Source organism: Mucilaginibacter sp. 14171R-50, from assembly GCF_010093045.1.
Lineage (GTDB): Bacteria > Bacteroidota > Bacteroidia > Sphingobacteriales > Sphingobacteriaceae > Mucilaginibacter.
This window is the reverse complement of the sequence record NZ_CP048115.1, coordinates 1,093,391-1,208,054: the sequence shown is the minus strand read 5'-3', so window position 1 is coordinate 1,208,054 and position 114,664 is coordinate 1,093,391. Positions and strand designations below refer to the sequence as shown.

General features: G+C 44.7%; 114 protein-coding genes, 2 tRNA genes and 1 pseudogene (2 of these 117 cut by a window edge). 56 read left to right on the top strand and 61 right to left on the bottom strand.

The window, feature by feature from the left end; genetic code table 11:
- The 4 genes from infB to GWR56_RS05510 form a co-directional block, all read right to left on the bottom strand.
- Positions 1 to 1,874 carry the 5' portion of a translation initiation factor IF-2 gene (gene infB, locus GWR56_RS05525; RefSeq protein ID WP_162430147.1) on the bottom strand. The gene continues 1,081 nt to the left of window position 1, outside the view, so the window shows 1,874 of its 2,955 coding nt (coding positions 1–1,874); the start codon lies at positions 1,872 to 1,874; its stop codon lies beyond the left edge, outside the window.
- Between the two features lie 59 nt (positions 1,875 to 1,933).
- Positions 1,934 to 3,169, bottom strand: coding sequence for a transcription termination factor NusA (gene nusA, locus GWR56_RS05520; protein ID WP_162430146.1), 1,236 nt, complete (start codon positions 3,167 to 3,169; stop codon positions 1,934 to 1,936).
- Between the two features lie 3 nt (positions 3,170 to 3,172).
- Positions 3,173 to 3,637, bottom strand: a complete 465-nt coding sequence (gene rimP, locus GWR56_RS05515) for a ribosome assembly cofactor RimP (protein ID WP_162430145.1) — start codon at positions 3,635 to 3,637, stop codon at positions 3,173 to 3,175.
- Between the two features lie 137 nt (positions 3,638 to 3,774).
- Positions 3,775 to 4,221, bottom strand: coding sequence for a hypothetical protein (locus tag GWR56_RS05510; RefSeq protein WP_162430144.1), 447 nt, complete (start codon positions 4,219 to 4,221; stop codon positions 3,775 to 3,777).
- 477 nt (positions 4,222 to 4,698) lie between these two features.
- On the opposite strand from GWR56_RS05510, the gene GWR56_RS05505 reads away from it, so the two are divergent.
- Complete coding sequence (locus GWR56_RS05505; RefSeq protein ID WP_162430143.1) at positions 4,699 to 5,094, top strand: hypothetical protein; 396 nt, start codon at positions 4,699 to 4,701, stop codon at positions 5,092 to 5,094.
- Between the two features lie 129 nt (positions 5,095 to 5,223).
- Here the strand turns inward: GWR56_RS05505 and GWR56_RS05500 are convergent, their stop codons facing one another.
- Positions 5,224 to 7,596 (bottom strand): prolyl oligopeptidase family serine peptidase, encoded by a 2,373-nt coding sequence (locus tag GWR56_RS05500; RefSeq protein WP_162430142.1) that lies wholly within the window; start codon positions 7,594 to 7,596, stop codon positions 5,224 to 5,226.
- A gap of 20 nt (positions 7,597 to 7,616) precedes the next feature.
- Here GWR56_RS05500 and GWR56_RS05495 point away from each other — a divergent pair, with 20 nt between their 5' ends.
- The gene (locus tag GWR56_RS05495) at positions 7,617 to 7,766 is read left to right on the top strand and encodes a hypothetical protein (RefSeq protein ID WP_162430141.1); all 150 of its coding nucleotides are present in this window, start codon (positions 7,617 to 7,619) and stop codon (positions 7,764 to 7,766) included.
- Positions 7,767 to 7,822: 56 nt separating this feature from the next.
- On the opposite strand, the gene GWR56_RS05490 is transcribed toward GWR56_RS05495, so the two are convergent.
- Entirely contained in the window at positions 7,823 to 9,220 is a 1,398-nt protein-coding gene (locus GWR56_RS05490; RefSeq protein ID WP_162430140.1) for a Gfo/Idh/MocA family protein, read from the bottom strand.
- Positions 9,221 to 9,435: 215 nt separating this feature from the next.
- Here GWR56_RS05490 and GWR56_RS05485 point away from each other — a divergent pair, with 215 nt between their 5' ends.
- A complete protein-coding gene (locus GWR56_RS05485; RefSeq protein WP_162430139.1) occupies positions 9,436 to 11,340 on the top strand; it encodes a beta-N-acetylhexosaminidase in 1,905 nt (634 codons plus the stop codon).
- 153 nt (positions 11,341 to 11,493) lie between these two features.
- Here the strand turns inward: GWR56_RS05485 and GWR56_RS05480 are convergent, their stop codons facing one another.
- The 6 genes from GWR56_RS05480 to GWR56_RS05455 all read right to left on the bottom strand — a co-directional run bounded on the left by GWR56_RS05480 (position 11,494) and on the right by GWR56_RS05455 (position 13,942).
- Complete coding sequence (locus GWR56_RS05480) at positions 11,494 to 11,871, bottom strand: hypothetical protein (protein ID WP_162430138.1); 378 nt, start codon at positions 11,869 to 11,871, stop codon at positions 11,494 to 11,496.
- 71 nt (positions 11,872 to 11,942) lie between these two features.
- On the bottom strand, positions 11,943 to 12,326 hold the full coding sequence (locus GWR56_RS05475) for a DoxX family protein (protein ID WP_162430137.1): 384 nt from the start codon (positions 12,324 to 12,326) through the stop codon (positions 11,943 to 11,945).
- A 27-nt stretch (positions 12,327 to 12,353) separates the two neighbouring features.
- A complete protein-coding gene (locus tag GWR56_RS05470; RefSeq protein ID WP_162430136.1) occupies positions 12,354 to 12,899 on the bottom strand; it encodes an SRPBCC family protein in 546 nt (181 codons plus the stop codon).
- A 2-nt stretch (positions 12,900 to 12,901) separates the two neighbouring features.
- Positions 12,902 to 13,282, bottom strand: a complete 381-nt coding sequence (locus GWR56_RS05465; protein WP_162430135.1) for a DoxX family protein — start codon at positions 13,280 to 13,282, stop codon at positions 12,902 to 12,904.
- 13 nt (positions 13,283 to 13,295) lie between these two features.
- Positions 13,296 to 13,706, bottom strand: a complete 411-nt coding sequence (locus tag GWR56_RS05460; protein WP_162430134.1) for a VOC family protein — start codon at positions 13,704 to 13,706, stop codon at positions 13,296 to 13,298.
- A 23-nt stretch (positions 13,707 to 13,729) separates the two neighbouring features.
- Positions 13,730 to 13,942, bottom strand: a complete 213-nt coding sequence (locus GWR56_RS05455) for a hypothetical protein (protein WP_238395314.1) — start codon at positions 13,940 to 13,942, stop codon at positions 13,730 to 13,732.
- Positions 13,943 to 14,055: 113 nt separating this feature from the next.
- Here GWR56_RS05455 and GWR56_RS05450 point away from each other — a divergent pair, with 113 nt between their 5' ends.
- Both GWR56_RS05450 and GWR56_RS05445 read left to right on the top strand, forming a co-directional pair.
- Positions 14,056 to 15,036, top strand: coding sequence for a GlxA family transcriptional regulator (locus GWR56_RS05450; protein WP_162430133.1), 981 nt, complete (start codon positions 14,056 to 14,058; stop codon positions 15,034 to 15,036).
- 287 nt (positions 15,037 to 15,323) lie between these two features.
- A complete protein-coding gene (locus GWR56_RS05445; protein WP_202925377.1) occupies positions 15,324 to 16,043 on the top strand; it encodes an alpha/beta fold hydrolase in 720 nt (239 codons plus the stop codon).
- Positions 16,044 to 16,190: 147 nt separating this feature from the next.
- Here GWR56_RS05445 and GWR56_RS05440 read toward each other — a convergent pair whose 3' ends face one another.
- On the bottom strand, positions 16,191 to 16,349 hold the full coding sequence (locus GWR56_RS05440; protein ID WP_162430132.1) for a hypothetical protein: 159 nt from the start codon (positions 16,347 to 16,349) through the stop codon (positions 16,191 to 16,193).
- 323 nt (positions 16,350 to 16,672) lie between these two features.
- Here GWR56_RS05440 and GWR56_RS05435 point away from each other — a divergent pair, with 323 nt between their 5' ends.
- A complete protein-coding gene (locus GWR56_RS05435) occupies positions 16,673 to 17,239 on the top strand; it encodes a cupin domain-containing protein (protein WP_162430131.1) in 567 nt (188 codons plus the stop codon).
- 208 nt (positions 17,240 to 17,447) lie between these two features.
- The gene (locus tag GWR56_RS05430; protein ID WP_162430130.1) at positions 17,448 to 17,957 is read left to right on the top strand and encodes a DinB family protein; all 510 of its coding nucleotides are present in this window, start codon (positions 17,448 to 17,450) and stop codon (positions 17,955 to 17,957) included.
- 143 nt (positions 17,958 to 18,100) lie between these two features.
- On the opposite strand, the gene rlmF is transcribed toward GWR56_RS05430, so the two are convergent.
- Positions 18,101 to 19,012, bottom strand: coding sequence for a 23S rRNA (adenine(1618)-N(6))-methyltransferase RlmF (gene rlmF, locus GWR56_RS05425; protein WP_162430129.1), 912 nt, complete (start codon positions 19,010 to 19,012; stop codon positions 18,101 to 18,103).
- A 48-nt stretch (positions 19,013 to 19,060) separates the two neighbouring features.
- Between rlmF and GWR56_RS05420 the strand changes: the two genes are divergently transcribed.
- On the top strand, positions 19,061 to 19,546 hold the full coding sequence (locus GWR56_RS05420) for a GyrI-like domain-containing protein (protein ID WP_238395313.1): 486 nt from the start codon (positions 19,061 to 19,063) through the stop codon (positions 19,544 to 19,546).
- A gap of 23 nt (positions 19,547 to 19,569) precedes the next feature.
- On the opposite strand, the gene GWR56_RS05415 is transcribed toward GWR56_RS05420, so the two are convergent.
- Positions 19,570 to 19,959 carry a helix-turn-helix domain-containing protein gene (locus GWR56_RS05415; RefSeq protein ID WP_162430128.1) on the bottom strand — a complete coding sequence of 130 codons (390 nt, stop codon included), beginning with the start codon at positions 19,957 to 19,959 and terminating at the stop codon, positions 19,570 to 19,572.
- Positions 19,960 to 20,068: 109 nt separating this feature from the next.
- Between GWR56_RS05415 and GWR56_RS05410 the strand changes: the two genes are divergently transcribed.
- Positions 20,069 to 20,671 carry an FMN-dependent NADH-azoreductase gene (locus tag GWR56_RS05410; protein WP_162430127.1) on the top strand — a complete coding sequence of 201 codons (603 nt, stop codon included), beginning with the start codon at positions 20,069 to 20,071 and terminating at the stop codon, positions 20,669 to 20,671.
- A gap of 53 nt (positions 20,672 to 20,724) precedes the next feature.
- Here GWR56_RS05410 and GWR56_RS05405 read toward each other — a convergent pair.
- Positions 20,725 to 20,796: transfer RNA gene (locus GWR56_RS05405), tRNA-Arg, on the bottom strand.
- A gap of 80 nt (positions 20,797 to 20,876) precedes the next feature.
- Positions 20,877 to 22,943 carry a methionine--tRNA ligase gene (gene metG / locus GWR56_RS05400; RefSeq protein WP_162430126.1) on the bottom strand — a complete coding sequence of 689 codons (2,067 nt, stop codon included), beginning with the start codon at positions 22,941 to 22,943 and terminating at the stop codon, positions 20,877 to 20,879.
- A gap of 130 nt (positions 22,944 to 23,073) precedes the next feature.
- On the opposite strand from metG, the gene GWR56_RS05395 reads away from it, so the two are divergent.
- The 3 genes from GWR56_RS05395 (at position 23,074) to GWR56_RS05385 (ending at position 24,943) form a co-directional block, all read left to right on the top strand.
- Entirely contained in the window at positions 23,074 to 24,000 is a 927-nt protein-coding gene (locus tag GWR56_RS05395; protein ID WP_162430125.1) for an LD-carboxypeptidase, read from the top strand.
- Positions 24,001 to 24,007: 7 nt separating this feature from the next.
- Positions 24,008 to 24,415 (top strand): DoxX family protein, encoded by a 408-nt coding sequence (locus tag GWR56_RS05390; protein ID WP_162430124.1) that lies wholly within the window; start codon positions 24,008 to 24,010, stop codon positions 24,413 to 24,415.
- 189 nt (positions 24,416 to 24,604) lie between these two features.
- Positions 24,605 to 24,943 carry a hypothetical protein gene (locus GWR56_RS05385; RefSeq protein WP_162430123.1) on the top strand — a complete coding sequence of 113 codons (339 nt, stop codon included), beginning with the start codon at positions 24,605 to 24,607 and terminating at the stop codon, positions 24,941 to 24,943.
- A 254-nt stretch (positions 24,944 to 25,197) separates the two neighbouring features.
- On the opposite strand, the gene GWR56_RS05380 is transcribed toward GWR56_RS05385, so the two are convergent.
- The 3 genes from GWR56_RS05380 to GWR56_RS05370 are packed head-to-tail and all read right to left on the bottom strand — an operon-like array spanning position 25,198 to position 30,943.
- Positions 25,198 to 26,163, bottom strand: coding sequence for a DUF1735 domain-containing protein (locus GWR56_RS05380; protein ID WP_162430122.1), 966 nt, complete (start codon positions 26,161 to 26,163; stop codon positions 25,198 to 25,200).
- Positions 26,164 to 26,181: 18 nt separating this feature from the next.
- Positions 26,182 to 27,816, bottom strand: a complete 1,635-nt coding sequence (locus GWR56_RS05375) for a SusD/RagB family nutrient-binding outer membrane lipoprotein (RefSeq protein WP_162430121.1) — start codon at positions 27,814 to 27,816, stop codon at positions 26,182 to 26,184.
- 13 nt (positions 27,817 to 27,829) lie between these two features.
- Entirely contained in the window at positions 27,830 to 30,943 is a 3,114-nt protein-coding gene (locus tag GWR56_RS05370) for a SusC/RagA family TonB-linked outer membrane protein (RefSeq protein WP_162430120.1), read from the bottom strand.
- A 186-nt stretch (positions 30,944 to 31,129) separates the two neighbouring features.
- Between GWR56_RS05370 and GWR56_RS05365 the strand changes: the two genes are divergently transcribed.
- The 3 genes from GWR56_RS05365 (at position 31,130) to GWR56_RS05355 (ending at position 36,038) form a co-directional block, all read left to right on the top strand.
- Positions 31,130 to 31,474, top strand: coding sequence for a PadR family transcriptional regulator (locus GWR56_RS05365; RefSeq protein ID WP_162430119.1), 345 nt, complete (start codon positions 31,130 to 31,132; stop codon positions 31,472 to 31,474).
- 11 nt (positions 31,475 to 31,485) lie between these two features.
- Positions 31,486 to 33,150, top strand: coding sequence for a PspC domain-containing protein (locus tag GWR56_RS05360; RefSeq protein ID WP_162430118.1), 1,665 nt, complete (start codon positions 31,486 to 31,488; stop codon positions 33,148 to 33,150).
- A gap of 437 nt (positions 33,151 to 33,587) precedes the next feature.
- Positions 33,588 to 36,038 carry an outer membrane beta-barrel family protein gene (locus GWR56_RS05355; RefSeq protein WP_162430117.1) on the top strand — a complete coding sequence of 817 codons (2,451 nt, stop codon included), beginning with the start codon at positions 33,588 to 33,590 and terminating at the stop codon, positions 36,036 to 36,038.
- A 116-nt stretch (positions 36,039 to 36,154) separates the two neighbouring features.
- Here the strand turns inward: GWR56_RS05355 and GWR56_RS05350 are convergent, their stop codons facing one another.
- Positions 36,155 to 38,656 (bottom strand): M14 family metallopeptidase, encoded by a 2,502-nt coding sequence (locus GWR56_RS05350; protein WP_162430116.1) that lies wholly within the window; start codon positions 38,654 to 38,656, stop codon positions 36,155 to 36,157.
- Positions 38,657 to 38,757: 101 nt separating this feature from the next.
- Here GWR56_RS05350 and recQ point away from each other — a divergent pair, with 101 nt between their 5' ends.
- Both recQ and murF read left to right on the top strand, forming a co-directional pair.
- The gene (recQ, locus tag GWR56_RS05345; protein WP_162430115.1) at positions 38,758 to 40,911 is read left to right on the top strand and encodes a DNA helicase RecQ; all 2,154 of its coding nucleotides are present in this window, start codon (positions 38,758 to 38,760) and stop codon (positions 40,909 to 40,911) included.
- 26 nt (positions 40,912 to 40,937) lie between these two features.
- On the top strand, positions 40,938 to 42,272 hold the full coding sequence (gene murF / locus GWR56_RS05340) for a UDP-N-acetylmuramoyl-tripeptide--D-alanyl-D-alanine ligase (protein ID WP_370463812.1): 1,335 nt from the start codon (positions 40,938 to 40,940) through the stop codon (positions 42,270 to 42,272).
- A gap of 12 nt (positions 42,273 to 42,284) precedes the next feature.
- Here murF and GWR56_RS05335 read toward each other — a convergent pair whose 3' ends face one another.
- The gene (locus tag GWR56_RS05335; protein WP_162430114.1) at positions 42,285 to 43,424 is read right to left on the bottom strand and encodes an FAD-binding oxidoreductase; all 1,140 of its coding nucleotides are present in this window, start codon (positions 43,422 to 43,424) and stop codon (positions 42,285 to 42,287) included.
- Between the two features lie 113 nt (positions 43,425 to 43,537).
- Here GWR56_RS05335 and GWR56_RS05330 point away from each other — a divergent pair, with 113 nt between their 5' ends.
- The 3 genes from GWR56_RS05330 to GWR56_RS05320 all read left to right on the top strand — a co-directional run bounded on the left by GWR56_RS05330 (position 43,538) and on the right by GWR56_RS05320 (position 45,978).
- Positions 43,538 to 44,254, top strand: a complete 717-nt coding sequence (locus tag GWR56_RS05330; protein ID WP_162430113.1) for a zinc metallopeptidase — start codon at positions 43,538 to 43,540, stop codon at positions 44,252 to 44,254.
- A gap of 122 nt (positions 44,255 to 44,376) precedes the next feature.
- A complete protein-coding gene (locus GWR56_RS05325) occupies positions 44,377 to 45,036 on the top strand; it encodes a hypothetical protein (protein WP_162430112.1) in 660 nt (219 codons plus the stop codon).
- A 117-nt stretch (positions 45,037 to 45,153) separates the two neighbouring features.
- Positions 45,154 to 45,978 (top strand): ion transporter, encoded by an 825-nt coding sequence (locus GWR56_RS05320; protein WP_162430111.1) that lies wholly within the window; start codon positions 45,154 to 45,156, stop codon positions 45,976 to 45,978.
- Positions 45,979 to 46,239: 261 nt separating this feature from the next.
- Here the strand turns inward: GWR56_RS05320 and apaG are convergent, their stop codons facing one another.
- Both apaG and dusB read right to left on the bottom strand, forming a co-directional pair.
- Entirely contained in the window at positions 46,240 to 46,626 is a 387-nt protein-coding gene (gene apaG, locus GWR56_RS05315) for a Co2+/Mg2+ efflux protein ApaG (protein ID WP_162430110.1), read from the bottom strand.
- A 44-nt stretch (positions 46,627 to 46,670) separates the two neighbouring features.
- Entirely contained in the window at positions 46,671 to 47,663 is a 993-nt protein-coding gene (gene dusB, locus GWR56_RS05310; protein WP_162430109.1) for a tRNA dihydrouridine synthase DusB, read from the bottom strand.
- A gap of 36 nt (positions 47,664 to 47,699) precedes the next feature.
- Between dusB and GWR56_RS05305 the strand changes: the two genes are divergently transcribed.
- The 4 genes and pseudogenes from GWR56_RS05305 to GWR56_RS05290 form a co-directional block, all read left to right on the top strand.
- Positions 47,700 to 48,644, top strand: a complete 945-nt coding sequence (locus tag GWR56_RS05305) for a CPBP family intramembrane glutamic endopeptidase (RefSeq protein ID WP_162430108.1) — start codon at positions 47,700 to 47,702, stop codon at positions 48,642 to 48,644.
- Entirely contained in the window at positions 48,625 to 48,837 is a 213-nt protein-coding gene (locus tag GWR56_RS05300; protein WP_162430107.1) for a DUF2007 domain-containing protein, read from the top strand. Before GWR56_RS05305 ends, GWR56_RS05300 begins: the two co-directional genes overlap by 20 nt.
- The gene (locus GWR56_RS05295) at positions 48,834 to 49,673 is read left to right on the top strand and encodes a phosphatidate cytidylyltransferase (protein WP_162430106.1); all 840 of its coding nucleotides are present in this window, start codon (positions 48,834 to 48,836) and stop codon (positions 49,671 to 49,673) included. Before GWR56_RS05300 ends, GWR56_RS05295 begins: the two co-directional genes overlap by 4 nt.
- 27 nt (positions 49,674 to 49,700) lie before the next feature.
- Positions 49,701 to 50,354, top strand: a pseudogene (locus tag GWR56_RS05290) (phosphatidylserine decarboxylase family protein); the annotation flags it as partial.
- A 484-nt stretch (positions 50,355 to 50,838) separates the two neighbouring features.
- Here the strand turns inward: GWR56_RS05290 and rplS are convergent.
- From rplS to GWR56_RS05250, 8 genes are all read right to left on the bottom strand, one after another.
- Positions 50,839 to 51,186: a 50S ribosomal protein L19 gene (gene rplS / locus GWR56_RS05285; protein WP_067056587.1), complete on the bottom strand. Its 348-nt coding sequence runs from the start codon at positions 51,184 to 51,186 to the stop codon at positions 50,839 to 50,841.
- 209 nt (positions 51,187 to 51,395) lie between these two features.
- Positions 51,396 to 52,070 carry a tRNA (guanosine(37)-N1)-methyltransferase TrmD gene (trmD, locus tag GWR56_RS05280; protein WP_162430105.1) on the bottom strand — a complete coding sequence of 225 codons (675 nt, stop codon included), beginning with the start codon at positions 52,068 to 52,070 and terminating at the stop codon, positions 51,396 to 51,398.
- 86 nt (positions 52,071 to 52,156) lie between these two features.
- Entirely contained in the window at positions 52,157 to 52,543 is a 387-nt protein-coding gene (locus GWR56_RS05275; RefSeq protein ID WP_162430104.1) for a VOC family protein, read from the bottom strand.
- 21 nt (positions 52,544 to 52,564) lie between these two features.
- Positions 52,565 to 52,765 (bottom strand): helix-turn-helix transcriptional regulator, encoded by a 201-nt coding sequence (locus GWR56_RS05270; protein WP_162430103.1) that lies wholly within the window; start codon positions 52,763 to 52,765, stop codon positions 52,565 to 52,567.
- A gap of 12 nt (positions 52,766 to 52,777) precedes the next feature.
- Positions 52,778 to 53,689 (bottom strand): hypothetical protein, encoded by a 912-nt coding sequence (locus GWR56_RS05265; RefSeq protein WP_162430102.1) that lies wholly within the window; start codon positions 53,687 to 53,689, stop codon positions 52,778 to 52,780.
- Between the two features lie 16 nt (positions 53,690 to 53,705).
- Complete coding sequence (locus GWR56_RS05260) at positions 53,706 to 54,149, bottom strand: hypothetical protein (protein WP_162430101.1); 444 nt, start codon at positions 54,147 to 54,149, stop codon at positions 53,706 to 53,708.
- 89 nt (positions 54,150 to 54,238) lie between these two features.
- Positions 54,239 to 54,766, bottom strand: coding sequence for a ribosome maturation factor RimM (gene rimM, locus GWR56_RS05255; protein WP_162430100.1), 528 nt, complete (start codon positions 54,764 to 54,766; stop codon positions 54,239 to 54,241).
- A gap of 78 nt (positions 54,767 to 54,844) precedes the next feature.
- Positions 54,845 to 55,408 (bottom strand): 30S ribosomal protein S16, encoded by a 564-nt coding sequence (locus GWR56_RS05250; protein WP_162430099.1) that lies wholly within the window; start codon positions 55,406 to 55,408, stop codon positions 54,845 to 54,847.
- Positions 55,409 to 55,786: 378 nt separating this feature from the next.
- Here GWR56_RS05250 and GWR56_RS05245 point away from each other — a divergent pair, with 378 nt between their 5' ends.
- Positions 55,787 to 57,673 (top strand): SPFH domain-containing protein, encoded by a 1,887-nt coding sequence (locus tag GWR56_RS05245; protein ID WP_162430098.1) that lies wholly within the window; start codon positions 55,787 to 55,789, stop codon positions 57,671 to 57,673.
- A 72-nt stretch (positions 57,674 to 57,745) separates the two neighbouring features.
- On the opposite strand, the gene pfkA is transcribed toward GWR56_RS05245, so the two are convergent.
- The 4 genes from pfkA to GWR56_RS05225 form a co-directional block, all read right to left on the bottom strand.
- A complete protein-coding gene (pfkA, locus tag GWR56_RS05240; RefSeq protein WP_162430097.1) occupies positions 57,746 to 58,723 on the bottom strand; it encodes a 6-phosphofructokinase in 978 nt (325 codons plus the stop codon).
- A gap of 119 nt (positions 58,724 to 58,842) precedes the next feature.
- Positions 58,843 to 60,558 carry a protein-disulfide reductase DsbD gene (locus tag GWR56_RS05235; protein WP_162430096.1) on the bottom strand — a complete coding sequence of 572 codons (1,716 nt, stop codon included), beginning with the start codon at positions 60,556 to 60,558 and terminating at the stop codon, positions 58,843 to 58,845.
- Positions 60,559 to 60,560: 2 nt separating this feature from the next.
- Complete coding sequence (locus tag GWR56_RS05230; protein WP_162430095.1) at positions 60,561 to 61,013, bottom strand: protein-disulfide reductase DsbD N-terminal domain-containing protein; 453 nt, start codon at positions 61,011 to 61,013, stop codon at positions 60,561 to 60,563.
- Between the two features lies 1 nt (position 61,014).
- Positions 61,015 to 61,740, bottom strand: coding sequence for a biotin--[acetyl-CoA-carboxylase] ligase (locus GWR56_RS05225; RefSeq protein WP_238395312.1), 726 nt, complete (start codon positions 61,738 to 61,740; stop codon positions 61,015 to 61,017).
- Between the two features lie 92 nt (positions 61,741 to 61,832).
- On the opposite strand from GWR56_RS05225, the gene rsfS reads away from it, so the two are divergent.
- From rsfS to GWR56_RS05210, 3 genes are all read left to right on the top strand, one after another.
- Positions 61,833 to 62,207 (top strand): ribosome silencing factor, encoded by a 375-nt coding sequence (rsfS, locus tag GWR56_RS05220; protein WP_162430093.1) that lies wholly within the window; start codon positions 61,833 to 61,835, stop codon positions 62,205 to 62,207.
- A 75-nt stretch (positions 62,208 to 62,282) separates the two neighbouring features.
- Complete coding sequence (gene ftsH / locus GWR56_RS05215; protein ID WP_370463826.1) at positions 62,283 to 64,391, top strand: ATP-dependent zinc metalloprotease FtsH; 2,109 nt, start codon at positions 62,283 to 62,285, stop codon at positions 64,389 to 64,391.
- A gap of 80 nt (positions 64,392 to 64,471) precedes the next feature.
- Positions 64,472 to 65,110: a lactate utilization protein gene (locus GWR56_RS05210; protein ID WP_162430091.1), complete on the top strand. Its 639-nt coding sequence runs from the start codon at positions 64,472 to 64,474 to the stop codon at positions 65,108 to 65,110.
- 80 nt (positions 65,111 to 65,190) lie between these two features.
- Here GWR56_RS05210 and GWR56_RS05205 read toward each other — a convergent pair whose 3' ends face one another.
- The 3 genes from GWR56_RS05205 to GWR56_RS05195 are packed head-to-tail and all read right to left on the bottom strand — an operon-like array spanning position 65,191 to position 67,486.
- Complete coding sequence (locus GWR56_RS05205) at positions 65,191 to 66,333, bottom strand: metallophosphoesterase (protein ID WP_238395311.1); 1,143 nt, start codon at positions 66,331 to 66,333, stop codon at positions 65,191 to 65,193.
- Positions 66,330 to 66,800: a hypothetical protein gene (locus GWR56_RS05200; protein ID WP_162430090.1), complete on the bottom strand. Its 471-nt coding sequence runs from the start codon at positions 66,798 to 66,800 to the stop codon at positions 66,330 to 66,332. Before GWR56_RS05200 ends, GWR56_RS05205 begins: the two co-directional genes overlap by 4 nt.
- Positions 66,801 to 66,832: 32 nt before the next feature.
- On the bottom strand, positions 66,833 to 67,486 hold the full coding sequence (locus tag GWR56_RS05195; protein WP_162430089.1) for a porin family protein: 654 nt from the start codon (positions 67,484 to 67,486) through the stop codon (positions 66,833 to 66,835).
- A 233-nt stretch (positions 67,487 to 67,719) separates the two neighbouring features.
- On the opposite strand from GWR56_RS05195, the gene GWR56_RS05190 reads away from it, so the two are divergent.
- The 6 genes from GWR56_RS05190 to GWR56_RS05165 all read left to right on the top strand — a co-directional run bounded on the left by GWR56_RS05190 (position 67,720) and on the right by GWR56_RS05165 (position 71,949).
- Entirely contained in the window at positions 67,720 to 68,106 is a 387-nt protein-coding gene (locus GWR56_RS05190) for a lipocalin family protein (protein WP_162430088.1), read from the top strand.
- Positions 68,107 to 68,177: 71 nt separating this feature from the next.
- Positions 68,178 to 68,801 carry a hypothetical protein gene (locus tag GWR56_RS05185; protein ID WP_162430087.1) on the top strand — a complete coding sequence of 208 codons (624 nt, stop codon included), beginning with the start codon at positions 68,178 to 68,180 and terminating at the stop codon, positions 68,799 to 68,801.
- A gap of 64 nt (positions 68,802 to 68,865) precedes the next feature.
- A complete protein-coding gene (locus GWR56_RS05180) occupies positions 68,866 to 69,468 on the top strand; it encodes a hypothetical protein (protein WP_162430086.1) in 603 nt (200 codons plus the stop codon).
- On the top strand, positions 69,417 to 70,241 hold the full coding sequence (locus tag GWR56_RS05175) for a sensor histidine kinase (protein WP_162430085.1): 825 nt from the start codon (positions 69,417 to 69,419) through the stop codon (positions 70,239 to 70,241). Before GWR56_RS05180 ends, GWR56_RS05175 begins: the two co-directional genes overlap by 52 nt.
- The gene (locus GWR56_RS05170) at positions 70,210 to 70,848 is read left to right on the top strand and encodes a response regulator transcription factor (protein ID WP_162430084.1); all 639 of its coding nucleotides are present in this window, start codon (positions 70,210 to 70,212) and stop codon (positions 70,846 to 70,848) included. The genes GWR56_RS05175 and GWR56_RS05170 overlap by 32 nt, the downstream gene beginning before the upstream one ends.
- Before the next feature lie 30 nt (positions 70,849 to 70,878).
- Entirely contained in the window at positions 70,879 to 71,949 is a 1,071-nt protein-coding gene (locus tag GWR56_RS05165) for a PA0069 family radical SAM protein (protein ID WP_162430083.1), read from the top strand.
- 264 nt (positions 71,950 to 72,213) lie between these two features.
- Here GWR56_RS05165 and GWR56_RS05160 read toward each other — a convergent pair whose 3' ends face one another.
- The 5 genes from GWR56_RS05160 to GWR56_RS05140 form a co-directional block, all read right to left on the bottom strand.
- Positions 72,214 to 72,480, bottom strand: a complete 267-nt coding sequence (locus GWR56_RS05160) for a hypothetical protein (protein ID WP_238395310.1) — start codon at positions 72,478 to 72,480, stop codon at positions 72,214 to 72,216.
- A gap of 46 nt (positions 72,481 to 72,526) precedes the next feature.
- A complete protein-coding gene (locus GWR56_RS05155) occupies positions 72,527 to 72,892 on the bottom strand; it encodes a PleD family two-component system response regulator (RefSeq protein ID WP_162430082.1) in 366 nt (121 codons plus the stop codon).
- A gap of 144 nt (positions 72,893 to 73,036) precedes the next feature.
- On the bottom strand, positions 73,037 to 73,666 hold the full coding sequence (locus GWR56_RS05150; protein WP_162430081.1) for an NAD(P)H-dependent oxidoreductase: 630 nt from the start codon (positions 73,664 to 73,666) through the stop codon (positions 73,037 to 73,039).
- A 99-nt stretch (positions 73,667 to 73,765) separates the two neighbouring features.
- A complete protein-coding gene (locus tag GWR56_RS05145) occupies positions 73,766 to 74,155 on the bottom strand; it encodes a hypothetical protein (protein WP_162430080.1) in 390 nt (129 codons plus the stop codon).
- Between the two features lies 1 nt (position 74,156).
- Positions 74,157 to 76,427: a biosynthetic peptidoglycan transglycosylase gene (locus tag GWR56_RS05140; protein ID WP_238395309.1), complete on the bottom strand. Its 2,271-nt coding sequence runs from the start codon at positions 76,425 to 76,427 to the stop codon at positions 74,157 to 74,159.
- 103 nt (positions 76,428 to 76,530) lie between these two features.
- Here GWR56_RS05140 and GWR56_RS05135 point away from each other — a divergent pair, with 103 nt between their 5' ends.
- The 3 genes from GWR56_RS05135 to GWR56_RS05125 all read left to right on the top strand — a co-directional run bounded on the left by GWR56_RS05135 (position 76,531) and on the right by GWR56_RS05125 (position 78,650).
- Complete coding sequence (locus GWR56_RS05135) at positions 76,531 to 77,619, top strand: Mrp/NBP35 family ATP-binding protein (RefSeq protein ID WP_162430079.1); 1,089 nt, start codon at positions 76,531 to 76,533, stop codon at positions 77,617 to 77,619.
- Positions 77,620 to 77,644: 25 nt separating this feature from the next.
- Positions 77,645 to 77,923 (top strand): NifU family protein, encoded by a 279-nt coding sequence (locus GWR56_RS05130; protein WP_162430078.1) that lies wholly within the window; start codon positions 77,645 to 77,647, stop codon positions 77,921 to 77,923.
- A 106-nt stretch (positions 77,924 to 78,029) separates the two neighbouring features.
- Positions 78,030 to 78,650, top strand: coding sequence for a carboxypeptidase-like regulatory domain-containing protein (locus GWR56_RS05125; protein WP_162430077.1), 621 nt, complete (start codon positions 78,030 to 78,032; stop codon positions 78,648 to 78,650).
- A gap of 135 nt (positions 78,651 to 78,785) precedes the next feature.
- Here the strand turns inward: GWR56_RS05125 and def are convergent, their stop codons facing one another.
- Positions 78,786 to 79,358 carry a peptide deformylase gene (def, locus tag GWR56_RS05120; RefSeq protein WP_162430076.1) on the bottom strand — a complete coding sequence of 191 codons (573 nt, stop codon included), beginning with the start codon at positions 79,356 to 79,358 and terminating at the stop codon, positions 78,786 to 78,788.
- Between the two features lie 21 nt (positions 79,359 to 79,379).
- Positions 79,380 to 80,609: a pitrilysin family protein gene (locus GWR56_RS05115; protein WP_162430075.1), complete on the bottom strand. Its 1,230-nt coding sequence runs from the start codon at positions 80,607 to 80,609 to the stop codon at positions 79,380 to 79,382.
- Between the two features lie 60 nt (positions 80,610 to 80,669).
- Between GWR56_RS05115 and hpt the strand changes: the two genes are divergently transcribed.
- Together hpt and GWR56_RS05105 are read left to right on the top strand one after the other, a co-directional pair.
- Complete coding sequence (gene hpt, locus GWR56_RS05110; protein WP_162430074.1) at positions 80,670 to 81,206, top strand: hypoxanthine phosphoribosyltransferase; 537 nt, start codon at positions 80,670 to 80,672, stop codon at positions 81,204 to 81,206.
- A gap of 31 nt (positions 81,207 to 81,237) precedes the next feature.
- The gene (locus GWR56_RS05105; RefSeq protein ID WP_162430073.1) at positions 81,238 to 82,359 is read left to right on the top strand and encodes a toxin-antitoxin system YwqK family antitoxin; all 1,122 of its coding nucleotides are present in this window, start codon (positions 81,238 to 81,240) and stop codon (positions 82,357 to 82,359) included.
- Here the strand turns inward: GWR56_RS05105 and mfd are convergent.
- Positions 82,356 to 85,706, bottom strand: coding sequence for a transcription-repair coupling factor (gene mfd, locus GWR56_RS05100; RefSeq protein ID WP_162430072.1), 3,351 nt, complete (start codon positions 85,704 to 85,706; stop codon positions 82,356 to 82,358). The two genes, GWR56_RS05105 and mfd, sit on opposite strands and share 4 nt — an antisense overlap.
- 139 nt (positions 85,707 to 85,845) lie before the next feature.
- Here mfd and GWR56_RS05095 point away from each other — a divergent pair, with 139 nt between their 5' ends.
- From GWR56_RS05095 to GWR56_RS05070, 7 genes are all read left to right on the top strand, one after another.
- On the top strand, positions 85,846 to 86,262 hold the full coding sequence (locus GWR56_RS05095; protein ID WP_162430071.1) for a DUF4199 domain-containing protein: 417 nt from the start codon (positions 85,846 to 85,848) through the stop codon (positions 86,260 to 86,262).
- Positions 86,252 to 86,542, top strand: a complete 291-nt coding sequence (locus GWR56_RS05090) for a DUF2752 domain-containing protein (protein WP_238395308.1) — start codon at positions 86,252 to 86,254, stop codon at positions 86,540 to 86,542. Before GWR56_RS05095 ends, GWR56_RS05090 begins: the two co-directional genes overlap by 11 nt.
- A 732-nt stretch (positions 86,543 to 87,274) precedes the next feature.
- Positions 87,275 to 87,634, top strand: coding sequence for a TM2 domain-containing protein (locus GWR56_RS05085; RefSeq protein WP_162430070.1), 360 nt, complete (start codon positions 87,275 to 87,277; stop codon positions 87,632 to 87,634).
- Positions 87,635 to 87,664: 30 nt separating this feature from the next.
- Complete coding sequence (locus tag GWR56_RS20685) at positions 87,665 to 87,790, top strand: hypothetical protein (protein WP_255456705.1); 126 nt, start codon at positions 87,665 to 87,667, stop codon at positions 87,788 to 87,790.
- Between the two features lie 118 nt (positions 87,791 to 87,908).
- On the top strand, positions 87,909 to 88,913 hold the full coding sequence (locus tag GWR56_RS05080) for a nitrilase family protein (protein WP_238395307.1): 1,005 nt from the start codon (positions 87,909 to 87,911) through the stop codon (positions 88,911 to 88,913).
- Between the two features lie 411 nt (positions 88,914 to 89,324).
- A complete protein-coding gene (locus tag GWR56_RS05075) occupies positions 89,325 to 90,422 on the top strand; it encodes a Nif3-like dinuclear metal center hexameric protein (RefSeq protein ID WP_162430069.1) in 1,098 nt (365 codons plus the stop codon).
- Positions 90,422 to 91,165 (top strand): zinc ribbon domain-containing protein, encoded by a 744-nt coding sequence (locus GWR56_RS05070; protein ID WP_162430068.1) that lies wholly within the window; start codon positions 90,422 to 90,424, stop codon positions 91,163 to 91,165. Before GWR56_RS05075 ends, GWR56_RS05070 begins: the two co-directional genes overlap by 1 nt.
- 129 nt (positions 91,166 to 91,294) lie before the next feature.
- Here the strand turns inward: GWR56_RS05070 and GWR56_RS05065 are convergent, their stop codons facing one another.
- From GWR56_RS05065 to GWR56_RS05040, 6 genes are all read right to left on the bottom strand, one after another.
- Complete coding sequence (locus tag GWR56_RS05065; protein WP_162430067.1) at positions 91,295 to 93,412, bottom strand: M56 family metallopeptidase; 2,118 nt, start codon at positions 93,410 to 93,412, stop codon at positions 91,295 to 91,297.
- A complete protein-coding gene (locus GWR56_RS05060) occupies positions 93,409 to 93,771 on the bottom strand; it encodes a BlaI/MecI/CopY family transcriptional regulator (protein ID WP_162430066.1) in 363 nt (120 codons plus the stop codon). Before GWR56_RS05060 ends, GWR56_RS05065 begins: the two co-directional genes overlap by 4 nt.
- A 370-nt stretch (positions 93,772 to 94,141) precedes the next feature.
- Positions 94,142 to 96,877, bottom strand: a complete 2,736-nt coding sequence (ligD, locus tag GWR56_RS05055; RefSeq protein WP_162430065.1) for a DNA ligase D — start codon at positions 96,875 to 96,877, stop codon at positions 94,142 to 94,144.
- An 11-nt stretch (positions 96,878 to 96,888) separates the two neighbouring features.
- Positions 96,889 to 97,062 carry a DUF3606 domain-containing protein gene (locus GWR56_RS05050; RefSeq protein ID WP_202925375.1) on the bottom strand — a complete coding sequence of 58 codons (174 nt, stop codon included), beginning with the start codon at positions 97,060 to 97,062 and terminating at the stop codon, positions 96,889 to 96,891.
- A gap of 84 nt (positions 97,063 to 97,146) precedes the next feature.
- Positions 97,147 to 97,542: a VOC family protein gene (locus GWR56_RS05045; RefSeq protein WP_162430064.1), complete on the bottom strand. Its 396-nt coding sequence runs from the start codon at positions 97,540 to 97,542 to the stop codon at positions 97,147 to 97,149.
- Between the two features lie 138 nt (positions 97,543 to 97,680).
- A complete protein-coding gene (locus GWR56_RS05040) occupies positions 97,681 to 98,874 on the bottom strand; it encodes a threonine synthase (RefSeq protein WP_162430063.1) in 1,194 nt (397 codons plus the stop codon).
- 360 nt (positions 98,875 to 99,234) lie between these two features.
- Here GWR56_RS05040 and GWR56_RS05035 point away from each other — a divergent pair, with 360 nt between their 5' ends.
- A complete protein-coding gene (locus GWR56_RS05035; RefSeq protein WP_162430062.1) occupies positions 99,235 to 100,719 on the top strand; it encodes a sialate O-acetylesterase in 1,485 nt (494 codons plus the stop codon).
- On the opposite strand, the gene GWR56_RS05030 is transcribed toward GWR56_RS05035, so the two are convergent.
- Entirely contained in the window at positions 100,716 to 101,192 is a 477-nt protein-coding gene (locus GWR56_RS05030; protein WP_162430061.1) for a hypothetical protein, read from the bottom strand. The two genes, GWR56_RS05035 and GWR56_RS05030, sit on opposite strands and share 4 nt — an antisense overlap.
- Positions 101,193 to 101,335: 143 nt before the next feature.
- Between GWR56_RS05030 and GWR56_RS05025 the strand changes: the two genes are divergently transcribed.
- From GWR56_RS05025 to GWR56_RS05015, 3 genes are all read left to right on the top strand, one after another.
- Positions 101,336 to 102,205, top strand: coding sequence for a flagellar motor protein MotB (locus tag GWR56_RS05025; protein WP_162430060.1), 870 nt, complete (start codon positions 101,336 to 101,338; stop codon positions 102,203 to 102,205).
- Positions 102,206 to 102,399: 194 nt separating this feature from the next.
- Positions 102,400 to 102,687 (top strand): hypothetical protein, encoded by a 288-nt coding sequence (locus GWR56_RS05020; RefSeq protein ID WP_162430059.1) that lies wholly within the window; start codon positions 102,400 to 102,402, stop codon positions 102,685 to 102,687.
- A 43-nt stretch (positions 102,688 to 102,730) separates the two neighbouring features.
- Positions 102,731 to 103,447, top strand: a complete 717-nt coding sequence (locus GWR56_RS05015; RefSeq protein WP_162430058.1) for a thioredoxin domain-containing protein — start codon at positions 102,731 to 102,733, stop codon at positions 103,445 to 103,447.
- An 87-nt stretch (positions 103,448 to 103,534) separates the two neighbouring features.
- Here the strand turns inward: GWR56_RS05015 and GWR56_RS05010 are convergent.
- The 3 genes from GWR56_RS05010 to GWR56_RS05000 all read right to left on the bottom strand — a co-directional run bounded on the left by GWR56_RS05010 (position 103,535) and on the right by GWR56_RS05000 (position 105,687).
- Positions 103,535 to 103,608: transfer RNA gene (locus GWR56_RS05010), tRNA-Pro, on the bottom strand.
- 78 nt (positions 103,609 to 103,686) lie between these two features.
- Positions 103,687 to 104,367, bottom strand: coding sequence for a response regulator transcription factor (locus GWR56_RS20755; RefSeq protein ID WP_304608934.1), 681 nt, complete (start codon positions 104,365 to 104,367; stop codon positions 103,687 to 103,689).
- 60 nt (positions 104,368 to 104,427) lie between these two features.
- Positions 104,428 to 105,687, bottom strand: coding sequence for an MFS transporter (locus GWR56_RS05000; RefSeq protein WP_162430057.1), 1,260 nt, complete (start codon positions 105,685 to 105,687; stop codon positions 104,428 to 104,430).
- A gap of 194 nt (positions 105,688 to 105,881) precedes the next feature.
- Between GWR56_RS05000 and GWR56_RS04995 the strand changes: the two genes are divergently transcribed.
- The 4 genes from GWR56_RS04995 to GWR56_RS04980 are packed head-to-tail and all read left to right on the top strand — an operon-like array spanning position 105,882 to position 110,622.
- Positions 105,882 to 109,196 carry a DUF4175 family protein gene (locus tag GWR56_RS04995; RefSeq protein WP_162430056.1) on the top strand — a complete coding sequence of 1,105 codons (3,315 nt, stop codon included), beginning with the start codon at positions 105,882 to 105,884 and terminating at the stop codon, positions 109,194 to 109,196.
- 1 nt (position 109,197) lies between these two features.
- Positions 109,198 to 109,620 (top strand): ATP-binding protein, encoded by a 423-nt coding sequence (locus GWR56_RS04990; RefSeq protein WP_162430055.1) that lies wholly within the window; start codon positions 109,198 to 109,200, stop codon positions 109,618 to 109,620.
- Positions 109,620 to 110,051 carry an rRNA maturation RNase YbeY gene (ybeY, locus tag GWR56_RS04985; RefSeq protein ID WP_162430054.1) on the top strand — a complete coding sequence of 144 codons (432 nt, stop codon included), beginning with the start codon at positions 109,620 to 109,622 and terminating at the stop codon, positions 110,049 to 110,051. The genes GWR56_RS04990 and ybeY overlap by 1 nt, the downstream gene beginning before the upstream one ends.
- Before the next feature lie 55 nt (positions 110,052 to 110,106).
- Positions 110,107 to 110,622 (top strand): glutathione peroxidase, encoded by a 516-nt coding sequence (locus GWR56_RS04980; protein WP_162430053.1) that lies wholly within the window; start codon positions 110,107 to 110,109, stop codon positions 110,620 to 110,622.
- A gap of 87 nt (positions 110,623 to 110,709) precedes the next feature.
- Here GWR56_RS04980 and GWR56_RS04975 read toward each other — a convergent pair whose 3' ends face one another.
- The 4 genes from GWR56_RS04975 to GWR56_RS04960 form a co-directional block, all read right to left on the bottom strand.
- Complete coding sequence (locus GWR56_RS04975) at positions 110,710 to 111,486, bottom strand: MlaD family protein (protein ID WP_162430052.1); 777 nt, start codon at positions 111,484 to 111,486, stop codon at positions 110,710 to 110,712.
- The gene (locus tag GWR56_RS04970) at positions 111,483 to 112,265 is read right to left on the bottom strand and encodes an ABC transporter ATP-binding protein (RefSeq protein WP_238395306.1); all 783 of its coding nucleotides are present in this window, start codon (positions 112,263 to 112,265) and stop codon (positions 111,483 to 111,485) included. The genes GWR56_RS04975 and GWR56_RS04970 overlap by 4 nt, the downstream gene beginning before the upstream one ends.
- Before the next feature lie 3 nt (positions 112,266 to 112,268).
- A complete protein-coding gene (locus GWR56_RS04965) occupies positions 112,269 to 113,045 on the bottom strand; it encodes an ABC transporter permease (RefSeq protein WP_162430051.1) in 777 nt (258 codons plus the stop codon).
- Between the two features lie 78 nt (positions 113,046 to 113,123).
- Entirely contained in the window at positions 113,124 to 113,834 is a 711-nt protein-coding gene (locus GWR56_RS04960; protein WP_162430050.1) for a pirin family protein, read from the bottom strand.
- 116 nt (positions 113,835 to 113,950) lie between these two features.
- Here GWR56_RS04960 and GWR56_RS04955 point away from each other — a divergent pair, with 116 nt between their 5' ends.
- Together GWR56_RS04955 and GWR56_RS04950 are read left to right on the top strand one after the other, a co-directional pair.
- Positions 113,951 to 114,604, top strand: coding sequence for an NAD(P)H-binding protein (locus tag GWR56_RS04955; protein ID WP_162430049.1), 654 nt, complete (start codon positions 113,951 to 113,953; stop codon positions 114,602 to 114,604).
- Positions 114,604 to 114,664: the 5' end (the start) of an ABC-F family ATP-binding cassette domain-containing protein gene (locus tag GWR56_RS04950; RefSeq protein WP_162430048.1), read on the top strand. Its footprint extends 1,808 nt past the window's final position; the window shows 61 of its 1,869 coding nt (coding positions 1–61); it begins with the start codon at positions 114,604 to 114,606; the stop codon falls past the right edge of the window. Before GWR56_RS04955 ends, GWR56_RS04950 begins: the two co-directional genes overlap by 1 nt.

Here is a 114,664-nt window from a genome sequence, read left to right as displayed (position 1 = left end):
GTTTGATATTTACCGCCCCACTCTTCAACCAAAATGTTCATGGTTGATAACTGCTCGCGTATCTTATCAGCATTAGCACCCGGCCTGTCCATTTTGTTAAACGCGAATATAATTGGTGCGCCTGCAGCTTGTGCATGGTTAATGGCCTCTTTTGTTTGAGGCATCACGCTATCATCAGCGGCAATAACAATAATAACAATATCTGTTACCTGTGCACCCCTTGCACGCATAGCGGTAAACGCTTCGTGACCCGGCGTATCCAGGAAGGTGATCTTACCTTTATTATCCGGCAAGGTAACCTCATATGCACCGATGTGCTGGGTTATGCCACCCGCCTCGCCGCCAATTACATTTGTTTTGCGTATAAAATCCAGTAACGATGTTTTACCATGGTCAACGTGGCCCATGATGGTCACAATCGGCGCACGCGGCACCAGATCTGCAGGATCATCAGGCTGATCAAGGTTGGCTTCTTCGTCTTGTGGTTTCACAAACTCAACCTGGTATCCAAACTCCTCGGCAACAATGCTAAGGGTTTCGGCATCCAGACGCTGGTTTATCGATACAAACATACCGAGACTCATACATGTCGAGATGATCTGGGTTACAGATACATCCATCATCAAAGCCAGTTCGTTTGCCGTAACAAACTCAGTAACCTTGATCACTTTAGACATTGCGTCCTGCTCCATTGCAAGTTCTTCAGCAGTTGCGGCAACGTCATCACGTTTTTGACGGCGGAACTTAGCGCGCTGTGCAAACTTACCCGACTTACCTGCCCCGCTTAAGCGTGCCAGTGTAGCCTTTATCTGGTCTTGTATATCTTTTTCTGTAGGTTCTTCTTTAGGGCCCCCTATAGGCGCATTTCTGCCTCCCCTAAAATCAGGGCGGTTACCACCACCCGGAGGGCCTGCCGGCCTGTTCCTGAAATCAGGGCGGTTAGGATTTATAGTACCGCTTGGCGGTGCCTGCTGGCCGGCGTTGCCGCCCTGCTGGTCTTTGCGCTTGCGTTTGCGTTTTTGATCTGCAGCGTTGCCTGCAGCATTTGATGAAGACGCTACCGGCCCGCCGCGTTTTGGCTGGTTTACCGGTAAAGTTATTTTGCCAATAATTTTTGGCCCGCTTAACCGCTCAGCGCTTGCGCGTATAACTTCGTCGTCGCTTTCGGCGGTTGTATCTCCTTCAACTGCGGATGCGTCTGATGCCGGAGTGGCATTTTCAGCAACCGGCGCGGCTTTGGGTGTTTCGGCAACGGGTGCAGGGCTCTCTGCTACTGGCTCGGCTTTTGGCGCTTCGGCTACAGGAGCAGGCTTCTCTGCTACAGGTTCAGCTTTTGGCGCTTCGGCAACAGGAGCAGGCTTCTCTGCAACGGGTTCAGCCGCCTTCGGAGTTTCGGCAACTGGTGCGGCTTTCTCTTCAACCGGCGGTTTTGCATTAAGGTTATTAAGGTCTATTTTACCAATTACCTTTACACCAGGCAACGCATCGTTGCGCTCTTCAGCCTTCGCCTGTACAGGCTCGGCGGGTTTAGGCTTTTCAGCCTGAGGCGAAGTAAAATGGCCGGTGTTTTTTATCAATATCTCTTCGTTCTCAAAATCCCGGGAACGACGTGGCTGCTCTGCAGGGCGCTCTGGTGTTTGAACACCTTCTTCCTTGCGGATGTTGCCAATCTTGATCTGTTTGGCCTCCTCCTTAATAATTTTATCAACAGCAAACTCCTTCAACAAAGTAGTGTACATATCGTTATCCAGCTTAGCCATGGGTTGCTTTTCAACCTTGTAACCTTTGGAAGCTAAGAAATCGACAATGGTACCCATACCAATGTTCAGTTCTTTTACTGCTTTTATTAATTTTATGGATTTGTCTTCTGACATTTATTAAATTTTCTCTGCTAATTATCGCAAAAATACGATTTTAATTTTTGTTATTCTGTTTATTCAAATTCTGCCTGCAAAATTGATAAAACATCTTTTATTGTTTCTTCTTCCAGATCAGTGCGTTTAACCAGTTCGCCTACTGATAATGCCAGTACAGATTTAGCAGTATCAAGGCCAATACGTTTAAACTCGTCAATTATCCAGCTATCGATCTCATCCGAGAACTCTTCGATATCCACGTCCTCATCGTGCTCGTCGGCTTCGCGGTAAACATCAATTTCATAACCTGTTAATTTACCGGCCAGTTTAATGTTATGGCCGCCCCTGCCTATAGCTAACGATACCTGATCGGGCTTTAAGTAAACCGCTGCCGTTTTTTTCTCATCATCTAATTTGATAGATGTGATCTTGGCCGGTGATAAGGCGCGCTGTATATACAACTGAATATTGTTCGTAAAGTTTATCACGTCGATGTTCTCGTTCTTCAATTCGCGAACGATACCATGGATACGCGACCCTTTCATACCTACGCAGGCGCCAACCGGATCGATACGGTCATCGTACGATTCTACGGCCACTTTTGCCCTTTCGCCCGGTTCGCGAACTATTTTCTTGATAGTTATCAGCCCGTCAAATATCTCAGGAACTTCCATCTCGAACAAACGCTGTAAAAACTCGGGAGCCGTGCGCGAAATAATAATTTTAGGGTTACTGTTCAGCATATCAACCTTGCTGATAATCGCCCTAACGCTATCCCCTTTTTTGAAATAATCGGCAGGTATCTGTTCGGTTTTTGGCAATAAAAGCTCGTTACCTTCATCATCAAGCACCAGGGTCTCTTTTTTCCAAACCTGGTAAACCTCGCCGGTAACAATTTCGCCAACGCGGTCTTTATATTTTTTAAAGATCTCGTCTTTCTCCAGTTCCAATATTTTAGATACCAAAGTTTGACGCGCAGCAAGTATTGCACGGCGGCCAAAGCTTTCCAGGGTTATCTGCTCAATTTGTTCATCTCCGACTTCAAGATCAGCATCAATTGTTTTAGCCTCGGCCAATTCTATCTCCAGGTCGTCATCCTCACTAAAGCCATCCTCAACCACAACACGTGTGCGCCATATCTCTAAGTCACCGTTATCTGTGTTTACTATTACGTCACAGTTTTCGTCCGTTCCATACTTTTTCCTGATCATACTCCTGAAAACGTCTTCCAGAACGCTCATCATGGTTGGGCGGTCAATGTTCTTGAAATCTTTAAATTCCTGAAAAGAATCAATTAAATTAATATTGCTCATCTTCTACTTGAATGATATTAAAACCTTTGTTTCTGTTATGTTATCTGTCGGGATATTGCTTTCAATAATTACGGCCTTTTTCCCTTTTTCTTTTATTGTTTCGTTAATTACTATAAAGTCGTCGCCAACCTCCTTCAATACGCCCTCGCGTTTAGCACCATCGTTCATTTTTATAGCTAACGTGCGGCCTGTGTTTTTAGCATATTGCCTTTTTAATGTTAGCGGCGCATCAATCCCCGGCGATGAAACCTCAAGATTGTAAGGCGTATCAATTACATTCTCTTCTTCCAGGTGAAAGCCTACATGCCTGCTTATGGCAACACAGTCGGCAATCCCTATTCCGTTGTCTCCGTCAACCAGTACTATCAGCTTACCATTCGGATGCATTTTAACATCCACCAAAAACAGGTTTGGCATGTCGGCAATCTTCTCCTCCACCAGTTCAGTTACTCTTTTTTCAATATTCATTATCGTATGTTTTTCCCGGCATCCCGGAAGGTGATGGAGCGGTTGATAATTTGATTGATAAAATAAAAGAGGGGACAAACGCCCCCTCTTTTTTAATTCAGATGCAAATATAGCATGTTTTTTTCATTTTTCAAAGCTTATTCCTTAAAAATCAAATCAATAAAATGCGTTCGTCCGGGCTGCGAGTGGCCTTTAATGTAATCTATGAGCCTGGCGCCTTCGCCAAGTCGATAATTTCTTATAAAGTAAGTCTGCCCTTTTACAAAAGGGGTATCGGGCGTAAAAACCACCGCGCTATCCTTTAAAAGGTAATGGCCCGGCTGCACAGGCTGGTAATTTTTCAGATCTGTATCGGCCGGCATCCGGTAAACCGCCACCAGGCTTTGCCATACAGTGTTGTCAGTATCGCGTGCTATATCCTGCATTACGGCATAATCAAGCCCTTTTATCTGTATCGATTGCCGGTTGTTTACTAATGATAGCCGCACACCGGCAGGGTGTTTTGTTGGGGTGCAGGCAAAGATGAATAAGAAAATGATTAAAATGTGAAGGTACCAATACCTCACATGGATTAATTTAAGCATATATTCAATTCCATATTAAATTACTTACAATTCTTTGATTTGAAAAATAATTTGGTTAGGTTAGTCCTAACTTAACCAAATATCACAACTCTTGAGAGACAAACTGTCAAATTTAATAACTAGCATCATATGCTATGTATTTTTGCCTTTCATACCCTTTATGTTTGAGTATTATTATTCTAAGCCTCATCATATTACTGAAAGGTCGGCTATAGTTGCACTAAGTGCATACGCCTTTAGCTTAGCTTTCAGCACTAAATTTAGAATTATATCTCTTCTTAACATAATCATAGCATTCTTGGCAGGAATTATGTATGGTTCAATTGAAAACGAATTAGTCGTTGATTGGACGTCATTGCCCACTGTTTTAATTTATATCTTAGTACTTTCTGCCATGGGGGAACGTTATCATAGGCATATAAACGAAAACGAAATATGTTGGTTTTATACAATTTTTGAAGCGAAAAAATAGTCATTATGGAAGATTTAATTGGCGTACTTGCTATAGGAATGGTTGGAATTAACTTTTTATACTTGGGATTTAATATCTACAGGCAAAGAATAGCAGAAAAAAAGCTTGAAAAGCTTATAAAAAAGCATGAGGCTGATTTACTAAAAATGATAAATGATAAAAATTACAAAGCGCAATTCTACTTATCCAATAAACGTTCTAAAGAGGATTTCGAGAATCTAATGATGATTACATTCGTAAACAACCAAATCAATCACCTTAGCAAATATGATAAGTTAATGATGAAAAAAATCATTGAAAGAAAAAGCTCTGAAAATCAACAACGTTATATATCCAAGCTTTTTCAAGATATAGGGCTCTCTAGCCTATTGCATAATTCGAAAAAACCATCCGTAGCCTAACCAAGTTCAGGCTTTGCGAATTAAATGTTGCCATGGCACTTGTGTTCGCGCAGCATCTTAGCGCTATTCGGCGGTAAGATGATTTGATCACAAATAAACTGCTGTTGTACTAATCATTTACTGTATATTTTACTTCCCTTTCAGCGTTTCCTCAAACAATTTATATATTCTTTTATACTCATCCGTCCAGCTGCTGGGTTGCACAAAGCCGTGGTCCTCTACCGGGTAAGGCGCAAGCCACCAGTTTTCTTTATGCAACTCTATCAGCTTTTGGGTAAGGCGCACAATATCCTGAAAGTTTACATTCTGGTCCACCATGCCATGCAGCATCAGCAGGTTGCCCTTTAGGCCATCGGCGAAATAAATAGGCGAGCTTTGGCGATATGCTTTCTCGTCGGTAAAGGGCTCGTTTAAGATGTTTGAAGTATAGCCATGGTTGTAATGCGCCCAATCGGTAACCGAGCGTATAGCTGCGCCCGAGGCAAAAACATCAGGCTGGGTAAACAATGCCATCAGGGTCATAAAGCCACCGTACGAACCGCCGTACATGCCAACATGTTTTGGGTTAACACCATATTTTTCTACTAATAACTTTACGCCATCTACCTGGTCGGTAAGGTCGGCGCCGCCCATGTGGCGGTATATTCCGGTGCGGATGTCGCGCCCATAGCCAGAGCTTGCGGTATAATCGATATCCATTACCGTGTATCCGTTATCTGCCAGCATATTGTTGAACATATACTCGCGGAAATAGGTGCTCCACCAGTAATGCACGTTTTGCAGGTAGCCCGCACCGTGTACAAATATTACGGCAGGTTTTGCAGGGTCGGCCTTTTTCGGCAGATACAGCCGTGCGTAAATATCTTTCCCGTTACGGTTTTTAAAGCTGATCACCTCCGGCTCACGCCATGGATACGATTTAAATTCCTCGGTAACAGAGTTGGTTACTTGTACGGCCTTCGCCCCCGTTTTGTTGGGCTGCACATACAATTCCCATGGTTTGTTTGAATAGGAGTAGTGGATAGCCAGCCATTTTTCATCGGGCGAAAGCGTTACTTCGTTGCCCCCTTTCATGCTTGTTATTTTAACCGGCACGCCGCCCGTTACAGGTATGCGGTAAAAATGCGTTATACCGGGATGCTCGATATTGGCGGTAAAATAAAAGGTTTTTTTATCATTGGATAAGTGCAGGGTTTGTACCTCCCACTTGCCCGAGGTAAGCTGCTTTTTGTGGCGGCTAACCATATCTGCCATATATACGTGCGAGTAACCACTGGCCTCGCTCTGGTAGTAGAAATGAGTGTTATCCGCCCAGCCCATACTGCCATTTGAAAAAAAACCGCTTGTGCCGGGGCCACCTATCCAGGCATCGTCGTGCTGGCGGTCAAGCAGCGTTAATTTACCGGTTTCGGCGTCAAGCTGCATCAGCCAGCGGTCTTTATTGTCCTTCGCTTCTACGTCCACAACGGCGTATTTGCTGTCGGGACTCCAGTATGGAGTGGCAATGTCAACCAGGCGATCAGCGTTGCGCTTTTTATACGCCTCTAGTTCTTTAGGGTACTCTTTTATGTACTTGGGTATATCCTTTATACCTGGCAGATCATCGGTATTGATGCTGTAGACCGTATCGCGCTGCCTGTCAAAAATAAAGCTTTCGGAAGTTGATTGCGGACTACCTACCTTGGTACGGTTAGGAATATCCTCGGTGTAGCCCGATGAGGTAACATAATCGGGCACAATGGTGTTCCTTTCACCCTCGGCCGGCTGAATGAGGCGGTAAGTAACATACCTGCCATCCGGACTTAGCTGCACCCCGCTTAAGCGCTTTTCCCCAAATATTATTTCTTTTAATTTGGATACCTTAAACAAACTACGCTCCGCCGAATCAAGCTTGCGGTCTTTCTCGTTGGCCTTAATTATATCAAACAGCTCTAACTGCTGTGTTTTTAACCAGCGCGATTGCTCATCGTCTTTGGCGGGCTTTTTTCCGTCGCTTGCTTTTTTTACAAAATTTGTGATCTGCGTTAGCTTGCCCCGGTTAAGTGTTAAAGCGTAAAGGTTGTTGTCGCCGGTAAAAATAACGCTTGATTCGTCGCCGCTGAAAGTGGGGTTCATTTCGTGCGCCGCGGTATTGGTTAATTGTATGCTTTTACCGGTAGCCACGTTTAACAAGTATATATCGCCATTCTTTTCGTACACTTTAAGGGTGCGTGCCCTATTCCATTTGCCATCGCCCGGTATCATGTCGCGGCGTTCGGCCAAAGCTACCTTTTGGGGTTTTATGTTGTTTGGGCTTATGCAAAACAATTCGTCGCGCTCTGCCCTATCAGGGTTCCAGGTAAAGTATATTTTTTTGCTGTCGTCGCTCCAGCGGATGTTATCGGGCGACACGCCCATCCATTTTGGGTCGCGCATTATTTTCTCAACAGTAAGCACTTCAAGTTTTTGCGCCGAAGCGCCAAAACCAATGCACAGGAACAGTAAGGTAAGGCTCTTTTTCATAAACAGTTGCTGTTAAGGCGATGCAATTTAACAGTTTAGGTAATATTACTATTTTTAACGCTTTAATTGTTACAAATATAAAACGCTACGTTACCGGCAAGCCTGTTGAAGCGGCAGGTCTTCGGCAAGCTAAAACTGATAACGTTGATAACAAGGAAGCCGCTCAGTAAGCGGCCTCCTATTAGGTATATCTGTCTTGTATCTTGATTCTTCCGGTCTTTGTTCTCTATCCCACTATTTTCATATTCTCCGCATCCCAATGGATGACCTTGTTTTGAAAATAGCTGTCGTTGCAAGCCAGGCATGGGGCAGCAGCCCTGAAACCAAATACGGCATCTTCAACAACCGGCTTACCTGTACGTACCGATTCCATAAAGTTGGCAAAGTGGTCGTTCGAGGCATTGTAGTCGTCCGGCGCACGATAGGTTATATCCGGAATGGACGGTGTTTGCTGGTCGGCCTGCGAGTAGCGTTTATTGTAAGCATCCATCAATGCCTTTTGCTGTGCTTCGGTATAGGTAAATAACGAATCCCACCCGCCAATACCGGGGGCTACGGGCATTTTGTTTTTGCGGATGGTAAAGCTTTCGCCTTCCCCTCCCAAGTCTATCACGCCTTCAGATCCTACTATTTTGGTAGTGCCGTGATCGCCCTCGCCACTGATAAAGTTTACACGTAAGGTAACCTGGAAGGCGGGATGCTCTTTAGTTTCGCCATAATGAATAACCGCACTCATTACATCGGGCACATTGCGCCCGTCTTTCCAATAAGCCAGGTCGCCTATCGAATAGATACGCTCCGGACCTTTCGAGCCCGTAATAAAGTGAATGCCGCTCAACAGGTGAACAAAAAGGTCGCCGGCAACACCTGTGCCATATTCGCGGTAGTTTCTCCAGCGGAAAAACCGGTTCGGGTCAAAATCGTGCTTAACGCTTGCATTTGCCTGGTATCGCGCCCAATCTACATTTTGTATGTTACCATCGCTCGGTATGGTGTATTGCCATGCCCCTAACGCGCTTTGGCGGTTAAACGATGCTTCGATAGAGTTGATCTTGCCTATGGCGCCCGCCTCGTACATCTCTTTTGCTTTGCGATAGGCAATGCTGCTTACCCTTTGGCTCCCAACCTGGAAAACCCTCCCGGTTTCTTTTTGCACCCGTATCTCCTCTAAACCCTGGCTAATTAAATGTACCATTGGCTTTTCGCTGTAAACCGCTTTGCCTTTATGCATCGCGTCGATAGCTATCTGGCTGTGCCAGTTATCGCTGGTCGCAATTATCACCGCGTCAATATCTTTTCGTTCCAGTATCTCGCGGTGGTCCATGGTAGTAAACAAGTCGTTACCGTACACTTCTTTGGCACGCGCCAGGCGCCCTTTATAAAGGTCGCAAACGCCAACCAGCTCAACACCCGGAACTGTCAGCGCGGCTTTGGTATCGTTAAAACCCATGATACCCATACCAATAGTAGCTATTCGTATCCTGTCGTTTGGCGATACGCGCTTTTGCGCGCGCAATATTCTTACTTCATTTTCTTCTTTAGCTGCCAGGCTGGTGAGCGATGCCGATGTCAGTAAAACTGATGTGCCCAGGTGCTTCAAAAACTTTCTGCGGTCGGTTGACATAGTTGATTTAGTTTAGCTTATAAATGGTTAATACGCGGAGGCGCAATTAGGGTTTACCAATGCAATTTAAAAAAATTTAACATCATTATTGGTTGGCAGATTAATATTCAACCTGTTACTATTTAAATTCTAAACTACAAAAAACTTTTTAATATTATTTAAAAAGTTATAAATTGCATGTTGTTACCCCAATTATAAATCATCAGTTATTATCCATGAAAAAGTTATCCTTATTGGTATGCTCCTGCCTTATTGGCGCATTGGCGTTTGCCCAGCAAACCAACACAAGTATTGCCATTATCCCCGAGCCGGTTAAAATCACTCAACACACCGGGCGGTACGTGCTGCCAAAAGTGTTAGTGGTGCAATCAGGCACAGAGGCCGAAATGACCCCCGTGCTTAACCTTATTAAAAACAAGTTTTCTACGGCCACCGGCAAAATTATCAGGGTAAGACCTGTAGCGCCGGCCGCTGCTATTAAACTGGTACTTAACAAAACCACCGATAATGTTATAGGCAAAGAGGGCTATTACCTGTCGGCCAGGGCAAAAGGCATAACCATACGTGCCAATACTGCGGCGGGCCTATATTATGGTGTGCAAACCTTGCTTCAGTTGCTGCCTAACCAGATAGAGGGTAAAGAAATAGCAAAAAACGTAACGTGGGCGGTGCCTGTGGTTGATATAACTGATTACCCACGCTTTGAATGGAGAGGGTTGATGTTTGATGTATCACGCCACTTCTTTACCAAAAAAGAGGTAATGAGTTATATTGATAATATGGCCAAATACAAACTTAACCTGTTTCACTGGCATTTAACTGATGATGAAGGCTGGCGCATCGAGATAAAAAGCTTCCCTAAACTCACCACCGTTGGGGCATTTAATGTAAAGCGCGAGGGCGAGTTCGGCAACTTTATTCCGCCAAAACCTGACGAGCCTCGTAATTACGGCGGCTTTTATACCCAGGATGATATCCGCGAGGTGGTGCAATATGCAAAAGACCGCTTTGTAAACATTATGCCCGAAGTAGATGTACCCGGCCACAGCCTTGCAGCCGTAGCATCCTACCCGGAATTATCGGCGACAGCCGGCGCTGATAAATATGTAGTACGCTCGGGCGAGAAGATAATGGACTGGTCTAAACCCGGCCACCCGGCTTTGGTAGACAATACCTTAAACCCCGCCGGCGAATTTACCTACCAGTTTTTGGATAAAGTAATGGGCGAAATTGCCGGGCTGTTCCCATTTGCATACATCCACGTAGGAGGCGATGAGTGCGCTAAAAATTTCTGGGAGCAAAGCGACCAGGTGAAGGCCTTAATGGCAAAAGAAAACCTTAAAACGCAGGAAGAGGTACAAAGCTATTTTGAAAAACGCCTTGAAAAGATAGTAGAATCTAAAGGGAAAAAATTTATTGGATGGGATGAGATACTGGAAGGTGGTATTGGCCCTAACGCTGCGGTTATGAGCTGGCGTGGCATAAAAGGAGGTATCGAGGCCGCTAAACTTGGCCACGAAGTAGTGATGAGCCCAACTACGTTTGTTTACCTGGATTACATGCAGAGCGACCGTGTGATGGAGCCGCATGTTTATGCTACATTGCGCCTGAGCAAAACTTACGAATTTGACCCGGTACCTGCGGGGGTAGACGCCAAATTGATAAAAGGCGGGCAAGCCAACCTGTGGACCGAACAGGTTTACAATATTCGCCAGGCAGAGTATATGACGTGGCCCCGTGCTTTTGCGCTGGCCGAAAGCGTATGGTCGCCGGCATCTAAGAAAAACTTTAATACGTTTTTTACCAAGGTAGAAAAGCATTTCGACAGGTTTAACCAGGCCGAGATAAAATATGCCCCAAGCGTTTACGACCCTGATTTTAAGGTAGGCCGCAACGCCGACAGCACCCTAAACGTAACCTTAACCACCGAGGTACCGGGGCTTGACATTTATTACAGCTTTGATAATTCGTACCCGGACAGGTTTTATCCAAAATACACCGGCGTGCTTACAGTACCTATTGATGCTACACAATTAAAGGTAATTACCTACCGCGGCAAACAACCCGTTGGGCGTATGATATCGATGCCGATAAGCGAGTTGAAAAGCCGGATAAGATAAGTTTGCAGTTGTTAGTTTGCAGTTTGCATATAGTAATAAAGCCGCACCGTTTGGTGCGGCTTTATTGTTTTGGCGCATTATACTTAGGCGATAACTTTACTCCACCCTCTTCATTCGTGAAAACGGGAACCCGTTACAGCCTTTTTTAGGGTTTTACCTGTCGGCTTTGGCGGTGGTTTCGGCTATCTGGTTGGTTTTGGCATTGTATACGCTCAGGCAAAAGCCCCATTTCCAGGGTTCCATATTGCTGAACTGCATGTAATCTATGCGGGTATACAAGCCGCCTTCGCCGGGGTTTTGGTCATCGTTTCGGGCTACTATGTATTGGTCTTTAACATTCCATTTTATAATATGGTATTTTGAACGCGGGTGTTGTACAAACAAGGTGTCGGAAATGGTGTAGCGAATACCGTAATCGTCTTCAAACTTGCCCTTGAACATGGCAGGCACATCGCTTGTGTAATGAGCGGGTCTTTTATCGCCCATACCTATTATCGACAGAAACAGAATAAAGAAAGCCAATTTTTGCATGCGCTAATATAACTACTAAATAAAAAGCCCTGCTGATTATATCAGCAGGGCCGAGTAGAATTTAAGCAAGCTTATTTCATCGCGAACAGCGAAACGTAGTTTTTACGATAATAATAAGCCAGGAATAAGTTTCCTATCAAGAGCGCAACAGCCATTGGTATGCCGGACGGCGCCACAAAAATGTGCGTTAACAAGATATTTAAAATAATAGGGAATATTATAACTGTAGCCAGAGTTACAAAGCGGCCGGTTAAAAACATGATAGCGCATGCCAGCTCCGTTACTTTTATAAAGGTTAGTAAATAACCTGATGCCATTATACCTGCCATAAAGGTTTTGTTGGCTTCGCTCATTTCGGGCTGTTTACCCATATCAATTTTAAAAAGCACCACAACAGAGGCAAACAAGAACATAAGCCCCATTAGCGTGCGTACAACGATCATTGCAATTTTCATAAGATTTTAGTTTAGTGTGAGTATTAATTATTCCTTTTCAAGTATTTGTTTCAGGTTGTTCAGGCTGATCTCCATATCGTTCCCCAGCATTTTTTCCATGTTTATAAACAACAGCATTGCATTCATGGGGAACTGCATACTGCTGTTAAAAGCCCATTTCACCGTGGTTTTATCTTCGGTTACAGCCTGTGTAGCTATGTAAGTATCGGCCACTCCGGCAAAGGGCTTTATAAATACCACGCGGATATCTATCCGCTCGCCGTCAACAATTTTTTCGAGCGTTTGATGGCCCTTACCCGCCTGTTTCATGTCGCTGTCCCAGGCGGCGTTAAACCCTTCGGTACCATCTGTGCCGGTATAGGTCATGCGTTTATTGGGGTCGGTCATTACCCATTTGCTGTAATGGTCCATATTGCGCAGGTATTTAATATAATCAAAAACCTGCTGGCGCGGCTTATTGATTATCACACTGCGCTGTACGGTATAAGCCTTTGGGGCAATCATGGCCAACACCAGCACAACTACAATTATGCCTGCCAAAATGCCGAGTATGGTCATCAGTGTATCGTTCATTGTTATTGGGGTTTAATGGTTAGGTATCGTTTCCAGAAGTAATACAAGATAAACATAACCATTAATATTATTAACGGGAAAATTAACAGGAAGCCACTATCGCCCACAAATGCCCTTGAAGCAAACGCCCCTATAAAATTAAACGCAAAACCGGCAAACGCCCACTCCTTAATAGTTTTAAACTTGTTTTGCAGCAGGGCAATAGCACCCAATATCTTAGCAGTGCCGGTAATTACCATTATATAAACAGGGTAACCCAAATGGCGCATTACATCCTGCCCGGTTTTTTCTTTGGCTACGCCCGCACCGCCATCCATCAGCATAAATAAGCCGAATATAATGGTGAGCGCCCAGTAAACTATCTTAATGGTTTTTAGTGTCATGATGTTAAGTTAATTATCGCTCTTCTGTAAATACACCCCAGCCTATGCCGTACTTATCAACAACGTTGCCCATGGTACCGGCAAAAAAGGTCATTACTTCATGTACCACTTTACCGCCATCAGCCAACTTGGCAAACTTTTCGTGCACCTCGGCTTTGTTGGCGCAGGTTATGGTTAAGGATACGATGCCTACTGTACCCTGAATATTTGGGTTAGGCATATCCGTACCAAGGATGCTGAAATCGCTGCCTGTTAAGTCGGCATGCAACACGCCTTCTTGCGCTTCTGCGGGGAAGCTATCCTGCATGGGCGAACCTTTTACAGGCATCAGACTCAACTCGCCGCCTAATATGCTTTGGTAAAAGGTCATGGCTTCGCCGCATTGGTTATTTCTAAAATTGATGTATGCGCTGATTTTCGACATGGCTTATTATTTTATTGTTAGGGTTATGTAAGTATCTCGCAATAGTGTCCGTCCAGTTTAAGAAGTTCTATGATGTGGTGAGCGCAAAAATCATTGCCCTCTACACGCAATATTTTGTCGCAGTCTTCCAGGTCAAAATTTATTTTGCTTGCCGGGAAGTGTTCTGATAGCTTCTTGATCAGCATCCTTGATCTATCGCTTTCCTGAACGTTTGTTTTAAAAACCTCTATCATCATAAATAATTTGTTGATGCATTACAAAGGTGCATGGCTTTGCTATATTTAAAAGGGTGTAATTACGACAATCTAAGGGGTTGATTGCGACGACAATACCATCTACCTTTGACATTATGAAACACATATCGATCCTAATTCCGCAGGGCGAAACCAGCCTGAGCAACATAGAGGCAACTTATAAGATGTTCTCGATGGTGAACCAATCGCTTGACAGGATGAAGAAAGCCCCGCTGTTTAAAATACAGCTGGTTGGTTTAAACAAGGAAACGGCCCTTACTAACGGCCTGTTTACCGTTAAACCCGATATGACCTTTGATGAAGTTGCCAAAACCGACCTGATCATTATTCCCGCCGTGCATGGCGATGTGAATAAAGTACTAAGCGATAACAGCGACTTTATACCATGGATAATAAAACAATATAAAACCGGTGCCGAGGTGGTTTCGCTTTGCATAGGCGCCTTTATACTGGCCTCTACCGGGCTGTTAAAGGGGCGCAGCTGCACCACGCATTGGCTAATGGCCGATGAGTTCCGCAAAATGTTTCCTGATGTAAACCTGATGCCGTACAAGATCATTACCGACGAAGGGGGCATATACACCAGCGGCGGCGCTTACTCCTCATTAAACCTGCTGCTTTATTTGGTTGAGAAATTCGCGGGAAGGGATATGGCTATTAATTCTTCTAAAATATTCGAGATAGATATCGAGCGCAACAGCCAGTCGTTGTTCATCATTTTCAGAGGTCAAAAAGACCACGAAGACGAAGTAATAAAAAAAGCGCAGGAGTTTATTGAGCATAACTACCAGGACAAAATTACGGTGGATCACCTGGCTGACATGTTTGCCATTAGCCGCCGGCATTTGGAACGCCGCTTTAAAAAGGCCACATCAAATACGGTAGTAGAATATATGCAGCGGGTACGTATCGAGGCCGCCAAAATGAGCCTGGAAACAATCCGCGAAAACGTTAACGAGGTAATGTATAACGTGGGCTATACCGATACCAAAGCCTTCAGGATGATCTTTAAAAAGATAACCGGCCTTTCGCCTATTGAATACAGGAATAAGTACAGTAAGGATAGGGCGGCGTAAAATGCGTCATCTCGGCCATTCTCGGGGGTAATAGCCCATCATTGGACAGGATAAGTTAAAAGTGTTGGGCTAGTGAGATTCCCTCCCAACGGGAGGGTGTAGGGAGGGGTTGATACCTATGCATCGTGTATAAACCCCTCCTGCCAAGGCGCAACCCTGCACACCCCTCCCCAAGGAGGGAATTTAAGCCCCCCAATAACTCATATGTGTATTCATGGGCTATTGCTCTCGGAGGTAGGGAGAAAAAGCCCGTTCGGTGCCGGCACCGAAAACTTAATAAACAGGATATGAAATACATTAAATTATCAATTTTCAGCATTATACTTATTATGGCAACTACCCAATCTGACGCACAAACCATAGCCAGCTACGCCAATGTAAACGGCATAAAAATGTATTACGAAATACAAGGCGAGGGCACTCCGTTAGTGTTGATACACGGCGGCGGCTCTACCATTAAAACCAACTTTAGCCGTATAATGCCCCTACTGGCAAAAACGCATAAAGTAATAGCGGTTGAGCTACAGGCCCACGGCCATACCGGCGACCGTGATGCACCCGAAACCTTTACGCAGGATGCCGACGACGTAGCCGAACTATTAAAACAGCTTAACATCCCCAAAGCCGACTTTTTAGGCTTCAGCAACGGCGGGCAAACGTGTTTAGAACTGGGGCTGCGCCATGCCGGTAAGGTTGGCAAACTTATTATAGCATCTGCATTTTATACACGCGATGCCGCGCCTGAAGGCTTTTGGAAAGGTTTTGAAAAGCCCGACTTTAGCCATATGCCGCAGATATATAAGGATGAATACCTGAAGATAGGCACACAGCATGGGCTGATGAATATGTTTAATAAAGATGTGCAGCGAATGCTAAACTTTAAAGGCTGGACAGATGAGCAATTAAAAAGCATCCAAGCCCCGGCATTTGTAATAATTGGCGACCAGGACCTGCCCACGCCCGAACACGCCGCCAAAATGGCGCGCACCCTGCACATGGCCGTTTAGCCATACTGCCGGGCACACATGGCAGCTATATTGGCGAAGCATTTAATCCCAAACCGGAAAGTAAAATACCCGATCTGTTTGTGGCAATGGTGAATGAGTTTTTGGCAGGAGAGTTGTAATTTGACAGAATAACCGGACCGGGACGTATCATTCCTTGTCCGGGTCGTGCCGTTCTACAAATTCTTTATCATCCAACGCATCTTTTTCGAAGGATTCTTCGTCTTTTCGGTTGCGCATTACAAGCCATATCAATATAGCCAAGGCCAATATTATTACTATTACTATCTCTAAAATGTTAGTATGCATTTAGTTACACGAACAAGGAGCGTGCCCAAAACGGGTTGTTAACAAAATGATAATATTGAATTACGCAAGGCTTGCCGGCATACTGCTGTCATTCACCTATAGCTTCCTGGTACCATAACATTAAAACTTAACGCCGTGACACACACCATATCGCATTGGGTAGGCGTTTAACCCCAAAAGCCGGAAGCAGTACATCCACCTTTTAGGCAATTATGAACGATTTTTTGCGCGGAGTGACCCTTGTAAATAGCTGTTAGCTTTTCATAATCAATGTTTTAACAATAATTTTTTACTAAATTGCTTACTTACCTAAGTTGAGCAACATGAGAAGGAAAAAATTTATCGCGTCGTTATTAGCGACAGCATCTATACCGGTGCTTGGCAATGCTTTTGAGCGTACAAACCTTGCAAGAACAGGCAAAGCATTTATAGCTAACGCCGGAGAAGGCAGGATCCATGGTCATATCAAGCTAAAAGGTGTAAATCAAAACATCATTGATGTTAAGGTATCAGGCAGTGATACAGATGGGCAGCTGGCCATTTTTGAGCAAACGAGCCTTTCGCAGGGTAAAGGCACGCCGTTGCATGTCCATCATAGCCAGGACGAAATATTTCAGGTATTAGAAGGCGAGTATCAATTTAAAGTTGGTGAGGATCAGTTTCGCCTTAAAGCCGGCGACAGCATATTTTTACCGATGAAAGTTCCACATGCCTGGACCCAGGCGTCAGCAAGAGGCAAAATGACGGTTACATTGCAGCCGGCGGGGAAATTAGAAAATTTCTTTGTATCGGTAGCCGCTTTAGACCACGAACCTTCACATGCCGAAATGGCTAAATTATTTGCAGATAACGAAATGCAGGTAGTTGGCCCGCCATTAAAGCTCGAGTGATAATTTATTAACGAAGTTGTGGGGGATTGAAACCATCACTTTTAAGCGATCACCAAAGTGGCAGTTCGGGAGCTATGCTAACTGTGGCAATGGCTCCGCTATTAAAATTTAAAAAATCGGCCTGCACACCATCTATTTTTTCCTGCTGACATACTGCTGTCATTCACCTAAAGTTTCTTTGTATTATAAACATTAAAACTTAAAAACCATGACAAACACAACAGCAATAACCGACACACCGGTTATAACCTCGCAGCAACTTTTAAGCAACTGGCAGGAGCACCGCAGGCTTAGTCGCAAGGTATTGGCGGCCTTCCCCGAAAAAGAGCTTTTTGAATTTTCTATAGGCGGCATGCGTACCTACAATTTACTGGCCGGCGAAATGATAGGCCTTGCCAGCGGCGGTATAAATGGCGTAGCTACCGGTAAATGGGAAACCACGCCCCAACTTGATTATTTTAACCGCGACACCCAATTAAAAACCAAAGCCGAACTGCTGGAGGCCTGGGACGAGGTAACCGAACAAATTGATATTTTGTGGCCGCAGATACCCGCGGGCCGCTTTAGCGAAACAGATAAAGCTTTCGGAATGTACGAGAATACGATAACCGATAGCATCCGCTATTTTATAGATAACGAGATACACCATCGCGCTCAGGGTTATGTTTACCTGCGCGCCCTGGGCATTGAACCGCCCGCGTTTTGGGACAGGTCGTAATTCATCGGCTGGTGTCACAATAGCGCCACCAATAAATTGAAGGGTCTGATTACTAATTAATTAATGGCGTTCACGGTGTTCACGTGCGCCGAACGTGAACACTTTGAACTGTTTATAACGACAGGCTGGCTATGGTTGCGTTGCTAAAACCGCCAAACCAGTATCCTGCTGGTTTTTTGCCCCTGCGACATGCTGATGGTTTTTACATCCGCAGCCTTGTAATAATCAAGCGATTTGTAACAGCCATCAAGTGTGGCTTTTTTGGAGATAAGCGAAGAAAACCATTTGCACTGCCGGCCATACTGCACACTCTCGCTTATCATCTTATTCAGGAAACGGGGTTCGCCGCCTTCATACCAAAGCTCGTTATTACGGCCGCCAAAGTTGAGCGCGGCGCCTTTATCCTGGCCCAGATTCTTCCATTTACGGCTCGATTTTTCTTTAACCTCTTTTGACGAAGAATGGAACGGCGGATTGCACATCGTCATGTCAAACTTTTCGCCGGGTTTTATCACACCCTGAAAAATATTTGAATATGATGTTTGTTTGCGGATATCTATTGCACCTGCCAGTCCATTGTCTTCTACTATCTTTTTTGCAGCTGCAGCGGCAATATAATCGGCTTCGCTGCCAACAAAATCCCAACCATATATCTTGTGCCCCAAAAGTGGATAGATGCAATTGGCGCCAACGCCGATGTCAAGCACTTTAACGGTTTTGCCGGTTGGTACTACCCCATTGTTACCTTCGGCCAATACATCGGCTATATAGTGTATGTAATCGGCCCTCCCCGGAATTGGCGGACAAAGGAAGCCTTCCGGAATATCCCAGGCATCTACGCCATGGTATTGCTTAAGTAAAGCCTTATTTAGGGCCTTAACAGCGTCTGGATCGGTAAAATCGATAGTCAGGTCGGCAAATTCGTTCTGCGACACAAAGGGCTTTAGGTCAGGCAGCGTTTTTATAAGCGCCTTAAAATCATACCGGTTACGGTGAGCGTTGCGCGGGTGCAGGTTGGTTTTTTCTTCCTGCTGAGAATTTGCTTGGTCTGCCATAATATCCTGCAAAGTTAAAAAGTATATTTGTGATTGAGGATAAAAGCCATGATGCAGCCGCAGATTAGAATCATACCCGAAAAAAAAATGGTGGGCAACCATGTGTTGATGACCCTTGCCCAAAACAAAACCGGTGAACTGTTCAGGGGGTTTATGCCCCGCCGCAACGAGATACAAAACAAGGTTAGCAACGATATTATATGCATGCAGGCGTATGATCCTAACTTAAATTTTAACGACGTTTCGATAGATACCCCTCACCAAAAATGGGCCGCTGTTGAGGTTACCGATTATAGTGATATACCCAAGGGCATGGAAACCTTCACGATCCCCGGCGGCATGTATGCGGTTTTTTTGTATAAGGGTAATCCCGCTGCGTATGGGCCAACATTTAATTACATATTTAACACCTGGCTACCGGCATCAGCCTACGAGGTTGACAACCGCCCGCATTTTGAAATATTAGGCGAAAAATATAAGAACAACGACTCTGAATCGGAAGAAGATATCTGGGTGCCTGTAAGGTTTAAATAACCTATTTTGCGTTAAGTGGCCATCTACCTGTAATCAATAGCAGCAGCCTGCGAACGCTTACTTTCTTGCCTTAACTTATCGCGGTGCTGGGCGCCCCATTTAGATAATGAAGCTAAAACTTCATTTAGCGTATCGGCGTAATCGGTCAGTTCGTACTCTACCACCACCGGGGTTTGCGCGTGCACTGTACGCGTTACAAAACCGTTTAACTCAAGTTCTTTTAATTCGCTTGATAGCACCTTTGCTGATATTCCTTCAATTGTGCGCTGTATTTCGTTAAAGCGTTTGCGGCCATTAAATAAAGTTACTATAACGCGCAGTTTCCACTTACCACCAATTACATACAGTGCATCGCCTATGGCGGTTAAAGTATTCAAACATTCGCTATGCGAACGTGCATCTCGTTTACTCATAACGTACTGATTTTCAAATCGCTAACAAATATGTTACCACTAACCTTTTGTATACTACTAACTTTTTAAAAGCAAATGTACATAGCTTTGCTCAATAAATGTTAAAAAGATGAAAAAGATACTTCATATCATTTCGAGCCCGCGCGGCGAAGCATCCATGAGTATTAAACTTGGGAACGCGATCACCGAGAAAATCAAAGCCGAATATCCCGGCAGCACGGTAAAAGTACATAACCTGGCCACGCACCGGTTCCCTCACTTGGAAGAAGTGCACATCGCCTCGTTTTTTACGCCCGAAGAGCATCGCACCCACCGCGACCTCGAAGCGATAAGACACTCGGAAGAGGCTATTAATGAAATAAAGGATGCAGACATAATTGTAATTGGCGTTCCCATTTACAATTTTAATATCTCCTCTACGCTTAAGGCGTGGTTAGACCATATTGTGAGACGCGGCGTAACTTTTAAATATGACGAGAATGGCCCACAGGGATTACTTGATAGCAAAAAGGTTTACCTCGCCTTATCATCGGGCGGTATCTTCTCTGAAGGCCCTATGACTGGCCTTGATTTTTCTGTGCCGTATCTTAGACACATGCTGGCATTCATTGGCCTTACAGATGTTACTGTTTACCGGGTTGAAGGCTTATCGATACCGGGCATACAGGATACTGCCTTAGAAAAAGGGATTAACAGTGTGGTTATAGCGTAGCTGCAATAAAATAAGAACGCCCTGTAAAATATTTTACAGGGCGTTTATTAATGTGGTCCCGACGAGAATCGAACTCATATCTAAAGTTTAGGAAACTTCTATTCTATCCGTTGAACTACGGGACCCATTTATTTTAGGAAATGCAAAGGTGCAAATTATCCTTGAAAATTCAATCTGCACACCTGCATATTTTCACATCCGCATATTACCTTATTACAGAGCCATTTGGTATTTCATCGGCCGGGGCTACAAAGCTTAGCTTGCCTTCAGCATTTTCGGCCATCAGTATCATCCCTTGCGACATGATGCCTTTTATTTCGCGCGGTTCCAGATTTACCAATATGCTTACCTGCTTTCCAATAATAGCTTCCGGCTCGTAATGTTCGGCAATGCCCGATACTACGGTGCGCTGATCTATCCCGGTATCAATAGTCAGCTTCAACAATTTCTTGGTTTTTGCCACCTTTTCGGCAGTTAAGATAGTGCCTGTGCGGATATCCATCCCCACAAAATCATCAAAGGTAATATTGGCTTTTGCCGGGGCAATAACAGGCTTTTGCGCCACTGCCGATGCCGCTTTTTTATCTGCCAGTTTTTGGATCTGTTTATCTATTACCTCATCTTCCACTTTCTCAAACAATAGTGCAGCGGGGTTTAACTGATGGCCGTTCTCAAACGCCATTTCCTGGTCAAAGGTTATGGCATCTTTGTTCAGCATGCCAAATATTTTTGTGGCTGTGGCCGGTAAAAACGGCTGCAGGCAGGTAGCCAAATGGCCTATCAGTATAAGGCTATTATGCAGGGCATTTTTAGCCGCTTCAGGATTGGTTTTAATGGTTTTCCATGGCTCCTGCTCAGTTAGGTAACGGTTGCCAAGGCGCGCCATATCCATAACGCTCTGCAAGGCCGCGCGGAAACGGTACCCCTCCAGATTTTTGCCTAACTCATCGTAATATCCGCCTAACTCGGCATCTACTTTGGCATCGGTAAGCTTTATAGCGCCCCTATCGCTTTCTACCTTGCTATCATAATACTTGTGCATTAATATCATTACGCGGTTAACATAGTTACCCAAAATGGCAACCAGCTCGTTGTTTACACGTGCCTGGTAATCCCTCCAGGTAAATTCGCTGTCGCTGGTTTCGGGGAGTATCGATGTAAGCACATAACGCAACTCGTCCTGCTTACCGGGAAATTCTTCCAGGTATTCGTGCAGCCAAACCGCGTGGTTGCGCGATGTGGACAGCTTATCGCCCTCTAGGTTCAAAAACTCGTTAGCCGGTACGTTCTGCGGTAATATGTAATCGCCGTGGGCCTTTAAGATGGCCGGGAATATGATACAATGGAACACGATGTTATCCTTGCCAATAAAGTGCATCAGGCAGGCATCATCGGCGGTATCGGCCTGCTTTTTCCAATACTGCTGCCAGTCTTTCCCATTATCAATAGCCCATTGTTTGGTTGCCGATATATAGCCTATTGGCGCGTCCATCCACACATAAAGCTTTTTGCCTTTGGCTTCTTCCAACGGCACGTCGATACCCCAATCAAGGTCGCGGGTCATAGACCGGGGCTGCAGACCCGATTTTAACCACGAGCGGCATTGCCCAAATACATTTACCTTCCATTCGCCCTCTTTCTCGTCTATCCACTGCTCTAACCAGGGCTGATATTTATCCAACGGCAAATACCAATGCTTTGTGGGCTTTAAAACCGGTTTTTTATTGCTAAGGGTCGATATCGGGTCGATCAGATCGGTCGGGTTTAAGGATGTGCCACAGTTTTCGCACTGATCGCCGTAAGCCTTATCATAGCTGCAAACCGGGCAGGTACCGGTAATGTACCGGTCGGCCAGGAACTGGTCAAATTCATCATCATAATATTGCTCAGAATATTTCTCAATAAATTCACCTTTTTCGTACAAATTCAGAAAAAATTCCTGCGAAAGATCATGATGTATGGCCGACGATGTACGGTGGTAAATATCAAACGAGATCCCGAACTCCTCAAAGCTGCTTTTTATCTGGTTGTGGTATTTATCAATAATAGCCTGGGGCGTAGTGCCCTCTTTTTTTGCTTTTATCGTGATAGCCGCGCCGTGCTCGTCTGACCCGCAAATGTATACTACATCCTTTTTCATAAGCCGCAGGTAACGCACAAAAATATCTGCCGGCAGGTATGCCCCCGCCAAATGGCCAATATGCAGCGGCCCGTTTGCATAAGGCAATGCTGATGTTATGGTGTATCTTTTATATTTATTAAGTTGCGACATTAAACAGGGATGTTTATTAATTTGCAAAGATAATTTTTTTAAGTCAGAAAGTTGGGAAAGACGGAAAGTCCGAAAGACCGGATGACGAAAGTTATCAGCGCAAAAATCACATCGTTAATCTTTCGGACTTATGCCGACTTTCGGACTTTCGGGCACTTCAATTCCATACCTCAAAAAAGGCGACAAAGTTGCTATAACTTGTCCCGCCAAAAAGCTTCCCATCCCCATGACGGATGCTATAACCTTACTAACCGGCTGGGGGCTTGAAGTTATATTGGGCGAAACCGTAAATGCATCGTACCACCAGTTTGCCGGCGACGACGCTTTCAGGGCGGCCGACCTGCAGCATTTTATTGACGACGACAGCATCAAAGCTATTATTTGCGCACGTGGTGGGTATGGCACCATTCGTATGGTTGATATGGTCAATTTTAACCGCTTGCAAAACAGCCCAAAATGGGTGGTTGGTTTTAGTGATATTACCCTGTTGCACGCGCATATTATATCAAACTATAACCTGCCGTGCATTCACGGGCAAATGCCGCTGAACATACCTGATGCCTCTTCTTATTCGCTGGAAACACTAAGGAAAGCTTTATTTGGCGAAGCAATAAGTTACCGTATTGAACCGAACCCTTTGAACCGGCGCGGCGAATGCCAGGGCATATTGATTGGGGGCAACCTTTCATTATTATTGGCTGTATCCGGTTCTGTAAGCGATCTGGACTATAACGGTAAGATATTGTTTATTGAGGACGTTGGCGAATACCTTTACGCCATCGACCGTATGCTGCGCGCGCTTAAACGCGCCGGAAAGCTCAAACACCTTGCTGGACTTATTGCAGGCGGCTTTACCGACTTGAAAGATAACGACATCCCCTTTGGGCAAACGCTGCCCGAGATTGTTATGGATGTTGTTGCCGAATATGATTACCCGGTTTGCTTTGATTTTCCGGCGGGCCACATTTCAAATAACTGCAGCCTGATATTGGGCAAAACACTTCGGTTAGCAGTTGAAACAGATGTTGTTAATATTGATTATCCTAATAAATTGTAATATAGTTATGGCATACTTAAGCAGCTTAAATAATTACCGCAACACCGGCCTGCTCATTTTAAGGGTTGGATTGGGCGCAATGATGATTTTTCACGGATATCCAAAACTAACCGGCGGCACCGAAATGTGGGCGGGACTTGGCAGCTCAACCCAATATGTAGGCATACACTTTTGGCCTGTAATGTGGGGTTTTTTGGCGGCAATTACCGAAACACTTGGCGGTTTCCTGATACTGATAGGCTTTGCATTCAGGCCAGCCGCATTTTTTTTAATGCTAAACCTGGTAGTAGCAGCAGCCACCCATTTAGGCAAAGGCGACGGGCTGGACGGCGCAGCGCATGCCATTGAACTGGCCTTCGTATTTGCCGGGCTTACATTTGTAGGGCCCGGTAAGTATAGTGTAGATAAAAAATAGAGACCGCTTTGATAATTAATAATGCATGTGCATGCTGTTAATAGAGCCTGACACGATACATCCTAATCCAATCACACACTTGCTTATTATTTAACACATGTTAAAAAATGAGCAAAAAAACACATTGCAAAACCATCTCCATGTCGTATATTTAATTAATAAACAAATTGTTAACTTAAATTACTTATCATGAAAAAATCTCTTTTTTTATTCGGAAGTATGTTTTTGATGTTGCCTTTATTTTCGTTTACAGATGGGCAAAAGCAACCAATTAATTTAGTGAACCACCAAAATCAATTTATTTACGATGCCGGCTGGTTTTATAAAGATGGTCAAGCATACCATGCTTACACGAATACACAGTATGGTACGGTTGTAGCTTTATACAGAAGCCCTGGCGAAGGCAATCCTGATGGTACAGCAGTTACTACATTTTCGGGATACACGTACGATAAGCCTGGTTATGCTATTAATATAACCTTTACCGACGGTACTTCTAAAATGTATAACGACTTGGTAACTTATTGATCTCAGTCAAAAAGCAAAAAGGAGGCAAATTGCCTCCCTTTGCTTTACTCCTACTGTGAGTAATCTCTTATCTGGTCTAACGTTCCGCAACTACCCGAGTCAACATTTTACGCTTATTTAATAACTCCTACAATAAGCGATGAGTAAAAACGTGTACTCACAATGCCTCTAAACAATTTTGAAACTAAAAGTATAATGCATAAAAAAGCCCCGCTAATTTTTAGCGGGGCTTAATCTTAATGTTATGAATTCAATTATGGGCGTGGGCCTTGATAAGTATAGGTCTCATCAAAGGTTAACCTTTTAGCACCAAGTTGATACATAAAATACTTTACTTTAAAGGTTTTGGTTGCAGGGTCATACTCATTTACGCCACTAGGATCAAGCTCTGCAGAACGTTTATTGGCACCAGCTAACTGTCCATAAGCATTCTCGACCTTAATGATCTTGTTGGTTGCAGGGTCAAATGTAAACTCTGGAGAAAACGAACCATAGTAGCTTATATCGCCATTGGCATTATTTGTATAGAACAAGAAACCGTAAGTACCTAAATCTTCGTTGAATACATCAACTGTGCCTGCGCTGATGGTTTCAAGATCCGCTGTGTAAGGGAAATAGCCAGTATAAGCAGGGAAGCTTAAATCATGGTAGCTACCTGTAACCTTGTAAACACCATCGTATTTGTTTTTGGCACCAACGGATACTAATATAGTACCATAATTGCCGCTTACAGTTCCAGATGATACGGAAGCAATATGAAAGGGCAATGCATAAGACTTAGCAAAATCAAACTGGTCCGGTTTTACTGTTACAGTAAACTTGGCAAAATTCTCTCCTTTTTTAATTACGACCGAGCTCGGCATGCCAGAGAAGAATTCGGCTGGCAGCATTTCGTAATTTGCGTCCTTGTACTCGTTGTATGCGGCGATTTTATCCGCTCCATCGTTATCAAGATTAACAGTTATGTCTTCAGGGGCAGGAGCGCCTCCTGTATAACCAATTGTTAGTTCCAAAGTGGCACTAGGTACCACATCATACGATTTGGTATACAACGCCACAGGCGAGTTTACATCAGATGTAGGTGCTACAAACAAATTGGTTGAAAATTCAATCACTGGTGGTGAACCGCCCGGCGGAAGGTTAACCGGGCCATCTTTTAAACAAGATGTTAAGCTTGTTGTGCTAATGGCCAATAATAAAATGCCTAAATATTTTTTCATTTTCTTATATATTAAATATTAATTAAGATCCCAGAACAATTTCGAAGTGAAGTTATTTACCGCTGGAGGAACGTTTGCACTGTTCAATGCGTATTCGCTGCTTGGATATTGTATTCTAACAGGTAATTTATCAGGAGCTGTTGAAACCGAAATTGTTGAAGCAGCATTATGTGCCGGATCGCCAGTCGGATTCGATTTTGGGTAACCTGTTCTACGGTACTCATTAAACGCTTCGTTGGCATCGATCTGGTTTAACGCGATATATTTTTGCGTTATAATAGCCTCTAATTTTTGTGCCTCAGTAGTAGGAGTAGTTGTATTGTTTACAATATCCGTAACAGTAGTATACCTTACCAAGTAATTTTTAGAATTAGCCGAAATATATGCATTTGCATCATCATTAGCTTTGCTTTCTGAGTAACTGCCTGAATAAGCATTACTTTTGTCTTTATACAAATATCTGAAAGACGCTCTGATGCCTTCATTAAAATTATCCTGAGCTGTGGCCGGAGATCCTACTAAACCAACAAGATTTGCTTCTGCTTGTAAAAAGTAGCTTTCTGCAGCAAGCATTATTGGCTGACCCATAGAAGGGCCTTTTAATATACCAACCGCATCACCCGACGTACCTGTTGCAGTACCGATATACCACGCAGAGCCATTAGGGGCGTTAGGATTTGTTGAACTACCTAACTGACCGGTATATGAGGTTAAGCTTTTGTAGGTAACCGCACCGCGTGCAGGGTCAGATATTTTCTTGCCATCATAGAATCCTACCGCAAATGCTGTTGGCACTTGTTGAATACCTGCGGCCGAAGGGCTACCTGTTTCATTGTATGCCCACGTGTTCCACATTGGGTTTTGCTTGCCCGCGTTACCCGCTTGGTAGCCAGGTTGAACGATGGCATCTTTTGTGATAAAATCGGCGCCAGCAAGTTTAGCTTTTTCCGCGCTTATTACAGAAGCCATAGAAGTAACATCCTGAATACGAATAAGCATACGCAATTTGATGGTATTTGCAAATCTTTTCCATAATTGCATGTCACCACCAAATAAAACGTCGACGCTACCGGCAGACGCTGTTTTAATAGGAGTAGGTACCTCTGCAGTTGACATATCGATACTTTCTATCGCGGTGTTCAGCTGAGCAAATAAGTCTGTATAAATATCTTCTGCTTTGTCATATTTAGGTGCAATATTAGCAGCACCTTTTACCGCTTCTGTGTAAGGCACATCGCCGTAGATATCAACTAAACGCTGGTAAGCAAACGCACGCATAATTCGGGCGGCTGCGTTAAAATACCTATCTTTTCCATCAGCACTTGTCTTATCAACGATGTATTGCAGATCGTTGATGTTATCATAACTGTTACTGAACAAGTTGGTATAATCGGTAGTTGCATAGTTGTAGGTCGTTTGTGCACCAAACGCGCCGTAACCACCACCATTAGCTGTCATACCATTTGCGTATCCGGCAAAGCTGTTAAATTGAACGTGATATGCAGCAAACGAAACAATAGCTTGCGGTAAGATCAAATCGGGCGTAGCCGCCGTTGGATCATTTGGATTCGCATTGATATCCAAATATTTGTTACATGATGTGGCACTCACAACGAGTCCGCACACCATTAATATTTTAAATAATTTTTTCATGTTTTCTTAAGAATTAAAAGTTTACTGATACTGTAGCACCATAGTACCTTGTTGGAGGCGTTTGACCCAGGGTGTTAATACCAATAGCGTTTGAATCAGTAAAGCTATACTCAGGGTCTGTGTAGATGTTTGATTTCGGTAACCATAAGAATAGGTTACGGCCTTGCAAACCTACAGTAGCGCCTTTGATGTATTTACCATTACCGAACAATGATTTTGGCAGATCGTATTGTAATGATACTTCGCGCAGTTTCCAGGAAGCAGCGCTTGTTACATAGTTCGAAGCGATATTCAAGTTACGGTTGTTATCTGCGAAGAAACCGTTTGCACCATCAGCAACAGTAATGTTGGTATTGGCAACGTATTGGTTAGTAGCAGGGTCAAGGTAAGAAGAGTTAGGGAATACGAAACGTTCACGATCGTAATAAACTGTTCTTAAACCAGCACCTGAGAAGTCAAAGCTACCCGAGCTGTTGAAGATAACAAAGCCACCACGATACTCGGCTAATGCTGCAAAACGGAACGATTTGTAACGAAGCTCCACATTTAAACCTAAGCGGTCTTTTGGCTGAGTGTTACCAAGCTGAACCTGTACAGGATTAGCTGAAGGATATCCGGTAGTAGCATCAACAATAACACGGCCTTGATCATCGCGAAGATAGTCAGATCCCAATAACATTGGGTAAGGCTGGCCTTTAATAGCGTAAACCTGTGCGTTACCGCCTGTTGACAATGCAAGTTTCTCTATTTGATCAGAAATGTACGCTACTTTGTTTGTAACGTGGGTATAGTTAGCACCTAAAGTCAAGGTCCAGCCACTTGCTGTTCTTAATGGAGTGATAAATAAGGCAGTTTCAATACCGTTATTGTCAACACGACCGGTATTTACCAGGTAACTTGAGAAACCAGATGCGGTAGACAAACCTGCAGGTACTGTTTGGTTGGTTGTTTGGGTTGAGTAGTATGTAGCACTTGCCGTTACACGGTTATCGATCAAATCGGCATCAAAACCAAACTCGTAACCTTTCGTGATCTCGGGCCTTAATGAATTTGATACTACACGACCAGAGAAGCCATAACCCGGGCCGGTGCTGTATGGGTAACCATTAGATTGTGAGAAAGTAGTGTTAAGCGCATAGGGATCGATATTGGCCTGACCAACTTTAGATACACCAGCCCTTATTTTTAAGGCATTAAGGACATTGCTGCCTTTTAACGACTCGATCAAGTTAGTCGGCGTAAACGCAACGTCCGCCGCAGGGTAAAAGAACGAACGGTTTTCAGGAGCTAATACTGATAACCAGTCGTTACGGCCGGTAACGTGCAAAGTCAGGTAATCTTCATACGATAACTTTAAGTCACCGTATATTGACTGCTGACGACGACGTGCGTCAAATTGGGTACCGCCAGTATTAGCGGTGTAACGTTGATTAACATTTAACAGGTCGCGCTGTATCAAACCAGACGCGTTTATCGTTTGAGTCTGCCCGTTGTTATCCCGGATACCTGCACCTGCAGTAAAGGTTACATTTAATTTATTGTAACGTTTATCAAATGTGGCAAGGAAATCAGATACTAACTGGGTGGCAAAATTACTGCCGTTCTCAACGCTACCGGGAATATCATTCCTTTTTACAGAAGCAGTAGCAATAGATTTTGTGTAAGCATCTAACACAAATTTGTTAGTATAGCTTTTGTATGACTGGTTAGAAGCAGTGATACCTACACGGCCGGTAAAGGTTAACCAGCTGATCGGGTTCCACTTTAACTCAGTTTGACCAACAAAGTAATCGTTCCTTATGTTCTGACGGTTGTTGTCGATAGTGAAATAAGGGTTTGGATAGTACTCATTGTAATAGTTGTTGGGGTTAGCCCAAATGTTATTCTGCCAATCTTTATAATCTGTTATATTGATGTGCGGTGGAGTTTGCAACAATTGGTCATAAACACTAGCGGTTTGGGTGGTAGTGTTGTACCTGTTTTGTACGTAGTTAGCGCTGTAGGTAACGTTTATACGATCGTTGATCTTACGTGTACCGTTAGCACGGATAGAAGCACGGTTGTATGCATCATTAGGAGTAGTACCTTTTTGAGTTACATACTGGCCAGACAAGTAAAAAGTTGAACTTTCGCTACCTGAAGATAACGCAATGTCAGTTTGGTTTAACACACCAGTGTTCCAGAACTGATTTTTACCATCATTAGCTGCATAACGTACCTTTTGGATAGTACCATCAGGCAGCGGGCGACCAATTTCAACAATTGAACCGTCAAACCTTGGGCCGTACTGCTGGTTTTCGAAAGGTATGTACAACTGAACATCAGTGTTTGAACCAGAACCAAACTCAGTTTGAGTTTTTGGATTGTAGCTTACGTGCTCAAAGCTGGTCGAGTTTGACACTCTAATGGTGGTTTCGCCTTTTTTACCTTTTTTGGTAGTGATCAATAACGCACCGTTCGATGCATCCGAACCGTAAAGGGCGGCTGCACCGGCACCGTTTAACACCTGGATATCTTCGATATCCTCAGGGTTAATGTTACCTAAAATGCTGCTTGGAACAATAACGTTATCTATAACCACCAGGGCCTGGTTGTTACCAAGTAACGAACGGTTACCACGTAATACCAAACGAACGGTTGGGTTAACACCCGAGCCCACTGTATTTACCTGCAAACCCGCTACTTTACCAGATAAGGCCGCACCAACGTTGGTGGCTTTACCCTGAGTAAGCTCTCTTGCTTTTACAGTAGTTGAGGCATAACCTTGTTCACGGCGTTTTACAGCCAAACCACCCGCAGACTGTACGATAACCTCGCTCAGTTGGTTTGCGGTAGCAGAAAGCACCACGGTCATGTTATTGCCGGCGCCAATGTTAACTTCCTGCCTTTGGAAACCAATGAAAGAGAAGCTTAATGATTTTGCCGTAGCAGGCACGCTTAATGAGAATTTACCGGAAGCATTGGTTTGAGTTCCAACTGAAGTTCCGGTTACTGTAACACTTACCCCTGGTAACGGAAGACCGTCATCCTTTGAAGTAACTGTACCAGTAATTGTACGATTTTGTGCATATACCTGTGTTATGCATAACATCAGGAAACACAAACTTACTAGTAGAAGTTTTTTCATGTTTGTTAATAATAAGATCAGTTAATAGTTAATTAATCATAAAAGTAGTGTTACGCTATCAATAAATCAAATTAAAAAATGAAAAAAGATACTTTTTATTGAAATAATTTGAAAAAAATAAAAAAAAGATAAAAAATACAGTACTATGTATTGCATAATACATTTTAAAACATATATCTTTGTATTATGATTGTCGAAAACACACAAACCCAAATGAGGAAAGGCATACTGGAGTATTGCATACTTTCCATTATAGCGAAGGGTGAGATCTATGCCTCGGATATCATATCTGAGTTAAAGAAGGCCCGGCTGCTTGTAGTTGAGGGTACATTATACCCCCTGCTTACCCGTTTAAAAAATAATGGCTTGCTTGCATACAACTGGGTGGAATCCACCTCGGGGCCCCCGCGTAAGTACTATGTGCTTAGCGAAGAAGGGCGCAAAGTGCTTGAACAGCTTGACGGAACCTGGCACGAACTCGCTTTTGCCGTACAAACCGCTATAGGCGACAGACATAACAATAACCAATAATATCACTCATCATGAATAAAACTATCATCATAAATATAAACGGCATCGTTTTTCATATAGAAGAAGATGCTTACGAGATACTTAAAAACTACATGACCGATGTACAGCGGCATTTTTTGAACTCGGCCGACAGCCTCGAGATCACTACTGATATCGAGAACCGCATAGCAGAAATGTTTAACGAAATACTGCTGAGAGAAGGTAAACAGGTTATTGTTTTGCAGGATGTGAAAACGGTTGTACAACAAATGGGATCGGTTGAGGACTTTGAAATGGAGGAAGAGGGCGCAAAACCACACGCACAACCCGCGTTTGGTTACGGTACCGAACCTCGCCGCCTGTTCCGCGACCCAGATGACCACCTGGTGGCAGGCGTTTGCTCGGGCATTGCCAACTATTTTGATTTCAACCCGGTTTGGGTGCGCTTGTTGTTCGTTCTTTCGCTCATATTCTTCGGAACTGGTTTTGTATTATATGTAATACTATGGATTGTTGTGCCTAAGGCCGTTACGCGCGCTGATCGGATGGCCATGAAGGGTCAAAAGCTGGACCTGCAGGGCTTTAAAAACAATTTTGAAGAAGAGATAAGCGGATTACGCAATAATATAGCAAATATGCATCACGAGGCGCGCCCCCTTATATACAGAACCCGTGATTTTGCAGGCGATGTATTTGGCCACTTTGGCAACTTTTTGGGTGGGGCCGGTAAAGTTATAGGTAAGCTGGTAGCAATCGCACTGATAGCAAGCTGCTTTGCCGGGATAGTCGCGCTTATTATATTATTGATATCGGCGTTTGTTTATGGCAACCATAATATAGGTATTTACCATATATTCCCTTTTAACATTACCAGCGAGCATGTTAACAACATATTTATAGTGTGCGCTGTACTTATGGGCATTATACCTTTGCTGGCCATAATATTAACAATTATAAATGTAGTGTTTAAAGGCAATGTGATAAACCGCACCGCAGGCTCTGCGTTGCTAATGACCTGGATAGTGGCATTAAGCATTGTTATTTACTACGTTGCCAAAACATCGTCAAACTTTAAAGAATATGCCAGCTTTAGCCAAACCATAAATATAAAGCCATCGGCCGACAGCACTTATTACCTGAAGCTGAACGATATTAAATACCTGACCAGGGAAGACAGTATTCGCCTTAAGGTTAAAGAAGATTTTAGCGGTCGGGTTATTTTAGATGATGATGAAGATAACGACATGGATATGCCCGACAAGAATATCGATATTTTTATCGAAAAAAGCGATGTGCCGCAGCCTGTGTTGGTCGAATCGTTCAGTGCACGTGGCAGCGATTATGAAGAGGCGCTTTCAAACGCACGCGGCACAAGCTACCAGTTTAAACAAGAAGGCAACGTGCTAAAGTTTAACCGCCGCCTCGAAAAACAGGCCGACAAGCTTTGGAGGGCCCAGCGATTACATCTTACGCTTAAAATACCACTTAATTCAAAAGTAGTTATAGACGAACAGATAGACCGCTTTGTTAGGGATGTGGATGTTTGGCAATGCAAACAGGTAAACAAAAAGGACAATGCATCTGATGTTAAGTTTATCATGACAGATAACGGGCTGCAATGCAAGGTTGACACCCTGGTACTACCTCACAAACAAAAAGCTGCCGCCGATAGTGCAGCTGTGGATACCGCACAATAATGAAACCCATTATAAAATATATAAGCCTGCTATTATTTAGCGGGCTTATATTACCGTTTTATAATTCAACGCGGCATCAAAATGCAATTGCACCGGGCAAAAGTAAAGCTGCCTTAACTAAGCATAGCTCGCGCCCGGCCGATAGTGTTGCAACGCAATACTTTATATATAAGGATATTGCAGATATGCTTTTCCCCAATATCACAAATTGAAAATTTTGTGTAACCTTTTACTGCAGTTTGCCATCTTAATATAAAACGAAAATCACATGCCTGTTACACGGCCGGCATACCACATAAACCATATACCTATGCAAATACTTACACCAGCTACCATCTAACCTGCGCGGATAACCGCCACACAAACTAATTTTTATCCAACCCAAAAAAACGAAGGCATATCCTTCGCGGGGCTTTTATTGCCTAAATTTTTTATTCATGAAACAACAAACTATTAAAATACTATATCTCCTGCTCCTGCTATTATCCGCCGCTACCGTAAATGCACAACAAGCCAGGCCAACCGCCAGCGTAGCGGGCACGTTACAGAACGAGCAGGCAAAACCTGTGGATTACGCTACAATAACCTTGTTAAGGGCCAAAGATTCAGCGGTAGTTAAAGGCACGCTTACAAACGATGCCGGTAACTATGTAATAGATCATATCATGCCGGGCAAGTATATTGTTAAGGCAACAAACGTTGGCTACCACCCGGCTTTTAGCCCGGCATTCGAGGTAACGGCCGACCAAACGCAGGTTAGTGCGCCCTTACTAAAAATGGAGCAAAACAGCCGTAGCCTGCAAGGCGTAACCGTAACTTCATCAAAACCCCTTATTGAGCGCAAGCTCGACCGCACGGTGATGAACGTAGAGAATAGCGTGCTTGCCGCGGGTAACTCTGCCTTAGAGATATTGGAACGCGCCCCTGGAGTTACTATTGATAAAGACGACAATATAACCCTGAAGGGCAAACAGGGCGTTACCGTGATGATAAATGATAAGCTTACGTACCTGTCGTCAACACAATTGGCGGCCTTACTGCGGTCTACCGATGGCACGACGATACAATCTATAGAGATCATCACCAACCCTTCTGCAAAATACGATGCTTCGGGCAATTCGGGTATCATCAACATCAAATTAAAAAAGAACAAGCAAAGCGGCACAAACGGCAGTATAACGGCCGGCGCTGCATATGGCAAAAACTTTAGAGATAACACCAGTCTTAACCTGAACCATAAAGTTGGCAACCTGAATGTATTTGGCACGCTTAGTCGTGGTGATGTGACCCGTCAGAATGTAATTGACATTAACCGCACCGTGGTGAGCGGGCCAACCACAACTTATTTTATGCAAAACACACTTATGAAAAGAACGGTACATTATAATAATTACCGTGTAGGGGCCGATTACACCACTTCGGCTAAAAACACCTTAGGTTTTGTTGTAAGCGGCGATTACACTAACGAATATAATAACAACAAAAGCGTTACCAATATCGGGTCAACACCGGTTGTTTTAGATTCGGTACAACATACGCCCTCAACCATTAACCAAACTTACCGTAACATTGCTATAAACCTGAATGACAAGCTGGTTATAGATACTAACGGCCAGGAATTGAGTATAGACCTGGATTACTCAAAATTCAAAAACAACTCATTTGCCAATAACGATACATACTTTTTCCTGCCCGATGGCAGCGTACAGCACCCGGCTTTATTTTTACGTAATCAAACACCTTCAAACATCACCATATACACCGGCAAGGCCGATTATACCTATCCTATTAATAAAAACTTAAAACTGGAAGCCGGAGTGAAGGCAAGCTCGGTAAAAACCGATAACGACCTGCGTGCCGAAATTGAGAAGGGTGGTACATTTATAAACGATGTTTCGCGCACTAACCGCTTTATTTATGACGAAAGGGTGAGCGCGGCTTATGTAAACCTGGGGCAAACGTTTAAGAACACATCTGTGCAGGTGGGTTTACGTGCAGAAAATACTGTATCAACAGGTAACCTGATAACCAATAGCCAGGTAGTGCACCGGTCATACCTCGATTTCTTCCCCAGCTTATTCGTTAATCAAACGCTGTCGGCCAAACACGAATTAGGGTTTAACTTCAGCAGGCGTATAGACAGACCGAATTACGACAACCTGAACCCATTTGTGTACTACCTTGACCAGTACACCTATGAAAAAGGAAATCCTTTCCTTAAGCCGCAATACACCAACTCATTCGAGCTTAATTACACCTACAATAAAACTATTAACGTTACTTTGGGCTATAGCCACACTACTGACGCGAGCGTGGATGTATTATACACCGATACAGTAAAAAAGGCGACATTCCAGACAAACGAAAACCTGCAGACACAAAACAACTATAACATTAATATCAACACCCCTTATACCATTGCCAAATGGTGGACAGGAAACGTAGATGTTACCGGGTTTTATCAAAAGTTTAAGTCGGCAGGGTTGTTTGGCGGCACGCTTAACAATGGGCAGGCCGCTTTTCAGGGCCGTACCACCCAAACATTCATTGTCCCCGGATACAAATTTGAGGTATCAGCCTTTTATCAATCAGCGGTAAGCTATAGCATATTTAAGATCAAACCGCAATACTCCGTTGATGCCGGGGTAAGCCATTCTTTCTATAAAAAGAAAATGAACATCAAATTAGCCGTATCAGATATATTTGATACACGCAAAAACAGGGTAGCCACTAATTATACCAGTACAAACCTTAACCTGGTACAAAAGAACGAAACCCGGCTGGCGCGAATAACCTTTACCTACAACTTTGGCAACAGCAAAATAAAAGCCCGCCAGCACAGAACCGGCGCCGAAGATGAAAAAGGCAGGGTTAAAAGCGGTAATTAGAGATTCACGAAATCAAGACATAAGAGTCAAGACCAAAAAAGCCACCTTATAATAAGGTGGCTTTTTTAACGCTTTAAAGTCTTGATTCCTGATTCTAATGTTCTTGCCTCCCTTTCTTACTGCCCTACCATAAACACGGCATTGCTAAACAACAATTTACCATTTTCCCAGAAACTGCGGAACAAGGGGTCGTCCACAAGATAAACAACCGAACCACGACCTAAAGATTGCACACCAAGCAACAGGCCGCTGTTTAGCTTCTGTTTAGATTGCACGCCAGCAAAGCCGGCCACGTAACTATTTTTTTCGATTGTGCCAACGTTCCAGTCGTCTTCGCCAAGCAGTTCGTAAATATCATCGCTAAGCTTTAATGAGTAGTAATAATTGGGGAAACCAAATGCAAGCGGGTGTGTATTATCCATATTTAGCTTAAATATAGCGCCCGGAATGCTCGAGCGGATGGCATCCCGGTTACGGTCAGCATATATTTTTATGACCGGTTTGGATTTCGCATCCACCTTATCGTCTTTTTTGTTTTCCTTCTTCTTGATGTTAAATCCCTTTTTCTCAACCAGAGCGGCAACGGCGTTTTCTATAGCTATCAGTTTGCCGCCATCCCGTATCCAGCTCTGCAAATTGTCTGAAGACAGGTCGTTATACCTTCCGTCGGGCATAACGATCACATCAAAATCGTTAAGTTTTATACGGTTGATGTCCTGGTACCTGATCAGGCTAACCGGATAACCTATTTGCTGCTCAAAAAAGTGCCATACCTCGCCCATCGCTTCCGAGTTGATACCATCGCCGGAAACCAGCGCTACGCGCGGCTGGCGTATAAAGCGTACATCATCCGACCCAATATCCGACCCTTTATCAACAAAGCCCGACGATAGCGGCGTAATTTCGTGGCCCATATCAGCGGCGGTTTGGGTAACCACCCGGTCAAAATCAATCTTCTCGTTGCCTGCACGGGTTATTAATAACGACCCGGCCGTAAATTTTTTACCTGCTGCCTCAAAAGGGATTTCGGCGTAGCGTACCTTAATTTTTTTCTTAAGCAGCGCCGAAAGGAACCTTACATCGGCAATTGACTGCCACGCCGAAACATAAGCATATGCTCTGGTGTTGGTAATCGGCTGCGGCTTGGGTACACTCCAGCTGCTTGCCGACGGCTTATACGATTCTTTTATACCGTAGGCTTTCAACCCATAGGCATAAGGCAGCGCCCATGCGGTAATATCGTACGTAGCCGAATCGGGGATAAAGGTTTTAGGCTCCAAAAGCACATGCAGCAATACCGATTTTGGCTGATAGGCGTTCACCACCAAATCATTGGGGTTTACAGTATACTGCTCGGTTGCTCCGGTAAAATAATTATACCCGGTTATTGACTTATTGTTTAAACCATAACCATACTGTATCCCGTTGCGGGCGAACATCTTAGCCATCTCGTTCACCTTCTCGTTATTGTCGTTTTTAATCACGTAGGTTTTATACACGCCAGGCGGGTTTTGGCGGCTGTTATCGTAAAACTTTTTAAACTCATCTACCACCTTTGTTGCGTTTTGCGATACTATTTCAACCGTACTTAACCCGGTAGTACGGTGGTGTGCTATCCGCTGCGCCAAGGTAAGTGTATCGCCATTACGGGTAACAACGGCCAGGCCGGCGCCTATACCCCCCTGTTCGTAAGTCATCCCTATCGAACCGCTGTATAACGGATAGGTATCGCCATACGATGGATAGAGCAGGTCAAATTCCTGTTTGGTAAAATACATCCACCCGTTTTCGTCAAAATGCCTGGCATTATTTTTCCCAATAGTGACCTGAAAATCTCGCTGCCACTGGGTTATATCCTTATGATAAGGCTCGGCTGCGGGTGCAAAATAATACGGGTTATTATATCCCTGCTCATGAAAGTCAACATGCACCTGGGGCAGCCACCGGTTAAACAGGGCCACGCGCGCCTGTGTTTCCTTTTGTGCCTGCCACGCCCAGTCGCGGTTAAGATCAAAGTAATAATGGTTCACACGTCCGCCCGGCCAGGGTTCCAGGTGCTCGCGCGAGGTGGGGCTGGCATCGGGCAACATACCGCGTACCGAGTTATAAAAATTGGTATAACGGTCGCGCCCATCCGGGTTAAGGCACGGATCTATAACCACCACGCTGTTTTTTAACCACTCTTTAGTTGCGGTGTTGGCAGGGTCAACAAGGTCAAACAAAGTCCACATGGCGGCTTCGCTTGATGCCGGCTCATTACCGTGTACATTATAACTTAGCCAGGTTATCGCGGGTTGGTTGGGCATGATAGTCCCGTTTTCCATCCCGGCAAGGCGCAGGTTGTTCTGGCGTATCTCTTCCAGCCGTTTAATATTATCATCAGATGCAATGAACATGGCTATAAGCGGCCGGCCCTCGTTGGTGATGCCAAATTGCTGCAGCTTCACATTACCGGCAACGCCCGAAACGTATTTAAAATATTCTACCACCCGGTAATGGGGCGTAAATTTTTCGCCGGCCCGGTAGCCCAAAAACTCGGCGGGCGATTGTATATGCTGTGCCGAAACGCTTTGGCAGCAAAGCGCGATAATTACTATAACGAATAGTCTTTTTAACATGGATAAAATGCTTAGATCAGTAAAGGCTAATCTAAATATATTTTTTTGACGTTTCATCATCAGGCTATTAATTCAAATCTGCACTTTTGCAATACAGCGTAATGACACCCATACAGGCCCTTCAAAAATATTTCGGATACAACCAGTTCAGGCTTTCGCAGGAGGCTATAATAAACAATGTTTTAAGCAAGCAGGACACTTTAGTACTGATGCCAACCGGTGGCGGTAAATCGCTTTGCTATCAGCTGCCCGCCGTATTGCTGGATGGCCTGACCATAGTGATATCGCCGCTCATCGCCTTGATGAAGGACCAGGTAGACAGCCTGAACCTTACTGGCATACCGGCGGCTTTCCTAAACTCCAGCCAAAGCACCGAAGAGCAGAAGGATATTGCCATCCAATTAAAAAACAATGAGATAAGGCTGCTTTACATCGCGCCCGAACGTTTATTTGGTGCCGATAACCGCATGATGGCTTTCCTGAAAACGCTTAACGTGGTACAGATAGCCATTGACGAGGCGCATTGCATTTCGCAATGGGGGCACGATTTCCGGCCCGAGTACCTGATGCTGGCCGGGTTAAAAAAAGAGTTTCCGGGCGTGCCGGTAATTGCCTTAACAGCTACTGCCGATAAGCTCACCCAAAAAGATATTTTAGAGAAGCTAAACCTGCACCAACCCGCGGTTTTTATCTCGTCGTTCAACCGCGAAAACATAACGTACCGTGTTAACCCTAAAAAGAGAAGCTTTAACCAACTGCTTGCTTTTTTGAATGAGCGGAAAGAGGATTCAGGTATTATTTATTGCCTGTCGCGAAAATCGACAGAATCGCTGGCCGATGACCTGAAAGAAGAAGGTTATGCCGCGGCAGCATACCACGCAGGGCTAAGCAACGAGGTAAAAGCCCGCAATCAGGAAGCTTTTCTGAAGGATGAAATAAAGATAATTGTAGCAACTATCGCCTTTGGCATGGGCATTAATAAAAGCAATGTGCGCTACGTGGTGCATATGGACCTGCCCAAAAACATAGAAGGCTACTACCAGGAAACCGGCCGCGCAGGAAGGGATGGTTTACCTTCAGACGCGCTGCTGCTATACTCGCCCGGTGATGCCATTAAACTTCGCGGGTTTGCCACCGTAGACAATAACCCCCAGCAAAGCGCCATTATGCTAAAAAAGCTGGACGATATGGTCAACTATTGCCAGTTACATGCCTGCCGTCGGCAGTTTTTAATGCATTATTTTGATGAGCCGTTCGCGGATAACTGCGGCTCATGCGATTTTTGTTTGAGTGAGTTTGTAAAGTTCGACGGTACGCTTATAGCCCAAAAGGCGCTTTCGGCAGTAGCGCGGTTAAAGGAACGGTTTGGGGCCAACTACCTGATAGATTTTCTGCGTGGGTCGAGGAGTGAAAAGATCTGGCCAGATCATAAAGCGCTAAAAACTTATGGCGCCGGCGCCGATATCAGCAAAGCCGACTGGCAGCGCTACCTGCGCGAATTGATAGCGCAAGGGTTTTTACGCATCAGCGAGGAAGGGTATTCGGCCATACAGCTTACGCCAAAAAGTGAGGCCGTGCTAATGGGAGAGTTGACGGTTGAACTGGTAGCGTCAGAAACTACTATCGAACAGGAGCAGGAGGCATTAAGTTACGAAGCCGAACTGCTTGCCAACCTGCGTAAAAAGCGCCAGGAGATTGCCCTTGGTGAAAACCTGCCGGCATATATTATTTTATCAGATGCTACCCTGTTGGAAGTAGCCACCTACCTGCCGCAGAAAATGGATGAGCTACGGCTTATATCCGGTTTCGGGGATGTAAAGCTGGCCAAATACGGCCGCGAATTTTTGGCTATTGTCAATAGTTATAGCCGGGAGAAGGGTTTAAAATCGCGCATAGCTCAAAAAGCAGTCAAACACGAGCGCAAGTCTAAAACGAAACCTGGTAAACCCTCCGACACTTTTAAGGTAACCTTTGAATTGTACAAGTCAGGCAAAACCGTTGCAGAAATAGCCGGTAAACGGGGCTTATCGCCCACCACCATCGAAGGTCATTTAAGCCGTTTTGTACAAACCGGAGAACTGGATGTGCGCGAATTTGTTAATGAAACCAAGATACCTGCCATAAAAGACGCGGTTGAAAGTTACGGCAGCGAAACGCTTTCGCCCTTAAAAGAAATATTGGGCGAAGCTTATACGTACGGCGAAATAAAGGCCGTTATTGCCTGGATGGATTTTAAGCAGAAAGCCGAAGGCTAAAAGCATATATATTATATTTGTTTTATATGATCACCATCGAACACTTGTATCAACTATACCTGCAGCACCCGGTTATTAGTACCGATACCCGTAAAATAACGCCGGGCAGTTTATTTTTTGCATTAAAAGGTGATAAGTTTGATGCCAACACATTTGCCCAAAAAGCAGTTGAGGCGGGTGCAGCATACGCGATTATTGACAACCTGGTCTATGCGACAGGCGACAAATTTTTACTGGTTGAAGACGTGTTAACTGCCTTACAGGACCTTGCAAGGCACCACCGCCGTCAGTTAAATATCCCTGTTATAGGGCTTACCGGCACTAATGGCAAAACCACCACCAAGGAACTGATCAATGCTGTGCTGGCGCAGCGTTTTAAAACGCTGGCAACACAGGGCAACCTTAATAACCATATCGGGGTACCGCTTACCATCCTTACTGTTGATAGCTCGCACGAGATGGCTGTGATAGAAATGGGCGCCAATCACCAAAAGGAGATCGCGCTGCTTTGCACTATAGCGCAGCCCACGCACGGCCTGATAACCAATGTTGGCAAGGCCCATCTGGAAGGCTTTGGCGGTGTTGAGGGGGTAAAAAAAGGCAAGGGAGAATTATATGATTATTTAGCTAAGTCCGAAAGTGAGAAAGTGGCTTTTATAAATAGCGACGATAAGGTTTTGCGGGAGATGCAGGAGGCACGAGGCTTAAACAACGTGGTTTACTATGGCAAAAACAGCGATCCGCATAATTTGATAAGCGGTAAGCTGCTGGATAACGCTCCTTTCCTGAGTTTAAAATGGCACAATAAGAACAGCTTATCATACAACGTAAAGTCGCGATTAACAGGCTCGTACAACCTTGACAATATATTGGCAGCCATTTGTATAGGGTCTTTTTTTGGTTTAAATTCTGATGAGATCAACCAGGGAATAGAAGGCTACCAGCCAAAAAACAACCGCTCGCAGATCATGCAAACAGCTACCAACACCCTTATTTGCGATTTTTACAACGCAAACCCAAGCAGTATGTTTGTGGCTATTGACAACATGGATAAAGTGAAGGCGGAGCGTAAAGTGATGATACTGGGCGACATGTTTGAAATGGGCCTGGAATCCGCTGCGGAACATACCTCGGTTATCCGAAAAGCAATGGGCGCGCATGTTGATGAGCGGATATTTATTGGAAAGGATTTTTCGAGCCAGCAGTCGGAAGTGCAAAACAGCAATCTGCTAAACACCAGCTTCTATCTTACAGCCGAGGACGCTATCATTGGCATAAAACAAAATCCTATAACAAATGCCACTATCCTGATCAAAGGGTCGCGCGGAATGGCGTTTGAGCGATTGGTGGAGTTGTTTTAGTTTGCCTGCAAATTATGCTTGCATCGCCAGCTCCGCCACTTCTTCTCCAACTAAACTACCCATCGCTACACCCATACCGTTACAGCGCACGGCGCAGAATACACCAGGCTCAACCTGTTTTACTATGGGTGTTATCTCATCGCCGAAACCCATAATGCCGCTCCACCAATAGTCTATCCCGGTGTTTTGATCGGGCAGGATAACATGATGCAGGTAATCGATCAGTTTTTGTTTAACTACTTCGGTGTGTCCAAATTCCGGGGTTTCTTCCGCGGCAAAGTCAAGGTTACGGCCGCCGCCGAAAAGCAGCCGGCCATCAATATTGCGGAAGTAATAATATCCCTGGTTAAAATGGAAAGTGCCTTTTAGTTTTAAACCGGCAACGGCCTTGGTCACCAACACTTGTCCGCGGCCGGGCGTTACCTGCAAATCGGGGTAAAGTTGCCTGGTAAAGGCATTGGTAGCCATGATAACCTTTTTAGCTGTAAAACACCCCTGCAGGGATGTTAACCTAATAACCCAACCCTCGTTGTGAATGGCCGATATCTCGCACCCATTTAAAACCAATACGTCTTTCTGGTAACATTTATTCAGCAGGGTACGCATCATTTTACCGGTATTTATTTGTCCCTCATAAGGATTGTAGATCATCCTGCTTACGCCTTTAAACCCAAAGCCTGCAATTTTAGCATCCGCAACTGCATAAATGTCATGCTTATCTATCACAGGTTTTAACATTATATTTAACCTACCGATGCTATCCATTGCTTCCTGCGCATTGGCTTCTTCACCAGGCATAAAAAGTTCATACCCACCATGCTGGTGATAATCTATATTTTCATCTCCAAGGTTCTGCCGCAGGCGTTGCAGGCCCCGCCATTTATAACTTGCCAGCCGCGCAACTTCCTCTTCTGATGAATGCTTAAGCGCTTCCAATTGTTCTGAAACCGTGCCGAAACATGCAAAACCGGCATTTTTAGTACTGGCGCCGCTGGGTAAAAAGCCACGCTCTAAAACAAGCACCTTTAACCCCGGCTGCTGGTTTTTTAAATGCAGTGCGGCGCTAAGGCCCACAATACCGCTGCCGATGATGATCACGTCGGCATTATCAATAAAGGCGGTACGCTCCCAGTACGAGAAGTTGTTTGACATTAAGTCAAAAGTAAAAAGTAAAAATGCAAAACAGCACTATTGCCCAACTCATTTTTTTGGATTATTAATATGGAATACTTTTTGAATTGTGTTATTTATAAAACTATTGAGAAATGATAAACCTACTATTTGTATCGTATAATTCTGCCTGGCTGCTTATGATAGTAATTGCCTTGGTAAGCTTTATTGTGCAGTGGCGTTTTAAAAGCAAGTTCAAGCAATATTCTGAAATGCCTTTATTATCCGGGCTTTCGGGGAAGGAGGTGGCCGAACGTATGCTGAAAGATAACGGCATTTACGATGTACAGGTAATTTCTGTTGAAGGCCAGTTAACAGACCATTACAACCCCGAAAACAAAACCGTTAACCTTAGCCCTGATGTATACCACAGCCGCAGCGTGGCGGCTGCGTCGGTTGCCGCGCACGAATGCGGCCACGCCGTACAGCATGCCAAAGCTTATAGCTGGCTTGGTTTCCGCTCGGCAATGGTACCGGTAGTTAACGTAGCATCGACCCTGATCCAATGGACACTGATGATTGGCATTATGCTGCTGTTTTTTACACATAGCCCCTATGTGCTGGCTATCGGGGTTGTTGCATTAGCCTTAGTAACCCTGTTTAGCTTTATTACACTGCCCGTAGAGTTTGACGCCAGCCGACGCGCATTGGCGTGGCTAAATAACAATTATACCGTAATGCAAACCCGCGATGAGCACGAGCAGGCCAAAGATGCCCTTTGGTGGGCCGCCATGACTTATGTTGTAGCTGCTCTTGGTTCGCTGGCAACATTGGTTTACTATGCATCGTTCCTGTTTAACAGGAGGGATTAGGTAGAGACGCAAGATAATTAGATTTAAGAATCAAGATAAAAAGTCGCCCTCAATTACCGGGGGCGGCTTTTTTTTATGGGTTATTGTAACACTTTGTTTTACTGCGCCGTCATGCATATGTTATGAAACTGTATGTATGGGTAAGCCTTGTGATAGCGTTGGCGCTGTCGGGCTGCAAAAAAGACAAAAACGATGGGGGCATTATAATACCGCCAAACCCGGTAGAAACCGCGCCGGTAACCGGCGATACGAAGCCTTCATCAGCAGGTATTGTGTACCGCACGCTTAACATGAAGGTAGGTTACCATAAAAATATTTTTTTAGACGCCAATGCCGATGGCATAATAGATATCAGCTTTTCGGGCGTTCTCATTATGCACGATGGCAAGCAGCATTTGTACCTTTCGGCATATGGCAAAACCACAGGGGGCAATAAGCTATTTGTAAAAAAAGGCGAAGAGTTGGTTAATGGCGGCCTATGGGCATATCCTTTTAACAAAGATGAGGATATTGAGCCAACAGCAGGCAATGAAGTTAAGTTTACCGCGCCGCAGCAAAAGGCATCTATCCTGAGTATCATTTCAACCGGGGCGCAAACCCAGGCAGAGGGCCTGTGGGCAAACAAATCAGACAAATACCTGGGGTTTGCTTTAAAGATGAATGGCGAACCTCATTTCGGTTGGATAAAGATCAGCCACGATATTGCAAGCAACGAAATAATAGTGAGTGAGTACGCTTACAGCAAAATTCCGGGCGGGGATATCATCGCCGGCGAAAAATAGTTTTTTTAGTTTAATTAGTTTAGTGTTAAGGCCGCCTTGTAGGGCGGCTTTTTTTTACCCACACTACTAAAGGGAACCGATAACACAAAATTCAATACTTTAATGTTATGTTTAATCATGGCATCAACCGAGAACCAAAAAGACTGGCGCTTTAAGCTGCACGAGATTATTTACGAAAGTAACACGCGGGCAGGTAAAGCTTTTGATGTTGGCCTGTTGATAGCCATTTTTACCAGCATTATTGTAGTGATGCTGGATAGTGTGCAAAGCATTCATGGCCGGTATGGCCACATTTTTAAATACCTTGAGTGGGTTTATACTATACTGTTTACAATAGAATATACGCTCAGGCTCATCAGCATTAAAAAACCCTGGAAATATGTATTCAGCCCCCTGGGTATTATTGATCTTATTGCGCTGATACCGTCTTATTTGAGTATATTTTTTATAGGTGCCCAATCACTCCTCGTATTCAGGGCATTGCGGCTGCTGCGTGTTTTCAGGATATTTAAGTTGAGCCGCTTTTTAACGGAGATAAATTTTTTAACGGTTGCCTTAAAAGGAAGCCTGCGTAAGATCAGCATATTCCTGCTCACGGTATTATCGCTAACGGTAATATTAGGGTCGGTAATGTACCTGGTAGAAAGGCGCGAGAACGGCTTCTCTAACATCCCCGAAAGCATTTACTGGGCAATAGTTACTATTACCACTGTTGGCTACGGCGATATTTCGCCTGTTACGCCTACAGGCAAATTTGTGGCATCAATTGTAATGCTGATAGGTTATGCCATTATAGCGGTGCCAACGGGTATCCTAACCCACGACCTGGCGATTGCCGCGCGTCAGAAAAAGGAATTACCGGAATCGTGCCCAACCTGCGGGCGGGAAGGGCATGACGGGGACGCGTCTTTCTGTAAATTTTGCGGTTCTGCTTTGTTGTAAATTAATTATTGGCCTTAGTGTAGCGTTTACGCTATCGCCTGCGTAATGAAGTTGATCGCCTATGATCTTGCTTTACTATGTATCGCATATGCCTCCCTGAGATAGCCGGCCAGCTTCTTTACAGGCAGAATGGTCTTTAGTTTGATCGTTGTTTAGGAAGGCTGCCTTAGGGCAGCCTTTTATTTTTGGCATAAAAAAGCCCCGGTATCTCTGCCGGGGCGTATATATTTTATCTTCTTCCAAAAATTGGGGAAGGCCCATTTAATTTAACCTGTACGGCGCTATCAAATAAAATTCCGGGATCTGTACATTAAAAACTGAATTGTCCAGCAAGCGCTCCATCTGGTATTCGCCCTTCATGCTGCCCATATCTGTTTTAAGGTTACAGCCGCTTACATACTCGTGCGAGTTGCCCGGTTCAATAACCGGCTGCAGGCCCACAACACCTTCTCCCTCTACTTCGCGCTTAGCGCCGTTAGAATCAAAAATGTACCAGTGCCGGCTTACCAAACGCACGGCATAGTTACCCATGTTCTCGATATTCACCTTATAGGCAAACATAAAGTGGTCATTCATGGGGTTCGAATACTCGGGCTGGTAAATTGTTTCAACTGAAACCTTAACACCTTCAGTTATGGTAGTGGCCATTTTTTATTATCTCTTACCTCAAATATATAGCATAACAACAAATATTACGCCATTTCAAAAGCATATTTTTTTTCTACCTGTGCTAAAATATCCATTATTTCTTCAATGGTACCGGCGGTAACCAATTGCATACGATGCTCTTTAAAATCAGGAACGCCTTTAAAATAATTGCTGTAGTGGCGGCGCATTTCAAAAATGCCCGTCCTGAGGCCTTTCCACTCGACAGATTTCTGCAGGTGGGTTTTGCAAACTTCTATACGTTCGGCAATGGTTGGTTTATCCAAATGCTGGCCGGTTTTAAAGTAGTGTTTTACCTCTCGGAATATCCACGGGTAGCCAATAGCCGCCCGGCCAATCATCATACCATCCACACCGTATTCCATGCGCCAGTTTGCCGCTTTCTCGGGCGAATCGATATCGCCGTTTCCAAAAATCGGGATATGTATCCTTGGGTTCTTTTTTATCTTGCTTATCAGGGTCCAGTCGGCAACTCCCTTATACATCTGCGACCGGGTACGGCCATGTATGGTTAAGGCCTTTATGCCAACATCCTGCAGGCGCTCGGCAACTTCATAAACATTTTTTGTGTTGTCATCCCAACCTAAGCGCGTTTTCACAGTAACGGGCAAATGCGTAGCGTTAACAACCGCTTTGGTCATGGCTACCATTTTATCAATGTCCTGTAAAAGGCTTGCACCCGCGCCACGGCACGCCACCTGTTTTACGGGGCAGCCGTAATTAATATCCATCAGGTCGGGGCCTGCCTGGGTGGCAATTTCGGTAGCCTCGCGCATGTGGTCGATATCGCTGCCGAAGATCTGGATGCCTATCGGGCGTTCATACTCAAAAATATCAAGCTTTTGCCGGCTTTTAGCGGCATCACGGATCAACCCTTCTGATGAGATAAACTCGGTGTACATCATATCCGCGCCGTTTTGCTTGCAGACGTAACGGAAAGGCGGATCGCTCACATCTTCCATCGGGGCCAGCAGCAGCGGGAATTCTCCTAAATCAATATTTCCTATTTGTACAGACATGGGTTATATTCGTGCAAATTTACGAAATTTAACTATATGGTAAAAAGTGCTGTGAATCAAATATCTCCGGCAAAGCAATTCCTGCTTTTCGTGGCAGTTTTTGGGGCGGTATTTATAGTTGGGAATTTACTGGGCATTGCCATTATTGCGGCGACCTACGGTTTAAGCCTGGTAATGGATATAGCCCGCTTAAACTTTAGCAACCCGCAAAGCATTACAGCGCTATACATTTTACAAATAGTTACTACTACTATCCCCATTTTTGTGGCGCCCATGCTTTTTGCATACTGGGTAATGAAAAACCCGCGCGAGTATATAAAACCAAGCTTCCGTCTCCCCTGGATGCTTTTTGTTATAACTTTTTTCGTGATGCTGATATCATCGCCTTTAATTGAATTTTTGGGCAACCTGAACCAGCAAATGGCGCTGCCCCGGTGGCTGCACGGCCTTGAGCAATGGATGAAAAGCAGCGAAGAAAGCGCCCGCCAGATCACCGTTGCCATACTAAAAATGAATACCGTTTGGGATTGCATCAAAAACATCATCCTTATTGGTTTTTTAACTGCCGTTGCCGAAGAATTTATGTTTAGGGGCGGCCTGCAAACCATTTTTACCAAATGGACAAAAAATACCCATGTAGCCATTTGGGTAACCGCCGCTATTTTCAGCGCCTTCCACATGGAATTTTACGGCTTTTTGCCCCGCTTGTTGCTGGGCGCGTTGTTTGGTTATTTTACCGCTTACAGCGGCAGCATATGGCCGGCAGTTTGGGGTCATTTTTTAAACAATGGCACCGCGGTGCTTGTAACATACCTTTATCAAAAAAGGCATATTAAGGTAAATCCCGACGATACGCATGTATTTAGTTATCCGGCTTATATATTTAGCGGGTTAATTATTATAATTTTGCTGTTAGTTTATAAAAAGATAGCATTGGAGAAAAAAATTAACCCTGCACTACATGGAAAAGAACTGGGTTAAAATTTATACATCTCAAAACTTTTACCGGTCAGAGATCATCAAACAAGTGCTTACCGGATACCAGATAGATGCGGTGCTGCTTAACAAGCAGGCCTCATCGCACCAGGCTTTTGGCGATATCGAGGTGTATATACACCAGGAAGATTTTAGCCGCGCTATCGAGATCATGATTTTGAACCAAATTAATTTATGAAGACACGCGCCATAACGGGCTTTTTTTTTATTATAATTATGCTTGGGTCGTTTTTACTGGGAAACCATGTATTCGCGGCTTTTTATTTAGCGCTTAGCTGCTTTTGCCTGTACGAGTTTTATTCGCTTATTAAAAAGGATACGGCAACCCCAAATATTCCGGCAGGGCTACTGAGCGGCGCTTTTCTTTATTGCGCGTTTGCTTTGCTTAACCATGCAGGCATGTTTGGCCAGCCCGCCTTAAAGGGCCTCCACTTAGCCTACGGCTTGCTTTTTATATTTGTGTTGAGCATAGGCCTGGTTTTTATACGCGAGCTGTTTAAAATATCCGTAGCGCCGTTTGCCAACATCGCCTACACCTTAATGGGCATGGCCTTTGTTATTATGCCCTTTACCTTTTTTCATGCGCTGGCTTATATCAATCACGATTACAACTTTCATATACCAATGGCATTTTTACTTATGCTTTGGAGTAACGATACAGGCGCTTACCTGGTGGGCATGAGCATTGGCCGTACAAAGCTATTTGAGCGGCACTCACCAAAAAAAACGTGGGAAGGCTTTATCGGCGGCGTGGTTATCAGCGCCGGGGTTGGCTATATTATCAGCTTGTATTATCCGGAGCTTAGCTGGAAACACTGGGTATCTGTAGGGATACTGATCTCGTGTTTTGGCACACTGGGCGACCTGGTAGAATCTATGTTCAAGCGCAGCATCAACATCAAAGACTCGGGCACCATATTGCCGGGCCATGGTGGTTTGCTCGACAGGTTCGACGGGTTACTGCTGGCAGCCCCGGTTGTATATACTTACTTATACTTTGCTTTAAATTTTTAATTTTGTAAATACTTATTACATTATATAATGACTTTTCATAAAGAAGGATATACATCACTTGCCATTACGGTACTGTTTATATTTGTGCTGAATTTTCTGGTATCGTTTTATTTACCCGAGGCGCACGTTGTAAAATGGATAGTTTATATCCTGTCGTTTTTACTGTTTGTAACCATCGTACAGTTTTTCCGCAGCCCTATTTTACATATCAAGGCCGAAGAATCGCAAGTACTTTGCCCTGCAGATGGCAAGGTGGTGGTGATCGAAGAAACTGAAGAAACTGAGTTTTTTAAGGACAGGCGCATCCAGCTATCGGTGTTTATGTCGCCGGTTAATGTGCATGTAAACCGCAACCCCATAAGCGGGGTGATTAAATATTTCAAATATCACCCGGGCAAATACTTAGTGGCCTGGCACCCCAAATCGTCAACCGAGAACGAACGCACTACCGTAGTGACCGAGAACAGCGAAGGCACGCAGATATTGTTTAGACAGATAGCCGGGGCGCTTGCCCGCCGTATTGTATGGTACGTTAAAGAAGGCGACGTAGTTGAGCAAGGCCAACAATTCGGCTTTATAAAATTCGGGTCAAGGGTGGATATTTTCCTTCCGTTAGGTACCCGCATCAACGTGGAGCTTAACCAGGTAGTAAAAGGCGGGCGTACAGTGCTGGCCGAACTAACAAATAATGTCGCCCTGCCTGATGAAACATCGGATGTAATGGAAACGGCGCACATCCCTGACGTTGATAAACCCTTATCTGACGAGCATGGCGCAGAGACCCTGGTGATAGAACACGATCTGGAGAAAGAGGCCGCTAAACCAAAACCCGCGGCCCCGGCAAAAAAACCAGCCGCGAAAGCTGCTGCCAAACCCAAAACGGTTAAAAAAGAAGATAAGAAATAAGCATCCTACAATATGTTTTAAAGCCCCGGTGTGTTGCACCGGGGCTTTTTTGTTACATACGTATAGTCAATCCGTCATTGCGAGGTACGAAGCAATCTTAAATTTGGCATAACCACTTAGCATGTGAAGAGATTGCTTCGTACCTCGCAATGACGCGCGGGAAAAGGGATAGTCAAACCTTCATCAACACAAAAAAACCCGCCCATTTACCGGGCAGGTTTTAATATTGTATATGTATCCGCCTTGCGGCGAAAGATAATTAAACCCTTTTTGATTTGATACGGGCTGCTTTACCGGTAAGGGCACGCAGGTAGTAAAGTTTAGCGCGACGTACTTTACCAACGCTGTTAACTTCAACTTTATCGATATTTGGAGAGTTGTAAGGGAAGATACGCTCAACACCTATGCCGTTAGAAACTTTACGTACGGTGAAGGTTTCGCTGTTGCCAACGCTGTTGCGTTGTAAAACAACACCCTGGTAAACCTGTATACGCTCTTTATTACCTTCTCTGATTTTATAATGCACGCTAACAGTATCACCGGCCTTAAACGACGGGAAGGTATTCTTAACTACTGATTGCTCTTCTACAAATTTTACTAAATCCATGATTTTTAGCTCTTAAAGCGATTTTTAACCCGTAAAAATCGGAGTGCAATAATAAGGATATTATTTGAATTTTGAAAACCTATTTTAAAAATTTCCACAATTTGTGTTTTGTCCACAAGATGCGTTGATTTTTGGGTAATTTAATTGATTATGAGGGTAGTTTAAATCATGCTACTATTCACCATTTACCCAATCAACTCCTCCCTGATTTACTCCAACAGATCGGGCCGGCGTTGTTTGGTCCGCTCCAAAGCTTGTTCAAAACGCCATTTTTCTACCTCGGGGGTGTTGCCGCTTAATAATACTGCCGGTACCTTGTGCCCGTTCCAGTCGGCCGGCCGGGTGTAAACCGGGGCATCGAGCATGTCATCCTGGAAAGAATCTGACAGGGCCGAAGTTTCATCGCTCAGTACGCCCGGTATCAATCGTACAACAGCATCAACCAGTACCGCAGCGGGCAACTCGCCGCCCGATAGTACATAGTCGCCTATGGAAATTTCGCGGGTAACGTAAATGTCGCGGATACGCTGGTCTATCCCTTTATAGTGGCCGCACAGTATAATAATATTCTGTTTAATGGATAGTTGGTTGGCTATCCCCTGGTTCAACGTTTCGCCATCAGGGCTCATAAAAATGATCTCGTCGTACTCGCGTTCGCTTTTCAGCTTATCAATGCAGGCCGCAAATGGCTGTATGGTCATCACCATACCACTGCCGCCGCCGTAAGGGTAATCGTCAACACTTTTTTGCTTGCCTGTGGCATAGTCGCGCAGGTTGTGCACCACAATTTCGGCAACGCCTTTTTTTTGGGCGCGCTGTAAGATGGAGTGGGCAAAAGGACTTTCGAGCAAGCCCGGCAAAACAGTTATGATATCGAAACGCATGGGGCAAATTTAGTAATTAGTGATTTGTGAATAGAGATTAGTTTTGATCTGGATTCTTGAATCCTGACTCTTGCTTCTTGACTCTCCTAAATCTTCTTCTGTATTTGCCAGCAATGGCCAAACGGATCGATGATATCGCCCTGGCGTAAACCGTAATCAAAGTCCTGCACTGGCGAGGTTATTTTAGCGCCGGCAGCTACCGCCTGTTCTACAACGGTATCCACATCTTCTACAAAAATATTTACCGATACCGTGCTGGCACCGGCTTTTTGCGGACTTACCAGCTTGGTTTCCCATTGCTCGTGAATATGAAACATTGCCCCGCCCATAGAAAGTTCTACTACGTGAATAGTGCCATCATCATTGCTGAAGCGCCGCAGTTCTTCGGCGCCAAAGGCACGGGTGTAAAAGCTTACATCAGTTATGCCATTTGGGATGATCAGCATGGGTGCAAATACTACTTGTGTTGCCATACGCTAATTTATACAATAGTTTTAATCGCCATCTTCCAGTTCAAAAATAGCCTCTACAGGTTTATCAAATACCCGGGCAATTTTCAAGGCCAATACTGTTGACGGCACGTATTTGTTGCTCTCGATGGTATTAATGGTTTGGCGCGATACCCCAATAGCATCGGCCAGATCGGCTTGTGTTATATTTTTTATGGCGCGTTCTACGCGCAGTGTATTTTTCATGATTTGCGCGGGTTATAAAATGCCAAGCGTTAAATTGTTTTTTTGCTCATGCCCATCCTCCTGTTTGATCTTATATAACCTGTAATTAAATACCAGTAAAAATATGGCAGGAATGGTTGATAGGTTTATCAGCATTACCAAAATAAAATCGGGGCCATAAACAAGCACACTGCTAACGATTAAAATAATGTAATTAGCATACACCGCGATTTGCATGGCGCTTAACCGCACGCTGCTAATGTATTCGTCCTCCTGCTTTTCTTTTGAATACACCCATAACAGCATTGCAAACGGCAGCACGTACAGGATATCCCCACTCAGGTCGTCGTTACTATTGGTTATTGCCGATATAGCCACTATCAAAATTAATACGACCGTTAAAATTTTACCCAGTAACCGGTAGGGCTTATTGGGTAAAAACCTTACAGCACTTACGGTATATTCATTTTTACTTTTAAAAAGCAAGTAATAAAAGCGGCCGATAAAAATTATAAGCGGTGTAAACAAGTTGTATATCATAAACGCAAACTTATCGCTAAATAGGTCAACCACGTCTTCTACTCCTTTTATATTGATGTACGCGTTTAATAAACTCAGCGCCATAAATAAGCCATAACAGGCATAGTTAACCAATATACCCCAATACAGTGCATTAAGCCGTATTTTGGCCGTTAGCTCGTCCTCATGTTTTTGCTTGCTAAAAGCAATAAATAGCAAACCGGTAATTACCAGGGCAAGCGCCAGTTCGTTGGTAAAGTTTTCGTAGGCCGGTAAAAAAAGCTCGCTGCTTTTTCTGAGCTGCATGCCAAAACCAGGTATCTTATAATCGTTGTATACTGTTAAGTAACCCAGCACCAGGCCCGGAATAGTTAAAAGCCACCCTATGGCCCTTAATCTATGTGGAAATAATAAGTTCGATCTCATGGTCTTAAGGTTTTAATTATGACAGGTCGGTTTCTTTCCCGGCGTCCTGGTTCAGGCGATAGATCATCCAGCGAAAACGGATTATGAAAAATGCAAGCGGCGCCCAAACCGACATTAAAATTATGTGCATCAGCTCCATGGTGTTGGTAAATATAACCGCAACAGCCAGTAAAAAATAATTTAAATAAACCGCCCATTGCAACGACTCCAATCTGATAAGCGATATATGCTCGTCCTCTGTTCTTTCTTTTGAAAAGGCGATGAACAATAGCCCGAAAAGCAGGAGTAACGCGGTAATGTCATGAGAAAGCTTCATGCCGGGTTCGGGGTCGTGATGCAGTTCTTGCGCAAAACCGTGCGGGTGCAATATTTTAAAAAGGATAGCGAACAGGATAACCGCTATAAAACAGCCGTACCCTATTTTTCGGAAATAATGAGGGAATAAGAATCGAGGTTTCATGGTTGTAAAGTTTGATTTACCAAATGTAAAGCAAACTTTACAAATGTCAAATAAATTTGACATTTTATTTTTTAAGCGGGAAAGGGCGCTTATCCTTCTAAATAAACATCCAATAACCCTTCCGGCAGGTCGATATATATTTCACCGCCTTCAACGTCAATGCCTTTAATGATCTCCACATTAAGCGGAAACAGTACTTCTTTATTTTTAAAGTTGACCGATGCGATAAGCTGCTGCGGGTATTCAACCACATCCAGTATCTCCCCCAGTTCGCCGTGGGTCTCGTCAACGGCAATAAAGCCCTTTACATCTTTCAGGGTAAATTCTTCTTTTTTCTTTTTAGGCTTTACCTTATTGGGCAGGTAAATATCCTTTTTTACCAGCATCGCGGCTTTTTCAATTGTATCAACGTCCTCAAGGTTCAGGTAGGCCTGGTTTTTTTGCAAAAACTTTATCGAGCTTACAAAGTACGGCACCAGTTTGCCGGCAATATCCACAAACAGCGATTTGATCTTGATATTATCGGCACCGTCAAAATCAATGTATACCTGCATTTCGCCCTTAAGGCCCTTGGTTTTTAAAATGCTGCCTAGCCTGAAACAATCCTCGGTTTTCATACAATAAACTTTAAATAACAATGGCGAAGAACCCGTTGGGTTGCTTCGCCATTTTCTTTAGAACTTACGTCCAAATAATTACTCTGCGCTTTCCGCTTCAGTTTCGGTATCGGCAGCAGCGGCTTCACCTTCAGCAGGTGCTTCGGTTTCAGCTACGGCTTCTTCTTCTACTTCTTCAGCTACAGGAGCGTTCTTAGCAGCAATTGCTGCAGCTTTATCTTCTTTCTTTTTAGCTTCAGCGATCAAAGCCAGTTTGCGGGCTTCGTCTTTTGCAGCGTTAAGATTTGATTTTTTACCTGTTATTTTGCTGTCTTTTTGGTCTAACCACTCAGCAAATTTAGTTTCTGCCTGCTCTTCGGTTAAAGCACCTTTTTTAACACCGCCTTGTAAGTGTTTTTTGTATAATACGCCTTTATATGACAGTATTGCACGGCAGGTGTCTGTTGGCTGTGCGCCATTGTTAACCCACTCAAGCGTTTTTTCGAAATTGATGTCGATTGTAGCCGGGTTAGTGTTAGGGTTGTATGAGCCTACACGCTCAATAAAACGACCGTCTCTTGGAGCACGGGCATCTGCTACTACGATGTAATAAAAAGGTTTACCTTTTTTACCGTGTCTTTGCAGTCTGATCTTAGTTGCCATTCTTTAGTTTTTATGTATTCAACATTATCCCCGGAGTTCTTTCTGCGGGGATGCAAAAGTATGAATTAATATTTATATATAAAAGGCTTATAATTAAATAGTAACGGCCGTCCTTTTCACTGCCGCGTTGTTTATTGATCAACGGTTACCAAAAGCGGGATAATTTTGTCAGGTATCATAACTTTAAATCATATTATCTCCTACCCCCCGATCACATTCCAAATATTCCCAAAAGCTCTAAAAACATTTTATTAAAAGCCGTAACAAGGGGGCAGTATGGCTATCATAATATCGCTATATAGCCAAGGTCTCATAAAGCTATAAGTTATTGTGAGGGGCCCGCACCTTAAGGGCCCCGTTAAATAAATCAAAAAACAAATGTCTGAAACAATTATTCAACTCTGGTGGGTGTTCCTGCTGGTTGGCGCTCTGGTGCTTTACAAATTTGTATTGCGCGTTTTATGTGGTATGATCATCGTTCCTGATGACCGTATCGGTTTGGTTGTTAAAAAGTTTACCCTTTATGGGAATAAGCGGCTGCCCGATGGCCGTATCATCGCTATTAACGGCGAAGCCGGTATGCAGGCAAAACCGCTTGCCCCGGGGTTGTACTGGCGCATGTGGCCGTGGCAATATGTAATTACCATGGAGCAATTCACCATTATCCCGCAGGATAAACTGGGCCTGGTAAAGGCTAAGGACGGCGCGCCAATGGATATTGGCCGTGTACTGGGCAAACCTGTAGATTGCGATAAGTTCCAGGACTCGCAAGCCTTCCTGGAAAACAACGGGCAAAAAGGCCCGCAAGCGGCATTTTTAACACCGGGTAGTTATCGCATCAACACTTTTTTGTTCGAAATAATTATGGTGCCTACTACCAGCATCCACGAAAATAAGGTGGGCATAGTAACCACTTTAGATGGCGAGCCTTTAGAAAAAGGCGAAATAGCCGGCGGTTCTGTCGCTGGCCACCGTAATTACCAGGATCCAATGGCCTTTATAAAGGCAGGCGGTAAAAAAGGTTTGCAGGAGGACGTTATACTGGCGGGTACGTATTATTTAAACCCCTGGTTCGCTATCGTAGAACAGGTAGAGATGGTGCATATCCACATCGGTTTTGTGGGCGTAGTAAACTCCTTTGTAGGCCCCGAAGGTAAGGACACTAGCGGCGTGGGCTTTACACATGGCAACATCGTAAAAAAATACCAAAAAGGTGTTTGGGACGAGCCGCTCGACCCAGGCAAGCACCCGGTAAATATCTACACACATACGGTAGAGATTGTACCTACCACCAACATTGTGCTTAACTGGGCAAACAGCCGTACCGAAAGCCACGAACTGGATAAGAACCTGTGTACAATCAGCGTACGCTCGTCCGACGGTTTTACCTTCAATTTGGATGTTTCGCAGATCATTCACATTCCGCGAAACGAAGCGCCGAAAGTGATAGCCCGTTTTGGTAACACTAAAAACCTGGTATCGCAGGTGCTGGAGCCTACTATTGCCAACTACTTCCGTAACTCGGCTCAAAAAAGTGGCGTTATCGAGTTCTTGACTAACAGGTCGCAGCGGCAGGAAGACGCACGCGCGCAGATCACGAAGGTGCTGAACGAATATAACGTAGAAGGTGTGGATACACTTATAGGCGACATTGTGCCGCCCGAAGCCCTGATGAAAACCTTAACCGACCGTAAAATAGCCGAACAAGAGCGTGTTACTTACGAGATACAAAAAAGCGCACAGATAGAGCGTAAGGAATTTGAAAGCGCCAAAGCCGGTGCCGATATGCAGCCCGAAGTGGTAAAATCAACCCGGCAGGTAGAAATAAACACCCAAATGGCGGCTTCGAAAGTGGCCGCAGCAAGGGGTGATGCGGAATCGAGGGTGATCAATGCTAAGGCGGATGCTGAAAATAAGACCATTATAGCCAAAGCCGATGCCGAAGCTAAAACCATTAACGCTAAAGCAGATGCCAATGCTACCGAGGTAAACGGTAGTGCAGATGCCGGTAAAATAAAGGCCATAGGTTTAGCCGAAGCCGAGGTTACCAAACAAAAAACCGAGGCCATGGGTACCGAGCAATATGCCATAGTGCGTGTAGCCGAGGCACTTGCATCCAACGGCATTAAACTGGTTCCCGAAATTTTGGTGAACGGCCAAAACGGCGGTGGCGGCAATGGCATGATAGACGCTCTGATAGGCTCGGAAATGCTCAAAAAATTGCAGCGGGAGGGCGAAGCAAAAGCGCAGGAACCTCAGGCTTAACCTGCCTGGATAAGCTGAAAACCCCGGAAAAAACTTGAAAAAATTCAAGTTTTTTCCGGGGTTTTTGGTGAATTATATAGAAAGTATCTCTACTATTTTTAAAAAGTCGGGGTTGATTTCAACATTGTGTTTGCAGGCGTGCTCAAACGGGGTGTACGATATTTCGTTGTGAATGATACCGATCATTTCGTTACGGCGCCCCCCAAGTAAAGCTTCAACCGCGGCCACCCCTACCCGGCTGGCAAGCACCCTGTCCTGGCATGACGGGCGACCGCCGCGCTGGATATGGCCCAGGATAGATACCCGGGTATCGTAATGCGGGAAACGCTCTTTTACATGGCGGCCAATTTCAAAAGCGCCGCCGGCATCGTCGCCTTCGGCTACTATTACAATTTTTGACAGCTTATCCTTGCGGCCATGCTCTAAACGATCGCAAAGAGAGTTTATGTTGGTTTTGCTTTCGGGTATCACAATGGCTTCGGCGCCCGATGCTATACCGGTACGCAATGCTATCAGCCCGCTATCGCGCCCCATAACTTCTACAATGAACACCCTGTCGTGCGATTCCGCCGTGTCGCGGATCTTATCCACCGCGTCTATCACGGTATTGATGGCGGTATCGTAACCAATTGTAAAATCGGTGCCTAAAAGGTCGTTATCAATGGTACCCGGCAGGCCAACCACGGGTATGTCAAATTCGTTACCAAAAATACGGGCGCCGGTAAAGGTACCGTCGCCGCCAATGGCCACAAGCGCGTCAACATTATGTGTTTTTAATTGCTGGTATGCCAGCTTACGGCCTTCGGGTGTTTTAAACTGTTCGCTGCGGGCAGTTTTTAAGATGGTGCCCCCGCGCTGAATAATATTAGCAACAGATTTTCGGTCCATGGCAAAAAGCTCACCATTGATCATCCCCTCGTATCCCCTGCGGATACCGGTTACCTCTAAGCCGTAGTACGTTGCCGAACGAACCACCGCGCGGATTGCGGCGTTCATGCCGGGCGCATCGCCGCCCGAAGTAAAAAGTCCTATATTTTTGATCTGCGTCATTATTAAAAGGGCGCTGTCGCTTTGTATGGTGTAAACAGAAACGACTTACAAACATGCGGCTTGTAGCTACACCGTTTTTGTAAGTCGCCGCGAATTTACGTTAATTTTTTTTTACCTGCTTATTTTTTGTACGCTGCAATACCGCTATCCAAAAACTTAAGGTAATTTTCAACATTATAGTCGGCACCGGTAGGCGGTACCAGTTGGTTGCCATTGCTATCAAGGATAACATAAAATGGCTGCGAGTTGGAGTTAAAGGTAAACGCCTGCAGCTCGCTCCATTTCTGGCCTATTTGCGTAATTTTTTTGCCGGTGTATTTTGAAGTGTACTGCTCAGCTGACGGCAGTTTTGCTTTATCGTCAACAACCAGCTGCAGCATTACAAAATCGTTTTTAAGTTTGTTAAACACCCGCGGGTCCGACCATACATCGGCCTCCATTTTACGGCAATTAACGCAAACAAAACCTGTAAAATCTATAAAAACCGGTTTATGCAGTTCTTTTGATGCCTGCAATGCCTGCTCGTAATCGTACCAGGCATCCAGGCCCCTGGTTTTAATCCGATCGTAGTTTTCGGCATATTTCTTTGTCTTGATGGAGGTTACAGGTGCAGCCGAAGTTGCCGTTGTGCTTTCCCCGCCAGGTATAGGCGAAAGGTTAAAATCCTGGGTAGCCTCGGGCGGTAAAAACGCGCTTATAGATTTTAACGGTGCGCCCCACAACCCCGGAACCATGTAAATGGTGAAAGCGAATACGATGATAGCAAAAAATATACGCGGGATGGACAGGTGCGGGAGGGCGCTGTCGTGCGAAAACCTGATCTTCCCGATGAGATACAGGCCAAGCAATAACCCGATCGCGATCCATAAGGAAAGAAAGATCTCCCTGTCGAATAAATTCCAGTGGTAGGCCAGGTCAACGTTCGAAAGGAACTTGAGGGCAAAAGCCAACTCCAGAAAACCCAGAACAACCTTTACACTGTTCAACCAACCACCTGATTTTGGCAGGCTCTTTAATGCCGAAGGGAATAAAGCGAACACCGTGAACGGTATCGCCAATGCCAGCGAAAACCCAAACATGCCAATGGCAGGGGCTAACCTGTCGCCTTTGGCAGCAGCATCAACCAATAATGTGCCGATGATTGGCCCGGTGCATGAAAACGACACTACTACTAAGGTAGCCGCCATAAAAAATATACCAGCCAAACCGCCCTTGTCGGCGTTCTGATCTAATTTATTCCCGAGCGAGCTTGGCAGCGTTATTTCGAAAGCGCCTAAAAAGGAGATCCCGAATATTATGAGCAATAAAAAGAAGAAGATGTTAAAGATGCCATTCGAGGCCAGTTCGTTCAACGCGCTCGACCCGAAAATTATTGATATAAGCAATCCGAGCGATACGTATATCACAATTATTGACAGCCCGTAAATAACCGATTGGAATATCCCCTTACTTCTTGAGCCGCTCTTTTTTGTAAAAAAACTTACGGTTAGTGGCAGCAATGGGTAAATACAGGGCATTAATACCGCTGTAAAACCCCCTATAAGCCCCGCAATAAAAATCCCCCATAAAGTTTTTGGTTCCTCTTTGGGTTTTATTACTGTTTTGCTTTGATCGGCCTGCGCTTTTTTTACCGAATCGGCTTTGGCAATGGAATCAGCCTTTTTTTTGTTGGCGATCAGCTGGTCTGTTGGCGTAGCAATGTCAGTAAACTCAACATCATTTGTCGAAACTGTGTCTTGCGCCTTAAGCTGCTGAGGCCGTGATACCACTAAAACCAATACGGTTATCAACAATAAACGCAGGATTGGGCCTGCGGCCAATTTAATTCCCTTCATGCTTACTTGGCTAACGGCACAGAAAATTCAACCTCATCAGGCGGAAGGCACTTAGAGTCGTTACAGGTCATAAACTCCAGCTTGCCCTTAACAGTGGTGGCTTTAGCCGCCTTAAGTTTTATTTTTTGCTGAAATATAACAGAGTTCTCAAAGAACCCTACATTCATGCCAAATACTTTTTCGTAACGGGTTATAGGTTTTGGCTCAATAGGTTTACCTACCAGGGCGTAGTCTTTTGAAGGGGCGAAGGTAAAGCTGGTTTTTACCGGCCCGCCTTCTTTAACGTTTTGCGAATAAATATGCCAGCCTTCGTCCATCGTGGCCTTTATTAAAACAACGGCTTCGGTAGCGCTGGTTTTTTTGGCCGCGTATGACCACCTTACGTGCGATTCGATCTGCGCCTTGGCGCCAAAAGTTATCATCAATGCAACTACTGCTAAAAATACTTTCTTCATTTTACCGGTTTAAAAATTCTATTTCCTTTAAATTATATGTTTGCCCGCCTGTTTCTTTTTCAATCACCAGCAAGCCATTATCCTTTACGTTTTTGATAATGCCTTCAAAAACCTGCCCGTTCGACTTAAACTCGCGCCGTTCGTTTAACCAATATAGTCGGCTTAAATATAAATTCCTTACAAATTCAAACCGCCCGGCCTTCAGGTGAAGGTAATAGGCCTCAATATTGCTGCAAATTTCTGCTAATATATTTTTTAATTCATAATCCTTCTGTAATATCTTCTTTATAGAAGTAGCATTACCTGTGCCTGCGGCAAAATTTTCCTGGTTTACATTAAGGCCAATACCTATAACCGAGTGCTTTATCTGGGTGCCTTGTAATATGTTCTCTATCAGCATGCCGCCTATTTTTTTATCGCCGTAATAAATATCGTTTGGCCATTTTATCTTAAGGTTGTCACGCAGCAGGGGGTATAAAGCGTCATATACACCCATACTAACGGCGCGGGTAAGGTCAAATTGCTGTTGTGCCGATAAAAAGGTGGGGTTTAAAAGAATGCTGAAAGTTAAATTCTTACCCGGCTCTGCATGCCAGGTGTTTTCGCGCTGGCCGCGCCCCGCATACTGGTGTTCTGCCATAATGACTGTTCCATCGGGTACTGGCTTGGAATTTGACAGTATATTCTTGAGGAATGTATTTGTTGAGTCAACTTCTTTTAGTGTCACTAAATTTTGTCCAACAAATAATCCTGAAAATATGTTATTTTGCAACGTATAATATTATTAAACCCAAAATCGTTCAAAACTAAATCTTTTTAATGGTAAAAAGTAAAGTGATAAATGAATCCGCCTATATTTCTGAACTTGCTATACACGGCATGCAGGAAAAAAAGGGGAATGATCTTGTAAGGCTCGATCTTCGTAATGTAAACAGTTCGGTAGCAGATTACTTTGTTATTTGCCATGCCGATTCGGCCACACAGGTAAAAGCAATTGCAAATAGTGTTGAGGAAGAAATTTATAAGGCTTTACAGCAAGACCCCTGGCGCAAAGAGGGGCTTGAATATGGCGAATGGATACTGCTGGATTATATAGATGTTGTGATACACATCTTCAGGACCGACAAACGCGAATTTTACGGTGTTGAAGACCTATGGGGTGATGCTGAAATTAAAAGCTACAAAAGCGCTTAAACAAAGCTCAAAAAAGAAAAACCAGATCCCCTTTTTAAATTATTATTGATAAGCTGAGCTTGTAAAAACATGGAAATTAAAGATAAGAAGTCAGATTCCCAAAAACCTTTACGCAAGGTTCCGAATAAAAAAATCACCCCAAAGCCACCCAAGTTTAACCTGATGTGGCTTTACGCCATTGCCATTATTGGTATATTGGTTGTGCCTACGCTAATGAGCGGAAGCATTGGCAAGCAGATAGATTTTCAGCGCTTTAGCAACCAGATGCTGCGCGCCCACGACGTTGAAAAAATTGTTGCCTATAAAAACGGCGACCTGGTAACCGCCGAGGTTTATATAAAAAAAGACAGCCTTGTTAAACCTCAATACGCCGATGCCAATAAGGGTCAGCGCGGGTTTGGCACGGCGGCCAACGAACCGCAGTACAACTTTACCGATGCATCGTACGAGAGCCTGAAACAATCGGTTGCGGCTGTACAGAAGGACTTTCCGGATGCGCAAAAGATCCCTATCGAATATCAGCAGGGTAAAGAGAACCTGTTGAGCAACTGGCTGGTACAATGTGTAATAATGGCTATACTGCTTGTTGGCGTATGGTTGTTTATTATGCGCCGTATGGGCGGTGGTGCAGGTGGCGGCGCGGGGGGCCAGATATTCAATATTGGCAAATCAAAAGCCACCTTGTTTGATAAAGAGGCACAGGTATCGGTAACATTTAACGATGTGGCCGGCCTTGAAGAGGCCAAGCAAGAGGTTATGGAGATTGTAGATTTCCTTAAAAACCCTAAAAAATACACCAACCTGGGTGGTAAAATACCAAAAGGTGCTTTGCTGGTCGGCTCGCCGGGTACAGGTAAAACGTTATTGGCCAAAGCCGTTGCAGGCGAGGCCCAGGTACCTTTCTTCTCGCTGTCGGGGTCCGACTTTGTGGAGATGTTTGTGGGTGTGGGTGCATCGCGTGTGCGCGACCTGTTCCGCCAGGCAAAGGATAAAGCACCGTGCATCATATTCATTGATGAGATCGATGCCATAGGCCGTGCCCGTGGTAAAAACAATATAGTTGGCGGTAACGACGAGCGCGAGAACACGCTTAACCAGTTGCTGGTTGAGATGGATGGCTTTGGTACCGATAGCGGTATCATCATCCTGGCAGCTACTAACCGCCCTGATGTACTGGACAGCGCCTTGATGCGCCCGGGACGTTTTGACAGACAGGTATCTATTGATAAACCTGACCTGATTGGCCGCGAGCAAATATTTAAAGTACACTTAAAACCTATTAAGGTTGCCGAGGGTGTTGACGCTAAAAAACTATCGGCACAAACACCGGGCTTTGCCGGTGCCGAAATTGCCAACGTATGTAACGAGGCCGCTTTAATAGCCGCCCGTAAAAACAAAGAGGCTGTTGACATGCAGGATTTTCAGGATGCTATTGACCGTGTTATTGGCGGCCTGGAAAAGAAGAACAAGATCATATCGCCCGAAGAAAAACGCATTGTGGCTTACCACGAGGCAGGCCACGCAATTGCAGGCTGGTTCCTGGAGCATGCCGACCCGTTGGTGAAGGTATCTATAGTACCGCGTGGGGTAGCTGCACTGGGTTACGCGCAGTACCTGCCTAAAGAGCAGTTTCTGTACACTACCGAGCAGTTGCTTGATGGCATGAGCATGACCATGGGCGGCCGCGTTGCCGAGGACATCACCTTTGGTAAAATATCTACCGGCGCGCAAAACGACCTGGAACGGATTACCAAACTGGCCTACGCCATGGTTACCATTTACGGTATGAACGAGAAGGTGGGCAATGTATCGTTCAACGATACCCAGGGCGAGTACCAGTTTAACAAACCATATTCAGAAAAAACATCTGAACTGATAGATAACGAAGTACGTACGCTGATAAATGATGTTTACCTGAGTACCAAACGTTTGCTTACCGAAAAGCGCGACGGCCTTGAAAAACTGGCGAACAAGCTGATAGAAAAGGAAATACTGTTTCAGTCGGACCTGGAAGAGATATTGGGCAAACGCCCGTTTGATAACCGTACCACTTATGATGAATTTGTGAACGGGCCCGAATCAAACCAGGACCCTGTTGCACAAAACCTGGTTCATGAAGGGGTTGGTGACCATTCAGGCACCTTTGACAGAAACCCGGAAGAAACGGATACAACTAAAGAATAATTATTACGTAGGAAGTAAAAGGTCGTAAGTCTGAAGAGGCTTGCGACTTTTTACTTTATACTTATTACTTTTGACTTAACATGAGGGATATTACCACATCTAAAGAAAAGCTGCTGAAAAAAGTGCGCAAGGCGCTTTTAGAAAAACGTGATAACCCCTACCCGAACCTGGAAGAACTACCCATGTATCCGCCGAACGAGGAGATGCTGGAGGTGCTCTTTGCTGAAGAATTTACTGCTATAAGCGGCCAGTTTGTGTATTGCGAGGACGAGGTACAATTCATAGAAAATTTATTGGAGCTTGCCGAAGAGCGCAAGTGGCACAAAATATACTGCTGGGAACCCGCGCTTCAGCAGGTGCTTAGCACCTACGAATATCCTTTTTTTGAAACCGACAAGGATTTTGAACAGGCTGAAGTTGGCTTTACTCTTTGCGAGGCATTAATAGCCCGTAATGGCACCATATTGCTGTCAAACGCCAACGCTGCGGGCAGGCGTTTGAGTATTTACCCACCGGTGCATATTGTACTGGCTTATACCTCTCAGCTGGTGCTCGATCTGAAGGACGGGTTTAAACTGCTCAAAGAAAAGTACGGCCCCCGTATACCATCCATGATTACCCACGTTACCGGCCCAAGCCGCACCGCCGATATCGAAAAAACATTGGTGCTTGGCGCCCACGGCCCTAAAGAGCTGTTTGTGTTTTTGTTGGATGGGTAATAAACTCGGTAGCAGTTTGAACTTATTGAGGACCTGTACGCCTTGATAATGGTTCGACAGGCTCACCATGACATGCGGGGTTATCCTCCTGCCTTTAACTCCTCCAACTTGCATTCTTCCAACACAACCCGCTGGCTTATCTTTTTGTGGCTCGTCCATTTAATAAGCCTGATGAAGCCATCGGCTATCTCTATCCCGGTGATATCGCCGTCGTTAAAGCAGCAGCAGCCGGTATTGAAATAGGTATCAAGGTAGCCGTTAAAATCGGGCGGGGTGTTGCCCTGCAGGTGCAGGCCGGTGATCTTTCGTTCGAGTTCAATAATTTTAGCTGTGTCATTCGTCTGCTTAGCGCTATCAAGGCGAATGTAGAGATTTTCCAGTTCGGTTAATGACCTGAAAACCGGCTGATGGGTATGCCCTGTAATCAGCAGCATGTTATTGCGCTGGCTGCTCCATTCGTACATGATACGGTTATGGTCGGTTTTTAATTGGTTGTTAAAGGCGGGGGTATTGGGGTTTATCCGCATAAACCCCTGCAAAGGCCCCCAAACATCTGATACAAACCATTTGCTAAACCAGTTGCCGTCGCTTTGCAGATCGCCCTGGTGCCCATGGGTCATAAATATTTCTAATGGCTTATTGTTAACCGTGGTTTGCAGCAACGCGCCTTCATAAACTCGTATAGCCCGGCCATATATCTGCATCAGGCTTACGGGTGCCAAAGGGTCGTTACCCCAGTACAGGTCGTGGTTGCCAAAGATCTTTACAAAGCGGTCGTCCTCAATAAATAGCTTTTCCTTTTCAAAGGTTGCTTTATTGTGGCGCTTAACGGTCACAAACAAATTCTCCCACAGTTCTTCGCTATCGCCCAGGTTTATATAAATAAAATTTTCGGCAAAGTAATGGTCAAGCGCTGCCTGGTAATTCCCGGCAGATCTGGCGAACATGTCGGCGCCATCCCTTGCCCCTTTATGCTGGTCAGACAGGAGAATGAACTTATCCGTTGATACATCAAACGGTATTACCAGCCCTTTTTTGCCGGGGTTAGCAATGATGTTTTTATAAAGGGCGCTAAGCGCTTTGTTTACCCTTGTTTTATTGGGCCTTGACGAGAACCTGTTGGCCAGGTATGATACCGGTTTATAAAGTAAGCGTTGAAAAAAACGGCGCATGTTATGGTAAACATGCGCCGTTGCAAATTGTGTGATAAGGTTTAATCTCAATACTTACCCGAACCGGTAACGGTAACGGTTTCGTTGGTAGTAAGGTCTACCATGTTTACTGAAAACTTGTAGGAGTTTGAACCGGTTTTGGTTACCGTACCGCCTGTTGATGAATATATGGTGCCGCTGTTAACAGTACATATAGCATACAATTGTGATGAAAATGGCACGTCTGAGTCGATCTCGACAACATTGCTTGTGCCACTGCTGCCGGTTGGTATATTGTAAACGATGAACGAAGCGCCGGTGCTTGAAGCGATAATGGCATCTAAATTTCCCGATACGCCGCTTGTTGCGGGGATAGCCTGGCATGGGCCGCTATATTCGGTGCCTTTAACGCTGAACTTACCGCTGGCGTTGGCGATGTCGCCGGTGCCGCCATCGTCTTTTTTACAGCTGCCTAAAAACGCCACCACCAATACAAGCAGCAGGCTTTTAATAAAAATGTTTCTTTTGAAGAGTTTCATGGTTTGATTTATTTAGTTAATATGATTATTTATTAGAAAGTGAACAGGTAACTGAGGTTTATAAAAGAAGTTGAGCCACCGTCTGCCTTTATGTAGTTGTAACCAACCCCCAGGTGCGATTTTTCGCCAACGTTTAGGCCTACTTTGGCCGCTAACAGTAAATTGGTGTTGCTTGCAGAGTTGTCGTCATCGTCAGATACGCGCATGCTGTAAAGCCCCACTTGCGGCTCAACAAAAAACATATCGCCGAGCTTAGCCAGGTAGCCGATCTTTACAGGGATGCCCGAGTATTTAAAGTCTGCGTCTTCTTTTGGCAAAAAGTAATTGTAACCAACAGTAGCGGTTACTGCGCCTGCGTCGCTTAAATGATAAAGGCCTTTTAAGTTGAGGCCGGCACCCGCTGATACAAAAGTTTTGAAATCGCCGATCGGCAGGATAGCCTCGGGTTCTAAACCAATTGAGAAGGTTGAGGCAGAACCATCGGCAGCGGTAACGTTTTTAAATGCTGCTGCCGGTTCAAATAATTTTGAGGCAGCAAGCGGCCCTTTAGCGGCGGTTTGTATAACCGGCGAGTTTGCAGCCACTGCAACATCACCGGCGCCCGTAAGGTTGTTTTGCGCGCTTGCGCTGATGCCCATACATACAAGGGGGATAAACAAGAGTTTTGAAAAGTTAAGGTTTTTCATGTTATTAATTAGTGTTGCCTACTCTGTTCCGTTTTCGGCTTTACCGGCCACAATCAATGCAATTGCTTGAATACAAATCTCCGTTCGGATCCATCGCGCGTCAACGCGCATAACACCCAACCTGCACTGTGTTTATGCTGTGTAAATACCGTGAAAACACGGGGCAGCCGGCACCCGGGCCGAAATAACTTAGCACTCAACAAATCACCCTTAAATTATTAATCATGACAGCGATGAAAAAACTATTACTTATTGCACTATTGTTGGTTGGCAGCTCGGTAGCTTTTACCGGGTGCAGTAAAAAAACCGACGACGGCGGCGACCAGCCCTCTTCGGTATCAAAGAATAAGCTTGTTGGCAAATGGTTGTATGTGAAATTTGTTGAAGGCGGCGATACCGAAACCTTTAACGACGGCGAGTACTTCGAATTTAAAGCAGATGGTACCGCCTACGATAGTGTAGATGACGATTATGCACAGTGGAGCGTATCCGGAAATAAGATAACATTTATTGTAGATGGCGAGCCCAATATTGCCACGGTTGAAAAATTGACCGGCAGCGAACTGGTAATGTCAAGTAATGATGACGGAGAAATCTCTACAGCCTATTTTAAAAAATAATCGATTCTGATGTAAAAACACATTGATAGAATGTACCTTAGGGAAACCATTAATCTTAAACAATTTAAACAATGAAAAAACTATTACTATTTGCCGTAGTTGGCCTGTCCTTCTGCGCGTGCACCTCAAAGACAACCCCCGAAGACACAAACAAGGCAGATTCTGTAGCTGCAGACTCCTTAGTTGCGGAAAGTAAGAAGATGGAAAATATTCCTATCGACACTGCTGTAAAAATGGTATCCAGCTACGATCCGGGTATGGTGACCTCTCCAAGCCGGAGGACACAAAAAGAAAATACGCGTACCGTTTACTTCGATTTGGCTGCGTTAAAAAAACTTATCACCAATATTGAAACAGAAAAAGGGCAGGGCCTTAGAATTTATTTTGCAAAATACGGCCCCGGCCACGTGGTTCTCGCTAACAACGGCGATACGTTAGATTACTCTAACAGCAACACCGTTGTGCTTGTTTCTACCAAGGATACCGTCATTACTGATCCGGACCCTAAGAACCGCGGAAGAAAAATAACCATACATAAAGATTATTACAGCAATAACAAAAGTGTCTCGAATATCGGTTACTTTTTAGGTAAGTTCACTGATCCGCAAAACAAGGGCGAGTTATGCCCGCCGCCATCTCCATGCTGTACCTATGGCGCTACCTTGTTTTGCACTCCTCCGCCAACAGGCAATTAATTATAGCAATATGTCCTTGTCAGCTAATAACATTATAGAACTTTTATGCATGCTATTTGCTATAATGTTTCTTATTAATGATAAAAACAAGGTCTGGAAATTCCAGATCTTGTTTTTAGTGGCAGTATGCGTAATTGAATTAACCGGGCGATATTACCGGATAGTTATTGAAAAGGATAATAGCTGGGTATATAACTTTTACTTATTAGCAGAGATAGGGTTCGTAAGCACCTTCTTTTATTTTTTATTCGATGATTACCGTTCGGCCCGGTTGTATATTATTTGTGCGGTGATAGTATTTATCGTAGTGTATATTATCGAATTGTATTTGCACGGTATAACTAATTTTAATGTAAACAGTGATACATTGCTGTCGGTGCACTTTTGTATTTGCAGCTTATTATACTATTACCAGCTGTTAAAAAGTGATAAATACGAAAAGCTTTCAAAGCTGCCCTCGTTTTGGTGGGTGAATGGGTCATTATTCTTTTACTTTGGCAGTGTTGCCTGTGACCTGTTCTTTTATCAGCTATTTTCCATACCGAAAAATTTACGGTCTGATATATATGTTATATTAAACCTGCTTTTATATGGCAGCTGGACATACGCTTTTTTATGCAGATATCTACAAAGGAAACAATTGAACTTGTCGTTACAGCAACGTTGATATTTTTATTAGCGCCGGCTTTTGTGTTAGTATACGTAAACCTATATAACCAACGCAAAAAAAAGCACATCGAAGAAAAAGCGCTGCTCGAATCACGTTTTCAGCAGGAGCTATTAAAAACGCAGGTGGAAATGCAGGAGCAAACGCTTAATTACATCAGCCGCGAGATACATGATAACGTTACCCAGGTGCTATCGTTTGTAAAGCTTAACCTGGCCATGCCCGCAAAAGCTACACACGAGCAGGTAAGTGTAAAGATAGACGAAAGCCGTAACCTGATAGCCCAGGTAATAAACGATCTGCGCGACCTGTCAAAAAGCCTTAGCTATGATCATATTGTGCAGCTGGGCCTGGTAAAAACAATAGAGATAGAGGCCGGCCGCATCAATAAAAGCGGCATTATTAAAATTGAACTGGCTATTGGCGGTAACGCGCAAGGCCTTGGCGAGCAGCGCGAGCTGGTATTGTTCCGCATTTTTCAGGAAGCATTAAATAACGCCCTTAAACACTCGGGCGCAAAACAGTTAAAGATCAGTTTGGATTATTTTGACCATTTGTTTAACTTAACCATTCAGGACAACGGCGTGGGGTTTTTAGCCGCAGAGCTGCCAAACGGCGGCTCGGGGCTTAAAAACATTGTGAACAGGGCTGCCTTAATTGGTGCCGCTGCTGTTATTGACAGCGCACCAGGCAAGGGTTGTTGTATTAAAATTAGCATTGACCCCCTTACACAACAAACACATGCCAACGGAGACTACCATAGCGCTGGTTGATGATCACCGCCTTTTCAGGAGCGGGATAGTATCGTTAATTAATAGCTTTACCGGTTATAAAATACTTTTTGAAGCCGGTAACGGCGAAGAGCTGACGCGTAAAATATCACCAAAGTTTAAGCCCGATATTATTTTGCTGGATATTAATATGCCCGTTATGGATGGCATTAGCACGACGCAATGGCTGCGGGATACTTTTCCGGACATATGTGTGATCATTTTATCGATGTTTGAGGATGCCGAAAAGGTGCTGGCCATGGTGAAAATGGGGGTTAAAGGATACCTGCTTAAAGATGCCGAACCCCACGAGTTTGAGCAGGCCCTTAAAAAAGTATCGCAGGGCGAAATTTATTACCCCGACTTTGTGACCCGCCACCTGGTACAAACCTTTAATAAACAAACCGAACAGGTAAAGCTTAACAGCCGGGAAATTGAATTTTTAAAGCTTGCCAGTACCGAGCTCACCTACAAAGAAATTGCCGACCAGATGTGCATCAGCGCCCGTACGGTTGACGGTTACCGTGACCAGCTCTTTGAAAAACTACAAATTAAAAGCCGCGTTGGCCTGGTACTTTACGCCATAAAAAACAACATGATAGAATTGTAATTTGCTAAATTTATTAGCAAATTTGCTTTCATGTCGCATGAAGATAATCCTGAGTTTTTTAAGGGGCGCGGGGCGCAGGTAAACACCCATAACAAGTTTTTAAAAAACAAGTATGTGCTGGAACATATTGAGGGGCTTGATGAACAATTGCTTGAGAATACCCATACCCAGCTTTTTGAAGAGAACCCCAAAAAGATAGTAAGCGCATCAAACAGCCCCGACCTAAGTAACATGTACTCCATTAACCCTTACCAGGGATGCGAGCATGGCTGCATATATTGCTACGCCCGCAACAGCCACGAGTATTATGGTTTTAGCGCCGGGCTTGATTTTGAAAGGAAGATCATTGTAAAGCGAAACGCGCCCGAACTGCTGGAAAAATACCTGAACAAAAAGGGTTATGAGCCGGTGTGCATCATGTTATCAGGAAACACGGATTGCTATCAGCCCATCGAGCGGAAACTTAAAATTACCCGCGCGATGTTGGAGATTTTTTTACGATACCGCAACCCGGTGAGTATCATAACCAAAAACAATGTAATACTGCGGGACATAGACCTGCTAAGCGAGCTGGCCCGCATGAACCTGGCCCATGTAAACGTATCTATCACAACGTTAAATGAATCGCTACGCCAAAAACTGGAGCCGCGCACCGTAACAGGGATGAGCAGGCTGGCGGTTATTCAAAAGCTGACCGAAAAGGGCATCCCCTGCAGGGTGATGGTAGCCCCAATTATCCCGGGGCTAAACAGCAACGAGATACCGGATATTATTAAAGCGGCTGCCGATAGGGGTGCGGTATCGGCCGGGTTTACCATTGTGCGCCTTAACGGCTCGATTGCCGAGATATTTACCGACTGGGTGTACAAGGCGTTCCCTGACCGTGCCGAGAAGGTATTGAATATGATCAAGGCCTGCCACGACGGCCGGTTGAACGACAGCGATTTTGGCCGCCGTATGAGCGGCGAGGGGCACGTTGCGCAATCGATACATCAACTATACCGTATGGCGTGCGTTCGCTTTATGGCGGGCCGCGAAATGCCGCCTTACGACTATTCGTTGTTCACCCCAAAGGGCGGGAAACAAACCAGTATGTTTTAGTGTGGGATTTAATTCCACCGTCATTGCGAGGCACGAAGCAATCTTCGATAGAAAAACAGCGATTTGCGTGTCGAAGATTGCCACGCTATAGCTCGCAATAAACGGTTGGAGAGCTGGCCTACCCGTCATTGCGAGGTACGAAGCAATCTTCGATAGAAAAGGCTGGCGACTTGCGTGTCGAGGATTGTCGAGGATTGCCACGCTATCGCTCGCAATGACGGTTGGAGAGCTGCCGGAATCAGGGCTGGAGTGTAAATTGTATTATTACATCCGCAGCCGTAACGATACCGAGCGGCCAAGCGCCTGTATCAGCTGGGGATCGAGGGTTTTGTCGCCTTCCTTTTGTATCCAGATGGTTTTTTCTTTAATCAGCTGCAGTTTTTCGCCGTTGAGCAGCAGTTCAAGTTCTACAGTATTCTGGTTGATCAGGTTACTGTTTACTATCTGGTAAATGTAGTCCTGGTCTTTAAAAGTTATTCGTAGCGGTAATCCCATATCTCTTATCTTTTCCGGGTGGTAAAGATAATTCATAACGGGAATTATTAACTTTTATTTGAAAATTTAAAACTATTCAGGGTCATGCGGCCAGTTGGTACCCTACTTTATCTATCAACGCGGCCATATCAAACGGCTTATGTAAAACGTCATTTGGCGCGCCGTTTTGTTTAAGTACTTCCTCAATACCGTCTTCGGCCGAACAGATGATAACAGGAAGGCTTTTGGTTTCCATATTATCCTTTAATATTTTACATATTTCGCGGCCATCCATCCCGGGCATAATAGCATCCAATATCAACAGGTCGGGATGAATACTTTTTACTTTTTCAATCAAATGATCGCCATCGTTCAAAGACATTACATCATAACCATTGTTCATCAATATGTAGCTCATCACCTCAACTATCAGTTCATTATCGTCAACTATCAATATCTTCTTAGGCATGGCTATTTGTTTCAGAGGATTATACAAAGGCTATGCCGAAATTAACAATTGGTTAAAAATTTTAAATTAAATTTTAAGCGAAATTAAAAAAGGCACAAGGAGTGCCCCTGTGCCTGTATCATCAATACGCCGCTGCTCTTAAGCTCAGATGTGTATAAAAAGCTCTTCTGCCGGTCTGCGTACCTTGGCTGCATTACTCATCTTATCATCCTGGGCACGGTAACCAATAGTGGCTATAACGGTAGCGGTAAGCCCCTTTTCTTTAAGTCCCAGCACCTCGTCAAAACCGGCTGGGTCAAAACCTTCCATAGGGCATACGTCAATATCCTGCTCGGCAGCAGCGGTAACCAGTACACCCAGGGCAATATAAGCCTGTTTCTGCGCCCAAACTAGCAGCTCCGCCGGTGTCCGGGCGTTGATAGTATTTAATACCATACTTTCAAAGCCGGCCAGCGTTTCGCGTGGCACCCCGCGCGTGGCGGCTACGTTATCAATATATTTTCTACCGAATGCTTCATCGATATTGGTTTCGGCAGCAAAAACAATTACCTGTGATGCATCTGTTATTTGCGATTGCCCATAGCCTACCGCCTTTAATTTCTCACGTACCGCGGCATCCTCAACTACCAATACACGGTAATGCTGCAGCCCTATTGATGACGGTGCTAATTGTACAGCGTCTAATAAATTTTGTAATTTATCGGCGGCTATTTTTTTCGAGCTGTCGAATTTTTTTGTGGCGTACCGCCAGTTTAATTTATCTACTAATGACATGGTCTTCTCATTTAAACATTACACGTACAAACATACATGTTTAAACATCTAAATTGGTCACTGCCGTGTAAATACTACTAAACAAGTAGGGTATCGTGGTCAAAATTCGTCTGCGGCAGAAGGGGCTTCGGGCAAATCGCTTTCAAAATGAAGGCAGAGTTTTGAAGGGTTAAATTTGAAATTATAGTAGGAATGCTGGTTAAGATGGTCTTTAACAGTGTCTTCACAGCCAAAGGTAAGTTGCATGTCGTAAACTACACGAATGCGTCCGGTTAACGTGGCCGGCTCATAGATCACGGGGTAAAAGCGCAGGTTGCTTATTTGTGATGGCCCAAATTTGGTTTTATTTTCGTACTGCAAAGCCGATATAAAAGCGGTTAGCCCACTTTGCGCAGGGGCAAAAAGATAACCAAGCATCTCCATCAGGTCTCCCTCAGTTTCCGGAAGGGAAAAGCGGCCGGAGAGATCGATGGTAAACTGTTCCTGCATGCTAAGGCATCCGGTCTTTTAGTTCGCGTTCCTTTTCCTTGCCTTCGTCCTTCAGGCGCTTTTTCTCCGCTTTAATTTCCTTTTTGGTTTTGCCGGCCGTGTCTACGTTAGCTATACGGTTTTTATAATCGGCTTTTACTTTTTCAATTTCCAGCTTAAGGCGCGCTTTGATAGCGTCGTTGGTTTCTTCAATTTTCTTTTCCATTTTGGCAGCGGCGGTGTCCTTCTTACCAAAAAGGCGCTGAAAAAAGTTCGGATGCTTAGGCTCTTCAAATACAGGGGCCACGCCTATGGTGGCATCGTCATCGCCGGTTTGCTGTATCAGGCTATCGGCCACCAGGGTATCTGCCGGCGCTTCCCTGCGCAGTCCTTCACGCAACCGCACATTGTAAAAGCCATAAGCATTGGTGTCGCGCTGTATATAGCCCCGCCCAGCCATCAGCCTGCCTATCAGGTTAAAATATCCATGCAATCCCTGCCGTAAAGTACCGTCTGGCTGAAACGCGTATAAGCCGGCCTTGGGGTTGGGCACTATGCTGGCCAGGTAAATACTTTCGCCAATGGTAAGCTCTGATGGCGATTTGCCAAAATAGTACCTGGCAGCCTCGCGTATACCATAAATACCGCGCCCCCACTCAATAATATTGAAGTAGACCTCGAGCATGCGGTTCTTGCTCATAATGCGGTTGTTCTCTATCAACCACACGATCAGTATTTCCTCGATCTTGCGTGACAGTGTTTTATTGCGGCTTAAGAATGAATTTTTGATAAGCTGCATGGATATGGTGCTGCCTCCGCGCTTAAACTTCTTTTCTTTGATATCGGTAATAAACGACTTGCGTATAGACTCGTCGACAAAGCCCCGGTTAGTATAAAATGACGGGTCTTCGGCGGTCATTACGGCGTTGCGCAGGTTGGGCGATATTTGCTGCAAGGGTACAAAATCCGGGCTGCCCGGGCCAATGGTGTGCGGCGGCATTGGCTTGCCGTTTTCGTATGGGGTATAAACAAATGTTTTGTTCAGCTTGCCCAGGTCGGCCTTGCCATATTTAAGTATCCTGAAATCCTTATCCTTTTGCAGGCTCGAATTAAAAACCATGTCATCAATATGCGCCCAGTTTAAAAACAGGTTAAGGTTGTAATTTAACTTCCCTGTTACCTTTATCCCTTCCAGCGACTCAAACATCCCGGTAGGGAACGAATCAAATACATCCTGCGCATTTTGCCAGCCTGTTTTAACCTTTAGCTCGTATATTTTAACCGGGTTAAGCGTGTATTTGGCGTAGGGGTTAGCGGTAAGTTTTTTTAGGTGGATAACCGAGGAGCTATCAAGCGATATGTAATTTTTGCCCACAAACACATTGGCGTCAATTGATCCGTTTGGTACAATGATATCGCTTACCGATAAGCCGGGATGGTTCAATAAAAGGTTGCGCACACTCCACGAACCATATATTTTGGTTTCGCCATCGCTGTGCTTAACGTTGCTTAGCCTGGTGCTAATGGTATCGAAATTTAGCTTCAGCTTATATTTTTTCTCGATAAAGGGCAGCTCCACCTTTTTACCTTCGGCGTACAGGTGCACATCTATCTGCTTGTCTGATGGTTGCATAATGCCGTCAACATGCCACGTAGCCGCGCCATCATCAACTTTTATGGTGGATGCCAGCTTACCATCCTTAATAATGGCGGTTTGCGTAAGCATTTTTACACGGGTGCTGTCATCAGTATAGCTTGTTAAAAAGTTATGCAACGACAGGTTATCGGGGATTTTGTAAAGCACCTCATTGACCAGGTTGTTTGATAATTCGGCCAGGTCTACCCGGTTACCGGTGTTGGTAGTATCCTTTTTCTTTTTAAACAGGAAATCGAAGTTCTTAACTCCCTTGATGCTGGTTAAATTAAGACGGCCGTCCTGCAAAACCACATCAGCGAGTTTTATGTTGCCAAATATCAGCGGGAAGATCTTGACGCTCACCACAAACTTTTTGATTGCAAGCAGGCTGTCACGCTGATAAGGTATTACGCTGATGTCAGAAAAATCCACAGTGCTAAGCCCCGTAAAACGCGCCGACCCTATTTTTACATCTAAATTATAATCCCTTTTTGCTTTTGATTTAGCTTTGTAAATAGCTTTTTGTAGCAATACCTCGCGTTTAGAATAGGCAACATATCCGCCTATAAGCATAATAACTACTATAATTAGAACAGTTATACCTGCAATGCGGATATATTTGGGGTTGATGCGCGGCATATGGGAATTTTGCTTCAAAACTAAAACAATTACAATTTGGTGCAAACGGCTGCAAACTGCAAATTGTTTTTTATAACAACGCATGCTGCTACCTGTTTTCGTATTTTTATACCAAAATAAAATGGAATTTACTAAAGAACAAGTTTTACAAGCACTTGGAAATGTTGAAGAGCCCGATCTTAAAAAAGACCTGGTGACCTTAAACATGATACAGGATATACAAATTGACGGCAATAAGCTAAGCTTTTCGGTGGTCTTAACTACACCTGCCTGCCCCTTAAAGGCCTTAATTGAAAATGCCTGCCGCAATGCCATCGGCCATTTCATCAGCAAGGATATTGAGGTAACCGTAAACATGACATCGCGGGTTACTTCGCAAAAAAACACCGGCGTGCCGGGGGTTAAAAATATTATTGCGGTAGCATCGGGCAAGGGCGGAGTAGGTAAATCAACCGTATCGGTTAACCTCGCTTTGGCTTTGGCAAAAACGGGCGCAAAGGTGGGTTTGATAGATGCAGATATTTACGGTCCTTCTATCCCCATCATGTTTGCCCTGGAGGGCGAGCGGCCTAAAGCCAGCCAGGTTGATGGCAAAACACGCATAGAACCGATTGAAAAGTATGGCATAAAGTTGCTATCCATCGGCTTTTTTACCGATCCAAACCAACCGGTGCCGTGGCGCGGGCCAATGGTATCGAGCGCGGTAAAACAACTGTTTAACGATGCCGACTGGGGCGAGCTTGACTATTTAGTGATAGACCTGCCGCCGGGCACCGGCGATATACACATCACCGTTACCCAAAGCTTCCCGGTTACAGGGGCGGTAATTGTTACCACACCGCAAAATGTTGCCCTGGCCGACGCTAAGAAAGGTATCGGCATGTTTATGATGGAAGCTATAAATGTACCGGTAATGGGCATAGTGGAAAATATGGCCTACTTTACACCCGAAGAACTGCCCAACAACAAATACTACATTTTTGGACAGGGAGGCGGCCGGCGGCTTGCACAGCAACTGGATGTGCCATTTTTAGGCGAGATACCGCTCATAAAAGGCATAAGCGATTCGGGCGATGCCGGCAGGCCAATAGTTTTAGATGATGATGGTGTAATGACCACCGCCTTTATGGAAATGGCCCGGCGCGTTGCCCAGCAGGTCTCTATATGCAACGCCCAAAAGGCTGATAACTTAAATGTGGTAAATAATTAATAACTTTACTTTATAATTTAATATAATGAGTTTAACAGATCAGGTGGAAGCAGCGTTGAATACCATACGGCCTTATTTAGAGGCCGATGGAGGTAACGTTTCTGTTGAAGAAATTACTCCTGAAAAAGTGGTGAGGTTAAAGCTGCTGGGCTCATGCGGCTCGTGCCCCATGAGCATCATGACGCTAAAGGCGGGGATTGAGCAGGCCATTTTAAAGGCAGTACCGGAAATAACCGGAATAGAAGCAGTAAACCTTACCGACATTGACGACCCCAATGCCGTGCTCCCGGAAAACTTAAGATAGTGTTAAGAAGTGTTAAATGCGTTTATTGCTGTTTTGCAAAAATGTATTTTTACCGGCCTGTTTAAACAAACATACACAGGCAGGACTTTTTGTAGCAACAAGCTAAATGAAAAAACTAATTGGCATATTGTTCTTACTCACATCCTTATCGGCGTTCTCGCAGCAAAAAGAGAGCCCGCTGATACAGTTTACAGGTGTGGTATATAATGCCGATAGTACCAATATCATCGTCCCTTACGTAAGTGTTACCAATAAAAGCAATCATAACTCAGTTGTGATCACCAATTATAAGGGCTACTTCTCGTTCGTGGTGCACGAGCAGGATTCGCTTCAGTTTACGGCCATCGGTTACGCGCCGGTCACCGTTGTTATACCGTCAAATTTAAAAAACAGGAGTTTTACCACCCAGGTGCTGATCAAACCGCAAATAACCAATTTGCCAATGGTGCGGGTATTCCCCTGGGCCACTACCGATGAGTTCAGGAAGGATTTTGTTAACGCTAAAATAGCCGACGACGATCTGGAGATAGCGCGTAAGAACATCAGCCGTACATCAATAGTGGCCTTAACCAATTCGCTGCCCCGGGATGGCCAGGAAATACAATCGGCCAACTCCCAAAGCATGCACCAGGATATTGTTAACCAGCACTCGCGTACCAACCCATTGCTTAACCCGCTTGCCTGGGGAAGCTTAATCAAATCGATAACCGACGGGGACGGGAAGTAAGAGGGGCAAGAATTTCAGAGTCAGGATTCAAGACAAAAACAAAGCATATAACAAAAAAGGGTTACGAATTACCGTAACCCTTTTTTGTTATATATATTTTTCCGGTCTTGATTCTTATATCTCTACCTCTTGACTCTATCTCCCCTTCTTCGCGGCCGGGAATTTCATGCGGTAATCAACATCAACGGAGCCCTTCGAAATATCGTTTAGCTTTTTCTCTATCAGGCGCTTGCGCAAAGGGCTTAGCTTATCAGTAAACAGTTTACCTTCAATATGATCGTACTCGTGCTGTATAACACGCGCGGCCATTCCGCTAAATGTTTCTTCGTGGTGCTTCCAGTTTTCGTCGTAGTATGATATTTTTATGGTCGATTTACGGGTTACATCTTCCCTGATGTCGGGTATGCTCAGGCAGCCCTCGTTAAACGCCCATTCTTCGCCGCTTTCCTCCAGCATGCAGGCATTAATGAATACTTTTTTAAAATCCTTCAGCTCGGGTTCTTCGTCATCAAAAGGGGTAACATCAACTACAAACAACCGCATAGACATCCCCACCTGCGGAGCAGCCAGCCCCACGCCGCGTGCACCATACATGGTTTCGAACATGTTAGCTACCAGTTCTTTAATGTGCGGGTATTCTTCGGGCTCAATAGATGTGGCTTTTTTCCTTAAAACCGGGTCGCCGTATGCTATTATAGGGTATTTCATGGTGTAAAGGTAAAAGTTTTCTTATTTAGGCTCAAATAATAAGGTTATCATACGGTCATTATCAAATATTTGGTTGCTTATCTCCAACAAATCTTCGGCCGTAACCGCATTTATCTTTGAAAAAATATCTTCAAGGGTGTCAATATGGTTAAAATCGAGCAGGCTTTTTGCCATGGATATGATCAGGCTCATGCGGTTTTCTTCGGCCAAGGCTATCTGCCCTATAAATTTTTCTTTAGCCTGTTTTAACTGCACCGCCCCCAGTTTGTTATCGCGCAGCTTTTTTAACTCCTTATGTACCAGCTTAAGCGCTTTGTCTGCTTTTCCGGCATCGGTACCAAAGTAAATAGAGAATATGCCGGTGTCGGTTAACGATGTGTAGTTCGATTCAATGGTGTAAGCAATACCGTGCTTCTCGCGTATCTCCAGGTTTAGCCGGTTGCTCATGCCCATGCCGCCTAAAACGTTATTGAGCAGCAACAGCCCATATTTATTTTTATGCGCCGACGGATACGCCCGCCCGCCTATAATACAATGCGTTTGCGATATTGGTTTTTGCAAAGCGTAAATGCCATGGCTTATCGGCCCGGGCATTACCCGGTTCTTTTGACTGATATTTTCTGCAACGCGGCCAAAATATTTTTCGCATAACTTTATCAGCTTTTTAAAATCATAATCGCCGTAAACGGCAAATACCATTTGGTGCGTATTGTTATTTGCGGTAGTAAACTGTTTAATGTCCGCGCCGTTTAGCGCCGCCACGCTTTCGGGCGTGCCTAAAATATTGTTACCTATGGGGTGCCCCTTAAAAAGATATTCTTCAAAATCGTCCTGTATGGCCTCTTCGGGCTGGTCGAGGTATGATGATATCTCGTCTAGTATAACGCCGCGCTCCTTTTCCATTTCATCTGGCGGGAAGGTGGAGTGGAACAATATATCTTCGAACAGGTCTATAGTCCGCTCCAGGTGCTGTTTTAACAGCGACGCGTGTATGCACGTATATTCTTTGGTGGTATAAGCGTTAAGGTCGGCGCCAACTAACTCCAGCCGGTTCAATATCTGCGGGGTGCTGCGCCTGTCGGTCTCCTTAAATAATAAATGCTCGATAAAATGAGCCAACCCTTCTTTGCCGGGCAATTCATCGCGCGAGCCTGCGTTTAGTAAAAAACAGCAATGTGTAATTGGCGAAGGCGAATGCTTAAAGAGTATTTTGATACCGTTTGATAAGGTATGTATCTGATGGTCTGTCATAAAAGGTTCAAAGATAGCGTTTAAACTCGCCATTTGTTTGGCAATGCTTATGTTTACATTATGAAATTACAAATAGACGACCTTGAATTTGAACCATTGTTCTCACCCGAAACCATCCAGCAACGTGTGGCCGAGGTGGCGCAGCAGATAAATAACGACTTTGAAGGCCGCCAGCCCATATTTGTAGGGATACTGAATGGCAGCTTTATGTTTGCTGCCGACCTGGTTAAAGAAATTGTGGTACCCTGCGAGGTTACCTTTACCAAGCTGGCATCGTACCTGGGCGGCCTGTCGAGCACGCGCACCATCCGCGATGATTTTGACCTGCACGTAAAAATAACCGGCAAGGACGTAATTTTAGTGGAAGATATCATTGATACCGGCAACACCATTAAATACCTGATAGAAAAACTGCAGACCCGTAACCCGGCCTCCATTACCGTGTGCAGCCTGCTTTTTAAACCCGATACCGTTGAGCACAGCATCGAAGAACTTAAGTACGTAGCCTTCCAGATACCCAACCAGTTTGTAGTAGGCTATGGCCTAGATTATAAGGAGTTTGGCCGAAATTTGAAGGGGATTTATAAGAAGATTTAATATCTTTATTGCGTTAGCCACCTTATTACCCATGTACTTTCCAACAATAATTAAACGAGCATTTACCACAATTGGGCTTGTTTTGCTTTTTGTTTCATCAAAGGCGCAATCGCGCGATACGTTATTTTACTCTTTTCGTGATAACGGGTTATATGAAACATTGGTTTCTTCGTTAGATAGTGCCGATTTTATTCGAATAATTCCTCCATTCAGATTAGCAGACGACCTTGTTGAGGTAAAAGAAATTTACAAAAATGGAAAGCTTAAGTTAACGGGAACTGGGCTAACGTCTACTGCGAATTTAAAATGGGGGACAATAAATTTAAACGGCTATTGCATAAGATATTTCCAGAACGGCAAGCGTAGGTCGATCACCAATTACAACAACGGACAAAAACAAGGGTTAGAGTACTATTACTATCCTGATGGATCGCCGCATCAAATTGTCAGTTATAAATTAATCCCTTCAACCATGCTTACAATGGCAACCCTTCAGAGCTTTTTTACTAAGGATGGGAAAGAAATTTGTACAGGCGGCGAAGGTATGGCTTATGAGTACGATGAAAACTTTAGAATATTACGACAAGGGCATGTACATATTGGCTTAATGAACGGAGAATGGCACGGCTATATTACCGGCACCGATTCCGCCAAGTACACCATGGTCTATAAAAATAACACCTATGTTTCTGGGACAGGATACGACACTTTAGGGAAAGCCCATCCATTTACAGAAATATCGCAATATGCAGTGCCCGTTGAAGGTCGTTTTAAGTTTGTTGAGCGGTTCCGGAAACTGGTAAAACAAAATTATAAACAAGCTGGGGTTGGAAAGATGTTAGATTCTTCAATGATATCGTTTACCATTCGTGAGGATGGCAGCTTATCAGATCTTGAACCATTAAATGCCATATCTGCTGATGTGTTAACCACGATGAAAGAAGTATTGGCAAAATGTCCCAAATGGAAGCCTGCTACTTTTTACGGCATTCCATTGCGGGCAACGGTTGGCTTATCTCTTCACATTCAAGACGAAACGCGAGGGCGGTATTGGGTTAGAACAAATGATGGCGCACAAATCTTATATTACAAAGGGGTTCCTCTTGATCTCTTAGGGAACACAACGACGAAAGCCGTCAGATGGGACTTTTAAACCTCAACCACCGTCATCTCGCTCAAAATCTCCAGCGCTTCATCAATATTGGCTACCCGGTCAACACTTAGGCGCAGGGTGTTTTTTACCTCTTTAAGGTTGGTGCGGCGCGGGTTTCGCTGCACAAAGTTAAGCACTTCTTTAAAGGCCTCGGTCTCAAAATAGGCAGATTGCTGGTTGGCTATAAAATATCCGCGCAGCACATTCTTTTTCAGCGATACTTTTTCGAACCCGATTGCCTTGCCCAGCCATTGCAGGCGCATGGAGTTCAGCAGATCGTTCACCTGGCCGGGGATGGGGCCAAACCTGTCGTGCAGTTGCTGTTTAAAGGCCTGCAGCTCGGTTTCGTTCTCCAGTTTGCTTAGCTCGGTGTACAGGTTATAGCGCTCGGCTATGCTGGTTACATACTCGTCGGGTATCAGTATTTCCTGGTCGGTATCTATCTGGGTGAAGCTGATAAAAGGCTTAGGCTTTTCTTCGGGGAACACGCCTTTAAACTCATCCTCTTTTAGTTCCTGTATGGCTTCGTCCAGTATCTTATGGTACATGTCAAAACCTATTTCGGCGATAAAGCCGCTTTGCTCGGCTCCCAACAGGTTACCGCTGCCGCGGATATCAAGGTCGCGCATGGCTACGTTAAAGCCGCTGCCCAGGTCGCTGAACTCTTCAATAGCGCTCAGGCGTTTGCGGGCCTCGTTTGTAAGCGTGCTCAACGGCGGACTAAGCAAATAACAATACGCTTTTTTATTGCTCCGCCCCACACGGCCGCGCATCTGGTGCAGGTCGCTCAGGCCAAACATGTGCGCATGATTGATGATGATGGTATTGGCATTCGGGATATCCAGCCCGGCCTCGATAATGGTGGTGGCCACCAGAACATCGTACTCGTGGTTCACAAATTTCAGCATCACATCTTCCAGCGCGTCGCCCTCTAACTGGCCGTGTGCAATACCCACCCGGGCTTTTGGCACCAGCTTGTGGATCATGCCGCCAAGCTGCGGCAGGTCGGCCACGCGATTATGAATAAAGAAAACCTGCCCGTCGCGCTCAATTTCGTGTTCTACCGCTTCTTTAATCAGTTTATCATTAAACACATGTAGCTCGGTAACCACCGGCTGGCGGTTTGGTGGCGGGGTAGATATGATGGAAAGATCGCGCGCGCCCATCAGCGAAAAATGCAGGGTACGCGGGATAGGGGTTGCCGTGAGCGTGAGCGTATCTACATTGGCGCGCATTTGCTTCAGCTTCTCTTTGGTTGATACGCCGAACTTCTGCTCCTCGTCAATGATCATCAGTCCCAGGTCCTTAAACTTAACATCCTTGCTTACCAAACGGTGCGTGCCGATAATGATATCAACCTTACCCTCTTTTAACCCGGCAAGCGTATCCTTGATCTGTTTGGTGGTTTTAAAGCGGTTTACATAATCGATATTCACAGGAAAACCCTTTAGCCGGTCGCTGAAAGTTTTATAATGCTGGGCTGCTAAAATAGTTGTAGGCACCAGTATAGCCACCTGCTTACTATCGGCTACGGCTTTGAATGCGGCACGAACAGCGATCTCTGTTTTACCAAAACCCACATCCCCACATATCAGCCTGTCCATAGGGTGAGGCGATTCCATATCTTTCTTGAAGTCAACCGTGGCCTTTTCCTGGTCGGGGGTGTCCTCGTAAAGGAAAGATGCCTCCAGCTCCGTTTGCAGATAGCTGTCAGGCGAAAAGGCATTACCATCCTGTGCCTTACGCAGGGCGTAAAGTTTGATCAGGTCGCGGGCGATGTCCTTAACTTTTTTTTTTGTGGTTTTCTTCAGGCGCTCCCAGGTATCGGTGCCCAGCTTGTTCATGCGAGGCTCTGTGCCCTCTTTGCCGCTGTATTTACTGATGCGGTTAAGCGAGTTGATATTTACGTAAAGCAGGTCGTTATCGGCATATACCAAACGGATCATCTCCTGCACTTTGCCGTTCACCTCCACCTTTTCCAGTCCGGCGTATTTGCCAATGCCGTGGTCAATGTGGGTAACAAAGTCGCCGGGTTTAAGGTCGCGCAGTTCTTTCAGTGTAATCGCCTGCGAGCGTTGGTAACCTTTTTTAAGCTTGTATTTGTAGTAGCGGTCAAATATCTGGTGGTCTGTATAGCAGGCTAGCTTTTGTTCACGGTCAATGAAACCTTCGCGGATGCTAACGCTGATAGGCGTAAACTTTACGGTTTTATCCAGGTCTTCCAGTATCGCGTAAAGCCGCTCAACCTGCCGCGCCGAATCGGTAAGGATGTAATTCTCTATCTTTTCGGCCTCGTTGTTTTTAAAATTGTGTATCAGCAGGCTAAAATCCTTATTGAACGATGGCTGTGGGCGCATATCAAAGCTTATCTGCTCGGCATCGTTATAAAAGAATTGTTTGCCAAATTCAACCAGGGCAAAATCATGCAACTGGTCGGCAATCAGCTTTTCGTCGGTAAAGCTGAATTTGGGGTCTATCCAATCCGGGTTCTGGTTTTTTTCATCTGCTGACAGGGCCTTCCAAAGCTGTGTGGCTTTTTTATGCCCGGTTTGGATGATATCCAACGTAAACTGAACATCCTTTACCCAAACCTGCGTATCAGGCTCTACGTATTCCAGCAGGGAAATATTATTTTCCGTCAGAAACTTTGATTGCACGTTGGGCACAATGGTGATATTTTTCACCTGCTCAACCGATAACTGGCTCTCGATCTCGAAAGTGCGGATAGATTCTATCAGGTCGCCAAAGAACTCCACGCGGTAAGGCAGATCGTGTGAGAACGAGAAGATATCCACAATACCCCCGCGTACCGAGAACTGCCCCGGCTCGTACACAAAGTCAACCCGGTCAAAATCATATTCTACCAAAAACTCGGTAATGAATTCGATGCTCAGCTTGTTATTTACTGATATTTCCAGCGTGTTTTTCTCAAGCGATGACCGGTCTATTACCTTTTCGGCAAGGGCCTCGGGATAGGTTACGATCAGTTGGCCGTATTCGGTGGAATGGTTAAGCTCGTTCAGCACCTCGGCACGTGCAAGCACGTTACTGCTGTCGGGCTGGGTAAATTCAAACGGCTTGCGGTACGATGATGGAAAAAGCAACACATCCTTCCCGGTCAGGTTTTCCAGGTCGGCTAAAAAGTAGGCGGCCTCTTCGCGCTCGGGCAACACAAATATCATGTGCCTGTGCTGCAAAAAATACAATGCCGCCGCCATGGCCGCATCACCCGATCCGACCAGCCCACGCAGCTGTACCCTTGGATTTTTGCCGGCATTCAAGGCCGTGGCCAATGCCTTTATCCGTTCGTCGGCCTTGTATCGCTCTAATATATCACGGATGTTCAAAACGTTGCGAATATAGGTAAAAAGCCCCTTTTTTGAAGGCCTTTAATATTTAACATAAAATAATAGCAAACAATTTAAGCTTATGTTTACTTTTAAATGATATTTCAACTACACTATAGTTTACCAACCTTTATACGATATGAAGAACTCAGTAATATTCGGAATTGTGATAGGTGTTTTAAGCCTGATTTGGCTATTTATTATGCGTTCCAGCGGGTATAACTTAACCGACAGCCAGGCATCTCCTATTGAATATGTTTCGATAATCATCCCGCTGATAGGCCTTTACTTTGGCGTCAGGAACTTTCGGGATGGCGAACTTAAGGGCAGCATGGGCTTTTTAGAAGCCCTGATACAAAGCTTTAAAATACTTTTGGTTGGCGGCGTCCTGGCCGTTTTTGCCGGCATTATATTCATAAACTGGGGCGGCGAACAAAGCACCGATACCACCTTCCAGAGTTTTAGCGGCCGCATATTCGGCGCATTGCTTGTTGGTGTAATAGAGGCTTTTGCAGTATCTTTATTGCTAACCACCAAATCAAACCGTGTCGATTAGGAAGATATTTAACCGGTACTTTGAATTAACCTTTTGGATTGTGGCTTTAGCCTGCCTGGCGTTTACCAACCCGGCCGGCCAAAGCCATTTTAGTTTATGCCCGTTAAAGGCCCTGGGGCTAACATGGTGCCCGGGCTGCGGGTTAGGCCATGCCATATCCTATCTTTTCCGGGGCGATATAATAAACTCTTTTCATGCGCACTGGCTGGGTATACCGGTGTTTGCTGTGCTGCTATACCGCATTTACACACTTGCTTTTAAGCGTAAATATTATTTTTAATTAGCCCATATTATTGCAATATATATATATAGAATCGCACACAGCTTGATAAATAATCTTATGTTGCGTAGTAATGTAAATATTTGCTATTTATCAACAAAAAACCCGAAGTTTAACTACTTCGGGTTTTTTCATTACCTTTGTGTTGATGGACTAAGGAATGCGTTCTCAACGAGAGAGTTGATGTAAACATAACAGATGTTGTTCCTGTTATATCCACCTTCTTTAATTAGCCGTTGATAAGTGACATTATCAACGGTTTTTTTTTGACTTTTCCTGTCTGTTTCTTTGCGCTTTGTTATGTAGCATTAAATGCTGTTGTTATTGCAACTACTTTTATTACAGCTATTGTTAGTACGTCTGTTGTATTGTACAATACAAATATAAGAACTATTTATTTACTCCTGCAACTAACTCTTGTATTTAATCTTCGTTTACTTATCTAGATAAGTCTGTACGTCTTCTTTTCTTTCTTCATCTTCTTGTAGCTGTTCGTTATGATGATCACTATATAGTTACCGCTACTATTCCTTTTGCGACTGCTATTCTTTTTGCTGCTGCTATATGTCGTGAGACTGTTTTCCGCCCTCGTCGGTAAAAAATACTCCCCTTTTTCGCCGAATAAATAACCACGCTTACCGATGGTTTATTACAGGCCGCCTATTAGTTGTAGGTGAATTTTTATCCCGATATTAGTTTTACATCATCAATCACAATATAAAACTAAAAAACATGAACACTTACAATCCTTATATGTCGCTGCCAGGCATTACAACAGAGGAATTGGCAGTATTGCACCAGGCAACAAGCAGCCTTACCGATTCGCAAAAACAAAGCTTTTACATGATATATTCCAGTAAAAGAAAAAGCCCGCAGGATATCTTGCTATATACCCTGATAGGATTTGTTTTGGTTGCCGGCGTACAGCGCTTTATGGTTGGCCAAACCGTAATGGGCCTGCTTTATTTATTCACCGGCGGCTTTTGCCTTATCGGCACTATTGTCGACCTGATAAATCACCAGTCGATAGCTAATGAGCATAACCAAAAAATGGCCTACGAAAGCTTCAACATTGCTAAAATGGGCTTGTAATTAAGTATTAACCGCTTTATATATATCACAATGAAAACTCAAAAAAACTCAGTTGTAAATAAATTAGTATCGCGCTTTGATAAAGAGCTGATGAACATTTTATTAACCGACCTTAAGCTTGTTAAAGCACGTAAGCTACAGTACGTTAGGGCCTAAGGCCACTGTAACCACAAAGAATCAAAACGGGGTAAGAGTTGGAAGGTTAATAGTAACCGGCGCCAAAGAAAATATTACCTGCACGTTTTGATTTTTTTGTGCCTTTTATTTCCGGCCCATGCCCAATCAATTACCTATATATGCGTTATATTTATGCCTGATAATTGAAATGGAAAACCTGAAGATAGCCACCGCCCAATTCGAAAATAAAAGCGGTGATAAAGCGTACAACCTTGGTGTAATAGAACAGTTGGCTTCAAAAGCGGCTGCGCAGGGCGCACATGTCGTTTGCTTTCATGAATGCTCTGTTACCGGCTACACATTTGCCCGCGGCCTTGATAAACAGCAGATGCTTGAGGTGGCCGAGCTTGTACCGGATGGCCCAAGCACACAAAAGCTGATACAAATAGCAGCAAAACTGGATATTGTAATACTGGCAGGCTTATTTGAAAAAGACGCCGAAGGTAACCTTTACAAAACGCAGGTCTGCGTAGATAAGAACGGGCTCGTTGCAAAATATCACAAATTACACCCGTTTATAAACCCGCACCTTACGCCGGGAAGCGAATATGTGATATTTGATATAAACGGCTGGAAATGCAGCATACTGATATGTTACGATAACAACATTATCGAAAACGTGAGGGCCGTTAAGCTGCTTGGCGCAGATATTATTTTTATGCCGCATGTAACCATGTGTACGCCATCTACCAGGCCGGGCGCCGGCTTTGTAGATCCGGCACTGTGGCATAATCGCGATGCCGACCCAACAAGCTTGCGACAGGAGTTTGACGGGCTGAAGGGCCGTGCCTGGTTAATGAAATGGCTGCCCGCGCGCGCTTACGACAACGCTGTTTACGCGGTGTTTGCCAACCCGATAGGAATGGACGACGACCAGCTTAAAAATGGCTGCTCGATGATATTAGACCCTTTCGGGGATATAGTTGCCGAGTGCCGCACCTTTGACGATGATATTGCCATAGCTACCGCCACGCCGGATAAGCTTACCGATGCCGGTGGTTACAGGTATATAAAGGCCCGCAGGCCCGATCTGTACGGAGAAGTAATTGCAAGTCCGCATCAATCTGAGCAAAAAGTAGTTTGGCTAAACGCTAAGGATTAGCCGGGCTTAGTTTAACTTAACCTTGCGGCTATCTACTCACCCCGCGACGCTACGCGCGCGACCCTCTCTCTTCGCCTGCGGCGGAAAGAGGGTGAGCTCCTTTTTCTTTTCTTTTTCCACCCTCTTTGCGCAGCAGAGAGGGTCGGCAAGCAAAGCGGATGCCGGGGTGAGTCAGCTCCGACGGCTTACTTACTCACCCCGCGACGCTACGCGCGCCACCCTCTCTCTCTTCGCCTGCGGCGGAAAGAGGGTGAGCTCCGTTTTTTTCTTTTCTCTTTCTTTTTCACCCTCTTTGCGCAGCAGAGAGGGTCGACCAGCGTAGCGTAGTCGGGGTGAGTAAATAGCAAAGCGATAACAAGGCTTTAAAAATTCCTTCCAAACCTCAACCTCCCTTACTACCTTAGTAAAATTATGAAATTAGCACAGCTAACCGCTTACCTGGAAACCCTTGCCCCGCTGGCTTACCAGGAGGACTATGATAACAGCGGCCTGATTGTTGGCCGCCCTGATACAGAGGTAACCCAGGCCCTGATATCCCTGGATTGCACCGAAGCCGTGGTTGATGAGGCCGTTACCACGGGCTGCCAGGTAATTATATCGCATCACCCTATTGTTTTTAAAGGGCTAAAAAAATTCAACGGCAACACATACGTAGAGCGGGTGGTAGAAAAAGCCATTCGCAATAACATAGCCCTGTATGCCATCCACACCAACCTGGATAATGTGATGGCAGGGGTTAACGCCCGCATATGCGACACCCTCGGGGTAACCAACACCCGTATTTTAGCGCCCAGGCACAACCTGCTTAAAAAGCTGGTTACCTATGTGCCTGTTGCGCAGGCAGAGCAGGTGCGCAAAGCCTTGTTCCATGCAGGAGCGGGCCACATTGGCAATTACAGCGAGTGCAGCTTTAACGCCGAAGGCACCGGCACCTTTAAAGGCGGTGAAAACAGCGATCCATACGTTGGCGAACCGGGCATACGCCACCACGAGGACGAGATGCGGATTGAGACTGTTTATCCCGCAAACCTGGAAAGCAAAATTATTATGGCGCTTGTATTGGCGCACCCTTACGAGGAGGTGGCCTACGACCTGTATAACCTTACCAACCAGCACCAGGAAATTGGCAGCGGTATGATAGGCGAACTGGATGCAGCAATGGACGAGGCCGAATTTTTAGCCGAGGTAAAAGCGGCGATGGATTGCGCTGTGATACGGCATACGGCCTTTACCGGTAAACAAGTTAAAAAAGTGGCGGTTTGTGGTGGTTCGGGCGGCTTTTTATTGAAGCATGCCATAGCGGCCGGGGCCGATGTTTTTGTAACGGCCGATTATAAATACCACGAGTTTTTTGATGCCGAGGGAAAAATACTCATTGCCGACATCGGACATTTTGAAAGTGAGCAATTTACGCAGCAATTATTGTGCGAAATTATTCAGAAAAAATTTGTTAACTTTGCCATCCGTTTAACAAAAGTGAATACAAACCCCGTCAAATATTTTATTTAATGGAACAAACCATAGAACAGAAGCTTAAAGCTTTATACGACCTGCAAACCATCCACACCAAAATTGACAAGATACGCCAGGTAAGAGGTGAATTGCCTATGGAAGTTGCAGATCTGGAGGATGATGTTGCCGGCCTTGAAACCCGTATACAAAAGATAAAAAATGAGCTTGACGATCTTGAGGACGAAATTGTAACCCGCAAGAACCTGATAAAGGACGCTCAGTCGAACATAAAAAAATACGAAACACAGCTTAACGAGGTTAAGAATAACCGCGAATACGACGCCATCTCGAAAGAGATTGAGATACAAGGCCTGGATATACAAGTAAGCGAAAAAAAGATTCGTGAGTACGGTTTCGAGATCACCTCAAAAACCGCTATTTACGAGAAGGCCCTTGCCGACCTTGAGGCCCGCCGCGCCGACCTTGACGCCAAAAAAGATGAGTTAGGCACCATTACCGCCGAAACCGAAAAAGACGAAACGGAATTAACCGCCCAGGCAGAAAAGGCCACCGGAAACATTGACGAGCGCCTGCTGATCGCTTACAACCGTTTGCGCAAAAACGCTAAGAACGGCCTTGCAGTAGTTACCATCCAGCGCGATTCGTGCTCTGGCTGTTTTAACCAGATCCCGCCTCAACGCCAGTCTGATATCCGCCAGCGTAAAAAGATCATCGTTTGCGAGCATTGCGGACGTATCCTGGTTGATGAATTAATGGCTTTGGAAGAAGAAAAAGCTTAACAACAAGCGTTCAAAACTTATAAAAAATGGCTCCGTTCGGGGCCTTTTTTATGATGTAACGCCAATAATATTTCAGTAAAAAGCCGGACCGCTTAACGCGACCCGGCTTCCTTATAAATTGCCTTCAGTTTAAAAAGCGCTCTTTAAAGTAATATATTTATTGATATCGTCTGATTTGAAGCCCTTTTCGCGCATTTCGTTTATATACTCGGGGGTAATACCCAGTGCTTTAAGTGCGGTAGCGTTATCTAACGAAACATTATCAAAACCCGCGCTTTTGAAACTCTTAATAAACTCGGGCGTAACACCAAGCGATTTTAACCCGGCGGCCTTATCGGGGTTTATGTTTGTAAAGCCGGCGTTTTTAAAGCCGTTAAGGTATTCGGGGGTTATGCCGAGCGATTTCATAGCTATTGCATCACTTTGCGATATGTTAGGATAACCCGCATCTTTAAAGCTCTTGATAAACTCCGGCGTAACGCCAAGCGATTTCATGGCTATCAGGTCGCCTGTGCTTATGTTGGCATAACCAGCCTTTTTAAAGCCATTTACAAATGCTTCATCAACATTTAAGGCCTTGTAGGCTATCATATCATCGGCACTTACACTGTTTTTGGCTCTGGCGGCTGTTTTTCCTTTACCGGCTGCCGCTTTTAAGTTTTTAAATTTAGAAATATATTGCCCGTTTATGCCCTGCGCTTTAAAGCTTACCAGTTTATCAAAACTTACGTTAGGGTAACCGGCCTTGCGTATCTCGCTGATGAACGCGCCGTTGATCCCCATTGCCTTTCCGGTTATCAGGTCGTTAGCCGATGCATGCGGAAAGCCATTTTTCTTTAACGATACAATATACGCTTCATCTACACCTAATGCCGCCAGGGCGATAAGGTCATTTTTAGAGACATTCTTATAGCCATTGCGGTGCAGCATGGTAACATAGTCCTTTTTTATGTTTATCATAAAAAAAGCCAGTTCGTCGTTTTTGTCTATTCCTGTTATCCCTTCGTTTGCCATATATTTATAATATTCGGGGTTGCCGGTAAACTTGTACTTTCCGCTGCCGGTGTTGCCCTCAAATTTGCCGTTCAGGCTCATGGTGCCGGCCTGCCGTATCAGCTTAAAATCCCCGGGGCTGCCTTTTGGCAGGGTGGTGAACTCGTCTAAGGTGTAGTCGTTGCTGTTCATGCTATTGTGGTTCTCGTCTTCGCTCCTGAACTCCATTCTTATCTTGTTGCCGGTGATGGTTCCTTTCCAAACGCCCTCACGCTGGTCAAAAGATGTATCATTTGCCGTTTCTGTACGCAGCGTTACCGGGCGGCGACTGGCAGCTGGTTCGTTAAAGGCACACATCAAAAACGCCATCAGCGGCAGCAGGAATAGGTATTTCCAGGTGGTGTGGATATTTGATCGTTTTGCGTTCATCATAACAATTCGTTTTTTTAAAAGTGATTGATTATAGTTGGTTGTTATTCGCATAGACAGGTTGGGCACCGATACCTTTAGTAAGCTCATCTGGTATAGTTCCCGCTCTGCCCCGTTGTTGTTTAGTACATCGTTATCGGTTAAAAATTCCAGGTTGTTTTCCAGTTCTTTGCGGTAAAGCCATGCAAACGGGTTAAACCATTGAAAAACCAGCATCAGTTCGGCCAGCAGCAAGTCTAAACTGTGTCCCTGTTTTACATGGATCTTTTCGTGCAGCAGTATCTGGCTATATGTTTCCCAATCGTATTTTGCCGGGTTTATAAAAATGTAATTGCCGAAAGAACACGGCGCCTTATCGGTATCCAGTTCAACTATCCTGAACTGCCCATCCTGTATAAACTGGTTTTTATATGCCTGGCGCACCAATACCATTACCTGCAGCAAAAAGTTAAGGCCGAAGGCAGCAACGCCGCACCAGTAAAGCCAAAGCGCCCACCTTAACAGTTTTGGAAGCAACGGTGTTGGATCGGCAACAACTGCAGTAGTTATGTTTTGCGGCGTTTGCACCGGGGTAGCTACCTGCTTTGCCTGCACAACCGGGTTGGTTGCGGCCGCCGGTACGGCTACTGTTACCGCAGGGGCTGTGCTGCCCCTTAACGCCCATTGTTGCGGTACACGTACCAGTGGCAATACAAAGGTTACCGCCAGGCATGCCAGCAGTACCCAGCGGTTTAAATGATAAAAGGTTTCTTTTTGCAGCAATGCTTTGTAAAACAAAAGGCAAACGCTTATCAGTAATGCTACATGCAATACGTATGGTATCATTTTTTATTGGTTTTAATCAGGTTTAATATCTCTTCCAGCTCCTGTTCAGATATTTTTTGCTCTTTAGCAAAAAAGGCCAGCATACTGGGGTACGAATCGTCAAAATACTGGCTCACAATATCCTTCATAGCGTGTTTCTGGTACTCCTCGCGGGTAACTTTAGGATAGTAGTTGTATATGTTACCAATGGTTTCGTGATCCAGGAAACCCTTCTCTTCCAGTATCTTCACCATGGTTGCTACCGAGTTATAATGCGGCTTGGGGTCGGGCATTTCGGGGATGATCTCTTTGATAAAAGCTTTTCCCAGTTTCCAAAACACCTGCATTATTTGTTCTTCGCGCTTAGCCAGTTTTTGCATAAAATTCTAATTATAAAACAAGTTTAATACTAATCAATTAGTATTGCAACTAATCCATTAGTATTTGTAGGTAATAATTTACAACTGTTTGATTATGAACGCAATAATTTTTATTGCAATGGAATGCTAATAGTAGAGAAAATCTCCGCGATACCGGGCAAATTGAGACGAAGGTTCGCCAAAAGATCTTTCTTTCAGGATGCTTACGGTAATATTGCTGCAACGGGTTAAGTTGGGTAACCCGGGGCAGCATAATAATTATATCTTAGGAAAATGGTGGCGCTGTTTTGTCAGTAGCCAAATTTGAATTAGCCTGATTATCAGATGTTCATGAGCGTTCACGGTGTTCACGTGTGCCGAACGTGAACACTTATTGAAATATGCTCTGCGCTTTTTTGATGGTTTTTTCCAGGTCTATCCCTTTATCCAAAACGCCTTTAAACAGGTCGCCTTCTTTTTTTAGGCGGGCTATGGAGTTGTGGATGGTAAAATGTTTCATGGTCAATCCGGGTTTTACCTCGTCCCAATGCAGTGGCATAGAAACCGTTGCGCCGGGTTTTGGCCGCAGCGAATACGGGCCTGCAATTGTTGCGCCGGGCCGGTTCTGCAAAAAGTCGAGGTACATTTTGCCGTTACGGTTTTTCACCATCCGCTCAAGCGAAGTATAATCGGGTATCTGCTGGTGTACGATATTTACTATCAGGCGGGCAAACATCTGCGATTGATCATAATCGTATTTTGCCCCCAGTGGAATGTAAATATGCATCCCGGTTGATCCCGATGTTTTACAGTAGCTGGGCACATCTATGGCATCCAGCACCTTTTTTACTTCCTGCGCGGCTTCTATTACCTGGTCAAAGGTGTTTTTATCGGGGTCAAGGTCAATAACGCAATAATCCGGGTTATCCGGCGATTGTATACGGCTAAACCAAGGGTTCATTTCTATACACCCTAATGATGCCATCCAAAGCAGTGTGGCTTCGTCATGGCCAACCAAATAATCTTTGTCCTCGCCCTCGCTGGTGGTATAGGGAAATTTCTTCACCCAATCGGGCGATTTTCCGCGTACGTCCTTCTGGTAAAAGCTTGGCCCGTGTATCCCGTTAGGGAAACGGTTCAATGATTGCGGCCTGTCTTTAAGATAGGGTAAAATATATTCGGCAACCTGGTAATAGTAATTGAACATATCCCGCTTGGTGATGCCGTCTTCGGGCCAGTAAACTTTACTAAGATGGGTAAATTTAAGGTCGTGCCCGCAGATCTTTTTTACCTGTGTTTCTTCTTTGGGGTTTAACAGGGTGCGTTTAACCGATTCTTTTGGCGCGGTAACCAGTTTGTGTTTTTCCGGCTTTTCTTTCGTTTGATGCTCATCTTCTACTATTCGTGTTGTATCGGCTTCAATCTCGCGTACCACATCCTTCGCTTTCTTATCTACCCGCATACCTTCAAACGATGGATGACGGAACACCCCGTCGCTGGTTACCTCGGCAAAGCTTACTTCGCATACCAGTTCGGGTTTAAGCCAGGTGGCTTTTGCTTTCGGTGGGTTTGGGCGAAAACGCGACGGTTTGTTTACGTCCGGCTCGCTTGTAAACGGCACTTTATCCACTATTAGCGGCTTAAACAATGCCATCATTTCTTTTTGGAGCTTATCCGAAAACCCGGTGCCTACCTTGCCCACGTATTGAAATTTCCCTTTCTCGTAAACCCCCAGTAAAAGCGAACTGAACTGCTTTGCGGTGCCCTCGTTTTTCGTAAATCCCCCTATAACAACTTCCTGCCTTTTATTTATTTTAACCTTAAGCCAATCTTTAGAACGGTTGTCGGGTATATAGGTGCTATCTGCTTTTTTAGCCATAATACCTTCCAGGCCAATTTTACTTGCCGCCTGAAAAAATTCTATCCCGCTTCCCTTAAAAGTTTGGCTGATCCGCACACGGTCGTCATCCGTAGGTATAACCTCTTTCAATATGGCCTGCCGTTCTATCAGCGGAAGATCCATCAGGTTTTTGCCCTCGTACCAAAGTATGTCGAAAATGTAAAGCACCAACTCGCCATCGGCCTCGCTGCGCCAATTTTGCAGGGCGCCAAAATTTGATACCCCCTTTTCGTTCAGCACCAGTATTTCGCCATCAATAACCGCATTAAGGTTCCAGCCTTCCAGCACTTTCTTAAGCGGGTAATACTTCTCATTAAAATCCTTGTTATTGCGCGACAGCAGCTGCACTTCGCCTTTATTGATAAAGCCCAGGGTGCGGTATCCATCCCATTTTACTTCGTACACCCAATCAGGGTCGTCAAATGGCGCGTTTACCAGCGTGGCCAGCATCGGTTTTATGCCGGTAGGAATTTTGCTTTTAGGCGCCTTTTTCAGGATAGCAGCAGTATCGGGCACAGACTCACCAGAAGTTTTGTCCTCTACGTCATCTGTAAGTTGGTCAGCCGGTTCAGGAAGTTTTTTTTTTGACGCCTTTTTGGGCTTTTCTTTTTCTACATCCTGCTCGCCGCCATCCTTCCATACCTTTTCGCTCGTCTTTTCCATTTTTTCAATGGTTTTGCCCGACAGCACAGACTTATCCTTTTTAGTGATATCCGCAGATGATGCAAAATCGTCCTTGTGCTTTATCAGCAGCCACCCATTCTCGCCCATGCCATGGGTTTTCACCAGGGCATACTCCCCTTTAAGCTTTTCGCCGTGTAACTTTATCTTCAGGGAACCGGCTTCAAGCTGTTTCAGCAAGTGCTTTTCCTGCGCTTTTTTGCCTTTTATTTCTTCGATAGGTTCATAAGTGCCCTCATCCCAAATAATAACGGTACCACCCCCGTATTCGCCTTTAGGGATAATGCCTTCAAAGTTGCGGTAATCAAACGGGTGGTCTTCTACCATCATAGCCAGGCGCTTATTCTTCGGGTCGGTTGAGGGCCCCTTTGGCACAGCCCAGCTTTTTAATACGCCGTCCATCTCCAGCCTGAAGTCGTAGTGCAGGCGCGATGCATCGTGTTTTTGTATCACGAACATCAGTTTATCCTTATCCTTGCTTCTGCCGGCTTTAGGTTCCGAGGTTTTAGTAAAGTCCCTCTTCTCGACGTATTTTTCCAGGCTCATGGCTGTACAGGTTATTTGTTTAAATATGCTTGTACGTCCTTAACGGATGTCCCTGCTGCCTTCACCGCCTCTTTAAGTTCATCGCGGCTGATATTAAATTTTTCGCTCCAGTATTGCAGTTCGTAATCTTCGTTTACGTTTATCCTGTCCCTGTCAGGGCTGCCTACATTTTGTTTACTGTCCATAATGTTTTATAATTAGTTTACATGTAAACAGGCATTCACAACAAATGGTTTTGAAAAAAATTTACCTAGCAATTAAAGGGCTCGCTACCGGTCGGTCTCGATCACTGACAAAAAATTGCCCGCCGGATCTTTAAACCATGCAATGGTTGGGCCGCCGTTGCCCTTTGATACGCCGCGCTCGTCGGTTTTTAAATATTCGCTATCATATATCTCGAACTTTACGCCCCGGGCAGTTAGTTCGGTCACCGTCGCTTCCACATCCTTTACCGGAAAATTAAGAATGGTGTAGGTAGCCGGCTGGTGGTTTGGCTTTGGATATACCAGTATGCTGTTGCTGTTGCCATTGATATGGATGTTGAGCATACCACCCATATCTTCGGTCTTATCAACCTGAAGGCCTAATACTTCGCCATAAAACTCTTTCGCTTTATCGATATCGTTTACCGAAAAGCCGCTGAACGCTTTTGAATCTTTTAACATGATAATTAGATTAAATGTACTGTTGATATTACAAATACAAATTTGCGGCCAATAAACTGATAAAGAAGGGCGTAAACGCGACAAGATAGGCGTCGATTCACGACAACTACCTCTTATTTACCAAAAAAGCGAAGAAGCTTAAAGTTTGATGTTTTCCAAATATTTGTATCCGCTGCCGGTATTAACCATTACCACGGTTTCGCCGGGCTGTATCCATCCCGAAGCCTTAAGTTTTTTATAGGCCTGCCATAAAGCAGCACCTTCCGGGGCTATCAGCATACCTTCGCTACTGGCTATTTCTTTCACAGCCTCATTCATGTCCGTGTCGCTTACTGCAAGAGCGGCTCCGTTGCTATCGCGCAGCACTTTTAGTATTATTTTATCCGCATACGATTTTGGTACGCGCAAACCGTTGGCCATGGTAAACCCGCCATCAACAAACTCAGCGGTGTGGCTCCCGGCGTTAAATGCAGTTACTATCCCATTGCAACTTTCAGCTTGTATGGCAACCATACGAGGGCGCTTGCTGTCTATCCAGCCCAGCTGTTCCAGTTCGTCAAAGGCTTTCCATATACCAATGAGGCCGGTGCCGCCACCGGTTGGGTATAATATAACGTCGGGGACCTGCCAGTTAAACTGTTCGGCAATCTCATAACCCATTGTCTTTTTGCCTTCCAACCGATAAGGCTCCTTCAGGGTTGATATCTGGAACCAACCGTTTGGCCCTGCATGTTCGTTCACCAACTTGCCGCAATCGCTGATATTACCATCCACTTCTACCAGTTCGGCGCCATAAAGCCTGCACTCGTCCTTAAACATCCGGGGTGTTTGCATAGGCATATAAACAACTGCCTTAATACCCCCGCGCGCTGCATAAGCCGCCAATGCACCGCCGGCATTGCCCGCGGTTGGTGTTGCAATCGTTTTTATCCCCAGTTCTTTCGCTTTTGATACCGCCATCCCAATACCCCGCGCCTTAAAAGAACCGGTAGGGTTGCCTGCTTCATTTTTCCAAAACACGCTATTGCCTTCGGTAAACGGCTTTAGGTTTACGATCGGGAGTATAGGTGTAAAGCCCTCGCCCATGGTAACAATGTTTTCAGGATCTATAACCGGCAGCAGTTCGCGATACCGCCACATATTCGCGGGGCGATCTTTCAGTATAGACCTATCGAGAGAACGTGTCAGATCGTACTGCGCAAACAAGGTGCTTGCACAACCCGGGGTTTTACAGAAATTTTGAATTACTGATGCATTGTATTCCGCTCTGCATTGGGGGCATTTTAAATTTACTAATAACGACCCTTGGTCTGAAGCGGTTTTATCAGGCATAGTTTGGAAATAAAACGCCAAAGTATTAACAAGGCCTTTTAAAGACAAATTTTTAGCGATAATGTTACCCCGGGATGGTCTATGGAGGACTAACTGCTATGGCTTTGATCAGGGAATAAATATCGATGCGCTTAGTTTAACGTTGTTTGGGGTATCTGTATCGCTTGTTAATGCAATTTCGGGTATCTGTATGGTTGTGCCCCGGGTCGTTAACAAAAAGCGATGCTTTTAGATCCCTCTTTATACGAGTAAGATACACGATTATCTGCCATGTATCATACCGCATGTTCGATATATTTATATGCGCATAGTCCCTTATGGTGTCGGCTCCGGGTTAATATTTTATGTTATTTTTAAACCGTGAAAACACGTTTACTGTTGTGCCTTTTGTGCGCCGTAATAATTACCGGGTGTAAAAAAGACAAGCCCTTCCCTCCCCCTGTTGACCCACCGGTTGAAACGCCGGTGAACAAGTCCTTTGCTGTAGCCAATGTGCTGCAAAGTAATATGGTTATACAGCGCGATAAGCCCGCCAGAATTTGGGGGTATGGAAAAGCTTCGGGCGTTGTTACGGTAACTGCAAGCTGGTCTAACGGCCCGCTTACAGCCACCATAAACAGCCATGGCGAATGGGAGGTTAACCTTGCCTCGGCACCGGCCAACGCCATCGCGCAAACTATTTCTGTTACAACACCCGGCGAAACCGCTATATCACTAACTAATATTTTAATTGGCGATGTGTGGGTTTGCGCCGGGCAGTCAAATATGGTTATGCCGGTAGGCCCTTTACCACCCTCGTTTGGTGGCGTGGAAAATTATGAGGCCGAGATAGCTGACGCAAATTACCCGCAAATACGATCCCTAACTGTAAAAGAAGATTACCAGGGCGCACCCATAGACCAATTTACAAATCCAACGGGATGGACAATTTGCGCACCTGCAACCGCAGGCGGGTTAAGCGCTACGGCTTATTTTTTTGCAAGGAAATTACATACCGAATTAAATGTACCTATCGGCATCATTGTTTCGGCCGTTAACGGCAGCTGGTGCGAAACCTGGACAAATAACGCCGCCCTGCAAGGCCCTTTAAGCAGCTATAACGGACAGCATCAAAGTTCGATGCTTTTTAATGGCATGATAGCCCCGTTAACGAAACTATCCGTTAAGGGATTTACATGGTACCAGGGCGAAAACAATCAAAAAATGACCCCTGTTACTGATTATACAAAGTTGAATATCGCATTGATAAACGGCTGGCGATCGGTTTTTGCACAGGGTGACCTCCCCTTTTATTATGTGCAGATAACTCCTTTTGATGATGATGCAAGAGGGGATGAGACAGAAAATTACCTGGCTAAATTCCGCGAAACGCAAATGAAAGTGCGCGAAGGTATAGGCGGTACCGGCATGGTAATTACAATAGATGCGGGCGAAAAAGATAACCATCACCCCCGATATAAAAAACAAGTTGGCGACCGCCTTGCGCTGCTTGCACTAAACCGAACCTACTTTAAAAATGTGCAATGTATAGGCCCGCAGTACGCTTCGTTTTCGCAAAGCGGAAATACAATAACGATAAACTTTGTGAATAGTACGGCAACTGGCTTAACTACCATGGGCAATAAACCCTTAAAACAATACTTTTTTGTAGCCGGTGCCGACCGGGCTTTCCGGCTTGCATTAGCAAGCATCAGCGGCGATAAAATTATGCTTATCGTACCGAATGGTACACCGTCGCCTGTAGTTGCGGTGCGGTATGCTTTTACCAATTATCCATTAACAAACCTGCAAAATAATGCAGGTTTGCCAATGGAGCCCTTTAGAACGGATAACTGGACGAATTAATTTCGAAGTTCGTATAACGCCGCTTTAAATTTATAAGTAGTACCGGGCACTTCCGTAGCTACATTTATCGTAGGTATCTTAAAAAGCAGCTTGTTATTTTGCAGCACTATTACTTCAACAGGTGTAGGCTCGCCTGTAAATGAAAGCTGCTTTCCATTATCGTCTATAATGCTTAAATGGCATTGGTTATCGGTAAGTGCACCTCCGTCTGAAGCTACAAGCTGATAGGTGCCGCCAGCCGTAGGTAATGCTTTAAACCCAACAGCTACTGCTGCTTTGTTTGTACTGTCCTTATATGATATTGCAGCTTCCGCATTGGCGCCGTTTGTTGTACGATTACTGCTTTTAACAAGGTGTTCGATCCCGTTTAATGTCCAACTGTTGTTGGGTATAGACGGGGTACTGCCCTCTTTTGTGCATGCGCCTAACATAAGCATTGCCGAGGCCAGAATAACAGAAAGTGTTTTTTTCATATTAGTAGTTTTATGGTAATTGGCAAATATGCACTTTTTATTTAACGGGAGAAACAACTTAGCGGTATAACGGCCGGGCAAAACTTTTTTGCATTAAATTGGTTTAAAGATTGTTAATTAAATTTTTAACTAATTTTTATATTATGAAACTCAGAATATTTATGCCGATGCTGTTTATCGTAGCTATCGGGGCCTCGAGTTGTGTAAGCAATAAAAAGTACAAAGAATTGCAAGCCAGCTACGATAAACTGGACAGTAACACGCGGGAAGTAAGGGGCAGATACCTGCTTACCCAACGCAACCTTGATCTGGCCAACCAAAAGTTGACGAGCCTTGATGAGCAAATAGCTTCTGAACGGGCAAATAATAAACAGCTACAGTCGGCGCTCGATAAGTGTTTAACCTCAAGCGGCCAGGGAAATGTAAATATCTCTAAACTGGTTGACGAGATAAACAGCTCGAACAGATACATACAGCAACTGGTAAACGCCAAGAACAAGAGCGACTCGCTTAATATGGTGTTAACCAACAACCTTACACGCTCGTTAAGTCAATCAGAGATGAAGGATGTGGATGTTAAAGTATTAAAAGGCGTGGTTTATGTTTCGCTGGCTGACAATATGCTTTATAAGTCGGGCAGTTACGAAATATCCGACCGTGCAGGCGAAACCCTTAGTAAGATCGCCAAGATCATTAAAGACTACAGCAATTACGATGTGCTGATTGAAGGTAATACCGATAATGTGCCTATCTCGCAAAAGAATATACGTAACAACTGGGATTTGAGTGCCTTAAGGGCATCATCTGTAGTGCAGGCGCTGCAAAACAATTACCAGGTTGACCCTAAACGTTTAACAGCCGGGGGCCGTGGCGAATATAACCCTATTGCCGATAACAGCACACCTTCGGGCAAGGCTCAAAACAGGCGTACCCAAATTATCATTACGCCAAAACTCGATCAGTTTATGGACCTGATAGGCAAAGCGCCCGAAACAGCGCCGGCCAAACAATAAATTAGTTTATTATGTAGCGGCCCGCTCAATTGAGCGGGCTGTTTTTGTTTTAGCCCCGGCGATGCCGAGATTTGTAGCGGCAGTTCCCTTTCTGAATACCTCTTTCACCATTTAAAAACTTACCTACTTTTGGGTATTGTATAGCCTGCTTTGTTAAGATACTTTTGAGAAATAACCAACTTAATACAAACACTATGCGATTAAAATTACTATTTCTGACAGCCTTGCTGGCCGCTACAACCACCTTTGTTGCCTGCGTAAAAGAAGACGACGAAGAGGACTTAACCGAAGAACTTGACGGGGTTTGCGCCGATGGCTACACTCACTTAAGTGATGCGCAACTGGATGCTTTTTGCGGCGCGGCATACGCTTACAGGTGCCTTGACGGCAAGCCGCTGTCAAATAACCAGGTACAGGCAGTTTGCGCCCAGTACGACGATTTGAAAGAGCCGGGGGTGCCTGCCTGCGGCTTTTGTAAATAATTTATCATAGCCGGGCGTACGCCCGGCTTAATTCCCTTATCATTTGAAGTTAAGTAAACTATCCGAAACCGGCCTTAGCCAGCTCATCGGAACCGTACAACTCGTCCTTATTATTTTCCTGATCGGTTATGTGCTTAATTTAAATACGCAGCTTAGCCGCATTAATAAAAAGCTGGCGGGCATTACAACTGCCGGTAAAAAAACACCTGACAGGGTCGTTATCAACCCGGATAAGCAATCGCCCGTGCTTGGCCCCGACGATGCCACCGTAACCATGACCATCTTCTCGGATTTCGAGTGCAGCTTTTGCAATGTGTTCGCTACCGAAATTTTTCCGGCGCTTAAAAGCAAGTACGTAGACAAAGGCCTGATAAAAGTTAACTTCAGGCACCTGCCCCTGGCGTTTCATAAAAACGCGCTAATGGCGGCCGAAGCTTCGGCCTGCGCAAATGAACAGGGGAAGTTTTGGGACCTGCACGATTACCTGTTTAAAAACCAAAGCATGCTTAGCGCCCCGCTTATTGATCAATGGGCCAGTACTAATAAGCTGGATACCGCCAGATTTAAGGGCTGTATCATTGATCATAGATACAAAAGCAAAATCGAGAAAGATATTGCAGAAGCAAAGCTTGCGGGCCTGGAGGGCACGCCCGCCATCGTGATAAACGGCCAGCTAACTATGGGAGCCCGCACCTACGAACATTTTGCGGACCTGATAGATAAGGAGCTTTTAAAAGCCTGTACTGATTGTAAGATCTGATCATCTTTCAATTCTATCTGCACCGTAAATACAGCAAAAGAGCATATCCGCAGGCCTGATAACCTTTGAATATGCTCTTTGAAACAGTCGGGATGGCGGGATTCGAACCCACGACCTCCAGCACCCCATGCTGGCGCGATACCGGGCTACGCTACATCCCGAAAATTGAGCTTCAAATATAATAATTTGTTAAAACTTTCCTGTTTTTTAGCGAATTGTTGTAATAAAAGTTATTCGCCTTAAACCAGATCGAAGGCGCGGGCATATTGCATCAAATCGTACGTGCTCGCATTAAGCTTTTGCTTTATATTTTTGCGATGAGTTTCGGCTGTGGCGACAGATATGAATAGTTCTGCGGCAATTTCGCCGGCGCTTTTACCTAACGCCACATGCGTAAGCACTTCTTTTTCCCGACGGGTCAATGCGGAGAACTTCTCGTAATTTTTTCTTAAAAAATTGTTTTCCTGCAACAAACGCTCTGCCTTGGCTGTCATATGGTGCATGGCATCAAGCGGCACCGAAATAGTTATGGTTGTTCCGGGGTTACCATTGTCGTCCCGCATAAATATTTTAGTGCTCGACATATGCCAGTTCCAATCTTCCTTACCGGGGAAACGCACTTGCTGAAAATAAGTAACCATTTCTTCGTCATTGTTTCTTTCAAGCAACGACAATATTTTAGGTACGTAGTCTTCGGCGTCCTCCTGGTTAAAGTATAATTTATAATATTCGCCCGACGAAAGTTCTGTGATCTCTTCTTTAGTAGACTGCAATAGTGCTAAGCCCCTGTGAGACATGTAAATAACCGACCAGTCGCGCAGGTCATGTATAATAACCGTGCACGGAAGGGAATCAAATGCGTCGGCATATTCTTCAATTTGTGGTAATAGTTGCTTAGGTACGCGTGTTTTATTTAGCATGCTCTAAAATAAGCGTTTGCCAACTTACTGCAACCCGTTATTTCACGGTTTTGCACCGGGTTAAACCGCCTGCAAGTGTTGCTCGTCAACCGCCATTACATTTTGTTGCTGTTTCAGTTTCTCTTTACGCAAAAAGCGGAAGTGCAGTAAGCCAATAACCAACGCAGCTACCCCCTCCAGCAAAATGGTATTTGGGGCTCCAATCCACTTTGATACGGCCCCAACTAACAGCCCGCCTATGGGCTGCAACCCAAAAAAAGCCATGGCGTAAAAGCTGATAACCCGGCCGCGCATGCCCGGTTCAACAGTTGTTTGTATAAGGGTATTGCTAATGGTAATTTGCGACATCATCCCAAAACCCGCTATAGTGGCAAATATAAGCGCAAGCGGATAAGAGACCTCGTGCGAGAACAGCACCAAACCAACCCCAAATATCAGCGTGTTGATGCTCAATATCTTTTTAAGGTTACTGCCTGCTTTTAACGATGCCAAAAATATAGCGCCGCTAAAGGCCCCAAGGCCAATTACGCTATCTACCACCCCGAAGGTGGTGGCGTTGCCCTTAAATACCTCGCGGGCATAATAGGGTATCAGGGTACTAAACGGAAGCACTAATAAACTGATCAGTCCAAGCATTATTATTACAAAGGAAATGGATGGGGTAGCCTTAAGGTAACTAAAGCCCTCCTTCAATTCGCCAAATACATTTTTTGCATGACTGGTTTTTACATATTTCGGCAAGCGCATCATTAATAACGACCCTATTACAGCTATAAAGCTTGCGGCATTTAGCGCAAAGCAAACGCCATCGCCCCAGTACTCCAATATAAAGCCCGCAATTCCCGGCCCTATCAGTCGCGAAAGATTAACCATTGATGAATTCAGCGCAAGCGCGTTGGGCAGGTCCTTTTTATCAGATATCATTTCATAAACAAGCGATTGCCTTGCGGGCACATCAAAGGCGTTGATAACGCCAAGTAAAACGCTTAGTGCCAAAATTTCCCAAACGGCGTAGTGCTTCATTAATATAATTACAGCTAAAAGCGTTGCCTGTATCATTGATGCAACCTGGGTGGTTAGCAGCACCCGGTAGCGATTGTACCTGTCTGACACTACACCGCCAAAAAGCGATAATAGAAAAGAGGGAAACTGGCTGGCAAAAAGGGTAAGCCCAAGCATAAAAGTGGAATGTGTAAGCGTATAAATTACCCAGCTTACTGCGGTTTTTTGCATCCAGGTGCCAATGAGGGAAACTGATTGTCCGGCGAAGTATAAACGGTAATTACGGCTCTGGAAAGCTTTAAAAGTGCTGACGTTCATGCGTATATAAAACCAACGACAAGAATCAGCCCTTAATTGTTTCTATGGGCTGTTGTAATAATTTAATTACGGTAGTGTGGCATTAGCATGCCGGGGCCTAAGAATTTTGCTCATATTAAGCTAAAATAGCCCCCCTTGCATATTAATTAATGTTTTAATTTCGTTTATTGCTATGTTGTTAGCTTAACGTTAATATGAGCTCCTCCGAAAACTATGATTTGCTGATTCAGAAGATCGATTTTTTTATTCGCAAGTACCATTATAACAACCTGCTGCGCGGGCTGATATTTTTGGGCGCGGGTTTGTTTTCGGCCTATGTACTGATAACCCTGAGCGAGTACTTTGGCAATTTCGATACTACACTGCGCACCATACTGTTCTACTTTTTTATACTTTTAAATTTGGGGTTGCTGGTATGGCTGGTATTACCCCCGCTTTTGGCCCGGTTAAAATTAGGCAGCACCTTAACACATGACCAGGCAGCAGAAATTATTGGCCGCCACTTTAACGATATTAACGATAAACTGCTAAACACCCTGCAGCTAAAAAAGCAGGCTGACGAAAACGCGGCCCACCGCGACCTGATAGAGGCCAGTATCAATCAAAAAATAAAAACGTTAAATCCGGTTAGCTTTCCTTCGGCGGTTAATATCCGCGAGAATAGCAAATATTTGAAGTGGGTTATTCCGCCTGCGGCCGTTATCTGTATCATCGCATTTGCTGCCCCATCGGTATTAACAGAAAGTACCCGGCGGCTTATACGCCACAATGAGTACTTTGCTCCGGTTGCCCCTTTTCAGTTTTTGGTGCTTAACAAAGATCTTTCGGCGGTACAGGGCGAGGACTATAAACTCGAACTTAAATTAACCGGCGATAAGCTGCCTGCGGATATTTATGTAGAAACGGCCAATGCTACGTTTAAACTCGATAAAGACAACATCAGCAGGTTTCATTACCTGTTCACCAACCTTCAAAAAAACACCGCTTTCCGGTTGCTTGGTAACGATTTTAAATCGGCGCCATACGAAATAAAGGTCAACCCAAAACCCGTTTTGCTAAACTTTGATGCCGAATTAATTTACCCCGTATATCTTCATAAAAAGAACGAGATTTTGGCCAATGCCGGCGACCTTACCCTGCCCGCCGGCACAACCGTTAACTGGAAATTTCATACTCAAAACACGTCGTCGCTGTTATTCAAAATAAATGGTGCAAACGAAACCCTCCGGCCATCGGACGACAATGTTTTTGAGCACCGCGAGCGGATTTTAAAGAACGCTATTTACAATGTTAGTCCGTTAAACAACGCCGTTACTCGCCCCGATTCAGCAGGCTACCACATCAATGTTATTGCAGATGAGGCGCCGGCCATTGAAGTACAGGAAAAACCCGATTCGGTAAGTATGAAAGCTATTTATTTTACCGGCAGGGTACAGGACGACCATGGTTTTTCATCCTTAACCTTTCATTACAAAACAGCCGGTACGGGCGTTGGGCATTCCGTCAGCAAACCGGTTAAAGTTGACTTATCCGCTACCGAATCAGGGTTCTTTTACCTCTGGAACCTGAAGGATCTGGGCATAAAAGCGGGTGACGCCATTACTTATTATTTCGAGGTTGCCGATAACGACGGTGTTACCGGCCCCAAAACCGCACGCACGCCCGAGCGTACATTAAATATCCCGGACGCCGCCCAACTGGCAGAACAGTTAAATGCAGGCTCCCTGGCGGTTAAACAAAAAATGCAATCGGCCGTAAAACTGGCCGGGCAACTCGAGAAAAGCGCGCAGAAGCTAAACCAGGCTTTGCTTGATAAAAACAACCTGTCGTTCGACGAGAAAAAACAAGTTGAAGAATTGCTGCAAAAGCGCAAAGACCTGAATGACCTGGTAAAAGATATACAGACCGAAAATAAAAAGAACCTCTACAACCGCCAGGAAAATCAGCAGCAAACGCAGGAACTGATAGAGATGCAAAAACAGATAGAAAACCTGTTTAACAACGTGCTCGACGAAAAAACCAAAGAATTGCTTCAAAAACTGCAACAATTACTTCAGGAAAACCAGAAGGACGGCACCCGCGATGAACTGTCAAAAATGCAGATGGACAATAAATCGCTAAAAAAAGAACTTGATCGCATCCTGGAGCTTTACAAAAAACTGGGCTTTGAACAAAAGCTTAATCAAAACATAAACCAACTGAATCAATTAGCCGAAGATCAAAAAAAACTGGCCGATGAGAACCAACGGTCCGGTAATAATAACAATGCCCTGCAGCAGCAGCAAAAACTCAATCAGGATTTTGAGAACGTTAAAAAATCGCTGGACGAACTGCAAAAAGAGAATGAGCAAAACGGCAACAAGCAGGACTTTAAAAATCCTGAGGCGGAAAACCAGGCTATTGACGAACAGATGAAGCAAAGCGAAAAGGCGTTAAAAAATAACAACCGCCAGCAGGCATCCAAAGCGCAGCAGCAAGCAGCAAAACAAATGAAACAGCTTGCCGCTAAATTGCAAAACGATGAAGCCGAAGGCCAGGAAAGCGAGAACGCGGTTGATGCACGCCAGTTGCGTGAGTTACTGAAGTCGCTTGTTAACAGCTCGTTTACACAGGAAAAGATCATGCAAATGCTACGGCAGACCAATCCTGCCGACCCTGGATATATATCCCTGGCACAAAAGCAAAAGGACATAAAAGATAACTTAAAAACAGCCGAGGACAGCCTATACGCATTAAGCCGGCGTATACCCCAGATACAATCGACAGTTAACAAAGAAATTAGCGGCGTTAACGAGCAAATTGACCAGGCGCTGGAGAACTTAGGCGAACGGAAAACACCCGAGGCCATGCGCAACCAGCAGTTTGCCATGACCAGTATGAATAATTTGGCATTGCTATTGAGCGAAGCGCTTGATCAATTGCAAAAGCAGCAAAATAAAAGCGGGAAGGGAAAGGGGAAACAGCCGTCGCTATCGCAGTTAAGCAAAATGCAGGAGCAGTTAAATAAGAACATGCAAAAAGCACGCGATGAGATGCAAAAAATGGGCAACCCGCAGCAGGGCAAAAACGGCCAACAAGGCATCAGCGAGCAATTTGCTAAAATGGCCCGCGAACAGCAAATGATCAGGCAATCGTTACAACAGCTAAACCAGGAAAACAATAAAGACGGAACAAACAGTTTGGGAAATTTGGATAAAATTGCAAAAGAAATGGAACAAACTGAGAACGATCTCGTAAACAAGAGAATTACAAACGAGGCGTTAAAACGGCAACAGCAAATACAATCGCGATTGCTGGAGGCTGAAAAAGCGGAACAGGAAAGAGAGCAGGACCAAAAGAGAGAAAGCCGGGCGGCAAATGATATGCCGCCAGGGTATATTAAAGCTTTGCAGGATTACGAGAGGGTTAAGACAAAGCAAACGGAACAGATAAAAACCGTACCGCCAGCACTTAACTTGTACTACAGGCAAAAAATTAAACACTACTTTGATCAACTTAATGGAAAATGATATGGAACAGGTAAATGTTCAAACAGCTCAGCTTTATACACTGCAACTTCCGTCGAAGCGCGAAAGCATAACCTTGCTTGAAGCTTTGATAGAAGAAGTGGCGGATAAATACCAGGTGAGTGAGGATACATTTGCCAACATGATGACCTGCCTTAACGAAGCGGTGATGAACGCTATAATCCACGGTAATAAATTAGACCCGGAAAAAACCGTTTTTGTTAATGTAGACGTTGATGCCAAACGAATTGTATGGACGGTGACCGACGAAGGCACCGGATTTGACTATAACAACCTGGCTGACCCGACCGCACCCGACCGCCTGGAAGAATTAACCGGACGGGGAGTATTCATTTTAAAACACCTGGCTGACCAATGTATATTTAATGCTACCGGTAATGAGGTTGAACTACATTTTAAAATATAATGCCCGCAATTACCTTCCACGAAGAAGACATAACGTATAAATTAAAAAATAAAACAGCCGTACGCAAGTGGATAACCGACGCCATTGTTACCGAAGGTTACAAGCTGCGCGAGCTTACCTACATTTTTTGTACCGACGAATACCTGCTGCAAATAAATCGCCAATATCTTAATCACGATACTTATACGGATATCATCACGTTTGACAATTCGGATGAGGAAGGCTTTATTGCCGGTGATATATTTATTTCAATTGAACGCATACGTGATAATGCCGCTAAATTTAACGTTACCGAAGCCCAGGAGTTGCATCGCGTTTTGATACACGGAGCCCTGCATTTGGTTGGGTACAAAGACAAATCGCCGGCGGATAAGAAGAAAATGACATCTAAAGAAGATTTGTATTTAGAAAAAAGAAGTTTTAATAATTAACTTTACATCTGTAAAGCAACTATCTGCGTAAATCACTCGTTACCAATTTAAAAACATGAAATTATTGACATTAATATGCGCCATGATGTTTATTACATCGGCCCCATCATCAGTTTATACGTTTAAGCTGAAAACCATCGATGGTAAGGATTTTTCGCTTGCCAAATACAAAGGCAAAAAGCTTCTTATCGTTAACACGGCGTCCAAATGTGGTTACACTCCGCAATACGCCGAACTGCAAAAGCTGGCAGATCAATACAAAGACAAAGTTGTTGTTGTTGGCTTTCCGGCAAACAACTTTGGCGGACAGGAGCCCGGCACCAATAGTGAGGTAAAAGAATTTTGCCAAAAAAACTATGGCGTTACTTTCCCGCTCAGCTCAAAAGTAAGTGTTAAAGGCGACGATATCGACCCGTTATTTGCTTACCTGACTACTACGGCCAATCCTGATTTTACGGGTGAGATAAAATGGAATTTCGAAAAATTCCTTATCGACGAAAATGGTAAGCTGATACACCGCTACCGCTCAAACGTTAAGCCTTTATCTGAGGATATTACCAGCGCATTATAACAAAAAAGGAGGCTTTCGCCTCCTTTTTTGTTTACTTATACAGCATCATTACCAGGAAAAAAATGGTGTTGTGTGCTGATCTTTTTATCAATTATTCTCCTTTTTCTTCTTCGCGGCTTCTTTTGCTGCCTTTTCTTTGGCTTCTTTTATCTTCTTTAGCGAATCTTGTTTGGCCTTCTCTTTTTTCTTAAAAAATCCCTTAAGCAAAAAGTTATTCTGTGCGGCCTTTAAATCCTCGTTCAATGTTTGGGTGGTAGCATGCACTCCCTTAATTGTTGTTTTAGCCTGCTTTACAGTCCCTTCCAGGTCCTTAGCCATTTGTTCACTATTCAGCAGGCGCCCAATGCTGCCTTTTCCGTTATTAATTTTGGCTACAATATCCGCAAGGTCGCCCGTCAGGCTTTCGGCGTTATCCGCCACCTTAGTCAGCTTGGTTACTATCTTATCCACATCAACCGGGTTCACTGATTCCAGTTGGTTGCCCTCCTGAACCTCGGTGTTGCTTTTAACGCCTCCGGGTGCTATAACAACAAGCTTATCTCCCATTAAACCATCGCTGCCGATACTCATTTTCGAATCGGTTTTGATAAACTTTTTAACAGAATTGTTTAACGTAAGGTCTACCCGCACCGAACTATCTGTTACGATGTTTATAGACTCAACCACCCCCACGTTTATCCCCGCAAACCGCACGTTGTTACCTACGGTAAGGCCGTTAACGTTTTTAAACGTTCCGTAAACTTTAAAGGTAGAGCTGAACATGCTTTTTTGGTTGCCGATGTAAAATACAGCAAGAAATAGTATCAGCATCCCCACTACGGTGAACGCGCCTATCCTTATTTTTTGTGATGATGTGGTTTTCATGTTGTTTCGTTAAAAAATGATCTTACCAATTCGTCGTCAGAGTTTTTTAGCTCATCAAACAAGCCTTCGGCTATATATGTCCCTTCGTTCATGATCACTACGCGGTCGGCCGTAATTTTGGCGCATTCCATATCGTGGGTGATGATGATAGATGAGGTTTTGTACTTTTTTTGAATTTTCAGGATAAGCTCGCTTATCTCGCGCGAGGTGATCGGGTCAAGGCCGGTCGTAGGTTCGTCGTAGAGCATAATTTCGGGCCGTACAATCATTGTTCTGGCCAGCCCGGCACGTTTGCGCATTCCGCCCGAAAGGTCTGATGGCAGCTTATCTATAGCATCCAGAAGGCCCACGCCATCCAGGGCTTCTTCTACCCGCTTATCTAATTCGGCCTGATCCGTGATCTTGAGGATACGGGTAAGCGGAAACTCAAGGTTATCCCTCACGGTCATAGAATCATACAGCGCCCCGCTTTGGAACAGGAAGCCCACCTTAGTACGCAGGCTTTTCAACTCATCATCGTTCATCAGGGCCACATCATCGCCAAAAACCTTCACAGTACCGCTATCAGGCGTAAGCAGGCCAACTATACATTGTATAGTAACGGATTTACCCTGGCCGGATTTACCGAGCACCACTACATTTTCGCCGCGTTTGACCTTTAGGTTTATATCCTTAAGCACTTCCTTATCGCCAAACGATTTGGAAATATGATCTATATCCACCACTACCTCGTTTGCAGGTTTAGCCATATCAGGATTAGTTTGTTTTATCTCTTCCATGGTTTACCTGTAAAATAATATGCTGGTGATTTGTACGGCAACGGCGTCAATAACAAATATCCACAGGGATGCGGTTACCACGGCCGAGTTTGCGGCGATGCCCACACTTTCGGTGCCTTTGTTAGAATTATATCCTTTATAGCAGCCCACAAATCCAATGGCGAAACCAAAGAACACGGTTTTGATAAGCGCTGGGAAAAAATCATAGAATTCAAGCGATGAGATGCATTTATGAAAATAAAGCGGAAAACTAACATCATCGGTAAAGTTTAGCGCTAAATAACCGCCGAAAAGCCCTATCGCGTCACCAATAAGAGTCAATAAGGGAATCATCAGGCTGGTTGCAATAATGCGGGTTACTACCAGGTATTGCAATGGGTTTGCTCCTGATACTTCCATGGCATCTATCTGCTCGGTAACCTTCATGCTGCCAAGCTCGGCGCCAATGCCCGATGCTATTTTACCCGCGCAAATTATAGCGATGATAACCGGCCCTATTTCGCGCACAAAGGCTACAGCCAGCGTTTTTGGCAAAATACTTTCGGCCCCCATTTCTAACATAGACGGCCTGAGCTGCAGGATGAGCACCAACCCCATGATAAACGAGGTGATGCCCACCAGCATCATTGAGCGATAACCTATTTCATAGCACTGGCGCACAAACTCCGACCATTCAAAACCGCCCCTGAAAATATTGCGGAAAAAGCCTTTGAAGAAAACGCCTTGTTCTCCTATGCCTTCAAGCCATCTTTTATATCCGGGAATTGCCTGTTCTGCCATAAGTTTCTTATTACTTGCCAGTTATAAACAAATCATCGCCAAATTGTTTTGGCTACCCGAATTTTATTTTGATGCAGCTTACAGCATCGGTACTTCTATGATCAAAATCCGGCTTTCACTATTTGTTTCTATTGTGAAAGTATTTGTGTCATAAACACCAATAGCATCTCTTTTGTTTAAAACACTACCGGCAATTGTAGCGTTACCGTCAATCAAGAATACATATACGCCGTTCCCGGCTGTTTTCATCGTATAATCCACCTTTTGTCCCGCATCGAACTTCCCTTGCGAGAACGTAGTATCCTGGTTCAACCAAAGCGTTTCCTCGCTTTTTACAGGCGATATCATCGTGGTAAACTGGTTCTGAACCATTACATCGCTAAAGTTCTTTTGGTCGTAACGGGGTTGTATATTGCGCAATTTCGGGAATACCCATATCTGCAAAGCTTTAGCAGGCTCGGTTTGCGATGGATTATATTCTGAATGCACCACTCCTGTGCCGGCTGACATTACCTGGACATCGCCCGGTTTTATAATACCCTTGTTACCCATGCTGTCTTTATGCTCAACCGCGCCTTCCAACACTATAGTAGTTATTTCCATATTGTCGTGCGGGTGGCTTCCAAAGCCCATCCCCTGGGCAATGGTATCATCATTTAATACCCTAAGCGCACCAAAGTGAACTTTGTCTGGGTTATGGTAAGGGCCAAAACTGAATGAAAAATTTGCCTTTAACCAGCCAATATCATTGTGGCCTCTTTCGTTTGCGGGATGAAATACTGTTTTCATTTTTTTATCTTGTTAGCTATATAAATAAACATTATGTAATTAAATACGTGTTTAAACATACAATATTTATTCCACAATTTAATTATGCGTATTTTTGCACGTTAAACTGACCATTAATGGCATATAAAGCAATTATAGCAGGCGCGAGCGGCCTTATTGGCAGTAATTTACTAAATATATTACTGGCGGCACCCCAGTATAGCGAAGTTTTAGTGCTGGTAAGGCGGCAACTGCCAATTCAGCATAAAAAGTTGACTCAATTGGTAATAAACTTTGACGAGTTAGAAAAGTATCACGCAGCAATAGCCGGCCACGCCGTGTTCTGTTGCCTGGGTACCACCAAAAGTCAAACTCCCGACGAAAGAAGATATCGGCAGATAGATCATGACTACCCCCTGCTGCTGGCTAAATTTGCACAGCAAAACCAGGTTGATCAGTTTCATGTGGTATCGGCTGTAGGGGCCGATAAAACGTCGGTGTTTTTTTACACAAAACTAAAAGGAGAGCTTGAAGACGACTTGAAGCGGGTGGGTTTAAATAGCCTTCATATTTACCAGCCTTCAATGTTAACAGGCCGCCGGGATAAAACCCGGCCGGCAGAAAAGCTGATAGGTGGCCTGTTTAAAATAATAGACCCGCTACTGCTTGGGCGATTAAAAAAATACCGCAGCGTCAACGGCGCTACGCTTGCCCATGCCATGTATAAAAAATCATTAGAAAACGCTGCGGGCATTTTTACATATACATCTGATAAAATAAATAAGATTTAGTGAGCACTTATATATCGGCCGAAAATTTAGGCCACTCTTTTCATGATAACTGGTTATTTA

Excerpts from the sequence above, each read along its gene's own strand:
- nusA (WP_162430146.1), bottom strand. The coding sequence starts at position 3,169 with ATGAGCAATATTAATTTAATTGATTCTTTTCAGGAATTTAAAGATTTC.
- rimP (WP_162430145.1), bottom strand. The coding sequence starts at position 3,637 with ATGAATATTGAAAAAAGAGTAACTGAACTGGTGGAGGAGAAGATTGCC.
- GWR56_RS05510 (WP_162430144.1), bottom strand. The coding sequence starts at position 4,221 with ATGCTTAAATTAATCCATGTGAGGTATTGGTACCTTCACATTTTAATC.
- GWR56_RS05505 (WP_162430143.1), top strand. The coding sequence starts at position 4,699 with ATGGAAGATTTAATTGGCGTACTTGCTATAGGAATGGTTGGAATTAAC.
- GWR56_RS05500 (WP_162430142.1), bottom strand. The coding sequence starts at position 7,596 with ATGAAAAAGAGCCTTACCTTACTGTTCCTGTGCATTGGTTTTGGCGCT.
- GWR56_RS05495 (WP_162430141.1), top strand. The coding sequence starts at position 7,617 with ATGCAATTTAACAGTTTAGGTAATATTACTATTTTTAACGCTTTAATT.
- GWR56_RS05490 (WP_162430140.1), bottom strand. The coding sequence starts at position 9,220 with ATGTCAACCGACCGCAGAAAGTTTTTGAAGCACCTGGGCACATCAGTT.
- GWR56_RS05485 (WP_162430139.1), top strand. The coding sequence starts at position 9,436 with ATGAAAAAGTTATCCTTATTGGTATGCTCCTGCCTTATTGGCGCATTG.
- GWR56_RS05480 (WP_162430138.1), bottom strand. The coding sequence starts at position 11,871 with ATGCAAAAATTGGCTTTCTTTATTCTGTTTCTGTCGATAATAGGTATG.
- GWR56_RS05475 (WP_162430137.1), bottom strand. The coding sequence starts at position 12,326 with ATGAAAATTGCAATGATCGTTGTACGCACGCTAATGGGGCTTATGTTC.
- GWR56_RS05470 (WP_162430136.1), bottom strand. The coding sequence starts at position 12,899 with ATGAACGATACACTGATGACCATACTCGGCATTTTGGCAGGCATAATT.
- GWR56_RS05465 (WP_162430135.1), bottom strand. The coding sequence starts at position 13,282 with ATGACACTAAAAACCATTAAGATAGTTTACTGGGCGCTCACCATTATA.
- GWR56_RS05460 (WP_162430134.1), bottom strand. The coding sequence starts at position 13,706 with ATGTCGAAAATCAGCGCATACATCAATTTTAGAAATAACCAATGCGGC.
- GWR56_RS05455 (WP_238395314.1), bottom strand. The coding sequence starts at position 13,942 with ATGATGATAGAGGTTTTTAAAACAAACGTTCAGGAAAGCGATAGATCA.
- GWR56_RS05450 (WP_162430133.1), top strand. The coding sequence starts at position 14,056 with ATGAAACACATATCGATCCTAATTCCGCAGGGCGAAACCAGCCTGAGC.
- GWR56_RS05445 (WP_202925377.1), top strand. The coding sequence starts at position 15,324 with ATGAAATACATTAAATTATCAATTTTCAGCATTATACTTATTATGGCA.
- GWR56_RS05440 (WP_162430132.1), bottom strand. The coding sequence starts at position 16,349 with ATGCATACTAACATTTTAGAGATAGTAATAGTAATAATATTGGCCTTG.
- GWR56_RS05435 (WP_162430131.1), top strand. The coding sequence starts at position 16,673 with ATGAGAAGGAAAAAATTTATCGCGTCGTTATTAGCGACAGCATCTATA.
- GWR56_RS05430 (WP_162430130.1), top strand. The coding sequence starts at position 17,448 with ATGACAAACACAACAGCAATAACCGACACACCGGTTATAACCTCGCAG.
- rlmF (WP_162430129.1), bottom strand. The coding sequence starts at position 19,012 with ATGGCAGACCAAGCAAATTCTCAGCAGGAAGAAAAAACCAACCTGCAC.
- GWR56_RS05420 (WP_238395313.1), top strand. The coding sequence starts at position 19,061 with ATGATGCAGCCGCAGATTAGAATCATACCCGAAAAAAAAATGGTGGGC.
- GWR56_RS05415 (WP_162430128.1), bottom strand. The coding sequence starts at position 19,959 with ATGAGTAAACGAGATGCACGTTCGCATAGCGAATGTTTGAATACTTTA.
- GWR56_RS05410 (WP_162430127.1), top strand. The coding sequence starts at position 20,069 with ATGAAAAAGATACTTCATATCATTTCGAGCCCGCGCGGCGAAGCATCC.
- metG (WP_162430126.1), bottom strand. The coding sequence starts at position 22,943 with ATGTCGCAACTTAATAAATATAAAAGATACACCATAACATCAGCATTG.
- GWR56_RS05395 (WP_162430125.1), top strand. The coding sequence starts at position 23,074 with ATGCCGACTTTCGGACTTTCGGGCACTTCAATTCCATACCTCAAAAAA.
- GWR56_RS05390 (WP_162430124.1), top strand. The coding sequence starts at position 24,008 with ATGGCATACTTAAGCAGCTTAAATAATTACCGCAACACCGGCCTGCTC.
- GWR56_RS05385 (WP_162430123.1), top strand. The coding sequence starts at position 24,605 with ATGAAAAAATCTCTTTTTTTATTCGGAAGTATGTTTTTGATGTTGCCT.
- GWR56_RS05380 (WP_162430122.1), bottom strand. The coding sequence starts at position 26,163 with ATGAAAAAATATTTAGGCATTTTATTATTGGCCATTAGCACAACAAGC.
- GWR56_RS05375 (WP_162430121.1), bottom strand. The coding sequence starts at position 27,816 with ATGAAAAAATTATTTAAAATATTAATGGTGTGCGGACTCGTTGTGAGT.
- GWR56_RS05370 (WP_162430120.1), bottom strand. The coding sequence starts at position 30,943 with ATGAAAAAACTTCTACTAGTAAGTTTGTGTTTCCTGATGTTATGCATA.
- GWR56_RS05365 (WP_162430119.1), top strand. The coding sequence starts at position 31,130 with ATGATTGTCGAAAACACACAAACCCAAATGAGGAAAGGCATACTGGAG.
- GWR56_RS05360 (WP_162430118.1), top strand. The coding sequence starts at position 31,486 with ATGAATAAAACTATCATCATAAATATAAACGGCATCGTTTTTCATATA.
- GWR56_RS05355 (WP_162430117.1), top strand. The coding sequence starts at position 33,588 with ATGAAACAACAAACTATTAAAATACTATATCTCCTGCTCCTGCTATTA.
- GWR56_RS05350 (WP_162430116.1), bottom strand. The coding sequence starts at position 38,656 with ATGTTAAAAAGACTATTCGTTATAGTAATTATCGCGCTTTGCTGCCAA.
- recQ (WP_162430115.1), top strand. The coding sequence starts at position 38,758 with ATGACACCCATACAGGCCCTTCAAAAATATTTCGGATACAACCAGTTC.
- murF (WP_370463812.1), top strand. The coding sequence starts at position 40,938 with ATGATCACCATCGAACACTTGTATCAACTATACCTGCAGCACCCGGTT.
- GWR56_RS05335 (WP_162430114.1), bottom strand. The coding sequence starts at position 43,424 with ATGTCAAACAACTTCTCGTACTGGGAGCGTACCGCCTTTATTGATAAT.
- GWR56_RS05330 (WP_162430113.1), top strand. The coding sequence starts at position 43,538 with ATGATAAACCTACTATTTGTATCGTATAATTCTGCCTGGCTGCTTATG.
- GWR56_RS05325 (WP_162430112.1), top strand. The coding sequence starts at position 44,377 with ATGAAACTGTATGTATGGGTAAGCCTTGTGATAGCGTTGGCGCTGTCG.
- GWR56_RS05320 (WP_162430111.1), top strand. The coding sequence starts at position 45,154 with ATGGCATCAACCGAGAACCAAAAAGACTGGCGCTTTAAGCTGCACGAG.
- apaG (WP_162430110.1), bottom strand. The coding sequence starts at position 46,626 with ATGGCCACTACCATAACTGAAGGTGTTAAGGTTTCAGTTGAAACAATT.
- dusB (WP_162430109.1), bottom strand. The coding sequence starts at position 47,663 with ATGTCTGTACAAATAGGAAATATTGATTTAGGAGAATTCCCGCTGCTG.
- GWR56_RS05305 (WP_162430108.1), top strand. The coding sequence starts at position 47,700 with ATGGTAAAAAGTGCTGTGAATCAAATATCTCCGGCAAAGCAATTCCTG.
- GWR56_RS05300 (WP_162430107.1), top strand. The coding sequence starts at position 48,625 with ATGGAAAAGAACTGGGTTAAAATTTATACATCTCAAAACTTTTACCGG.
- GWR56_RS05295 (WP_162430106.1), top strand. The coding sequence starts at position 48,834 with ATGAAGACACGCGCCATAACGGGCTTTTTTTTTATTATAATTATGCTT.
- rplS (WP_067056587.1), bottom strand. The coding sequence starts at position 51,186 with ATGGATTTAGTAAAATTTGTAGAAGAGCAATCAGTAGTTAAGAATACC.
- trmD (WP_162430105.1), bottom strand. The coding sequence starts at position 52,070 with ATGCGTTTCGATATCATAACTGTTTTGCCGGGCTTGCTCGAAAGTCCT.
- GWR56_RS05275 (WP_162430104.1), bottom strand. The coding sequence starts at position 52,543 with ATGGCAACACAAGTAGTATTTGCACCCATGCTGATCATCCCAAATGGC.
- GWR56_RS05270 (WP_162430103.1), bottom strand. The coding sequence starts at position 52,765 with ATGAAAAATACACTGCGCGTAGAACGCGCCATAAAAAATATAACACAA.
- GWR56_RS05265 (WP_162430102.1), bottom strand. The coding sequence starts at position 53,689 with ATGAGATCGAACTTATTATTTCCACATAGATTAAGGGCCATAGGGTGG.
- GWR56_RS05260 (WP_162430101.1), bottom strand. The coding sequence starts at position 54,149 with ATGAAACCTCGATTCTTATTCCCTCATTATTTCCGAAAAATAGGGTAC.
- rimM (WP_162430100.1), bottom strand. The coding sequence starts at position 54,766 with ATGAAAACCGAGGATTGTTTCAGGCTAGGCAGCATTTTAAAAACCAAG.
- GWR56_RS05250 (WP_162430099.1), bottom strand. The coding sequence starts at position 55,408 with ATGGCAACTAAGATCAGACTGCAAAGACACGGTAAAAAAGGTAAACCT.
- GWR56_RS05245 (WP_162430098.1), top strand. The coding sequence starts at position 55,787 with ATGTCTGAAACAATTATTCAACTCTGGTGGGTGTTCCTGCTGGTTGGC.
- pfkA (WP_162430097.1), bottom strand. The coding sequence starts at position 58,723 with ATGACGCAGATCAAAAATATAGGACTTTTTACTTCGGGCGGCGATGCG.
- GWR56_RS05235 (WP_162430096.1), bottom strand. The coding sequence starts at position 60,558 with ATGAAGGGAATTAAATTGGCCGCAGGCCCAATCCTGCGTTTATTGTTG.
- GWR56_RS05230 (WP_162430095.1), bottom strand. The coding sequence starts at position 61,013 with ATGAAGAAAGTATTTTTAGCAGTAGTTGCATTGATGATAACTTTTGGC.
- rsfS (WP_162430093.1), top strand. The coding sequence starts at position 61,833 with ATGGTAAAAAGTAAAGTGATAAATGAATCCGCCTATATTTCTGAACTT.
- GWR56_RS05210 (WP_162430091.1), top strand. The coding sequence starts at position 64,472 with ATGAGGGATATTACCACATCTAAAGAAAAGCTGCTGAAAAAAGTGCGC.
- GWR56_RS05200 (WP_162430090.1), bottom strand. The coding sequence starts at position 66,800 with ATGAAACTCTTCAAAAGAAACATTTTTATTAAAAGCCTGCTGCTTGTA.
- GWR56_RS05195 (WP_162430089.1), bottom strand. The coding sequence starts at position 67,486 with ATGAAAAACCTTAACTTTTCAAAACTCTTGTTTATCCCCCTTGTATGT.
- GWR56_RS05190 (WP_162430088.1), top strand. The coding sequence starts at position 67,720 with ATGAAAAAACTATTACTTATTGCACTATTGTTGGTTGGCAGCTCGGTA.
- GWR56_RS05185 (WP_162430087.1), top strand. The coding sequence starts at position 68,178 with ATGAAAAAACTATTACTATTTGCCGTAGTTGGCCTGTCCTTCTGCGCG.
- GWR56_RS05180 (WP_162430086.1), top strand. The coding sequence starts at position 68,866 with ATGTTTCTTATTAATGATAAAAACAAGGTCTGGAAATTCCAGATCTTG.
- GWR56_RS05175 (WP_162430085.1), top strand. The coding sequence starts at position 69,417 with ATGCAGATATCTACAAAGGAAACAATTGAACTTGTCGTTACAGCAACG.
- GWR56_RS05170 (WP_162430084.1), top strand. The coding sequence starts at position 70,210 with ATGCCAACGGAGACTACCATAGCGCTGGTTGATGATCACCGCCTTTTC.
- GWR56_RS05165 (WP_162430083.1), top strand. The coding sequence starts at position 70,879 with ATGTCGCATGAAGATAATCCTGAGTTTTTTAAGGGGCGCGGGGCGCAG.
- GWR56_RS05160 (WP_238395310.1), bottom strand. The coding sequence starts at position 72,480 with ATGAATTATCTTTACCACCCGGAAAAGATAAGAGATATGGGATTACCG.
- GWR56_RS05155 (WP_162430082.1), bottom strand. The coding sequence starts at position 72,892 with ATGCCTAAGAAGATATTGATAGTTGACGATAATGAACTGATAGTTGAG.
- GWR56_RS05150 (WP_162430081.1), bottom strand. The coding sequence starts at position 73,666 with ATGTCATTAGTAGATAAATTAAACTGGCGGTACGCCACAAAAAAATTC.
- GWR56_RS05145 (WP_162430080.1), bottom strand. The coding sequence starts at position 74,155 with ATGCAGGAACAGTTTACCATCGATCTCTCCGGCCGCTTTTCCCTTCCG.
- GWR56_RS05135 (WP_162430079.1), top strand. The coding sequence starts at position 76,531 with ATGGAATTTACTAAAGAACAAGTTTTACAAGCACTTGGAAATGTTGAA.
- GWR56_RS05130 (WP_162430078.1), top strand. The coding sequence starts at position 77,645 with ATGAGTTTAACAGATCAGGTGGAAGCAGCGTTGAATACCATACGGCCT.
- GWR56_RS05125 (WP_162430077.1), top strand. The coding sequence starts at position 78,030 with ATGAAAAAACTAATTGGCATATTGTTCTTACTCACATCCTTATCGGCG.
- def (WP_162430076.1), bottom strand. The coding sequence starts at position 79,358 with ATGAAATACCCTATAATAGCATACGGCGACCCGGTTTTAAGGAAAAAA.
- GWR56_RS05115 (WP_162430075.1), bottom strand. The coding sequence starts at position 80,609 with ATGACAGACCATCAGATACATACCTTATCAAACGGTATCAAAATACTC.
- hpt (WP_162430074.1), top strand. The coding sequence starts at position 80,670 with ATGAAATTACAAATAGACGACCTTGAATTTGAACCATTGTTCTCACCC.
- GWR56_RS05105 (WP_162430073.1), top strand. The coding sequence starts at position 81,238 with ATGTACTTTCCAACAATAATTAAACGAGCATTTACCACAATTGGGCTT.
- GWR56_RS05095 (WP_162430071.1), top strand. The coding sequence starts at position 85,846 with ATGAAGAACTCAGTAATATTCGGAATTGTGATAGGTGTTTTAAGCCTG.
- GWR56_RS05085 (WP_162430070.1), top strand. The coding sequence starts at position 87,275 with ATGAACACTTACAATCCTTATATGTCGCTGCCAGGCATTACAACAGAG.
- GWR56_RS20685 (WP_255456705.1), top strand. The coding sequence starts at position 87,665 with ATGAAAACTCAAAAAAACTCAGTTGTAAATAAATTAGTATCGCGCTTT.
- GWR56_RS05080 (WP_238395307.1), top strand. The coding sequence starts at position 87,909 with ATGCCCAATCAATTACCTATATATGCGTTATATTTATGCCTGATAATT.
- GWR56_RS05075 (WP_162430069.1), top strand. The coding sequence starts at position 89,325 with ATGAAATTAGCACAGCTAACCGCTTACCTGGAAACCCTTGCCCCGCTG.
- GWR56_RS05070 (WP_162430068.1), top strand. The coding sequence starts at position 90,422 with ATGGAACAAACCATAGAACAGAAGCTTAAAGCTTTATACGACCTGCAA.
- GWR56_RS05065 (WP_162430067.1), bottom strand. The coding sequence starts at position 93,412 with ATGATACCATACGTATTGCATGTAGCATTACTGATAAGCGTTTGCCTT.
- GWR56_RS05060 (WP_162430066.1), bottom strand. The coding sequence starts at position 93,771 with ATGCAAAAACTGGCTAAGCGCGAAGAACAAATAATGCAGGTGTTTTGG.
- ligD (WP_162430065.1), bottom strand. The coding sequence starts at position 96,877 with ATGAGCCTGGAAAAATACGTCGAGAAGAGGGACTTTACTAAAACCTCG.
- GWR56_RS05050 (WP_202925375.1), bottom strand. The coding sequence starts at position 97,062 with ATGGACAGTAAACAAAATGTAGGCAGCCCTGACAGGGACAGGATAAAC.
- GWR56_RS05045 (WP_162430064.1), bottom strand. The coding sequence starts at position 97,542 with ATGTTAAAAGATTCAAAAGCGTTCAGCGGCTTTTCGGTAAACGATATC.
- GWR56_RS05040 (WP_162430063.1), bottom strand. The coding sequence starts at position 98,874 with ATGCCTGATAAAACCGCTTCAGACCAAGGGTCGTTATTAGTAAATTTA.
- GWR56_RS05030 (WP_162430061.1), bottom strand. The coding sequence starts at position 101,192 with ATGAAAAAAACACTTTCTGTTATTCTGGCCTCGGCAATGCTTATGTTA.
- GWR56_RS05025 (WP_162430060.1), top strand. The coding sequence starts at position 101,336 with ATGAAACTCAGAATATTTATGCCGATGCTGTTTATCGTAGCTATCGGG.
- GWR56_RS05020 (WP_162430059.1), top strand. The coding sequence starts at position 102,400 with ATGCGATTAAAATTACTATTTCTGACAGCCTTGCTGGCCGCTACAACC.
- GWR56_RS20755 (WP_304608934.1), bottom strand. The coding sequence starts at position 104,367 with ATGCTAAATAAAACACGCGTACCTAAGCAACTATTACCACAAATTGAA.
- GWR56_RS05000 (WP_162430057.1), bottom strand. The coding sequence starts at position 105,687 with ATGAACGTCAGCACTTTTAAAGCTTTCCAGAGCCGTAATTACCGTTTA.
- GWR56_RS04995 (WP_162430056.1), top strand. The coding sequence starts at position 105,882 with ATGAGCTCCTCCGAAAACTATGATTTGCTGATTCAGAAGATCGATTTT.
- GWR56_RS04990 (WP_162430055.1), top strand. The coding sequence starts at position 109,198 with ATGGAACAGGTAAATGTTCAAACAGCTCAGCTTTATACACTGCAACTT.
- ybeY (WP_162430054.1), top strand. The coding sequence starts at position 109,620 with ATGCCCGCAATTACCTTCCACGAAGAAGACATAACGTATAAATTAAAA.
- GWR56_RS04980 (WP_162430053.1), top strand. The coding sequence starts at position 110,107 with ATGAAATTATTGACATTAATATGCGCCATGATGTTTATTACATCGGCC.
- GWR56_RS04975 (WP_162430052.1), bottom strand. The coding sequence starts at position 111,486 with ATGAAAACCACATCATCACAAAAAATAAGGATAGGCGCGTTCACCGTA.
- GWR56_RS04970 (WP_238395306.1), bottom strand. The coding sequence starts at position 112,265 with ATGGAAGAGATAAAACAAACTAATCCTGATATGGCTAAACCTGCAAAC.
- GWR56_RS04965 (WP_162430051.1), bottom strand. The coding sequence starts at position 113,045 with ATGGCAGAACAGGCAATTCCCGGATATAAAAGATGGCTTGAAGGCATA.
- GWR56_RS04960 (WP_162430050.1), bottom strand. The coding sequence starts at position 113,834 with ATGAAAACAGTATTTCATCCCGCAAACGAAAGAGGCCACAATGATATT.
- GWR56_RS04955 (WP_162430049.1), top strand. The coding sequence starts at position 113,951 with ATGGCATATAAAGCAATTATAGCAGGCGCGAGCGGCCTTATTGGCAGT.